Below are 115,343 nucleotides of genomic sequence, written 5' to 3'. Positions count from 1 at the left end.
GCTCGTGGCCAAGGAATACGCAGAACTTGGGTATATCGCGACGGGTCGACGGGTCGGTGGCGATCACCTTGAGCAGGCCGCCTGCGGCCAGATCGCGCACGTGCTGGTGCAGCATCATGACTGGTTCGGGGCAATTCAGGCCGGTGGCATCGAGGGTGGCGTCGGGGGTGAGATCGGTCATCGGGGGCTCCGAGGTCGGGGGCGGTTATTGTGGTGCACGTAAGTGCTGGGGTCGACTTGCGGGCCTCATCGCGGCTTCAGATCCAGCCGGCGCAGATGGCAGGTCACTTCTTCGCGGTCGTGATACAGCTGCTTGCAGCCAATCGACACCTTCACCTTGCGCGCCTTGAAGCCTTCCTCGATGCGCTCGAGCAAGCGCCGGACCTCGGCGTAGCGCTGCTTCATCGGCAGTTTCAGGTTGACCACCGCCTCGCGGCACAAGCCCTCGCCCAGCCAGGTTTCCAGCAGCGCCGCACTGCGCGCCGGTTTCTCGACGATGTCGCAGACCATCCAGTCCACCATCTGCTTCGGCTTGTAGGTGAAGCCATCGGCCATCAGGTGTTGTACCAACCCGGTGTCCATCAGGCTCTCGGCCATCGGCCCGTTGTCGATCGCCGTCACCAGCATGCCGCGCCGAACCAGCTGATAGGTCCAGCCACCCGGCGCCGCGCCGAGGTCGACCCCGGTCATGTCGCCCGACAGCCGCTCGTCCCACTGATCGCGCGGGATGAAATGGTGCCAGGCCTCCTCCAGCTTCAGGGTCGAACGACTCGGCGCCTCCCGCGGAAATTTCAGGCGCGGAATACCCATCGGCCACATCGCCGAGTTGTTCGCCGGCGCCAGGCCGACAAACACCCGCCGACCACTGACGAAGGTCAGCAACAGGCGCGGCTTGCTCGCGCTCTCTTCCAGTCGGCCGGCCTTGCTCAACGCCTTGCGCAGCGGCACTTCGAATTTGCGGCAGAAGGTGGAAAGCTCCTTGCCATCGTTGGTGTCCATCACTTCCAGCCACAGGCTGCCGCACACCGGGTAATCGGCCAGGTGTTCCAGCAACACCCCGACGCGGTCGGTCTCGGGCAGCTCGACAAAACTGCCACGCGCCCACTGCCGCGGGAAAATCAACTGTTCGAAACGCAACTCGCGCATCAACTGCGCAGCGCCCTCGGCATCGTTGCAGACAAACTCGGCACAGGCGCTCTGCGGCTTGGCCTTGGCATAGCCGGCAACGCCCAGGCGCGCGGCATGCTCGGCGATCTCCGAACAGACCTCGCCCTCGAAGCCGGGCCGACAATGCATAAACAGGGTATTCATCACTCACTCCAGAACGGCCGGTGGCAGATTTCCACCAAGGCCTGACCGCGCGCAACGCGCAACGGCAGCAAATCGGCGAATGATAAAGGAGTTTCGGAACTGGCGACACGCCCCGCCGGTCCAGTACAGGGTCAGGGAGTGCAAAAGCAGCTAACCTGATCGTTCGCCAGGTCCGTGCCGTGCGGACCGTCACAGAGGCGGTGAACCGGCCCCTGCAAGGAAGATTGCCGCTCACCGGCGCAAAAGGAGTGGGTAGATGTCCTCGATCGACAGCCTGAAAACCCTCAAGACCCTCACGGTAGACCACCGTGAATACCATTACTACAGCTTGACCGAAGCCGCCCGAAGCCTCGGCGACCTGCAACGTCTGCCGATGTCGCTGAAAGTGCTGCTGGAAAACCTGTTGCGCTGGGAAGACCACAAGACCGTCACCGCCAACGACCTGCATGCCCTCGCCGACTGGCTGAAAGAGCGCCGCTCGGACCGCGAGATCCAGTACCGTCCGGCGCGGGTCCTGATGCAAGACTTCACCGGGGTGCCGGCGGTGGTCGACCTGGCCGCCATGCGCGCGGCCATGGCCAAGGCCGGCGGCGACCCGCAACGGATCAACCCGCTGTCGCCGGTGGACCTGGTGATCGACCACTCGGTGATGGTCGACCGCTACGCCAGCCAGGCGGCGTTCGGCGAAAACGTCGACATCGAGATGGCGCGTAACGGCGAACGCTATGCGTTCCTGCGTTGGGGGCAGAACGCCTTCGACAACTTCAGCGTGGTGCCGCCAGGCACCGGCATCTGCCACCAGGTCAACCTCGAGTACCTGGGCCGCACCGTCTGGACCCGCGAAGAAGACGGCCGCACCTACGCCTTCCCCGACACCCTGGTCGGCACCGACTCGCACACCACCATGATCAACGGCCTCGGCGTGCTTGGCTGGGGCGTCGGCGGCATCGAGGCGGAAGCGGCCATGCTCGGTCAGCCGGTGTCGATGCTGATCCCCGAAGTGATCGGTTTCAAGCTCACCGGCAAGCTGCGCGAAGGCATCACCGCCACCGACCTGGTGCTGACCGTCACGCAGATGCTGCGCAAGAAAGGCGTGGTCGGCAAATTCGTCGAATTCTATGGCGACGGCCTTGCCGACCTGCCGCTGGCCGACCGCGCCACCCTTGCCAACATGGCCCCGGAATACGGCGCCACCTGTGGTTTCTTCCCGGTGGACGAGGTGACCCTCGACTACCTGCGCCTGTCCGGCCGCCCGCAGGCCACGGTGGCGCTGGTCGAGGCCTACTGCAAGGCCCAGGGCCTGTGGCGCCTGCCGGGCCAGGAGCCGCTATTCAGCGACAGCCTGGCACTGGACATGCACGACGTCGAAGCCAGCCTGGCCGGGCCGAAACGGCCGCAGGACCGGGTTGCCCTGTCGCAGGTCAAGCAAGCCTTCGATGGCTTCCTCGGGCTGCAACTGAAAGCCTCCAGCAAAGACCTCGGCCGCCTGGAAAGCGAAGGCGGTGGCGGCGTCGCCGTCGGCAATGCCGATCAGGCCGGCGAAGCCAGCTACGAGCACCAGGGCCAGACCCACCTGCTGCGCGATGGCGCGGTGGTGATCGCGGCGATCACCTCCTGTACCAACACCTCCAACCCGAGCGTGATGATGGCCGCCGGGCTGGTGGCAAAGAAGGCCGTGGAAAAAGGCCTGAGCCGTAAGCCCTGGGTGAAGAGCTCACTGGCCCCCGGCTCCAAGGTGGTCACCGACTATTACAAGGCCGCCGGCCTGACGCCGTATCTCGACGCGCTGGGTTTCGACCTGGTCGGCTACGGCTGCACCACCTGCATCGGCAACTCCGGGCCACTCGACGAACCGATAGAGAAAGCCATCACCCAGGCCGATCTCACCGTGGCCTCGGTGCTCTCCGGCAATCGCAATTTTGAAGGCCGCGTACATCCGCTGGTGAAAACCAACTGGCTGGCCTCGCCGCCGCTGGTGGTGGCCTATGCACTGGCCGGCAACATACGCGTCGATCTGACCAGCGAAGCGCTGGGCCTGGGCAAGGACGGCAAACCGGTGTACCTCAAGGACATCTGGCCCAGCCAGCAGGAAATCGCCGACGCTGTGGCCAAGGTCGATACGGCGATGTTCCACAAGGAATACGCCGAGGTGTTCGCCGGCGACGCGCAATGGCAGGCAATTGAAGTACCGCAGGCCGCGACCTATGTCTGGCAGGACGATTCCACCTATATCCAGCACCCGCCGTTCTTCGACGACATCACCGGGCCGCTGCCGGTCATCGCCGATATTCCCGGCGCGCGGATCCTCGCCCTGCTCGGCGACTCGGTCACCACCGACCACATCTCCCCGGCCGGCAATATCAAGGCCGAGAGCCCGGCCGGGCGCTACCTGCGCGCCAAGGGTGTCGAACCACGCGACTTCAACTCCTATGGCTCGCGGCGCGGCAACCACGAAGTGATGATGCGCGGCACCTTCGCCAACATCCGTATCCGTAACGAAATGCTCGGCGGCGAGGAAGGCGGCAATACCGTCCACGTGCCCAGCGGCGAGCAGCTGGCGATCTACGATGCGGCCATGCGCTACAAGGCCGAAGGCACGCCGCTGGTGGTGATTGCCGGGCAGGAATACGGCACCGGCTCCAGCCGCGACTGGGCGGCCAAGGGCACCAACCTGCTGGGCGTGAAAGCCGTACTGGCGGAGAGCTTCGAACGTATCCACCGTTCCAACCTGGTGGGCATGGGGGTGCTGCCGCTGCAGTTCAACGCCGGGCAGACCCGCAAGAGCCTGCGCCTGAGCGGCCATGAGCGCATCGACATCCTCGGCCTGAGCGGCGTGCAGATCCAGCCGCACATGACCCTGCGCCTGCGCATCCAGCGCGACGACGGCAGCAGCGAGCAGATCGAGGTGCTGTGCCGCATCGACACGCTCAATGAAGTGGAGTACTTCAAAGCCGGCGGTATCCTGCACTATGTGCTGCGACAATTGATCGCGAGCTGAGGCCCTGCCCTATGGCCCGGCCCCTTGTGGCCGGGCCTTTTTTCGTCTGCACTGCGCGTCGAAAACGGCGCTTTCTGCACCGGACAGCGCAATCCAACGTGTCCTGAAGCGTTGCCAGGAAGTCGAAAACTTCTTTTTCATCGCAAAGGACTCCGCCATGCGCGCTTCTCAATGGACCGGACTGGCCCTGCTCGGTCTCGGCTACGCCATCGCTCTGGCTTACGGCAGCGTGGGCCTGACCGCCCTTCCCGCCTTTCTTCTGCTGTTCGGCAGCGCCTGGTTGGTGCGGCGCGGCACACACCGCTGGCAGGTCGGCCTCGGCCATGCCCTGTTCGTGCTGTTGGCCGTGGCGTTGGCGCTGCACTGGCTGCCGGGCTTCCACAACCCGAAAGTGATCCAGCCGGTGCAACTGAGCGAGGGCGCGCTGCCGCTGTCGCTGTACCTGAACCTGGACAAGCCGCTGATCGGCTTCTGGCTGCTGCTGGCCTGCCCGTGGATCTTCAGCGTCGGCCGCCGCCAGGGGCTGCTCAGCGTCGCCCTGCTGCTGCCACTGACCTGCCTGGTGTGCCTCGGCCTGGCACTGGCCATGGGCATGATCGGCTGGGCGCCAAAATGGCCGGAGCAGGCCTGGTTGTGGGCCCTGAACAACCTGCTGCTGGCGAGCCTGACCGAAGAACTGCTGTTTCGCGGCTACCTGCAAGGCAGCCTGCAACGGGCCCTCAAGGCGGTGCCACAGGGGCAGAACCTGGCACTGCTGCTGACCGCCACGCTGTTCGGCCTGGCGCATTTCGCTGGCGGCTGGCACTGGGTAGGCCTGGCCGGGCTGGCCGGCATCGGGTACGGCCTGGCTTACCGCTACGGCGGACTGTACGCGGCGCTGGCGTGCCACTTCGGGCTCAACCTGGTGCATTTTGCCGGTTTCAGCTATCCGCAGCTGATCCCACTATGAACGTACGGTCTTTAGCCGACTTATGTGTCAAAAATATGAAAGAATGCAGCTAATTTATTGAAACTTGGACAGTTCCTGTAGCTCAGGTCAGGATGACCTACCTTGCGCTGGATCAACTTTCTATAAATATCCATTCAATAAAAACGCCTTTCTGCCGATACCTCACGAAAGCCTTGCGGATTGAACAGCTTATGCGTAACAACCAGCCGATTACCCAGCGCGAACGGACTTTCCCAGCTCAGCAACGTTTGATCTCGACCACCGATGCCAAGGGTGTAATCACCTATTGCAACGATGCCTTTGTCGAAATCAGCGGTTTCTCCCGAGAAGAGCTGGTTCGCGCTCCTCACAACCTGGTCCGGCACCCGGATGTGCCACCCGCCGTGTTTGCGCATATGTGGAGCACCCTCAAGCAGGGGCTACCGTGGATGGGCATCGTCAAGAACCGCTGCAAGAGCGGCGACCACTATTGGGTCAACGCCTATGTCACACCGGTGTACGACAACAACCAGGTAGTCGGTTACGAGTCGGTACGGGTCAAACCGACCGCCGAACAGGTGCGTCGCGCCGAAGAACTGTACACCCGCATCAACCAGGGCAAGCCGGCCGTTCCGCGCCGCGACAAGTGGCTGCCGGTGCTGCAAGACTGGCTGCCGTTCATTCTGGTCAGCCAGATCGGCTTCCTGATCGGCAGCTGGCTGGGCCACTCCTGGGGCTTCGCCGTGGCGGCCGGGCTGTCGGTGCCGCTCGGCCTGCTCGGTTTAACTTGGCAGCAGCGCGGGCTCAAGCGCCTGCTGCGGCTGGCTGAACAGACCACTTCCGACCCGCTGATCGCACAAATGTACACCGACAGCCGCGGCGTTCAGGCACGCCTGGAAATGGCCATGCTCAGCCAGGACGCACGCCTGAAAACCTGCCTGACCCGCTTGCAGGATACCGCCGAGCACCTCAATGAGCAGGCGCGTCAGTCCGACGCCCTGGCCCATAACAGTTCCTCGGGCCTGGAGCGCCAACGCGTCGAAACCGAACAGGTCGCCGCCGCGGTCAACCAGATGGCCGCCACCACCCAGGAAGTGGCCAACCATGTGCAGCGCACCGCCGATGCCACCCAGGAGGCCAACCGCCTGACCGGCCGTGGCCGCGATATCGCCGGGGAAACCCGCGAAGCGATCCAGCGGCTGTCGGTAGCCGTGGGCGAAACCGGGCAGACGGTGACCCAGCTGGCCCGCGACAGCGATGAAATCGGTGGTGTGGTCGATGTAATCAAAGGCATTGCCGACCAGACCAACCTGCTGGCGCTCAACGCGGCCATCGAAGCGGCGCGTGCCGGTGAGATGGGCCGTGGCTTTGCGGTGGTTGCCGACGAAGTTCGGCAACTGGCGCAGCGCACCAGTGAATCGACCGGGCAGATCCACGGCCTGATCGCCAAGCTGCAGCAAACCGCAAGCAATGCGGTGCAGACCATGGAAGCCGGCCATCGCCAGGCCGAAGAAGGCGTGGCGCGGGTAATGGAAGCCGATCAGGCACTGGCGGGTATCAGCGAAGCAGTGGCCAACATCACCGACATGACCACGCAAATTGCCGCTGCGACCGAAGAGCAAACCGCGGTCGCCGACGAGATCAGCCGCAACATCAGCACCATCGCCGAACTCGCCGACCAGACTTCCGAGCAGGCCCAGCATTCGGCCCTGCTCAGCGAAGAGCTGACCCGCACCGCCACCACCCAGTACTCGCTGGTAGAACGCTTCAACCGCTAAAGCCTGTGGCGCACACCGTTCGCGGTGTGCGCCGGCAGCGCCCGTCTAGAAGTCCAGCGTCAGCCGGCTTTCGAAGTAACGCTCCTCACCACTCAACGGATCTTTGAAGCGCAGGCTATGTGCCAGCAGTTTGAGCGGCTTGCTGTAATCGTCCTCGCCATTGACCACGTCCGGGTAGAACGGATCGTTGCAGATGCTCGCGCCGAGCGCGGTCATGTGCACCCGCAACTGGTGGGTTTTACCGGTAACCGGCGACAGGCCGTAACGCCAGAATTCACCTTGCTGCTCCAGCACCTGGGCAATGGTTTCGCTGTTCGGCGTGCCGGGCGCTTCCTGCATGCGGAAGAACGGCTCGCCGCTGACCATGCGGCTTGTGTGCACCCGCGGAAACGTCAACTCAGGCAAGGCCCGGGCGATGGCCTGGTAGTGCTTGTCGATTTGTCGGGTAGGAAACAACTGCTGATAGGCTGTACGGCTTTGCGGGTTGGCCGAAAACAGCACCAGCCCGGCGGTGTGCCGGTCGATACGGTGCAGGGGCACCAGGTTGGGGTTGTCGAGGCGGCGGATCAGCCGGCGCAGCAAGGTGTGCTCGACGTACTCGCCCGTGGGTGTCACCGGCAGGAAATGCGGCTTGTCGGCGACCACCAGGTGCTCATCGCTGTACAGGATATGTTCCTGCACCGGGATCGGCTTTTCGTTGGGCACTTCGCGGAAGTAATGGATGCGCAGCCCTTGCTTGTACGCAGTTGCGTTACTGATCGGCTGGCCCTGCGCGTCGAGCACCTTGCCACGGGCAATGCGGTCGAGCCATTGCTCGCGCCCGATGGCCTTGAAGTGATCGCACAGGCAGTCCAGCACGGTGGCCCAATTGCCGGGCGGCAGGCACACCGTGCTGGCTTGATGCCGGGCCGGGTCGAAAGTAACGCTCATGGGCACACTCGCAGGATAATGACCCGGCATTATCCTGCATGCCCGGCCGATCAACCAGCCCGGCTGGCCGCAGCCTCGGTGAACTCCTTGAGCCAGCGCAGCACCTGCACCGCTTCCCAGCGGGTTGGATCGTACAAGGCGTACAACAAGCCTTCGTAGCCGACCACGTCCAGAGGACGGTGATAGCCGGCGCGCTGGAACAATGCCTCGATCTCGGCGAAGCAGGTGTTGAAATGAACTTTGCTGAACGGTGTCTTGCCCTCGGTGACCAGGCCATCGAGGCGTAATTCGAGCACCGCCTCCTGAACCTTGTCGGCGGACATGCGGTTGATGCTGTATTTCAATTGTTCGACGTTGACCATCGACTGTTCCCTCAGGCGCATGCAATCGCCCCATTACTGTATTTATATACAGCATAGGGATGAGCAGCGTTATCGTCAATCGGCCGTGCCTGTCAGCACAGCCCCGACAGGTAGCCGGTCCCCTTGCGGATGGTCAGCACCTGCCGGCGCGCACCGGTTTCGGCCAGGCCCACGTGAATCCAACTGTCGTACTCGTAGATGAGCTGGTCGAACACCAGCGTACTGTTGATCAGCCGCTGCGCCAGCTCCCGGGGGGAAAACTTCACCGCGCTGATGTCGGCGGCCAGGCCCTTGGTATGAGCACTGCTGGGTGAACCACCGACCTTCTGGTTCAGTGCCAGGCTGCGAAAGCCGCTGCTGATGAGGATCGGGCAGCCGGCAATGCTGCGCACCTGCTCCAGGGTCTGGCTAAGCCGACGCAGGTTGGCCAGCGCCATGGCGTCGGGGGTATTGTTGATGCCTTCGCGGCTGGCGACTTGCGACACGGTCAGTTCGGCGAGGGTGAAAAACGGGCTCAGGTACATCGGTGCCACTCCTTGGCAGGCGGAAAATCAGCCGCGATTGTCCAACGAGCAGGCGCCCTCTGCACTCGGCACTTTGCATCGCCATGTAAACGCCCCGGCCTGGTTCTCCTAGCGCAGGAACGCCACCACCTGATCGGCATCGAACGGCCAGTTCAGCTCGGCGCCGCTGTCGCAGCGGCGCAGCACCGGGATGATCAACCCGTAGTGTTCGACCAGGCCCTCGCTCTCGGCGATGTCGACCAGTTCGACCAGCAGGCCATGTTCGACGAATGGCATCAGCAGGGCTTCGGCAACTTCGCACAGGTGGCAACCGAGCGTACCGAACAGTTGGCATTCAGGAAGCATGAACAGCACCGACACAAATGGAAATGGAGGGTTATTCTAGGACCCTCGGCCCGCCGCCGTCGACCCGCGCAATACACAGGCCGGCGAGCTGACCTGGATCATTGGTCGCCTGCCCATTACCGGTTAGGCTTGGCGGTTTTTTGCGCTGTTTACATGGAGTGTGTGAGTGTTTGCCAACCTGCTGATCATCCTGGCCTCGTCGCTGGTCGTTATCGCCGTGTTCCGCCGCCTGCAGTTGCCGCCGGTGCTCGGCTACCTGTGCGTCGGCCTGTTCGTCGGACCGACTGCGCTCGACTGGGTCAACGAAAGCGAAGAACTGCCGGACCTGGCGGAAATGGGCGTGGTGTTCCTGCTGTTCTCCCTGGGGCTGGAATTCTCCCTGTCGAAAATGCTCGCCCTGCGCCGGGTGGTCTTTGGCCTGGGCAGCCTGCAGGTGATCTGCACCGCCGTCCTGCTGGCCGGGCTGCTGGCCCTGCTGGGCATGCCAGCGAATGCCGCGCTGCTGCTCGGCGGCGGCCTGGCGCTGTCGTCCACAGCAATCGTCAGCAAGGAACTGACCAGCCTTGGCGAGATTTTCAGCAGCCATGGCCAGAACGCGATCGGCGTGCTGCTGTTCCAGGATGTGGTGGCGGTGCTGCTGCTGACCCTGGTGCCGGTGTTTGCCGGCGACAGCGAGCAGGCCTGGTACTGGGCCCTGCCGCTGACCCTGGGCAAAACCCTGGTGCTCTTCGTCGGCCTGCTGCTGGCCAGCCGCTGGCTGCTGCCGCGGCTGTTCCATGAGGTCGCTGCCTCGCACTCGGCCGAGTTGTTCGTGCTGCTGGCCCTGGTGATCGTGCTGCTGACCGCCTGGCTCACCCACCTGCTTGGCCTGTCGCCGGCGCTGGGCGCGTTCCTCGCCGGCATGCTGCTGGGCGAAAGCCATTACCGGCACCAGATCGAGGCCGACATCCGGCCGTTCCGCGACATTCTGCTGGGGCTGTTCTTCGTCAGTATCGGCATGCTCATCGACCTGCCGCTGTTCGCCAGCCACGGCCTGGAGATCCTCGGCCTGACCGTCGGTCTGCTGCTGCTCAAGGGCTTCGTCGTCGCGGCGCTGGTACGTCTGCGCGGCAGCGATGCGGAAACCGCCTGGCGCAGCGGCCTGGCCCTGGCCCAGGGCGGCGAGTTCTGTTTCGCCCTGATGGCGCAGATGGCGCAAAGCCGGCTGCTGCCCGAGGGCCTCGGCGATCTGCTGCTGGCCGCCACCTTCTGCTCGATGCTGGTCACCCCGCTGCTGCTGCGTGCCGCCCCGAGCATGGCGGCGCACCTGCACCGCAAGCCGAACCAGGAAGTGCACCTGGAAGCCATCGGCGCGCAGAGCGCCGACCTCGATGGCCACGTAGTGATCTGCGGCTATGGCCGCGTCGGCCAATCGATCGGGCGCTTCCTGCGCCGCGAGCAGGTGGACTTCATTGCCCTCGACGACGACCCAGTGCGGGTACAGGAAGCCAGCGCCGGCGAGCACGACGTGCATTATGGCGACTCGCGCCGGGGCGAGCTGCTGAGCGCTGTCGGCCTGGACCGCGCGCGCCTGCTGGTGATCGCCGTGGACAAGACCGATGTGGCGATGAGCGTGCTCAAGGCCGCACGCCACCTGAACACGCAGATTCCGGTGCTGGTGCGGACCCGTGACGACAGCCTGCGCGACGAATTGCGCGCGGCCGGCGCCAGCGCCGTAGTGCCGGAGTTGCTTGAATCGAGCCTGATGCTCGCCTCGCACGCCCTGGTGATGCTCGGCCTGCCGCAGGAGCAGGTGCAGCAACGCGTCGATGAAGTGCGCAAAAACCGCTATCGCCTGCTGCACGGTTTCTATCAAGGCGCCCAGACCAACCCGCTGGACAGCGAAGGCCAGCCAAAGGTGCTGATGCACGCAGTAACCCTTGGCGCTGATGCCTACGCCTGTGGCCGCCCGCTCAGCGAGTTGGCAATCGAGCAGACCGGGGTCGAGCTGCAAGCCGTGCAGCGTGACGGCAACGCGTTGCAACTGGAGCCGCAAACCTGCCTGCACGCCGGCGACGCGGTACTGCTGACCGGCCCGGTCAGCGCCCTCGACGCCGGTGAGGCGCGCCTGCTGGCCGGACGCTAAGGCGTTCTAGTCCTGGCTGGTGGCGCCGATCTTGTGAATCGACACGTCGGCGCCGTAATACTCCTGCTCCTGGCTCAGGCGCAGGCCGCACACGGCCTTGAGCGTGCCGTACACGGCAAAGCCGCCGGCCAACGCCACCAGCACACCGGCCAAGGTGCCGAGCAGCTGGCTGATCAGGCTGACGCCACCAAGGCCGCCGAGCAGCGTCTGGCCGAAGATTCCGCAGGCAATCCCACCCCATACGCCGCAGATACCGTGGAGCGGCCAGACACCGAGCACGTCGTCGATCTTCCAGCGGTTCTGCGTGGCGGTGAAGCACCAGACGAACAACGCCCCGGCAAGCGCCCCGGTCACCAACGCCCCCACCGGGTGCATCAGGTCGGAACCGGCACAGATCGCCACCAGCCCGGCCAATGGGCCGTTGTGCAGGAAGCCCGGATCGTTGCGCCCGACCAGCAGCGCCGCGACAGTGCCGCCCACCATCGCCATCAGCGAGTTCACCGCCACCAGGCCACTGACCGCCGGCAGGGTCTGCGCGCTCATCACGTTGAAGCCGAACCAGCCGACGATCAGGATCCACGAGCCCAGCGCCAGGAATGGAATGTTCGACGGCGCGAACGCCACCAGTCGGCCGTCACGGTAGCGCCCATTGCGCGGACCGAGCAGCAGCACCGCCGCCAGCGCCAGCCAGCCGCCCATGGCGTGCACCACCACGGAGCCGGCGAAGTCATGGAAGCTGGCGCCGAAGCGCTCGGCCAGCCAGGCCTGCACGCCAAGGTTGCCATTCCAGGCCACGCCTTCGAAGAACGGGTAGACGAAGGCGACGATCAATGCCGTGGCGCACAGTTGCGGGGCAAACCGCGCACGCTCGGCGATACCACCGGAAATGATCGCCGGGATCGCCGCAGCGAAGGTCAGCAGGAAGAAGAACTTGACCAATCCGTAGCCATGTTCTGCGCCCAGGGTGGCCGCCGGGTGCATGAAGTGCACGCCATACGACAGCCAGTAGCCGATAAAGAAGTAGGCCAGGGTCGAGACGGCGAAGTCGCTGAGGATCTTCGACAACGCATTGACCTGATTCTTGTGGCGCACAGTGCCGACTTCGAGAAAGGCGAACCCGGCGTGCATGGCCAGAACCATGACCGCGCCAAGCAGGATGAACAGCGTGTTGGAGCCCTGGAGCAGAGAGTCCACGGCGCTTTGCAGATTTTCCATGAAGAGGCAGGCCTGCTGGGTAGAAAAAAGCACCAAAGCGGTTCGCATGAGGTGAATGGCGCACCATGCCGGATCACCCGAGTGCCGCCTAGTCGACAGATACCACACTGCCGTGGAGTTTTTTCCTGGGTTTGTCTTGGATTGGGTTAAGGTTTACAGGCTCAGGCAGGAAGCCCGCGCCCGGATTCGGCGCAGCGCCCTGCCAGGCGCACCATGACAAAGCAAATGCTGTACCAGCCGATGACACTGAACCTTCGGCAGCGCCGCGCACTCGAAATCCCAAACGCCCACATTCGACGGAGAACTCCATGGCCAGCAAAACGGCAAAGACTGCTCAAGAAATTCTGATGGCTGACTTCCAGACCCTGGTGCAGGACACCGAAAAACTGCTGGAGCACACCGCGACCCTGGCGGGCGATCAGGCCGATGCATTACGCGCACAGATCCACGACAGCCTGCAGCGCGCCCGCGACAGCCTGCAGCAAACCCAGGATTCGGCCCGCGAGCGCGGCCAGGCTGCCCTGAGCGCCACCGAAGACTATGTCCAGAGCAACCCCTGGCAGTCGGTCGGCATCGCTGCTGGCGTGGGCTTCCTGATCGGCCTTCTGGCCAGCCGGCGCTGAGGTTCGGGGTATGGAAACCGAAACCACCGGTTCGTCTTCGCGGCGCCTGGGCGCCGCTATCCTCGGCCTGCTGCATGGCCATGTGGAACTGTTCGGCATCGAGCTGCAGGAGCAGAAAGCCCGGACCCTGAGCCTGCTGCTGTTTGCCGGGCTGGGACTGGTGTTCGCGTTGCTGCTGCTCACCGCCCTCTCCGCCCTGCTGCTGGTATTGCTCTGGGACAGCTATCGGCTGGCCGGGATCATCGGCTTGTGCGTGTTCTATGGGTTGGCCGCGGTGTTCTGCGGCCTGCGCCTGAAAGCAGCCGTGTTCGATGAATCGTCGCCGTTCAAGGCTACCCTCGAAGAACTCGCCAAGGACCGGGAGCGCCTGTTGCCATGAGCTTGCCTGAATTGCCACACACCGCCGACCGCCGCGAACTGCGCAAGGCACTAGTGCGCCTGCGCCTGGAGATGCACCGCCAGGAAATCCGCCACGAATCCGGCCAGGTACTGAAACCGTTGACCCGCCTGCGCTCGATGGGCAGTAACCTGCAGGACGGCATCCAGGGCGGCCTGGGTATCAAGCACGCACCGCTGTGGGGAATTGCCGGGGTCGTGCTGCTTGGCTTCCTCACCGGCAAGGGCGCCCGCGGCGGCGGCCTGGCCCGACTGGCCGGCCTGGCGAGCAGCCTGACACCGCTGCTCAAGCTGTTCATGCAGCAAAACGGTGACAAGCGCTAACGAACTGGCGGCATTCTTGCAAAGCGCAACGGCGGGCTGTGGTCCGCCGTTGCTGGCCAACCGGTCAGCCGTCCTGCGCATCGCAAGGAGCTGCCGTGTTCGACGGGCAACCGCTGGCCTGTTTCCAACCCTTCATCGATACCGCTACCGGGCGTATTGCCGGTGTCGAGGCACTCGGTCGCCTGCACCAGGTGAGCGGCGAGCTACGCTCGGTCGGGCCGCTGTTCGCCAACCCGCAGATTCCCTCCACGGCCCTGCGCCGGCTAGACCGACTGATCCGCGAGGACGCCCTGAGCCGCTTCCACGAAGCCCCGGCCGACTGGTTCCTGAGCCTGAACATTTCGCCGCGCTGGATCAGCGACCTGAGCCACGATCAGCCGCTACCCAGCCTGATCCAACTGCGCCAGCAAGGTGTACCGGCGCACCGGGTGGTGTTCGAGATCACCGAAACCGGTGGCGATCCGGTACGCCTGAGCGAAGTGGGCAGCCGCTACCGCCAGGCAGGCGCGCGCATCGCCATCGACGATTTCGGTGCCGGCTACTCGCAACTGGATCGGGTACTGGCACTGCAACCGGACATTCTCAAGCTCGACATGCGCCTGTTCCAGGCCGCGGCCCGTGGCGGGCCAAGCAGCGAGGTGGTCAAGGCACTGGCACAGATGGCGGAGAAAACCGGCTGCTGGATCATCGCCGAGGGCGTCGAAAGTGCCGTGGAATTGAACTTTGCCCTGGAATGCGGTGCGCGCTATCTGCAAGGTCACCTGTTCGCTCCGGCGGCGCCGACGTTCTTTGCCGCCGATGCGTTCGTCAAGCGATTCGACCAGCTACGCCAGGGCTACGTGCGCAGCAAGCTGGCCGAGCGTGGCCGCCTGATGGCGCTGCGCCAGGATCTGACGGAGCTGATGCGCCAACTGCAGGCCTGGGCGCTGGCCAAAGCGCCGCTCGAAGCCCTCCCCGCGCTTGAGCGCTACCCATGGATGCTACGCTTCTTCCTCTGCGACCGTCACGGCACCCAGCTCACCCCCAACCTGGAATGGCGCGAGCAGCGCTGGCAGGTCGACAACCGCTACCAGGGCCACAACTGGTCATGGCGCCCGTACTTCTATCATCTGCTCGCCGAGGGCTGGGACGAGCGCCGCCTGATCCTCTCCAGCACCTACCGCGACGCCACCAGCAACCAGTATTGCCTGACCGCCGGACAGTTCTTCGACGAAGGCCAACGCCTGTTACTGATCGACGTGGATGCGGGCGGGTTGTGAAGCGCGGCTATAACCGCTCTGCGCCCATGCCACTGAATTGTCGAGCCAGGTGAATGGCGTAGTTGTCGGTCATGCCGCTGACGTAATCGAGCACCTGCATGATTGCACCGTACTCATTGGAAATACCGGCATTGTCGTCCAGCGCCTTGAGGTCGACGCCAATCAGCTCGACCACCCGGCGGGTTTTCGAATCCGCCACACCGCCCTTCCTGACGTAATCCATGGCGGCCGCGCAACTCACATCGAGCAACGTGGAAATCGTGCTGTAAGCGCCGATCTCCAACTCCACCTTGCGCGGGTGCTGGAAGATTTCGTCACGGGCCAGACCTTTGGCAGCACTGACACAGTCGCGCACGTTCTGGTCGCACAGTTCCAGAATGCCCAGCGCCTGGCCCGTCATGATCTGGTCGTGGTTATTCATGAATGCCGTAGCGCCCGCATCGACGAATGCCGAGATGACCTTGCCACGCACCATGGATAGCCGGCGCCCGACCTTCATGCCCTGGATTTCCTTGAGCAACTGGTTCTTCTGCTGGTCGTCCAGCACCAGGCAGAGAATCTCGAAGACCTTGTCCCAGTCCAGAATGCCCATTTCCACACCGTCTTCGAGGTCGAGAATGGCGTAGCAGAAGTCATCGGAGACTTCCATCAGGTTGGCCAGCGGATGGCGGCAGCGCCACCCCTCACCGAGCGCGAGCAAACCGGTTGCATCGGCCACTTCGTTGAACTGGGCCAGCTCGGAGCGATAAATGCCGTATTTGTTGGCGACCGGACGTTGCCGATTGATCGCGTCGGCGGCCAGCCAAGGGTATTTGATGAACGCCCCCAGCGAGGCGTAGGTCAGGCGCATGCCGCCGTCATTGGGGTGATATTCCGAGGTGGTCAACACCCTGAAGCCTTGGGCATTACCTTCGAACCGGCGCAAATCGGTCGCTTCATTGAAGGGCAGCGACTCGATCATCCTCGCGCCAACCCCATTGGAAAACCAGTGCCGAATCGCTTCTTCGCCGGTATGCCCGAAGGGCGGGTTGCCAATGTCGTGGGCCAGGCAGGCGGTCTGGACAATATCGCCAATGTCCGACGCTGAGTGTTGCTCAGGGATCAGCCGCTCGTTGAGCAAGGCCTGCCCCACCCTTACCCCGAGCGTGCGCCCCACGCAGGCCACTTCCAGGCTATGGGTGAGGCGATTGTGAACGTGATCGTTGGTCGCAAGCGGGTGCACCTGGGTCTTTCGGGCAAGGCGCCGGAAGGCGCCGGAGAAAATAACCTTGTCGTGGTCCGAGTGAAACGGTGAACGGCCCAGCTCGGACTTGGGAGGGCGGCCGCCAAGACGGGTGTTGTTCAGCAACTTGTCCCAACTCATGCGTGCCATGTTCGCCTCTTGAATCGTTCACAGGGCCGCCAATATAACCCAGTTGCGGCGCCTCTCGACAGATATCCCCTAGTTCGTCCACTTAGCCCTCACTGGACACTGTGGAGCCCACCGGCCCTTGCGACTCGCAACGAGCTGGAATAGGTTCAGGGTTGCAATAAACACAAACAACCACGAACGTTTAATTCAAAAGATGACAAAGAAAAAAGAATAACCTGTAGTTCAAAGCCGAATATTAAGTAGGATCTTTCCTATATTGAATCTGAGCGCCACTCTATTTATGTGCACACTGCGCTTCTGGGCTAAGGTGCGGCCTCACCATAGGCTTCGCTTGGAAGATGAGTATGCATTCAGTATTTATTGTCGACGATCATCCTGTTATCCGCCTGGCCGTACGCATGCTGCTGGAAAACGAAGGTTATCGGGTCGTCGGTGAAACCGATAACGGCGTGGACGCCATGCAGATGGTCCGCGAATGCCCGCCCGACCTGATCATTCTCGATATCGGCATCCCCAAGCTGGACGGGCTCGAAGTCCTGTCGCGCTTCAGTGCCATGTCACTGCCGTTGAAGGTGCTGGTGCTGACCGCCCAATCGCCGGCGCTATTCGCCATCCGCTGCATGCTCTCCGGCGCAGCAGGTTATGTGGGCAAACAGGAAGACCTGAGCGAGTTGCTCAGTGCGATCAAGGCCGTGCTCTCGGGCTACAACTATTTCCCCAGCCAGGCGATTAACCCATTGCGCCAGCAGGACGACAACTTCGCCGAGATGGATTTGTTCAAAACGGTCAACGACCGTGAACTGATGGTTCTGCAGTTATTTGCCCAGGGCAAGAGCAACAAGGAAATTGCCGCGGGCATGTTCCTCAGCAACAAGACCGTCAGTACTTACAAGAAACGCCTAATGCAGAAACTCAAGGCCAGTTCCCTGGTGGAATTGATAGAAATGGCCAAACGCAACGCCCTCGTATGAGCTGGCGCCTGCCCAGGTTCGCGCAACTGTGCTGCCTTTGGCTGACCGGCATCAGCCTGAACACCGCGGCCGCCCATATGCCCGCACCGGACTACCTGACACTGCTCAGCCGCAGCGGCAGCCTGCCGTTGCCGGTTAGCCTGAACCAGGCGCAGCAACGTTGGCTCAAGGGTCAATCCGAGCTGGTGCTGGGCGTCGCCGCGCCGGACTATCCACCGTTCGACATCACCACCAGTGGCCGCGACTACGAAGGCCTGACCGCCGACTATGTCGGCCTGTTGCGCGCCACGCTGAAGCTGCCGATTCGCATCAAGCACTTCGACAGCCGCATCCAGGCCATCGAAGCGCTGCGCCAAGGGCGGATCGACCTGCTGGGCAGTGCCAATGGCTTCGATGCCGCTCAACCCGGCCTGCTGCTTTCGCAGCCGTACGTCGAGGACCAGCCGGTGCTGGTGACCCGCGACAACGAAATACGCCCGCTGGACAATGGCCTGGCCAACCTGCGGCTGAGCATGATCGACTATTACCTGCCGTTGAGCGAAGTGCGCAAGACCTACCCCAAGGCCACTCTGCTCACTTATCCGTCCTATCACCAGGCACTCAACGCGGTGGCTTTCGAACAAGCCGACGTGTTCCTCGGCGACACCCTGTCGACCCACTACCTGATCAACCAGAGCTACTTGAAAAACCTCAAGATGGCCAACTTCTCGCAGCACGAATCGGTGGGCTTCAGTTTTGCCGTGCGTGCCGACAATCCGCTACTGCTGGAAGTGTTAAACGCCACCCTGAGCACGGTGACCAGCGCCACCCGGAGCAACATTTTCCAACGCTGGAGCGCTGGCGGCAGCATCCTGCTCACCGACCGCAAGCTGCAACTCACGCCCCGCGAAGAAAAATGGCTGATGAAGCACCCGATCATTCGCGTGGCCGTCAGCGACAACGCGGCACCGCTGACCCTGTTCGACAAGTCCGGCAACCTGCACGGGCTGGCCGTCGACCTGCTGGAACTGATCCGCCTGCGTACCGGCATGCGTTTCGCGTTCTACCGCAGCGCCGGCATCAGCGACATGATCAACAAGCTCGACCGAGGCGAAGTCGACCTGATCGCGGCGGTAAGCAACAGCGCCGAACGCGAGAGCAGTCTGTCCTTCAGCCGACCCTACCTGGAAAACGCCTACGTACTGGTCACGCGCAAAGGCGATGGCGAGCCAAGCAACCTGGAGCAACTGGTCGGTCACAAGCTGGCGGTCACCCGCGGCAACATGCTGCTGGAAGAGATGCGCACGCGCTACCCGAACATCGAGCTGGTGGAAACCGAAGGCAGCTCCGCCTCGGCGGCAGCGCTGAACAACCAGCAGGTCGACGGTATGCTCACCGCCCTGATCTACGCCAACTACAACCTCAGCAGCCGGCCGAACCTAACCATCCGCACCACCGTGGGCAGCACCCCGGCCGCCTTTGCCTTCGCCACCGCGCGCAGCGCCCACGACCTGAGCACCATCATCGACAAGGCGTTGCTGAGCATCGCCCCAGAAGACATGAGTACCATCAACAGCCGCTGGCGCAGCTACAGCGGCGAACCGCCCTCCTACTGGCAGAGCCATCAGCAGCGGATCATCCAGGTGATCCTCGGGACGGTGCTGCTGTTGCTGCTGTCGCTGGCGTGGAATGCCTGGATGCGGCGCCAGATCAAACAACGCGAAGCGGCCGAGCGTGCCCTCAACGACCAGCTGGAATTCATGCGTGCACTGGTCAACGGTACACCGCACCCGATCTACGTGCGCGACCGTCAGGGCCTGCTGCAATCATGCAACGACAGCTACCTCGAAGCCCTCGAAGCCAAGGCCGAGCAAGTGCTGGGCAAGTCCATCCATGACGCGCCACTGGCCGGTGGCAGTGCCGCGCAGCAGATCGAAGCCGACTACCAGCAGGTGCTCGATCAGGGCCTGCCATTGATCGTCGACCGCCCGCTGATGCTGAAGAACCGGGAACTGACCATCTATCACTGGATCCTGCCCTACCGCAATTCGCTCGGCGAGGTGCAGGGCATCATCGGTGGCTGGCTGGACATCAGCGACCGTCGCCAGTTGGTTCAAGACCTGCGCCAGGCCAAGGAACGCGCCGATGCCGCCAACCGGGCGAAGAGCACTTTCCTGGCGACCATGAGCCACGAGATCCGCACGCCGATGAATGCCCTGATCGGCATGCTCGAACTGGCGCTCAAACGCGCCGACCACGGCCAGCTGGACCGTCACGCCATCGATGTCGCCTACCACTCGGCCAAGGACTTGCTGGCGCTGATCGGCGACATCCTCGATATCGCCCGAATCGAGTCGGGGCGCTTGCAACTGACCCCGGAACGCGCCGACCCGGCCGAGCTGATCGAGTCGGTAGCACAGGTGTTCGAAGGGCTGGCCCGGCAGAAGCAGTTGCAACTGACGGTGAAAATCGCCCAGGCGGCCCGCCGCGACGTGCTGCTCGACCCTCTGCGTTTCAAGCAGATCGTCTCCAACCTGGTGACCAACGCGATCAAGTACACCGAACACGGCCAGGTGAACATCGAACTGACCTTGCAGGCCGGACCCAGCGCCGAGGTAGTGCAACTGGAACTGAGCGTGCGCGACAGCGGTATCGGCATCGACGCGCAAAGCCAGCAGCGTCTGTTCCAGCCCTTCGTCCAGCTCGACCCGGACAGCCAGCTGGCGCGCAATGGCACCGGCCTGGGCCTGGTGATCAGTCGCAACCTGTGCGAAATGATGGGGGGCCAGCTGAACCTGAGCAGCGTTCCTGGCCAGGGTACCGAGGTGCGCGTCAGCATGCCGCTGACACCGCTAGCGGCCTGTACCGCACCCAAACGCGTCGAGCCGCACGTGCCGCCGCCGCACGCAGGATTGAAGGTGCTGGTGATCGACGATCATCCGGCCAACCTGCTGCTGATGGGCCAGCAGCTGGACTTCCTCGGCGTACAACATAGCCGCGCCAGCGATGGCCTGAGTGGCCTGGAAGCCTGGCACCAGGGCTGCTTCGACCTGCTGGTCGTCGATTGCAACATGCCGGTCATGGATGGCTTTCAGTTTGCCCAGGCAATCCGCGAACAGGAGCGCCTACGCGATCTGTTGCCGTGCACCATTCTCGGCTACACCGCCAATGCCCAGCCGGAAGTGCGCGAGCGCTGCCGGCAGGCCGGCATGGACGACTGCCTGCTCAAGCCGATCGGCCTGCAGGCACTGGGCAAGCGTCTGGCCGAGGTACCGTTGCGCTGTTGCGCCAAAAACCTGGCCAAACAGCCGCTGATCAACCTGCATGGGTTGGAGCCGATCATTGGCGATTGCCCGCTGGAACTGCGCCGGCTGCTCGAACAGCTGGTGCGTAGCAGCCCCGAAGACCAGCAGCAACTGCAGGCGGTGGACACCCAGGGCGATCCACGCGTGTTGCAGGCCACTTCGCACAAGATTCTTGGGGTGGCACGGATCCTTCAGGCAGAGCGCCTGATGCAAGCATGTGAACGCCTGGAGTCGTCGTGCGAGGTAGCGGCCCCCGAAGTCTTGCTGCGGCGGCGCAAACAGCTGGTGCTGCGGGCGATGAAACAGGTGGAAGTGGCGTTGCGCAAGGCGCTGGACGAGTTGTCAGCGAGCGAGGAAGACGCCGCGCAGGGCAATTAGCGAGGGCTTAAGCAAAAACGGCAGCCCGGAGGCTGCCGCTTGAGCGAGGTATCAGGAAGCCGGGTTGATTGGCTTCTCTGGGTACCAGGCGTCCAGCAATGGGCTGACTTCGACCTTGACTACTTCGTCGCGGCCTTTGAGCCAGGCTTCGACCTTAGCGCGCTGCGCTTCGGTAACCGAACCACGTTCAGCCTTGCAGACCAGACCGAAGTCGTCGCCGCCGACGTAGTCCAGGCCGTTGGCATCCATTGCGTCGGTCAGGAAGGCGTCGAGGAAGGCATCAATGGCTTCTTCGGACAGGTCTTCCTTGAAGCCCAGGTTCAGCTCAAAACCCAGCTCCTGGAATTCGTCTACACACAGTTTTTTGCGCAGACGGCGGGAACGGTTAGTGGCCATGAAACAATCCTCTTGAGTATTAACGCGCGGCACTTTACCAGTTCCGAGCCCTGTCTGCCCGACTAAAAGCTGAGATTTCCCGGCCACTTGGCCCATTCGGGGGGCACACGGGCTGCCACCTTGGGGCATAATGCGCGCTATATTTTTCCACACCGGGGCCATCATCTTATTCAGCCCGGTTTTTTTCACCCCTCGCTCGCAGGGTTTCAGTGCACATGATGACTTCACTTCGCTCGCTTCTCCTCGCTGGCCTGTTCCTTCCCCTGGCCATGCCGGCCCATGCCGATCCGATAAGTACCACCCTGCCGGCCAAGGTGCAGCAGGCGCTCAAGACCAACAAGCTGGATAACTCGGCCCTGTCGCTGGTGATGCTGCCGCTCAACGGCCCAGGCACGCCGACCATCTTCAACGCCGACGTCTCGGTCAACCCAGCCTCGACCATGAAGCTGGTGACTACCTACGCCGCCCTGGAAATGCTCGGCCCGACCCACCAGTGGAAAACCGAGTTCTACACCGACGGCACGCTGAGCAACGGTACGCTCAACGGCAACCTGTACCTCAAGGGCGGCGGCGACCCCAAGCTGAACATGGAAAAGCTCTGGCTGCTGATGCGCGACCTGCGCGCCAATGGCGTGCAGAACATCAGCGGTGACCTGGTACTGGACCGCAGTCACTTCGTACAGCCGCAGTTGCCGGCGTTCAACGATGACGGCGGCGACGAGAACAAGCCGTTCCTGGTCAAGCCCGACGCGTTGCTGGTCAACCTCAAGGCCTTGCGCTTTGTGGCACGCAACGACGGTGGCCGGGTGCTGGTGTCGGTCGAGCCACCGATTGCCAATATCCGTATCGACAACCAGGTCAAGGCCGTGGCCAGCAAGCAGTGCACCGGCGATGTACGTTACAACCCGGTGGTCCAGGCCGATGGCGTCAGCGTAACGGTCAGTGGGCAACTGGGCGAAGGCTGCAACTCGCAAACCTACCTGTCGCTGCTCGACCATCCGACCTATGCGGCAGGCGCCGTGCGGGCCATCTGGAACGAACTGGGCGGCAGCATTCGTGGGGCCGATCGGGTCGACCAGGTGCCGAAGAGTGCGCGCTTGCTGGCGCGAGCGTTCTCTCCGGACCTGGTCGAGATCATTCGCGATATCAACAAATACAGTAACAACACCATGGCGCAGCAGTTGTTCCTGAGCCTGGGTGCGCAATACCGCACCGACGCCGATGGCGACGATGCGCGGGCGGCGCAGCGTGTGGTTCGTCAATGGCTGGCGAAGAAGGGCATCACCGCGCCGCACCTGATCATGGAGAACGGTTCGGGGCTGTCGCGGGCCGAACGGGTCAGTGCACGGGAGATGGCGGCGTTGCTACAGGCGGCGTGGAAGAGCCCGTATGCAGCGGAGTTCATCAGTTCGATGCCATTGACCGGGATGGACGGGACGATGCGCAAACGACTCAAACGCACAGCCATGACCGGTGAGGCGCACATCAAGACCGGCACGCTGAATACGGTGCGGGCAATTGCCGGGTTTAGCCGGGACAGCAACGGCAACACCTGGGCAGTGGTGGCGATTCTGAATGACCCTCGGCCGTGGGGCGCTTCGGCGGTGCTGGATCAGGTACTGCTGGATCTGTATCGGCAGCCGAAGCTGGCTACAGTGGCGAGTCAGTTGTAAGTTGGTGGTAGGGGGGGGTACTGCCCCCCCTAACAGCTAACACCCCCTGTGGAAGCAGGCCTTGCCGGCGATTACCCCACTCACGGCAACTCCTGCTCAACCCGGTCACGCCCCGCCTGCTTCGCCGCATACACCCCCGAATCCGCCCGCAGCAACAAGGCATCAGCGCCTTCCCCCGGCCGCCAGCCGGCAACTCCGAAACTCGCGGTCACCCGCCCAACCCCATCCACAGGTACATTCCTCACCCCCTGCCACAGCTCCATCGCCAGGGTATACGCCTGCGCGGCATTACTCCCCGGGCACAGCACCATGAACTCCTCCCCCCCGAGCCGACAAAACACATCCGTACGCCGCAAGCGGTGATTGATCCGCTGACACAAACTCTGCAACACATGATCCCCCACAGCATGCCCGAACTGATCATTGATCCGCTTGAAATGGTCGATATCCAGCATGATCACCGCCAGATCCTGCATATCACGCTGCGCGCGTTCAAGCTCGGCCTTGAGCCGCTCCTGGAAGTAACGCCGGTTGTGAATGCCGGTCAGCGCATCGGTCACCGACAACGCCCGCAACTCTTCCTCCACCCGTTTCAGGTCGGAAATGTCGGTCAGGTAGCCATGCCACAAGGTCCCACCCTCGGGAATCATCTCCGGAGTCGCCTCGCCCCTCACCCAGCGCAACCCGGCCACTGGCAACTGCACCCGGTACTCTTCACGCCAGGGCGTCAGGTGATCGGCCGAATAACGAATCGACGTGCGCACCCGCGCCAGGTCGTCCGGGTGGATACGCTCGAACACCGCCGTGGCATCCTCGCGCAACAACTGCGGCTCGATCTCGTAGATGTCACGCAGGCCCTCGCTGGCATAGCTGAAGCACGAGCGGCCATCCGGGTCCAGACGGAACTGGTAAATCCCCCCAGGCACCTCGGCACTGAGTTTTTCCAGCAACCGATCACGCGCCGCCAACGCCTCGTGCACACGCTTGCGCTCGGTCACGTCGATGCAGATCGCCAGGTGCCCAACCCACAAACCATGCTCGTCGAGCACCGCCGTGACCAGCATGTTCGCCACCAGATGACTGCCATCCTTACGCAACAAGGTCCACTCGCCCGGCTCGCTGTCGCCCTCCTGCAGGGTGTCCGCCAGCATCGCCTGCGCCGCGCTGATCTCGCGGCCATAGCGCAGGCTCAGCGCATGCGCGCGCTCATGCAGCTCCTGTGGCAGCACCAGGTCCTCCAGCGTCAAGTGCTCGATCACTTCTTCACTGCAATAACCAAGCATTCGCTCGGCTCCCGCATTGAAGGTGCTGATCACACCGCGCAAATTGGTAGCGATGATCGCCACCTGGGTCGCTGCCTCCAGCACACTGTGCAATTGGTTGTGGGTCTCGCGCAACGACTGCTCGCTGACGCGCAACTCGGCGGTGCGCTGCTCAACCAGGGTCAGGGCCCGCTGACGCTGGCCAAACAGGCTGTACAACAAGGCGCTGAGCAACAGGCTGAGCAGGCCGCCGAGAAAGCCCACGGCCGCGACCACCGAGGTCTGATTGGCCTGCATGAAGGCCAGACTGGGGCGAATCTCCAACTGGTAGTCATGGTCGGCCAGGTGCAACAGGTGACTGGCCGCCAGGCTGCTCTCAGCTGCCTGGTTGCCCGATTGGAACAGCACCTCATGCTCGGCCTGGCCCGACAGGTCGAGAATCCGCACCACCAGGTTGTCCTGCGCCGACTCCGGCAAGCCGTCGGCCATCAGTTGGCGCATGCTCAGCACCGCCATCACATACCCCTTAGGCTCGGCTTCCGGCGCCAGCGCCGTGAACACCGGTGCCACCACCAGCACCCCACGCGCGTAACTCGGGTCCACACCCACCAGATTCAGCGGCGCCGACACCGCCATGGAGCCGGGCATCGACGCCCGCGCCAGGGTCGACTGGCGCACGCTCTGCGACATCAGGTCCAGACCGAACGGCTGCACCTGCTCGCTCAGCGCCTGGGTATACAACACCGGGTAATACAGCGCGCGTGCACGAGACGCGCGCAACACGCCGGCGGGGGTCAGTTCACGAATAGTGAAATCGGCGCCGAGCACCGCACGGGCATGCGCTTCGAAGTTCGCCCGCTCGCTTTCGACCACCCGCGGCGCCCAGGAGTACGCCTGGGTACGCTGCAACAAGGGACGGGCAAAACCATCGAACTCTGCGCGGGTAACTGCTGTGGCAAACACAAAAAAGCGCCGCAAGCTGTCCAGGCGTTGCACCTGGTCCTCGAAGCGCTCTTCAATTCGGCTGTAACGTTCGCTGGCCAGCAGCTCGAAGCGCTGGCGCAACTGCTGCTGGCTCAGGCCATGCGCGGCCAGTGCCAGCAATGCCGTCAGCAGACCGCCGGCCACCAGCGCCACAAGGGCGACGAGCCAGGCAGACACGTCCTCGCTGATGAAGCCGAGCATTTTCGGACGCGAAACCTGCATCGACATAAATTGCACTCATAACGCCGACCAGCAGCGAATTTCAGGGGCTCCCTGCAACAATAATAGCTACTTGCCACAATCTCGGAAGCCCCTCGCGCAAACGCTTCAGCGTGCCTGAATGCGCCAGGCACGGTGAATCTTGGTGTTCCGCGCAAAATCCGGGTCCAGGGTCTGGGCGCTGATCTCTTCGACGGCGTAACGCTCGGCCAGGCGCTCGTCGAGCTGGAACTTGCGGAAGTTGTTCGAGAAGTACAACACTCCCCCCGGTGCCAGGCGTGCAACCGCCAGGTCAAGCAGCTCGACATGGTCGCGCTGTACGTCGAACACCCCCTCCATCCGCTTGGAGTTGGAGAAGGTCGGCGGGTCGATGAAGATCAGCTCATATTCTTCGCGGCAGTTTTGCAGCCAGGCCATGACATCGCCCTGCTCCAGACGGTTCTTGTCCGAAAAGCCGTTCAACGACAGGTTGCGCCGCGCCCAGTCCAGGTAGGTTTTCGACAGGTCGACGCTGGTGGTGCTGCGCGCGCCGCCCTTGGCCGCATGCACACTGGCCGTGGCGGTGTAGCAGAACAGGTTGAGGAAGCGCTTGCCGGCCGCCTCGCGCTGAATGCGCATACGCATTGGCCGGTGGTCGAGGAACAACCCGGTGTCGAGGTAGTCGGTCAGGTTGACCAGCAACTTGACGCCGCCCTCGCTGACTTCGGTGAATTGCCCCTGGCTGCTCTGGCGTTCGTACTGGCGGGTGCCGGACTGACGCTCGCGACGCTTGATCACCACCCGGCTCTGGTCAACCCCCAACGCTTGCGGGATCGCCGCCAGGGCGTCGAACAGGCGCGCCTGGGCTTTCTCCGGGTCGATCGAACGGGGCGCGGCGTACTCCTGCACGTGCACCCAGTCCTGATACAGGTCGATCGCCAGGGCGTACTCCGGCATGTCGGCATCGTAGACGCGGTAGCAGGTCACGTTCTCGCGCTTGGCCCATTTACCCAGTTGCTTGAGATTCTTCAGCAGGCGGTTGGCGAACATCTGCCCGCCTTCGCTCAGGCGCGCCGGTTCGCTGGCCTGGGACACGGCCGGCTGCGCCGCATCGCTGCCGCGCTCACGCTCGGGCTGCCGGCGCTCGCCGGTGACAAACTGGTCGGGCTGCACCTTGATCAGCAGCAGCTTGCACGGCAGCGCGCCGTTCCAGAAGGCGTATTGCTTGTGGCTGCGAATGCCCATGCGCTTGCCCAGGTCCGGGGCGCCGGTAAACACCGCCGCTTCCCAGTTCAGGCAGGCCTGACGCAGGCGCTCGCCGAGGTTCTGGTAGAGGTACAACAGGCTGGCTTCATCGCCCAGACGCTCGCCGTACGGCGGGTTGCAGATGACCAGGCCTTTCTGGTTCTGATCCGGGCGCGGCTCAAAGCTGCCGACTTCGCCCTGATAGATCTTCACCCAGTCGCTCAAACCGGCGCGCTCGACGTTATTGCGGCCCGGCTGGATCAGCCGTGGGTCGGCTTCGTAACCGCGGATCCACAGCGGTGGACGCGCCAGCCCGGCCTCGGCGCGCGCCAGCGCCTCGTCATGGAGCTTGCGCCACAGCGCTGGCACGTGACCAAGCCAGGCCGTGAAGCCCCAGCGCTCACGCTTGAGGTTAGGCGCGATATCGGCAGCGATCATTGCCGCCTCGACCAGGAAGGTACCGACACCGCACATCGGGTCCGCCAGCGCGCCGCCCTCGGCGGCAATGCGCGGCCAACCGGCGCGGATCAGCACGGCGGCGGCAAGGTTTTCCTTCAGCGGTGCGGCACCCTGCTGCAGGCGGTAGCCGCGCTGGTGCAGGCTGTGGCCGGACAGGTCCAGCGAGAGGATCGCCTCGCCGCGTTCCAGGCGCAGGTGCACGCGCAGGTCTGGGTTGAGCTTGTCCACCGACGGCCGCTCGCCAGCAGCATTACGCAGCTTGTCGACGATGCCATCTTTGACCTTGAGGGCACCAAAGTGGGTATTGTCGATGCCCGAACCATGGCCACTGAACTCTACGGCGAGGCTGCCATTGGACTCCAGGTGGTCCTGCCAGTCGACAGCGTTGACGCCGTCATACAGGTCGTCGGCGTTCCTCATGTTGAAGCGCTTGAGCACCAGCAACACGCGGTTGGCCAGGCGCGACCAGAGGCACAGGCGGTAGGCGGTTTCCATGTCGGCGTCGCCGCGAATGGCCGAGGTGTGCTCGCGCACGTCTTCCAGGCCAAGCCCTCGCGCTTCTTCAGCGAGCAGGCCTTCCAGGCCTTTGGGGCAGGTGAGATAAAGTTCGAAACGGTCCGACATGAGGTATCCAAGCCTTGAGCAATAGGTGAAAAGGCAACGCATCGCCTTTCCGCTGTTTGATCGAACGCCCTTCCAGCAAGCGTTCGAATGGCACTCGGTGAGTGCCGGGCCACCCGGGAGAGCAATTTTGCGACAAGGCAAAACGTCTTTGATCCCCAGACAGAATGAAAATTTACAGAAAAATGATTGCGCGGATGACCCTTCGTCGCTTTCTACCGGCTAAATGAAACTGCCTCTCAACGATGGCCATCTGCTGTGAGCGTCGAGCAAAGCCTGATCATAGCTGGCTTTGCCCGGATTCCCCTCTTGAATCATTTTTTTACTTATCCTTTCACCCTATGAAAGGTTACGTCCTTATGACAAAACGGTCATTCACAGTGTGACTTGCATTGGTTAGAACTCAACTCAGGTTGTCACCGCAACGGGGCAACACTTCCGCTCGCCACGCCGGCAGCGAGCGCTAAAACCGGCAGAACGACTCTGCCCGGCCTCAGCCGAGGCCGACGGGACATTACAGTCAACAAGTGAGGGCAACACCCTATGAGAAGACTTAAGCGTGATCCGTTGGAACGAGCATTTTCACGTGGCTACCAATATGGGGTCACCGGCAAATCCCGCGAGCTTTGCCCTTTTACTCTACCGTCAGTACGCCAAGCCTGGATCAATGGCTGGCGGGAAGGACGCGGCGACAACTGGGACGGTATGACCGGCACTGCGGGTATCCATAGACTCAACGAACTTCACGCCGTTGGCTGAACGAGGATCTGAATTCTAGTTACCATGCGCGCCCTATCCGGGCGGCGGGCTGCGGCCCAAGGGCCCCTTTCAAGGGGCCCTTTTTTATGCCCGCTTACGTCTTGGGCAATGCAGCAATCGCATCCACGGACTCGCGGATCAGCGCTGGCCCCTTATAGATGAAGCCGGAATAGATCTGCACCAGGCTCGCGCCGGCAGCGATCTTCTCGGCCGCGTGCTTGCCTTCGGTGATCCCACCTGCGGCAATGATCGGCATTTTCCCGGCCAGCTCTCCGGCCAGCACACGTACGGTGTTGGTACTCTTCTCGCGCACCGGGGCACCCGACAGGCCACCTGCCTCGTCGCCGTATGGCAGGCCTTCGACACCTTCACGGCTGAGCGTGGTGTTGGTGGCGATTACCGCATCCATACCGGTTTCGAGCAACGCAGCGGCAACCAGCGCGGTTTCTTCATCGGTCATGTCCGGGGCAATCTTGATCGCCAGCGGCACGCGCTTGCGGTGCTCGCCGGCCAGCTGCTCGCGGCGCACCGCCAGCGCATCCAACAGTTGCTTGAGCGAGTCGCCGAACTGCAGGCTGCGCAGGCCCGGAGTGTTCGGCGAACTGACGTTGACAGTGATATAGCTGGCCTGGTCATAGACCTTGTTCAGGCAGATCAGGTAATCGTCCACCGCATTTTCGACTGGCGTATCGAAGTTCTTGCCGATGTTGATCCCCAGCACACCCTTATAGCTCGCTGCGCGCACGCGCTGGAGCAGGTTGTCGACACCGAGGTTGTTGAAGCCCATACGATTGATGATCGCGGTGGCTTCCGGCAGGCGGAAAATGCGCGGCTTCGGATTGCCCGGCTGCGGGCGCGGGGTCACCGTGCCTATCTCGACAAAGCCGAAGCCCAGCTGGGCAAAGCCGTCGATGGCCGCGCCATTCTTGTCCAGGCCCGCGGCCAGCCCAACCGGGTTGGGGAACTGCAGCCCCATCACCGTCACCGGCAACTGGGCCGGGGCTTTGACCAACAGCCCGTTGAGGCCCAGACGGCCACCGGCACCGATCAGGTCCAGCGACAGGTCGTGGGAGGTTTCCGGGGACAGTTTGAACAGCAGCTGGCGGGCCAGGGTATACATGGGCGGGCTTAGCTCGAGGTTGGAGAGGCAGCGATTATAGCGGCGCTGCCCTGCCGAAGACAGGCCCGCATAAATCGCAGGCAAAGAAAAGCCCGGCCGAAGCCGGGCTTTTCTGGAGCATCAGACCAATTACTTGGCTTGAGCTTCTACTTGAGCTTCTACGCGACGGTTAACAGCGCGACCAGCTTCGGTGGCGTTGTCAGCAACCGGACGGGTTTCACCGTAGCCAACCGACTGAACGCGGTTCGACTCAACACCGTACTGGTTGGTCAGAACTTGCTTAACGGCGCTAGCGCGACGCTCGGACAGCTTCTGGTTGTAAGCGTCAGGACCGACGGAGTCAGTGTGACCTTCAACAGTAGTGGTGGTTTGTGGGTACTGCTTCATGAAGTCAGCCAGGTTCTTGATGTCACCGTAGCTGTTTGGCTTGACGACCGACTTGTCGAAGTCGAATTTGACGTCCAGCTCAACACGAACGACTTCAGCAACTGCCGGGCAGCCATCCGCATCAACGGTAACGTTGGCTGGGGTGTCTGGGCACTTGTCGACGTTGTCGCAAACGCCGTCGTTGTCGCTGTCGGAGCAGACTTCAGCTACTGGCGCTGGAGCAACTTCAGCTTTCTTCGGGCTACCGCCGAAGTTCAGGCCGATACCGACGCTTGGAGCCCACTCGGTGTCGCCTTGGTCGATGTTGTACTGCGCTTCAACGCCGGCACGGGCGTAGAACATGTCAGTGATGTACCACTTGGCGCCAGCGCCCAGGTTGGCGAAGGTGGAACCGTTACGACCACCACGGCCGGTCTGGCCGATGCTCTGGTCCGAGAAACCAGCGGATACGTACGGACGCAGGGCGTCGCCTGGGTTGTTGAAGTGGTACAGAGCGTCCAGGGCGGTGTTCGAGCCCTTGATGTTCTTGCCATCTTCGCCACGAGCGTTGTGAACTTCGTCGTAGCCCAGACGCAGTTCGACGTCGTCGGTCAGGAAGTAACCAACCGAACCACCGAACAGGTTGCCGTCGTTTTTGAAGTCGCGCTGGCTGTCGAAGAACTCTTTCTTGTAGAAGCCTTCGACCTCGACCGCGCCTTGGCCTTGTGCCAGAGCGCCGAACGAAGTAGCGGCAATCAGAGAACCAATGGCCAAGCCCAAGGTGTTTTTCAATTTCATCCGTTAAATCCCCATCTGGTGATTGTTAAGCAGTCCCACCAAATCCGGGGGACAACTCGCCGGCAAGTTTAGCAGAACTAGCCGGTACGTTAGAGAATTTTGCGACAGACTAAGTTTCAATCTGGCCCGCAAATTTCTCGCGTAGCTTGTCTAGCGCACGCTTGTAGCGCATTTTCGTGGCGCTCAAGCCCATGTGCATGATGTCGGCGATCTCCTGAAACTCCAATTCTGCGACAAATCGTAGCACCAGAATTTCACGGTCGATGGGGTTCACATGAACCAGCCATCTGTCCAGCCCACCCTTCTCTTCCGGTTTCGGCGCCTTCTCTTCAGAGGCCTCCTCGAGCGGATCGAGACTGAGGGCGTCCATCAACCGACGCTTGCGTCGCTCCTTGCGGTATTGGGTAATGCATTCGTTGTAGGTGATGCTGTAGAGCCAGGTTTTGAACTTCGATTTACCCTCGAAGTTCTTCAGGCCATACAGCACCTTCAGCATTACCTCCTGACAGACATCGTCAGCATCCCGATCGTTCCCCAAATAACGTGAACACACGTTAAAAAGGGTCCGTTGGTAGCGCCGCATGAGTTCTTCATACGCGCGGGTCACATGAAAAAGCTCCTCATGCGAACGCGCCACCAACTCCTCATCAGTGAGCTCGCGGGGGTCGTAACGCATGGGCAGCGAGTGAACTTTATTCAAAACAAATCTGGCCGACAGTCAGGTCATCGTCGCCGCTCGCCCTGCCTGGGCAATTTTGCGGCGGCATACATTAGCAGGATTTGCCCGGTTAGCGGCTATTGACCTGCTTCTCCAGCAAGATTCGATTGGACAGCGAAACCAATTCGCCATCATCGGTCAGCACAGTGGTCTTCACCGTACCGATCTCCTCGATCTGCCCTTCGACCTCGCCAATCTGCACATATTGGCCAACCTGGTAGAGTTCACGCACGTAAATTCCGGCCAGGATCTGCCCGGCGATTTCTCGGCTCCCGAGGCCCATGGCCAGCGCAACGGCCAGACCAACGGTAATCAAACCGATGACAATTACATGGTTCAGCAGGTCGGTTTTGACCTCCAACTGGCTGATTGCCACCGAGATGCTGATGATAATGACCAGACCCTGGGCAATACGCCCGAGGCCTGCCGCATACTCCAGACCAATGCCTTCGGCTGCACCCCGTACCAGACCATTGGCCACTTGCGCCAGCAACACACCACAGAGCAGCACCAGGGCTGCACCGAACACTTTTGGCAGGTACAGGGCAAGCATGTCGAGGGTCGCGGAAACCCGCTCCAGGCCCAGCGATTCAGCGGCCGAGACGAGGAAGATCAGCAGCACGAACCAGTAGACGATCTTGCCGATCAGGGTCGAAATCGGCACCTGAATGCCAACCCGGCTGAGCATCTTGGTCAGCCCGGTGCCCCCCATCAGGCGGTCCAGGCCAAGTTTGGCGAGCAGTTTCGACAGCAGGGTGTCGAGTAGCTTGGCCACCACGAAACCGAGCAATACCACCACCAGGGCGCCGAACAGATTGGGGATGAAGTTCGCTACCTTGGTCCACAACGCAGTCATTGCAGCGACCAGACTCTGGGTCCAGAGATCAAGTTCCATATTCAATCAGCCTTATCAGCTTTACGGGCAGAAGCAGTTCGGCGAACCGGCGCGACATGCGCCGAGCCATTGTTCACGGCGATCATCAAGGCCTGGCTCCAACGGCCCAGCAACTTGAACAGATCACCTGCGCCAACCTGACGATTGGCGGTTTTCAGGACACGCCCCAGGCAAGCATCGTCGTCGCGCTCATGGCCGGACGACGATGACTTGAGCATGTCCCGCAGGGATTCTTCAAACGGATCGTGCATGTGCACCTCGCGCAATGTCTGTAAAAGACGAGACCGTCGCACAACGGGTCACATGCAAGGCCAATACGGGCAACTTCACTGAACGCACCAACACCCCCTTCATACCCAGCGCAGGCGGCGAAACAGCCACCACTGCCCAAGCGCCAGGGCCAGCACCAGCAAGCTGGCAAAGAGGAAGCCATAGGGGCTGTCCGAGCCAGGGATACCGCCGACGTTGATGCCGAGCAGCCCGGTCACGAAGCTCATCGGCAGGAAAATGCAGGTAATGATACCGAAACGGTACATGGTCCGGTTCATCCGCTGGCTCAGGCGCCGATCCTCGCTTTCCAGCACCAGTGCAACCCGCTCGCGGGTCAGCTCCAGCTCTTCGAGGTAGCGGATCAGGCTGTTGTTCAGCTCGTTCCAGTAATCGGCATCGTCTTCGACGAACCACGGCCATTTGTTGCGCGCCAACTGCGCATAGATTTCCCGCTGCGGTGCGAGAAATCGGCGCAAGCCGGCTGCACGACGGCGAATTTGTTGCAGGTCGTCGTGCTCGGGGGTGTACCGCTCGTCGGTTTCTTGCTTTTCTTCCTCGGCATCGACCACTTCGGAGAGGTCCGAGACCAGCGCCTGGACCTTTTCCGTGAGCAGTTGGGCGAGCGTCAGCAGCAGTTCCGAAGCGGTTTTCGGCCCGCGGCCCTCCTCCAACTGCTGCAACAGTTCGTCAGTGGCACGCAACGGCCGCAAACGCAGCGAAATCACCCGTTGCGCCTGGGCAAAGATGCGTACCGAGACCATGTCTTCGGGCTCGGCACCCGGATTGAGGTTGACCCCACGCAAGAACAGCAGCATTTGTGCATCCGGCAGCGGCAATAGCCGCGGCCGGGTGTTCTCTTCAAGCAACAGGTCGCAGGCAAATTCATTCAACCCGCTGTCCTGGCGCAGCCAGGTACGGGTTTGCGGGTGACTGCGGTCCCAGTGCAGCCAGAGGCTTTCCTCCGCCTGCAGGACCAAGGCGTCCAGCTCCGTTCGAGCGATCGAGCGCGCGCCACCCTTGCCATCCAGCACCAGCGCATGCACCAGCCCCCATTGCGCGTTGTCTTCCTCGAACATCCCTACTCCAGTCGATGTATTCAGCGCTTACTCGGGCATTTTCAGCGGACTTGGCGAGACAATCACGCCATTGTTGTCGGCATAGACATATTCGCCCGGACGGAACGTCACACCGGCGAAGGTGACCACCACGTTGAGGTCGCCGATACCGCGCTTGTCGGTTTTCATCGGGTGGCTGGCCAATGCCTGCACGCCGACGTCAGTTTGGGCAAGGACGTCGACATCACGCACACAGCCATAGATCAGCAGGCCTTCCCAGCCATTCTTGGCGGCTTTTTCAGCGAGCATGTCGCCCAGCAGCGCACGGCGCAACGAACCACCGCCATCGACCACCAGCACTTTGCCCTTGCCATCCAGGTCAACCTGCTCCTTGACCAGCGAGTTGTCCTCGAAGCACTTGATGGTGACGATTTCACCACCGAACGAATCGCGACCACCGAAGTTGCTGAACATGGGCTCGAGTACGGTTACCAGCTCAGGGTAGGCGTCGCAGAGATCGGGCGTGAGGTAATGCATGGGAAACTCCTGTCGATGGGCAAGAAAATGCAAGTCGGATTTCACACGTTCATTGAAGTGACGAAGCTTGGCGCGGCAGTTTTAGCCAAGGCTACACGTCGATACCGATGCGGTCACCTTCATAGGCCAAGGCAATCACTCTCAGGCTGTTGCAGCCGGGTTGCAAAGCCTGGCCATCCGGCAGGCTGAAGGCGAAGCCGTGACGCGCACAACGCAGCACATTGCCCTGCACGCTCCCCAGGCTCAAGGCCACGCCCTGATGCGGGCAACGGTCGACGATCAGCAGCGGCTGATTGTCCAGCACCAGCAGCAACAGCTGCTGGCCATTGACCTGGAAGGTACGGCGGTAGCCCTCCTGCAGATTGATCAGCCGCTCAAGTGCAACGAACATAAGTTATGGCTCAAAAACCAAAAATGACCAAAATCACGACAATCGTCACATCTTAACCGTTAGCCGGCTCTGGCGAAATGCCTCGGACCTCTTCGCGCGGGATCATCGCCTGCGGATCGCGTAGCCAGCGCTCGACCAACGGCCACACTTGCGTCTGCGCCGCCTTGCTGACCAGCATGTCGACATGGCCGAAATTGTCGAAGCCCTCTTCGCGCCCCAGGCGCAGGAAGCACTTCTGCTCGCCGCCCAATTGCTCGAACAGCTTGCGACAGGCCCACACCGGGTCCTGATGATCACCGGCACCGGCCACGGCCAGTACCGGCAGTTGCACCTCGGCGAGCCCGGCCCACCAGTCGCGCTGCTTGTCGCCAAAGCGCCCGAACAGGCCAAACCAGCGCATGCTTTCCAGCGCCAGGCCAATCGGCTCGTCCTCCGGGCCGCGCTTGAGCCGCGAGCCGGAAATATGCGCAAAGCGCTTGAGCAACAGGCGTCCGCTCCACTCCACGGGTGGGATTTTCAGCGGCCAGTAGGTACGACTGACCTGGGTGCCAAAGAACGCCGCGCTGGCCACCTGAGACGGCTCCAGGTACTGCCCGCCAAGCGCCGCAGCCAGGGTCGTACCACCCAACGAGTGACCGAGCCAGTGCGGCGCCTGCCCGGCCTGTTCGCAAACAAACGCGGCGATGGCCGGCAGGTCGTAGCGGGCATAGTCGGCCACACGGTTGTGGCGATACTCGCGGTTGCGCGGCGACAGGCCGTGCCCGCGCATCTCCGGAATCCACACGTCGAAGCCGGCCCGCGCCAGGTGCGCGCCCAGGCCGATACCCCGGGGCGAGAACCAGAAGCGCCGGTTGGAAAAACTGCCGTGCAGCAAGATCACCGGCGTGCCACGGACCTCAACCTGATCGGCCATGCCCAGGCGGGTCAGCGCCAGCTCCACGGTACGGTCGGGGCTGTTGCCGGCCTTCAGGCGATAGACGTCTTCGCTGAGGTCACCGCGACGCTCGGCACTGAGCAGGGCGACGGGAAAAAGGGTACTGCTGCTTTGCATAGTGTTCTTGCACAAAAAAGGGCGAGGCCCATCACTGGATCACGCCCTGAATAATACCGGCGAATCGACTGCCGGGCACATTCTGGCCGGCAGCCGTTCGCTTCACAGGATCAGGCTGCGCCTTGGCCTTCGGCCAGGAAGAACCAGGTTTCGAGGACCGAATCCGGGTTCAGCGAGACGCTTTCGATGCCTTGTTCCATCAGCCATTTGGCCAGGTCCGGGTGGTCCGAAGGGCCCTGACCGCAGATACCGATGTACTTGCCAGCCTTGTTACAGGCCTGGATGGCGTTGGCCAGCAGCTTTTTCACCGCCGGGTTACGCTCGTCGAACAGGTGCGCGATGATCCCGGAGTCGCGGTCAAGGCCCAGGGTCAGCTGGGTCAGGTCGTTGGAACCGATAGAGAAGCCGTCGAAATACTCGAGGAACTCGTCGGCGAGGATCGCGTTGGATGGCAGCTCGCACATCATGATCACGCGCAGGCCATTGACGCCACGCCCCAGGCCGTTTTCGGCAAGCAGGTCGACCACCTGGCTGGCCTCGCCCAGGGTGCGCACGAACGGCACCATGATCTCGACGTTGGTCAGGCCCATTTCGTCGCGTACGCGCTTGAGTGCACGGCACTCCAGCTCGAAGCAGTCACGGAACGATTCGCTGATGTAGCGCGAAGCGCCACGGAAGCCGAGCATCGGGTTTTCTTCTTCCGGCTCGTAGAGCTTGCCACCGATCAAGTTGGCGTATTCGTTGGACTTGAAGTCCGACAGACGCACGATGACCTTCTTCGGCCAGAACGCGGCGGCCAGGGTGCTGATGCCCTCGACCAGTTTCTCGACGTAGAAGCCAACCGGATCGTTGTAGCCGGCAATGCGCTTGTCGACGCTTTCTTTCAGCTCTGGCGGCAGGCCCGCGTAGTTCAGCAGTGCCTTAGGGTGCACGCCGATCATGCGGTTGATGATGAACTCCAGTCGCGCCAGGCCAACACCGGCGTTGGGCAACTGGGCAAAGTCGAACGCGCGGTCCGGGTTGCCGACGTTCATCATGATCTTGAACGGCAGGTCTGGCATGGCATCGACCGAATTCTGGCGGATGTCGAAGCCCAGCTCGCCTTCGAAGATGAAGCCGGTGTCGCCCTCGGCACAGGATACGGTAACGCCCTGGCCGTCTTTCAGCACCTGGGTGGCATTGCCGCAACCGACCACGGCCGGGATGCCCAGCTCACGGGCGATGATCGCCGCATGGCAGGTACGCCCGCCACGGTTGGTGACGATGGCGCTGGCGCGCTTCATGATCGGCTCCCAGTCCGGGTCGGTCATGTCGGAAACCAGTACGTCGCCCGGCTGGACCTTGTCCATTTCGGCGATGTCGTTGATGACCCGCACCTTGCCGGCGCCGATACGCTGGCCAATGGCGCGCCCTTCGACCAGCACGGTGCCGGTTTCCTTGAGCAGGTAACGCTCCATGACATTGGCACTGGAGCGGCTCTTCACGGTTTCCGGGCGGGCCTGCACGATGTACAGCTTGCCGTCGTCACCGTCTTTGGCCCACTCGATGTCCATCGGCCGCTGGTAGTGCTTCTCGATGATCATCGCCTGCTTGGCCAGTTCGTTGACCTCGGCATCGCTCAGGCAGAAACGTGCGCGCTCGGCGCGCTCGACGTCGACCACCTTGACCGAACGACCGGCCTTGGCTTCTTCGCCGTAGATCATCTTGATCGCTTTGCTACCCAGGTTGCGGCGCAGGATCGCCGGACGGCCGGCTTCCAGGGTTTGCTTGTGGACGTAGAACTCGTCCGGGTTGACCGCGCCCTGCACGACGGTTTCACCCAGGCCGTAGGCGCCGGTAATGAATACCACGTCACGGAAGCCCGATTCGGTGTCGAGGGTGAACATCACGCCGGCGGTGCCGGTTTCCGAGCGAACCATGCGCTGCACGCCAGCCGACAGGGCGACCAGCTTGTGGTCGAAGCCCTGGTGCACGCGGTAGGCAATGGCGCGGTCGTTGAACAGCGAGGCGAAGACTTCCTTGGCCGCGCGAATCACGTTGTCCACGCCACGGATGTTCAGGAAGGTCTCTTGCTGGCCGGCGAACGAGGCATCCGGCAGGTCTTCGGCGGTGGCCGAAGAGCGCACGGCCACGGCCATGTTCGGGTTGCCCTGGGACATTTCGGCGAAGGCGCTGCGGATTTCCGCGTCCAGCCGTGCCGGGAACTCGGCGTCCATGACCCACTGACGGATCTGGGCACCGGTTTTGACCAGGGCATTGACATCGTCCACGTCCAGCGCGTCGAGCGCCGCATGGATCTGCTCGTTCAGCCCGCTCTGCTCGAGAAAGTCACGGTACGCCTGAGCCGTAGTGGCAAAGCCGCCGGGAACCGATACACCGGCGCCCGCGAGGTTACTGATCATCTCGCCGAGGGATGCGTTCTTGCCCCCCACATGCTCTACATCATGGACGCCGAGCTTATCGAGGGAAACTACGTACTCTACCAAGGTGATCTCTCCACTAACTGTATTGGAAAAGCTCAGGACGCCGGCGTATCCCTGGGGGACCGTCCGGGCGCTTGTGGCCTGGACCTGGAAAATAAGTGAGAATGCCGAGCATGCTCGTTCGGCAAACCGAACGTATCATATCCAAGATTCGTCACCAGCTTAAGGCCCATGGCGCAAATGAAACGATCTGCTTTCTTTATTTCCGACGGCACCGGCATCACGGCCGAGACCCTCGGGCAAAGCCTGTTAGCGCAGTTCGAGAACATTCCGTTCAACAAATTCACGAAGCCGTATATCGACACCGTGGACAAAGCGCGCGTCATGGTACAACAAATCAATGCCGCCGCTGAACGGGACGGCGCCCGCCCGATCATCTTCGATACCATCGTCAACCAGGACATTCGCGAGATCCTGGCGACCTCCAATGGCTTCATGATCGACATCTTCTCGACCTTTCTGGCGCCGCTGGAACAGGAGCTGACCGCACACTCCTCGTATTCGGTGGGTAAATCCCATTCGATCGGCGGCAACTCCAATTACATGGAACGGATCGAGGCGGTCAACTTTGCCTTGGACAACGACGACGGTGCGCGCACCCACTATTACGACAAGGCCGACCTGATTCTGGTCGGCGTGTCGCGTTGCGGCAAGACCCCGACCTGTCTGTACATGGCCATGCAGTTCGGCATTCGCGCGGCCAACTACCCGCTGACCGAAGACGACATGGAGCGCCTGCAACTGCCGTCGGCGCTGCGCAATCACAAGCACAAGCTGTTCGGCCTGACCATCGACCCGGACCGGCTCACCGCCATCCGCCATGAGCGCAAGCCCAACAGCCGCTATGCCAGCTTTGCCCAGTGCGAGTTCGAAGTGCGCGAAGTAGAGAACCTGTTCCGCCGCGAGAACATTGCGCATATCAATTCCACGCATTTCTCGGTGGAAGAGATTTCCGCGAAGATCCTCGTGGAAAAAGGCGTGGAGCGCCGCTTCAAGTAAGGCTTGCGGAGCTCATCGCGCAGGCAGCATTGCTGCCCGCCTGTAAAGAAAAAAGCCCCGGCGGTTACCCCCGGGGCTTTCTTCATTCAGCGCAGACTCAGGACGGCACGACCGCCGCCTGACCACTCATTGCCAGGTCCACCAGCTCGCGGTTTGCCACCGCGTACATGGCATAGTCGGTGCCGGTTGCCGCGCGCAGCTCGTCGAGCATGGCGCGCCAGCGCTCGACCATGACCCGATGCTGATCCAGCCACAGGGCCACCCGCGCATCCATGTCCTGCGGTGCATCGACCATCTGCAGTACCGAGATGGTAATCGCCCGTTGCTGCAGGTCGATATCATCGCGGAACGCCTCGCGGGCCAACGCCTGCCAGTTGTTTTCCACCGGCAGGTTGCTGATTTCCTGCAGGTACCAGGTCAGGTCCAGCGCGCTGCCCACGGCGAAGAACGCCTTGGCCACTTCGGCCGGGTCCTGACCGGTAACGTCGGACGCCTCGATGATCGGCAACAGCGTGTACAGGTGCGTGGTCCCGGCCACCATGCGCGCCAGCAACTCGGGCACACCGGCTTCGACAAAGCCCTGATAGCGGGTCTGCCAGCGCTCACGGGTCGGTCCTTCGAGCAGTTCGTCGAGCTTGAGCCCCAGCGCAGCGATCTTCGGCCCGAAATGCGCCACGTCACGCCCGGCATCCTGCTCGTTGCGGCGGCTGCGCAGGAACCAGCGGGTAGCCCGGCGACCCAGGCGCATCAGCTCGTCCATCAGCGTCAGTTGCACTTCCGCCGGCACCTGGTAGTCCAGCGCCTCGATCTGACGGAACCAGTGCGGCAGGTGGAAGATGTCGCGCACGATCACATAAGCCCCGGCCACGTTCGCCGGGCTCATGCCGGTGGACTCTTTCAGGCGCTGGACGAAGGTGATGCCCATGTTGTTGACCAGGTCGTTGGCGATCTGCGTGCTGACGATTTCGCGCTTCAGCCGGTGGCGGCGCATAGCCTCGGCAAACTTGCTGACCAGTGACGGCGGGAACGCGGTTTCCATGTCCCGGGTCAGGTAGTCGTCGTCCGGCACCAGCGACTTGAGCAGTGCTTCCTTGAGGTCGATCTTGCTGTAGGAGATCAATACCGACAATTCGGCCCGGGTCAGGCCCTGGTTGGCGGCCAGACGTTCGACCAGTTGCTCCTCGGTTGGCAGGAACTCGATGGCGCGGTCCAGCTTGCCACGGCTTTCCAGGTCGGCCATCAGCCGCTTGTACTCGGCAATCCGCTCACGCGCCCGACGGGCGGCCAGCGACAGTGCCTGGGTTTGCTTGTAGTTGTTGCCGAGGACCAGACCGGCCACTTCGTCGGTCATGCTGCCGAGCAACTGGTTGCGCTGCTTCTCGGTCATGTCGCCGGCCTGCACCACTTCGTTGAGCAGGATCTTGATGTTGACCTCGTGGTCGGAGCAGTCGACGCCACCGGCGTTGTCGATGAAGTCGGTGTTGGTGGCGCCACCATTGAGGCCAAACTCGACCCGACCCAGCTGGGTCATGCCGAGGTTGCCGCCCTCGCCTACCACCTTGCAGCGCAGCTCGTTGCCGTTCACTCGCAGCGCGTCGTTGGCCTTGTCGCCGACGTCGGCATGGGTTTCGTCGCTGGATTTGACGTAGGTGCCGATACCGCCGTTCCACAGCAGGTCAACCGGTGCCTTGAGCAGTGCATTGAGCAGCTCGGTCGGGGTCAGCTTGTCGGCCTCGATGGCAAAGCGTTCTTTCATCTGCGGGCTGATGGCGATGCTCTTCGCGCTACGCGAGAAGATCCCGCCGCCCTCGGACATGATGCTGGTGTCGTAGTCGCTCCAGGCCGAGCGTGGCAGATCGAACAGGCGCTGGCGCTCGGCGAAACTGCTGGCCGGCTCCGGATTCGGGTCGATGAAGATGTGCAGGTGGTTGAACGCAGCCACCAGTTGCAGCTTGTCGGACATCAGCAGGCCGTTACCGAACACGTCGCCGGCCATGTCGCCGACGCCGACCACGGTAATGCTGTCCTGCTGGACGTTGATGCCGCGCTCGCGGAAGTGCCGCTGCACGCCAACCCAGGCGCCACGCGCGGTAATCCCCATCTTCTTGTGGTCATAACCGGCCGAGCCGCCGGAAGCGAAGGCGTCGCCGAGCCAGAAGCCGTAGTCGATGGCGATGCCGTTGGCGATGTCGGAGAAGGTTGCGGTGCCTTTGTCGGCCGCCACCACCAGGTACGGGTCGTCTTCATCGTGACGCACCACGTTGGCCGGTGGCACCACGCCACCGTCCTTGAGGTTGTCAGTGATGTCGAGCAGGCCGGAAATGAAGATCCGGTAGCAGGCGATGCCTTCGGCCTGGATCTCGTCGCGACCGCCGCCCAGCGGCAACCGACGCGGCAGGAAGCCGCCCTTGGCACCGACCGGGACGATCACCGAGTTCTTCACCTGCTGGGCCTTGACCAGGCCAAGCACTTCGGTGCGGAAATCTTCTTCACGGTCCGACCAGCGCAGGCCACCACGGGCCACATTGCCGAAGCGCAGGTGCACACCTTCGACACGCGGCGAGTAGACGAAGATCTCGAACTTAGGTACCGGTTTCGGCAGCTCGGGAATCAGCTTGGGGTTGAACTTGAAGCTGAAGTACGACTTGGCGTGGCCCTGGGCATCCGGCTGGTAGAAGTTGGTACGCAGGGTGGCCTTGATCAGGTCCAGGTAGCGCCGCAGGATGCGGTCTTCGTTGAGCACCTGCACGTCGTCCAGGGCGCTGAGGATGGCTTGTTCCAGACGCTGCTGCTTGTCGTCGAGGTCTTCGACGGTGAGCTTGCGTGCCAGGTAGAAGCGCGTCTTGAACAACCGGGTCAGTTCGCGGGCGATGTCGGTGTGGTTGTTCAGGGTGCTGGCAATGTACCCCAGGTCGAAGCCCAGGCGGATCTGCTTGAGGTAGCGGGCATAGGCGCGCAGCAGCGCGACATCGCGCCATGGCAGGCCGGCGGTCAGCACCAGGCGGTTGAATGCATCGTTCTCGGCATCGCCGTTGACGATATGCACGAAGGCGTCCTGCAGGGTGTCGTTGAGCTGCTGGATGTCCAGGTTCAGCCCTTCGCTGTAGGTGAAGGCGAAGTCGTGAATCCAGAACTCGCGGCCGTTGGCGTGGCGCAGGCGATACGGGAACTCGCCGAGCACGCGCAGGCCGAGGTTTTCCAGGATCGGCAGCACGTCGGACAGTGCCAGCGGGGTATCGGCGTGGTACAGCTTGCAGTGCAGCGTGCGCTCACCGGCCTGGGTCAGCGGCTGGTAGAAGCTCATGACCAGCGGCTTGCGCTCGGACAGGGTCAGCAGGTGCTGCATGTCGACCACTGCCGAGTGCGCAGCGAAGCGCTCGCGGTAGCCGGCCGGGAAGCCTTTCGGGAAGTCGGCCAGGACGTTGGTGCCCTGGGCTTCGCCGAAGCTTTCGACGGTCAGGCTGGCAAAGTCGTCCTGCCACGAACGGCAGGCCTGGATGACTTCGTTCTCCAGCTGTTTCGGGTCGATTTCGATGCGGTTTTTCGGGTCGACCCGCAGGATCAACTGCACGCGGGCCAATACCGACTCGGAGAAGAAGGTCCAGAACTCGCAGTCACTGGCCTTCAGGCGCTCCATCAGCACCTGCTGGATCTTCTGCCGCACTTCGGTGGAGTAGATATCGCGCGGCACATAGGCCAGGCAGTAGCAGAAGCGACCGTACGGATCCTTGCGCAGGAACACGCGGATCTTGTTGCGCTCCTGGATCTGCACGATCGACATCACGGTGCTGAACAGTTCGTCGACCGGGGTCTGGAACAGGTCGTCGCGCGGCAACACTTCGAGGACCTGGGCCAGTTCTTTACCCAGGTGGGCCTTGGCATCGAAGCCCGAGCGGCGCTCGACTTCGGCGACCTTGCCACGAATGTAGGGGATTTCACGCACGCTCTCGCCGTACACCGACGAGGTGTACAGGCCCATGAAGCGGCATTCCTTGACCACCTTGCCGTCGGCGTCGAGCTGGCGAATCGACACGTAGTCCGGGTAGGCCGGGCGGTGCACACGGCTTGGGTGCGCGGCCTTGGCAAAGGACAGCAGCAGCGGTTCGTGCAGGTAATTGACGGCGTACTCTTCAATACGCAGGTCGTCCGGCGTCAGGCCGGCACGCAGCAGGCGGGTGAGGCCGAGGAACGACTGCTCGTCGTAGGCCAGTTGACCTCCGCCGGCCTCGCCCTGGACCACGAACTCTTCGTAACCGAGGAAGGTGAAGTGGTTCCCCACCAGCCACTCGAGGAAGCTCTTGACCTCGGCTTTCTCGCCCTGTGCCTGGGCGTATTCGGTCTGGTCGACCAGCGCCAGCAGCTCGCGCACCTTGGCTTTCATCGGCTCGAAGTCGGCGACCGCCACCCGCACCTCGGCCAGCACCTGCTCCAGCTCGCGGGTCAGCAGGTTCAGCTCGGCGGTGTTGGCACAGCGGTCGATCTCCAGGTACATCAGCGACTCTTGCAGTACGCCGTCGCCCTGGGTGCCCTTGGGCAGGATCTCCAGCAGTTCGCCGGTGGCCCCGCGACGCACGCTGAGCACGGTGGTCTGCAGGGTATGGATGCTGTAGCCGCGGCGGTTCAGCTCGGTGCGGACCGAGTCGACCAGAAACGGCAGGTCATGGTGCAGGACTTCCACAGCGGTGTGGGTCGACTGCCAGCCATGACGCTCGTAATCGGGGTTGTAAACGCGTACTTGCGGGACGGCGTGGTCGAAACGCTCGATGATACGCCAGGCAGAGAGGGTGCAACCGGCCAGGTCCGAGAGGCGGCGCTGGGTGAGTTCGTCCAGAGAGATGATGCCGAAGAACTGTTCGGCGAACAGCGCCACTTGTGGCAGTGCCTGTTCGCTGATGTGCTGCGCCAGGGCCGCTTGCAGTTGATGCTGGAAGTCGGCTTTGCTGGCTGCGGTGAAGAACGCCATCTGTGGTACTCCGCTTGGGCTTTATTATTGAGGAAGCGTCGCGCGTGTCCGCCGTGCTCGGATCAACGATAGCCAACCCGCAGCCGGAAGACGGTAAAACCTGTAAGAACGGATGTGGACCAAGCCCAGTACGTACCGTTCCACGCAATGGCCATCTGCAAAAACGACTGCCGCCAAGTGGGCTGGGTCTTTACGGGTGACCATCGACAGCGCAGCTTAACGACTGCCCGGTCACCGCTGCTTGCGGCGCTGCGACATATTCGGTCATTGACGGGCAACCGGCGATTTATCCCACCGCCCAAGACTGGCACACTGACGTTTCAATTCGCCTGTCGAGATTTCCATGCAACTGAAAACCGCCCTGCTCTTCGCCAACCCTTGCGACGACGAAGAAGACAACATGGCCACCCTGTGCTGCCACAGCGACAGCGGTCAGATGTTCCTCATGACCCGTTACCCGGACGAGGACACGGTGGACATCACCCTGGACGATGAACCGTCCACCCTCGATGGCCTCAAAGTCACCCTGAGCGCCAACCGCCTGCTGATCGAGATCGCCGCTGCCGACGCCGACGCGCTGCACGGCGACGATCATCTGGAAATCCTCCTGACCAGCGCGGGCAGCGACCTCGACGAAATCGAGGAAACCCTGCAGAACATCCTCAAAGGCACTGGCACCTACATCCGCGCGTTGTAACAGGAGCGATACATGACCCGGCCGATCTTCGACGCCCACTGCCACATCGTCGACCCGCGCTTCCCGTTGGTCGCCAACCATGGCTTCGTGCCCGCGCCGTTCAGCGTCGAGGACTACCTGACGGCGGTCGCGCCGCTGGGCGTACAAGGTGGCGCAGTGGTGTCGGGCTCGTTCCAGGCCTTCGACCAGACTTACCTGCTGGCCGCGCTAGAACGCCTGGGCCCGCAGTTCGTCGGGGTGACCCAGGTGCCGGCCGAGATCGGCGATACCGCGTTGCTGCAACTGGACGCCGCCGGCGTGCGCGCCGTGCGCTTCAACCTCAAGCGCGGCGGCTCGGAACAGATCGATCAGCTCGAGCGCATGGCTCGTCGGGTGCATGAGCTGGCCGGCTGGCATGTCGAGCTGTATGTCGATTCGCGCGAACTGGGCGAGCTGCACAACCTGCTCGAACGCCTGCCGGCGGTCAGCATCGACCACCTCGGGCTGCGCCGCGAAGGGTTGCCGCAGTTGCTGCAACTGGCCGAAGCCGGCGTGCGGATCAAGGCCTGCGGCTTTGGCCGGGTCGACTTCGACGTCGCCGCCGCACTGCGCGACATCGAAGCCGCCAACCCGCATGCATTGATGTTCGGTAGCGACTTGCCGTCCACCCGCGCACCGCGCCCGTTTGCCGCCAGCGACCTCGAACTGATCGATGCCACCCTCGGCAGCGAAGCCGCCGAGCGGGCACTGTGGCGCAACGCCTGGGCATTTTATCGCTGCGGCTAAGGCTCGACTTGCGCACCCTGCCTACGGCAACAACACTGCAGGCAGGCACACTGCACAGGGTTCGCGACGATGCGCACATGGCTGGCAAGGTTCAATCGCCTGCTCGACCTGGGTTTGAACAAGGACGTCTTCGACAACCTCAGAAACCTGCTGATGTGCGCCCTGCTGTTAGCGGCCGGCACCGAGGCGGTGCGCTCGAAGACCCAGCTGTTCCTCGATGTGTTCAGCGCATTGGTGACCGGCTGGGGGCTGATCCTGCTGGCCAGCGTGCTGATGCTGCTGAACATGTTCGACGGCCTGCGCAAGCTGGCCCAAACCCGCCACCACCTTGGCCTGCAGGTGCTGCTGTGCCTGTTCTACGTGATCGTCGCGGTACGCGTGGTGGAGATCGTGTGGAATTTTCGGGCGGCTTGAAAAGGCCTGGGCACGGTAACTTCTCCTACGCCGATTTATTGACAAGCAAGCGCTCTCCGGGCATTGTCTGACAACCTGATTAGCGAGCCTCCCCGCCCATGCTTGAGCTTCAACGTCCCGACACGCTGGTAGAACGCGTGGTCAGCGCCATCCGTGGCGAGATCGACTCGGGTCGCCTGGCGGCGCAAGCGCGCCTGCCTACCGAGCAGCAACTGGCCGAGCAACTGAATGTCAGCCGCTCGGTGGTGCGCGAGGCCGTGGCTCAACTGAAGGCTGATGGCGTACTGATCGCCCGGCGCGGCCTCGGCTCATACATTTCGCAAACGCCAAGTGGCACGGTGTTCCGCTTTCCGAGCGGGCAAGGCCGTTCACCGGACCTGGTGCAGATGTTCGAAGTACGCCTGTGGATCGAAACCCAGGCCGCCTCGATTGCCGCCCAGCGCCGCGACGAAGCCGACCTGACGCGGATGCGCACGGCACTCAAGATCATGCAGGACAAGCGCAGCGAGTTCGACGTGGCGGCCGCCGCCGACGTCGAGTTCCACCGTGCAATTGCCGAGGCCAGCAAGAACGACTACTTCGTCGCCTTCCACGACTTCCTGCGCGGTCAACTGGCCGCAGCGCGCAAGACCGCCTGGGAAAACTCGGCAGCGCATTCGGTAGGCGGCTCGGCCGATGCCATCCGAGAACACGCCGCCCTGCTCCAGGCGATTGCCGACGGCGACCGGCTCGCGGCCGCAGCCTGCGCCGAAAGCCACCTGCGCGCTTCGGCCCAGCGTCTGCAGCTCGACCTGCCGACCACGGAGTAAACCCGACCACGCGAAAAACGGCGCTGCCAACACAGCGCCTTTTCTTGGCAACCATTAGTCTGACAACCTGATAGCTAGACCATCTGACAAGAACAGCAAGGTGACACCTGCATGATCTACGACTACTGCATCATCGGCGGCGGCATCGTTGGCCTCGCCACCGCCATGGCGCTGCTCAAGCGTGAACCCGGCGCCTCGCTGGTCATCCTGGAAAAGGAAGACAGCCTCGCCCGCCACCAGACCGGCCATAACAGCGGCGTGATCCATGCCGGCATCTACTACGCGCCGGGCAGCCTCAAGGCCGACCTGTGCAAACGCGGCGCCCAGGCCACCAAAGACTTCTGCGACGAGCACCAGGTCAAGTACGAGGTCTGCGGCAAGCTGCTGGTGGCGTCCACGCCGCTGGAAGTCAAACGCATGGCGGCGCTGTACGAGCGCTCGCAGCAGAACGGGCTGAAGGTCGAGCGCCTGAACGCCAGCGAACTGCAGCAGCGCGAGCCGAACATCGTCGGCCTGGGCGGGTTGTTCCTCGATGCCACCGGTATCGTCGACTACAAGCAGGTGTGCCAGGCAATGGCCAAGGTCATCCAGCAGGCCGGCGGCGAGCTCTGCCTGGGCACCCAGGTCAAGGCGATCCAGGAAAGCCCCGACAGCGTCACCATCAGTAGCGAAGGCCGCGCCTGGCGCGCCAAACAGCTGGTGGCCTGCGCCGGCTTGCAGTCCGACCGCCTGGCGGCGCTGGCCGGGGTGAAGATCGACCACCAGATCATCCCGTTCCGCGGCGAATATTTCCGTCTGCCGGCCAGCAAGAACAGCATCGTCAACCACCTGATCTACCCGATTCCCGACCCGGAGCTGCCGTTCCTCGGCGTGCACCTGACGCGGATGATCGACGGCAGCGTGACTGTCGGACCGAACGCCGTGCTCGGCCTGGGCCGGGAGAACTACCGCAAGTTCTCGATCAACTGGCGCGACGTCGCCGACTACGCGCGCTTCCCCGGGTTCTGGAAAACCCTCTGGAACAACCTCGGCTCCGGCACCACCGAGATGAAGAACTCGCTGTTCAAGCGCGGCTACCTGGAACAGTGCCGCAAATACTGCCCGTCGCTGGACGTCGAGGACCTGCTGCCCTACGAAGCCGGCATCCGTGCCCAGGCAGTGATGCGCGACGGTAGCCTGGTGCACGACTTCCTGTTCGCCGAGACGCCACGCATGGTCCACGTCTGCAACGCGCCGTCGCCGGCGGCCACCTCGGCCATTCCGATTGGCGAAATGATTGCCCAGAGGATCTTCGACGCCCGCTGACCCCTGCTGCACAACAATAAATACAAGACCAACAAGGAAACTTTCGATGTCGGTATACGAAGCGGCCAACACCGCAAGCGAAACCCCGGAACAAAAGAAAAAGCGCCTGCGCAAAGTCGCCGCTGCCACCATCTTCGGCTCCATGCTGGAGTGGTACGACTTCTACCTGTACGCCACCATGGCGGCGATTGTCTTCTCGAAGATCTTCTTCGATGCGAGCAATCCGCAGGTCGCCTCGCTACTGGCCTTCTCCACCTTTGCCATCGGCTTCATCGCCCGCCCGTTCGGCGGCATCCTGTTCGGTTACCTGGGCGACAGGTTCGGGCGCAAGCAGGTGCTGGTGATCACCTTCTGCATGATGGGCGTGTGCACCACGCTGATCGGGCTGATCCCCAGCTATGCCACGATCGGCATCTGGGCACCGATCCTGCTGGTGGTGATTCGCATCATCCAGGGCCTGGGCGCCGGCGCCGAGCTGTCCGGCGCAGCCGTCACCTCCTACGAGCATGCCAGCGAAGGCAAGCGTGGCAGCCAGGGCGCCTGGCCGGCGCTGGGACTGAACCTGGGCCTGCTGCTGTCGTCGCTGACCGTTTACCTGCTGACCATGAACGGCAACGCGTTCATGCTGGCCGGCGGCTGGCGGATCCCGTTCATCTGCAGCATCGTGCTGGTCGGCGTCGGCCTCTGGGTGCGCCGCAGCATTCCGGAAACCCCGCAGTTCGCCGAACTGGAAAACGCCCCGGCCAAGCCGACCGAGTCGCCACTCAAAGCGCTGTTCCGTAACGACCTCAAGGGCCTGGCCGTGGTGTTCTTCGTGGCCATCGGCTACAACGCGCTGAGCTACATCTTCAAGACCTTCTCGCTGGCCTACCTGACCCAGTACAAAGGCGTCGAAGCGCACGTCACCTCACTGTCGGTGACCATCGCCAGCCTGGTGGCAATCGTTGCCGTGCCGTTCTTCGGCTGGCTCTGCGACCGCTGGAGCAGCAAGACCGTACTGATGATCGGCGGGCTGTTCTCGGTGCTGTTCGCTTACCCGTTCATGGCGCTGCTTAATACTGGCGAGCCGACCCTGATCTACGTCGCCATTGCTATCGGCACCGGCATCCTTGCGCCGATGATGTTCGCCCCGCAGGGCTCGTTCCTCAGCCGCCAGTTCCCGACCCAGACCCGCTCCTCGGGCTTCGGCACTGGCCGCGAGATCGGTACGGCGGTCGCTGGCGGCCTGGCGCCACTGGGCGGTCTGGCGCTGGTTGCCAGCTCCGCGACCCACTCCACCGACGGCGTGGTGGTGATCCTCGCCGTCGCCGCTGTGTTTGTGGTGGTGTTCGCCCTGTGCGACCAGGGGCACAAGCACTCCAGCTTCAAAAACTGAATGCAGGCGGCTTGCCGTGCAACGCGGCAAGCCGCTTCTCCATGCAACAAAAAGCTGTATATCCATCCACATAAAACTTGCCTGAACGGCGTTCTATGCGCATCCTAGGGGCCATCGGCAATTACCCTAAAGTGTTCCAGCATGCGGCTGTTCCTCTGCGAAAAACCTTCCCAGGCCAAAGACATCGCCAAAGTGCTCGGTGCCAACCGGCGCGGCGATGGCTGCTGGGTCGGCAGCGGCGTTAGCGTCACCTGGTGCATCGGTCACTTGCTGGAAACCGCCCCACCGGACGCCTACGACGCGCGCTACAAGCGCTGGGTGCTGGCCGACCTGCCGATCATCCCGGCGCAGTGGAAGATGCTGGTCAAACCCAAGACCGCCAGCCAGTACAAGGCCGTCAAACGCCTGCTCGGCGAGGCCGCCGAACTGGTGATCGCCACCGACGCCGACCGCGAAGGCGAGATGATCGCCCGCGAGCTGGTCGAACATTGCCGCTACCGCGGGCCGATCCAGCGCCTGTGGCTGTCGGCGCTGGACGACGCCTCCATCCGCAAGGCGCTGGCAGCGCTCAAGCCGGGGGCCGCCACCTTCAGCCTCTATCACTCGGCACTTGGCCGCTCGCGCGCCGACTGGCTGATCGGCATGAACATGAGCCGACTGTTCACCCTGCTCGGGCGGCAAGCCGGCTATCAGGGCGTATTGCCGGTAGGCCGCGTGCAAACACCGACGTTGCGCCTGGTGGTCGACCGCGACCGCAGCATTGCCGACTTCGTGCCGGTGCCGTTCTGGGCCATCGAGGTGCAGTTGCGCAGCGACGACAGGGTGTTCAGCGCACAATGGCGCGCGCCGGAAGACGCCTGCGACGATCAGGGCCGCTGCCTGAACCAGGCCCTGGCGCAACAGGCCGCCGCCGCGATCAGTGCCGCGACCACGGCGCACGTCAGCACAGTGGCCACCGAGCGGGTGCGCGAGGCCGCGCCGCTGCCCTTCGATCTCGGCACCTTGCAGGAAGTCTGCTCGAAAAAACTCGGGCTCGGCGCCCAGGAGACACTGGACATCGCCCAGGCCCTCTACGAAACCCACAAGGTCATCACCTACCCTCGCAGCGATTGCGGCTACCTGCCATTGAGCCAGCACGCCGAGGCCGGATCGATCCTGGCTGCGCTCGGCCGCGCCGATACCAGCCTCGCGGCGCTGCAGGCGCACCTCGAACCGCAACGCCGTTCGCGGGCCTGGAACGACGCGAAGGTCAGCGCCCACCACGGCATCATCCCGACCGCAGCGGCCATCGATCCGGGCCGCCTGCCGGGCAAGCACAAGGCGGTGTATACACTAATCCGCGCACGCTACCTGGCGCAGTTCCTGCCGAACCATGAATACGACCGCACCCAGGCCGATTTCGACTGTGCCGGGCAGGTATTGCGCGCGGTGGGCAAGCAGATTGTCGAGCCTGGCTGGCGGCGGGCACTACCGGAGGCGCTGACCCCGCCGAAAGGTCGCGAGGCACCGGTTGCGCAGGTATTGCCGGCACTGAGCAAGGGGCAGGCGTGTGCGGTTGTCGGCAGCACACTCAAGGACCTGTGGACCCAGCCCCCCAAGCCGTTCACCGAAGGCGACCTGATCAAGGCAATGAAAAACGTCGCCAAGCTGGTCGCCGACCCCCGCCTGAAGCAGAAGCTCAAGGACACCACCGGGATCGGCACGGAGGCGACCCGCGCGGGCATTATCCAGGGCTTGCTCGACCGTGGTTACCTGCTCAAGAACGGCAAGGCGCTGGCGGCGACGCCAGCGGCGTTCAGCCTGATCGACGCGGTGCCGCGGGCGATTGCCGACCCCGGCACCACGGCAATTTGGGAACAGGCCCTGGACATGGTGCAGAGCGGGGAAATGAGCCTTGAAGAGTTCGTTGCCAAGCAATCGACGTGGATGAGCAAGCAGGTGCAGCGCTGCGCCGGGCTGAGCCTGAACATCAGTGGGCCGGCAGTGGCGGGCAAGGCGCCCTGGAAAAAAAAGCGGCGCAAGGCGCCAGCGGGAGCACCGCGTAAGAAAGCCAAGGGCTAGCCGGCTCCCGCAGGCTTATTCAGCCAGGTGCGGGCCGCACACCGGGATGCCGCTGTGGAAACGCATCTCAACGTCCGGCGAGGTAATCAGCTCGGCCTCTGCCTCGCGCACCTTCGCCACCGTGCGCTGCACATCTTTTTCGTCGCCGTACTGCAGCGCCAGTTTCAGATAACCCTGAAAGTGACGCGCCTCGCTCTTGAGCAAGCCGTTATAAAACTTGCCCAGTTCCTCATCCAGGTGCGGAGCGATCGCCGCAAAGCGCTCACAACTGCGCGCCTCGATAAACGCTCCGACTACCAGTGTATCCACCAGTTTTACCGGTTCATGCGAACGCACCACGCGACGCAGCCCGGAAGCGTAACGCCCAGCCGACAGCGGTCGCAGCGGCACGCCTCGGCGCTTCATCAAACGCATCACCTGCTCGTGGTGCACCAGTTCCTCGCGGGCCAGGCGCGACATCATGTTGATCAGGTCGGCATGGGTGTTGTACTTGGCCATCAGGCTCAGCGCCGTGCTGGCGGCCTTGAACTCACAGTTCTTGTGGTCGATCAGCAGGGTTTCCTGGTCGCTCAGGGCCGCGTCCACCCAGGCATCTGGGGTGCGGCAACCAAGGAAAGCATCGATTTCGGGGATAGGGTGCATAGGCTCACAAACCGGCAAGGCGACAACAAGGCCGGCGATTATACCGGCGACGGAGGCGATCACCAGTGACTATGCTGATATGTATCAACACGCATTGCTGCTGGCGCCGACTATAGTCAACCATCGGTCGCCCTTTCTGAACGGAGTCATCCTCATGCGAGAAGTACGAGACGTACGCAGCATCCTGGTGGTACTCGATCCCGAGCACGCACACAGCCGGGCGCTGACCCGGGCCAAACTCATTGCCGGGGTCACCGGGGCCCGTCTGCACCTGCTGATGTGCGACAAGAAGCAGGACCACAGCGCCCTGCTCAGCCTGTTGGCCAGCCAGTTGCATGACGACGGCTACGACAATGTCAGCCACGAGCAGAGCCGCCACGACGCCCAGCACGAAGCGATCATCAAGGTGCAGGAAGCCGAAGGCTGCGAACTGGTGATCAAGGAACATCGGCCGGACAACCCGCTGAAAAAAGCCCTGCTCACCCCGTCCGACTGGAAACTGCTGCGTCAGTGCCCATGTGCGGTGCTGATGGTCAAGACCGAACGGCCGTGGACTGGCGGCGTGATCCTCGCCGCCGTGGATGTGGGTAACCATGACGAAGCGCATCGGCTGCTGCATGGCGACATCATCAACCACGGCTACGCCATCGCCAGCCTGGCCAAGGGCGAGTTGCATGTGATCAGCGCTCATCCATCACCGATGCTGTCGGCGGCCGACCCGGTCTATCAATTGAAGGAAACCATCGAGCAGCGCTATCGCGAAGAGTGCAAAGCGTTCCAGGCCGAGTTCGATATCAACGATGAGCGCCTGCATGTCGCCGAAGGGCCGGCGGATGTGCTGATTCCGTATACCGCGAACAAGTACGATGCGGTGGTGACGGTGATTGGTACGGTGGCGCGCACCGGGATTTCCGGGGCATTGATCGGCAATACTGCCGAGGTAGTGCTCGATTCGCTGGAAAGCGACGTACTGGTGCTCAAGAGCGAAGAGGCAAAGGTGCACCTGACGGAACTGGCGCGCGGCTGAGGGCGCTATCGCCGGCAACGCAGAGCTGCCTTGCCGGCGATGGGCCGTATGCTAGCCCAGAGCATCCTGCAGAAATCCGGGCGCGATATACCGCTGGTAATGCGCCTCGGATAAAAGAAAGAACTCCCGATCAATGGCGTCGCGCAACTGCGGCAGCTCCCACTCGCGAAACTCCGGCATCAGCACCAGGCCATAGGCCTCCAGCTCGCGGATCACCCGCGCACCGCGCGCAATCAACTGGTAAGCCCAGCAATATTCGGATTGATGAGGCACGAAGCGGATCTTGCGTTGTTCCAGTTGCTGACGCAGGCGTTGCTTGTCGAAAACTTCCAGCTTGGCGGCCATGACCTGCACCAGCAGGTATTCCAGACGCAGCCAGACCGCGCGCTTTTCATCTTCGTTGTAGCCGTTCCAGTGGATCACCTCATGGTGAAAACGCTTGCAACCACGGCACACCAGATCCCCGTAAACCGTGGAGCAAAGGCCGACGCAGGGCGTCTTGATGGACTGATTGGACATGGAAAAATCAACGACATGGCGGCGGAACAGGCCAACATGTTAGCCCTTTGTCTAACGGGGGTCACCCGCTAAAGTCGTTGCGCTCGCCTTACCTTTGTCGAGTTTTTACCGTAGAATCATCCGGCCTTTTTAAGGCGCCAATGTCCGTTAGAAGCTGTTTTCAAAGCGTCACGAGCACAGTTAATCCGGTAGAACGGCGTTGGCACAGGGTATTCGCCCCCCGAATATCCTGCGCCAGCCCTCATCAGCCTCCGTTCTACAGGCGTAAAACTTTGAAAGCAGCTTCTGTAAGGATTTCCTGCAACCCTGGCTACGCGGCCCACAAAGCCGTATTGCGCATGGGTGCCGGAATTTCTGGATGAGCGTCCCGGACACCCATTTGGGACCACTGATGAGGGTAATAACTGTGCTTGAAGCCTACCGCAAACACATCGAAGAGCGTGCCGCCCAGGGTATCGTGCCCCAGCCGCTTAACGCCGAACAAACCGCAGGCCTGGTCGAGCTGCTGAAAAATCCCCCTGCTGGCGAAGAAGCAGTCCTCGTCGACCTGATCACCAACCGCGTTCCACCAGGCGTGGACGAAGCCGCTTACGTCAAAGCCGGCTTCCTCTCTGCTGTTGCCAAAGGCGAAGCGAAAACCCCACTGATCGACAAGAAGCGTGCCGTCGAACTGCTGGGCACCATGCAAGGTGGCTACAACATCGCCACCATGGTTGAGCTGCTGGACGACGCCGAACTGGCTGCCGTCGCCGCCGAACAACTCAAGCACACCCTGCTGATGTTCGACGCCTTCCACGACGTGGCTGAAAAAGCCAAGGCGGGCAATGTCCACGCCAAAGCCGTCCTGGAATCCTGGGCTGCTGGCGAGTGGTTCACCAGCAAACCGGCCATCGCCGACAAATACAGCCTGACCGTATTCAAGGTCCCTGGCGAAACCAACACCGACGACCTGTCCCCTGCCCCGGACGCCTGGTCGCGCCCTGACATCCCGCTGCACGCCCTGGCCATGCTGAAAATGGCCCGTGACGGCATCGTGCCTGAGCAACAAGGCGCCATCGGCCCGCTCAAGCAGATCGAAGAAGTCAAAGCCAAAGGCTTCCCGGTTGCCTACGTCGGTGACGTGGTCGGTACCGGTTCTTCGCGTAAATCCGCCACCAACTCGGTGCTGTGGTTCTTCGGCGACGACATTCCGTACGTCCCGAACAAGCGCGCTGGCGGCTTCTGCTTCGGCTCGAAAATCGCCCCGATCTTCTACAACACCATGGAAGACGCCGGCGCCCTGCCGATCGAGTTCGACGTGTCGAACCTGAACATGGGCGACGTGATCGACGTCTACCCGCACGCCGGCAAAGTCTGCAAGCACGGCACCGACGACGTCATCACCACCTTCGAACTGAAGACCCCGGTGCTGCTCGACGAAGTCCGCGCTGGCGGCCGTATCCCGCTGATCGTCGGCCGTGGCCTGACCGAAAAAGCCCGTGCTGAACTGGGCCTGGGCCCAACCGACCTGTTCAAGCTACCTGAAGCACCTGTCGACACCGGCAAGGGCTACACCCTGGCACAGAAAATGGTCGGCAAGGCCTGCGGCCTGGCTGACGGTAAAGGCGTGCGCCCTGGCACTTACTGCGAACCGAAGATGACCACCGTCGGCTCCCAGGACACCACTGGCCCGATGACCCGTGACGAGCTGAAAGACCTGGCGTGCCTGGGCTTCTCCGCCGACCTGGTCATGCAGTCGTTCTGCCACACTGCGGCCTATCCAAAGCCGATCGACGTGACCACCCACCACACCCTGCCAGACTTCATCCGCACCCGTGGCGGCGTGTCGCTGCGTCCAGGCGACGGCATCATCCACAGCTGGCTGAACCGCATGCTGCTGCCGGACACCGTCGGTACCGGTGGTGACTCGCACACCCGTTTCCCGATCGGCATTTCGTTCCCGGCCGGTTCCGGCCTGGTTGCCTTCGCCGCAGCCACCGGCGTAATGCCGCTGGACATGCCGGAGTCGGTACTGGTGCGCTTCAAGGGCAAACTGCAACCAGGCATCACCCTGCGCGACCTGGTTCACGCCATCCCTTACTACGGCATCCAGAAAGGCCTGCTGACCGTCGAGAAGAAAGGCAAGATCAACGCCTTCTCCGGCCGCATCCTGGAAATCGAAGGCCTGGACGAGCTGACGGTTGAACAGGCATTCGAACTGTCCGACGCCTCGGCCGAGCGTTCGGCTGCCGGTTGCACCATCAAGCTGCCGGAAAAAGCGGTTGCCGAGTACCTGAAGTCGAACATCACCCTGCTGCGCTGGATGATCAGCGAAGGCTACGGCGATGCCCGCACCATGGAGCGTCGCGCGCAAGCGATGGAAGCCTGGCTGGCCAACCCGGTCCTGCTGTCTGCCGACAAGGACGCCGAGTACGCCGAAATCATCGAAATCGACCTGGCCGACGTCAAAGAGCCTGTGCTCTGCGCGCCGAACGACCCGGACGACGCGCGTCTGCTGTCGACCGTTCAGGGCGAGAAGATCGACGAAGTGTTCATCGGTTCGTGCATGACCAACATCGGTCACTTCCGTGCTGCCGGCAAGCTGCTGGACAAGGTCAAGGGTTCGATCCCTACCCGTCTGTGGCTGTCGCCGCCAACCAAGATGGACGCTCACCAGCTGACCGAAGAAGGCTACTACGGCATCTACGGCAAAGCTGGCGCGCGCATGGAAATGCCGGGCTGCTCGCTGTGCATGGGTAACCAGGCACGCGTTGCGGCGAACTCGACCGTTGTGTCGACGTCGACCCGTAACTTCCCGAACCGTCTAGGCGATGGTGCGAACGTGTACCTGGCCTCCGCCGAGCTGGCGGCTGTTGCGTCCATCCTGGGCAAACTGCCGACCGTCGAGGAGTACATGGAGTACGCGAAAAACATCGACAGCATGGCTGCCGACGTTTACCGCTACCTGAGCTTCGACCAGATCGCCGAGTTCCGCGAAGCGGCTGCGAACGCCAAGATCCCGGTCGTTCAAGCCTAAGCTGACTTAGCGTCGAGAAAGCCCCGCCACCTGGCGGGGCTTTTTTATGCCGGCAGGAATGGACGCTTCACTTTTCAGCAACGCCCTCGGCGGACACCCTGATCAGCGCTTCATGCAGCGCTGATAACGCTCATCCACCCGCTGGGCAAACCACGCCGTGGTCAGCTTGCGAGAAATCTTCGGGCTTTTCAGCTCGATGCCCGGCAACAGCGCCCGCGGCAGCGGGTGACCTGCGGCCTTGTCGGCCAACCCATACACGCGCTGATACAAACGCGTTTTCTCGAAATCCAGGCGATCGCCCTGCTCCAACTGGCTGCGGATAGTCGGGTTGCGCAAATCCAGTTGCGCGCCCACCTTGCGCACTGCCCGCTCGGTGGCGCCGGGGAAAATTGCCCCCGGCGCGATCAGGTCGCCATCCAGTGCCAGCGCTACCCCGGAGACACGGCTCAGCGCATGCTGAAACGCCGCATTGCGGCTCGCATACCATCCGGCGTTGAAGTCGGCGAAACGGTACAGTGGCCGCTCGTAACTGGCCGGATAGCCCAGCAGGTGGGCGATGCCGAAATACAGCCCGCCGCGACGGCTGAACACTTCCTGACGAATCGTCCCGCTGTAACGGTAGGGGTAAGCCTGCACATGCCGCTCGGCAAAGGCGATGCTGACCTGCATCGGCCCGCCGGTACGCACCGGATTCAAGTCGCCGAGCAGCGTACGCCCCAGCGGCACAGCGCCGATCAGGTCATCGAAGATGGCACTGAGCTGTTTCTCGCTGCGCGCCGCACTGAGGCGCTGCTCGTAGGTCTGGCCATTCGGCGATGGTGCTTGCAGGGCGGCTTTCACCAGCAGTTGCGGAACATGCACACTGGCTGCCCGACGGTCGATTTCCTCTCGGGCGATGCGCCCCAGACCGGGCACTTGCGGATCGGCCTGAAATGTGGACTCCTGCTCGGTCACCGCCAGCACGGCACACAGGTTGGAACGACTGGGGTCGAGCTTCTGCGCGGTAAAGGCTGTCTGAATGTCCTGGGCCCAGCCCTCACGATCAGTGGCAGCGGCCGGCAACAGGCGCAACAGCTGGGCCCGCACCTGTTCGGCCGAAGGCTGCTCCGGCGCACGCTGGCCGACGCAGCCGGCCAGCAGCGCGGCAAAAAACGTCGCGGGACGAGCCCGCCCCCACAGGGATTGTGGGAGCGGGCTCGTCCCGCGAGAGGCCGTCAAGGCTGCTCACCTACCAGGAAGGTTTTGCTGATCAGTCGGAATTTCTCATGGCTGGCACTGCCGAGCAGTTCGAACAGGACCATCTCGCGGGTCACGATCTGAGCCCCGGCATCGCGCATGCGCTGCAAACCGGCGGCCTTGCTGAAGGCCGTGCGACTGTCGCAGGCGTCCTCGACCACAAACACCTGCTTGCCCAGCGCCCGCAGGCCAAGCACGGTTTGCAGGACGCAGACGTGGGTTTCCATGCCACAGACAATCACCTGCTCGCGCGCCAGCAACGACGCCGGCAGGCATTCGCCGGCCACACAGGAAAAATGCATTTTCTCGACGATTTCGGCGGCGCCGGCCGCTTCCTTCAGGGCCGCAACGGTTGGCCCCAGCCCCTTGGGATACTGTTCGGAAAATACCGTTGGCAGGCCCAGCTCGGCGCCTGCTGCGATCAGCCAGCGTGCACGCGCCAAGGTCCCCGCCGGATCGCTCATCGCGCCGATGAGCTTTTCCTGGATGTCGATGACCAACAGCGTGGATTGGGTGGGATCGATAAGCATGGCAGGCGCCTCCGGGCCGGGCAGTAATCGGGACAGGTTCCCGACTATGCTGGTCAAAGGCGCACTGCGCAACCGCCACGCTTCAGGCCGACAAGCGATGCCGCTCCAGCGATGCACACAACACGCCGAGCACGCGATCCTCATGCTCGTGAATGAAAAAGTGCCCACCTGGGAAGATCTCCAGGGCGAAATCGCCGAGGCTCTCCTGACGCCAGGCCAGCAACTGTGCTTCGCTGGCACGGTCGGTTTCCCCTCCGAGCACATGCAACGGGCACCGCAGCGGCGCCCGCGAACGGTACTGGTAACGCCCACACAGCAGAAAATCGGCGCGCAGCACCGGCAAGGTAAGGCTCATCAGCTCCTGATTGGCCAGCACCTCTTCCGGGGTGCCCTGCAAGGTACGCAGTTCGTCGATCAGCACTGCATCGCTTTTCGGCTCACGCCAGTCCGGGCCATCGTATTCTTCGCGGCGGGTCGGCGCTGCTGTACCGCAGGCGAACAACGCAACCGGCGCCTGGCAACCCAAGGCTTGCAGCTCATGAGCCAGCTCGAAGGCGAGCAAAGCCCCGAGGCTGTGCCCAAGGATGGCATACGGCTGGCTGACAGCCAGCCGTTGCTCCTGCGCCAGCTGCCGGGCCAGTGCCTGCATGTCGGTCTGCAGCGGCTCGCCCAGCCGCGCGCCGCGCCCAGGCAGCTCGACCGGGCGCACGTTCAGCCAGGCCGGCAACTTGCGTCGCCAGCGGCTGTAGAGCATGGCGCTAGCGCCGGAGTACGGCAGGCACAGCAGGGTCAATGACGACACTGGCGCCCCCTTACTGTGCGGCAGCGTTTTCAGCCATTTTCTGGCGAAGGCTCAGCGGACGCATGTCGGTCCAGACCTCATCGATGTAGGCCAGGCAGTCCTTCTTCAGGCCGCTTTTTCCTACACTGCGCCAGCCAGTCGGGATGGCCTTGTAGTCTGGCCAGATGGAGTATTGTTCCTCGTGGTTGACCACTACCTGGAACACGATGTCGTCGCGGTCGAAAACGGAAGTCATTGCTAATCTCCTTCGTTGGGTGAGGGCTCTTGGCGCCGGGCGCACGGAAGCTATAGAGGGAACGAACGACCCAGCGCACAAATTAGGCAAGACTCGCCCACCCGTTAGCGACCGGGTGTAAAGTGTCGCTCTGACTGCTCAGGAACTTCCCAGCATGCTTGGCGTAACCGACTATGGCGCGTTCGTAATAGCCTTCATCGTTCTGCTGGCAATACCCGGCCCTGGCAACTTTGCGCTCATCACTGCCACCGGCAAAGGTGGGATCAGCGGAGGCTTGGCGGCCACCTTCGGGGTGATTTTCGGCGATCAGGTGCTGCTGTGGCTGGCGGTAGCCGGGGTGGCCACCCTGCTCAACAGCTACCCGGCGGCGTTCCATGCCGTGCAATGGCTGGGCGCGGCCTACCTGGCCTACCTCGGCGTGCGCATGCTGCTGTCCAAACCTGGCGATGCGCCGGTACGGCCGATGCAGGCCAGGCACTTCCTGCGCCAGACCATGATGATCACCCTGCTCAACCCCAAGGCGATCATTTTCTACATGGCGTTCTTCCCACTGTTTGTCGACCCGGCCCATCACCAGGGCCTGGTGACCTTCGGCTTCATGGCCGTAACCATTGCCGTGCTGACCTTTATCTACGGGCTGGTGGCGGTGCTGTTGGCACACTTTCTGGCGGAGCGGATGCGCGCCAGCCCCAAGCTGTCGAACCTGCTTGAGCGCTTGGCAGGCATGTGCCTGGTAGGTTTCAGCATCAAACTGGCGGTGTTGCGCTAGCCATCTGCACAGTGGGTTTCCCTATGACCGTCGACGCGGGATAATCCCCGCGCTCGGCTCATCAAGGTATCCCCCATGCAAAACCACCCCCTGAACACCGCAGACTTCGCGTTCATCGAAGACACTCTGCTCCAGTACGGCGACGATCACTCCGTGCTCAACCCTTCCGAGCTCGACGGTTACTTCACCGCCCTGGTCTCCAGCCCGACCCAAGTGGATATCGCCGAATGGTTCCCGGCGATCTTCGGCGGGCAAAACCCGGAATGGCAGACCCCAGCGCAGTGCAAGCAGTTCATCGAACTGAGCGTGCGCCACCTGAATACCCTGGCCGCGCAACTGGCCAATGATAGCCAGGCCTTCTCACCGCGCTTCGAACACACCGAGCACCAAGGCCAGAGGCTGACCCTCGCCGAAGAATGGTGCTTCGGCTACCTGCGCGGGGTTGCCGTCGGCAACTGGCCCGAACTGCCTGCCGAGCACGCTGGCGCGTTGAACGCCATTGCGGCCTGCGCCGAGCAGGACAACTTCGAACTACCAGCGGACCTGAACGTGGCCGAGCACCTCGCTGGGGTCGCCCGCATCGAGCCGGCTGCCCGCGCCTTGCACGACTACTGGCTGGCGCAACGCTAACAGGCAATTCGGAGAGCCAACCTACAAGGCGACCCGTGCCAGACGCTGCAGCTCGGCAATCGTTGCCGGGTTGCGGTGCTCAAGTAGATCCTGCTGAATCTGACAGATGATCGCCTTGAGCAGATCGGTCTGGCTCAACCGAGTCACCTTCAGCAGCACATCGAAGTCAGCCGCCACGTATGAATTCACTTTCATCGACAGGCGCTTCATCGAGCGTGCCGGCGCTACCTGCCGGGCAGCACACTGAGCAGCCAAACCCTGCACAAAGCCCTCGTGGGTTCCGCTCAATTCGACCGCTGCTGCCTGATGCTCGGCCAGTACATGGAAGTAGTAACTGAGGAACAGCTTGCGGACTTGCACCCCGGCCTCCCGCGCCACCGAGTGCATCGCCGCATCCAGCACATCGAGGTACACCGCCGGCAGCCGCGCCTCGATGGAGATCAGCTGTTTTTTCGCCTCCTTGATCGCCGGCGTCGACTGCGCCGGGATTGCCACTACCGTATCGCACTGACTGCAGACGCCGACCAGGATATTCCTTGCCTCGCCAAAGCCGTCGCTGAACGGCACATTGCGCCGGGCATAGACGGTGGTGACCAACTGCTGACACTGCTCGCAGAGCGCCTTGCCCTGCTCACCTTCAAGAAAAATGTTCATACATAGCTCTCACCGATGGACGCTGATGAACCAGACGTCTGGCTCGATAAAGTAAAACTTGATGTACCAGCCCAAGCGCCGCAGCACGTGGACTTCGATGCCCGCCACGCGATGGTGCGCGCTGCTGCAATGGTGCATGCCAGAGCACTGGCGGACGATTTCGATGACCTGCTGGACCGACACCTCGCCAGTTGCCAGCACATTTTTTACGTCGATCGAGCCACGCGCCGCGTGCTGATAGTTGCCCGCCTCCAGTGCCGCCAGTAGATCCTGCCTAGCCTGTTTGAAGCCTCTTTCCATGTTGGCCCCTCTAGGTACGAAGAGTGTCGTACATTTCAAAGGCGGCATCCAGCCGCGATTTGTAACAGGACCGGACGGCTTGCCGTGCAAACCCTCAAGCCCCTGCCTGCACCAAGGCTAGCGGCGCCGAGGCAACACTGACGCGGCAAAAACGTCATCGAACATTTCAGCGGGATGTCGACTGCACACTACTTGCGCTTCTTCTGCAGCGTTTTCAGGCGAGCAGCTGGCACGCTGCGCCGCCGCCATTTTTTCTGGCCGTTTCATCTTCTTCCAGGTGCGGATTTCGTCTTTGCTACGCCCGCAGCTCACACACAAATCGCCACTGAGCTGGCAGGTGGAAATGCACGGGTTCTCGATGTCCTTGGCCATGCTCAACCCCGCGCCGGCCGCAGCCGCGACAGGCGTTGCGCCCAGTCCCCGGCATTGACCCGCCGACACTGCTCTTCGGAGTCGAAATGCACATGCCGCGCCAGCCCCGCGAGCGTCACCTGCGCAGCCTCCAGGGCCTGCCCGGTCAGCTCGATCATGCGCGCGGCCTGGCCGCTGGCCAGTGCCTGATCCTTGTGCTGCTGGGTGTCGAATACCCAGACCACCACCAGACTGGAAGGAAATACCTGGTAATCGATCTCATGGGTCAACCAGCAGAAACCGACCAGTTCCGCCTTGGCGATTTCACAGGCATCGGTAAGGGTCGCCACCAGACGCCGCTCGATGCGTGCCTGCTCGCGTTTGTTCAGGGTCATGCCAGGTCCTCGTTCTGCCGGCCTTCTACAATGGCGCGAATCATACGCCAGCGACGCGCCGCACCGCCTGCCGTCAGCCACTACGGAATGTTTGAACTTACCGGCGGTCGACTCTAGTAACACCGCCATTACCAGCGCCAGGCGCCAACGGGCGCACGGTCGGGTTGGCTCCCCGGCCGCCGGTATGGCGCAGCACAGGATCACGTTGGCTGCCTTCAGAAGGTTCGACCATGCGCCCTATCACCCTGGCAACATTGCTTCTCAGCGTCCTGCTCGTTACACCGCCATTTGCCGCCGAGCCGCTACCCAGCGTCACCGCCGCAAGCGCCGAAAACAAGGCCGAGGTGCTCGAACAGAAGGCCGCCAGCAACAGCCCAGCCAGCGCTACCGCCCCCCTCACCCGCAGTGAAGTACAAGCAGTCGACCCGGCCGGTGCAGCGGCCGTGGACGATGCCATCACCTGCCTGTCGCGCACCATTTACTGGGAAGCCAAGGGCGAAGGCTCGGCCGACATGGAGGGGGTGGCCAACGTGGTGCTCAATCGCGTCGGCCACGACGGCTTCCCCGACACCGTCTGTGGTGTGGTCAAGCAAGGCGTGGAACGCAAGACGTGCCAGTTTTCCTGGTGGTGCGACGGCCGCGCCGATCAGGTACAGGAAGAAACCCGTTACACCGTGGCCAAGGAAATCGCCCGCAAGGCGCTCAATCAGCAGCTCAAGGACCGAACCGCCGGCGCGCTGTATTTCCACGACCGCAAGGTGCACCCGGATTGGGCCCGGCAGTACCTGAAAACCGCCGAAACGGAGAAGTTCCTGTTCTACCGGCCACGCAACGGCAAGGCAAAATAAGCCCCCGCCAGCGCTGAACATTCGCTGGAAAATCGCGCATCATGGGCGCACTCAGCTTAAGGGAGAGTTACATGCGCCTGTCATCCATTCTGCGTATGGCCACGCTGTCGCTAGGCTTGGCGTGCGCCGCCACGGCCATGGCCAGCGAAGAAACGCAACTGGTCGATTCGATCAACAGCTACCGCAGCCAGCCCCAGCGCTGCGCCGGCCAGGGCTCGATGGAGCTGCCGCCGCTGGCCAGCGACCCGCGCCTGGTACTGCCGGCCGCCAGCATCGGCGACCTGCAACAAGCCCTGGCGCAGGCCAGCTACCCAATGGTCAACGTGCAGGCAATCACCCTTTCCGGGCCACGGGATGCGCAAGCGGCGATGCAGGCGGTGCGCGAAAGTTTCTGCCAGGTGGTGCTCGACCCGCAGTTTGTCGATATCGGCGTCAGCCGGCAGAACCGCGATTGGCGAATCGTCCTGGCGCGGCCGTTGCTCGCCGGGCGTCTCGGCGATTCGCTGAGCGAAGGCCAGAAGCTACTCGAAGCGATCAATGCCGCGCGTGCCGCCCCACGCCAATGCGGCAGCCAGCCGTTTGCTGCCGCCACAGCGCTGTCCTGGAACGCGACGCTGGCCGGGGCCGCCGAGAGCCACACGCGCTCGATGGCCAACAACAACTATTTCGACCACAAGGACCGCGACGGCCGCACCCCCGGCGATCGCGCCGAACTGGCCGGCTACAGTGCCCAGTTGATCGGCGAGAACATCGCCGCCGGACAGGACAGCGTGCGCAAGGTGCTCGACGGCTGGCTGGCCAGCCCCGGGCATTGTGCCAACCTGATGAACCCGCAGTTCCGCGCGCTGGGCGCCGCCTATGCCGTCGACCCGAAAAGTGATGCGGGAATCTACTGGACCGCCATGTTTGGCACGCCCTAGGCCTCAGCCGCCGAGGCGCTCCTGCACCAGTACACGGGCGCGGTGAGTCAGCTGGTCGAGGTGCCGATCACGCTTTTTCTCGGCTTCGGTCATTGCCTTCTTGCCGTGCTGCTGCAACAGGTAGGCATGAATCTGCCGGACCTCCAGCGACCGATAGATCGGCGCTACATCCAGCACCGGTAGCAGCCCGGCAGTGCGGTAGTCGCGGGTATTCATCAATACCTGCGGGCCACGCGCCGCCAGCACCTGAAAGCCCATCGCCTCGAAGTACGGCACTTTGCCGACACTGCTCGCCAGCTCGACATGCGGGTAACGGGCCATGAGCGTTTGCAGCAGGCTGCGGGCGATCCCCTGGCGCCGATACGTGGGCCGTACGGCCAGGTAGGCCACGCTGCACGCTTGCGGGTCATCGAGGGTCGGCTGGTAGAGGACGAAGCCGAGCACGGTCTCCGGGGCCTGATCGTCCAGCGCCACGATCAGTTCGACCGGCATGTTGCGCGTGCCGTCCATGGCCTCGAAGTACAGGTGTACCTCGTAGCCGACACCATACTGGTACAGCTGATACAGCGGGTTGCTCGGGGCAATCGCCACCTGGCTGATCTCGCTCAGGTCGTCGATGACCATTTGCTGGACCTGGCTCTTGATGGTCTCGGACGGTGGAGTGTGGAACAGGTGGATACTCGGCATTGCGCGGCGGGCTCGTGATGAATGCCCGTGCATGATAACGCGACTGGTTGCCCCGCTGGCTACGCCCGCCCGGCAGCGACGGGCGTAGTTCGATGGTGCCGATGAAGCGGCCGCTCTGACGTTGCAACGCATCAAGCGCCAGGTCGCGCGCTCGCTAGGCCAACTGCCCCTCCTGCACGGTCAACTCGCGCAGCAGGTTCAGCTCATCGGCCTTGAGCTGCTCCTCCAGCGCCTTGATCCGCACACCGAGTTGCTCGGTCGTTTCGTCCGGATAGCGATCGAGCAATGCCTGCACCTGCGCCTCGAAGTAGCCCTTCAGCACCCGGAAGCGCTCGGCATAAGCTTCTCGCAGATAGTTCACCCAGAAATCGCGATGCACGGCATAGTCCAGGAACTCGCTCCCGCCCTCTCCGTGCTGGACCTGTTGCAATGCCTCCTCCAGTTCAAGCTGGCTGACATTGGCAACGTCTTCGTACAGCATGCGCCTGGGCGGCAGCGGCAAATCCAGCGCCTCGGCCCAACGCAGGCGATACGCCAGGCGTACTTCGGCCTCATCGCGAACACCGGCGCGTGCGCGTGCGGTGCTGTCCAGTTCGTTCAGGCGGTAGAGCCGCCTGGTCAGGCGCAGAAGCGCGGAGCCACGTTGTTCGTTAGCCACCTCCAGCAGCGATTGACGAATAAATACCTGAACTTCCATCTGGTTGAACTCCAGACGCAAACCGTCCGGGCAGGTGTCATGCGCACGGAACTGGGCCAGCGGCTCCTCTGCCATGCCATTGAGCGTCAGTCGCAACGCACCATCCTGGCCGGCCACTTCCAGCACACGCCATACGCGCTCGATCAATTCGGGACGGCTGCGAGCACTGCGATAGTCGCCGGTGTACCGCAAGCGATCGATGAGCGACAACAGCTGCGAGGCATCGTTGCCGTTCACAAGCTGCCCCCATAGCGCCTGACGCTGCTCAACCTCCTCGATGGAGCCATTCAGCCAGCCTTCATGGGGTAACGCCGGCTGCACGATATCCGCGTCCTCCGCACCGGAGTCGGGGTCGGCGTTGCTTTCGTTGCCGTCGGAAGAGTCAGATGCATGTCGATGCCGGCGCAGTTGTGCGATGTCTTCCGGTAAGTCCATGCTGAACTCGAATGATCGGTTGCGCGCCTCGGACAGATGAGCTTCGGTCATGGTTTCCCGCGATAACGGATTGCCGCGCAGATCGATAATGGTCACGGCCTCGGTGCTGCGTGGGTTATCCAGCACCCACTGGGGCAAATCGACAATCTGGTTGCCGTTCAGGTACAGGCTATCCAACGAATGCGGAACCAGTTGCTCAAGCCACGTCGGCCACGCCGTCAGCCCGACCCGCTGCATCGAGAGCATGCTCAGTTTTAGGGAGGCCAAAGCGGAAACATCCGTGATTTCGCCCATAAAGTTGCCATCCAGATCCAGCCATCGCAGCCGGCTCAAGCGTCCAAACGCCTCCATGGCCGCCTGATCGATTTCCTGGCTCATACCGCTCAGGTCCAACGTTCCCAGCGAGCCTAAACGCTCCAGGGCTGTCGGCAGTGCGTTAGGCAGCATACCTTCGCCAATAAATCGCACGTTGCGCAATTGGGCAAACCGGGGCAACAGCTGATTGAGCTGCACAGCATTGTCGGCAGTACCGGTCACCTGCAGGTTACGCACACGCAAGTAGAAAGCATCCGGCAGGAGCTGCGGGAAATCTGCAATTGCCTGTTCGTCCAGACGCAGTACCGCAGTGCCGTGTTCAGCGTAGGCGGTACGGTGCCAGAAGCGTCTGATCTCCAAGGCAGTCTGCGCTCGTGCCGGGTTGGCCTGCCCGGTCGACGTGGAGGCCTGGCTCCAGTCATCCAGCGCTTGCAGAAATTGACCGCGCTCGACTTCGAGCTGATGCAAGTGGGGTTGCAGCTCGACCGGCACATCCATATCGAAGCTGTAACGCGAGCCTGACCACTCGCTGAGCCGGGCCCGAATGATCGTCCGCTGCCCCAAGGGGTTGCCGTTAAGCCGGATATGGGTACGGGGGCCCTCATCGACACCCGCTCGCAGCAGGAACTTGGGGAGCGAATTGATCGAGTTCTGAGCCAAAGAAACCTCGGCAATCGAAGCAAGTCCCTGAGCGGTAAGCGAAGACGGCCAGCGACTTCTCATGGTCCCGTCCAGCCCCAGATAGTCTAGGCTCAAGACAGTGAAATCCGGCTCCTGCTGGAACATGGCGGTATTGCCTAAATCGAGCCGTCGCAGGCGTGGCATCCTGCGAAACTCAGTAAGCTCCCGATCTCCGATCATGACGCCCGGCCCTCTGAGCACCAGCGACTCGAGCTGCGGCAGGCACTCCGCCACCGTGGAAGATAATCTCGAGAACAGCATAAAGTCGCCTGAGAAGTTGAGTGCCGTGAGTGACGTCAGATTTGGGAAGTGTGTGAGCACCCTGTCGAGTGGTTGGAAAAAACGCACTACGCTCCAGTCGCTGACTTGAGTATCCACCAGGGTCAATGACGTCGCCCGTTCGCCAACAAAGCTGGGTAATTCGGACGGAAAGTCGTCGATATAAAATGATTGCAGCACCAGCTCACCCGCACCACGCCCGATCTCCGGCAGAGCACTGGCCCGCCAGAGCTGCCACAACGCCTCACCCAGAGAGGCTCGGCCTACCTGACGTGGCAGCGACATCGATGGCTGATGGCTGGCAGCCGCCGTCCAGTTGTCCAGTACCGTGCGTAGCGCTTGTTGCTCATCGAGCAACTGATTGAGCCGCTCGTTGATCTGAGCACGACTCAACCCGGCATCGTTCATCTGTCGGAGCACGTCTTCGGCGAATACGTCGTCGAACTCGAGCAGGCGGATTTTGTCCAGCAAGCTTTCCTCGGTGATATAGCCGGCCATCCCGCCACTCAATGGATACCCCAGCCGACCGTCGGCCAGGCGCATGGGCGACCGCCTTCCCGGCGTGGTCCGCTGCATCTGCAACGCCTCCATCAGGGACTGACGTGGCAGCAACGGCGAGGCCTGCAACTTCTGCCGCAGCTCGACACTCTGCCCAACATGGGGGACCCCCAGGGCTGCACGCTGCTCGTCCGGCAACGCATGCATCAAGGCGCTCAGGAAGTCATCCCGCCCATGCAGGTGGCCGCCCTCCTCGTCGAGTGCAAGGTAACCGTCACCCTGCTGCACCAGCACCTTGCGCGCTGGCGCATCGAGCGGGCCGATGCTGTCGAGCAACGGGCCATTGAAGTGACCGTCGCGCACTTCGATACGTAACGCGTCGGCCCAGCCGGGAAGCCGCTCCACACTGTGCAGGAACAGCCGTGGTGTATCGACGCTGCTCACCGAATCGAGATACAACCCCTCGTACACCCGGCTGAGCCGTACCTGATGCAGAAACGCCCGGGCTTCCTGCCCCAGGCGCAACGGCACTCGCTGCTCCGCACGCAACTGGGCTAGTTCCTCTTCGCTGGCATGGGCCAACACTTCGTCGATCACCGCGCTCGGCAGCCCGCCAAAGACGCCTTGGAATACCCCCACCTCGGCCGCCTCGCGCACCTGCAGCCGGGCGTAACGCCAGGCGAACAGTTCGCTGCGACCGTCGCGGGCAGCCTGCGCCAGGCGGCCGCGAAGACGCCGGACCCGCACATCCTGGGCAATCCGGCCAGCTCCGGGCTCTTCATCGAGCAACACCTTGATTGCCGGCTCGTCCAGCATGTTCAAAGCATCGACAAGCACATCGCCCGCCCCCGGCACCACGCTGCGATCAACCGGCCAGCCAGGCTGATCGTGCAGCAAGCTGGCCTGCAGTTGCGAGTCGGCACTCGCATCCCCGGCCTCCATCTGCGCAATAAACCGTTGCAGGTCCTGATCGATCTCAAAGCGTTGCACGGTATCGACCAGCAATCCAGGCGGTGGTTCGTTCTCGGCCAATATCCGCCGCAGGGTTGCCTCGTGTGTGCCACTGACCTGCAAAGCCTGGCTGACAGCTTCGTCGGATAGCTCGCTGCCCAGGCGCCCCAGGCGCCGGAACAGCTTCAGGCCTTGCCACTCCAGAGGCTGGTCCAACTCATGCAGCCAGGCACCAGAACCGTTGTGGCGCAGCAACGGTTGGTACCCGCCGTCACGCGCAGGATGCTGTAGACGATGCGCCTTCCCGTCGGCGCCAGCCCTCACTGCGTAGATACGCCCCTCCAGCGGCAGCCACAGCTTGTCTTGATATTCGTAGAGCCCAACAGCGTTGGGCTTTAGCCCGGCGGGCAGGACGATGTCGTGAGCAAAGGGTTCAAGATCCGGCTTCCACAGACGGCTACTGCCGTCGGGCAACTGCACTTCACGCATTCGCCCGACCAGCGCCGGCATTTCTATCGCGGGTATCTTCCCTAGGCCGGCAGTCGCGGTGCCAAGGGCCCCAATCAGGGCCAGATTCTGCACGATGTCCATCAAGTAGCCCCAGGCTTGTGCCTTCTCGTCATGGGCCAGGCTTTCAACACCTTCATACGCCTCATAACTCAGCTGCGCAGCCATCACCCCGAGCATCACCTCGCCCAACCCAGGCACCACGAACGCCGCGATATTCAACGCATTGAAGGCCAGGCCGGCGAGATACTCGAGTTTGGCCACCATCGTCCTGAAGCTTACCTCGGCGGTTGGCACCGCATGAAACAGCGCATCGTCCTTGAGCTGGGCAAATTTCTGCGCCGACAACGCGCTGAGAAAGCTTCCCTTCAACTCGCCCTCGCGCAGGTGCAGCCGCGCGTCATGGCCAATGCCAATTTCATAGATGCGATCGGTGTCGTTCCACACCTTGGGCTCGAGCACTTCTCGCAAGCGTCGGTAAACCATGGCGCGCTGCCGCGCCGGCACGAACCGCTGGAAGAAGCTCATGTAGCGGGGGGTCTTCAACATCCGATCACGCAATTCGTTGTGGAAGGCCTGGCTCGATGCATACAGCTTCAGCGGCGCTACCGGGTCGTCCGGCACATAGACCATGATCGGCTCAATACCCCGACTATCAACGTAGTCCTTACCAATGACGACGATGCCGATCAGCTCGACTTCCCACAACTGCAGGAACGTACAGCTCAATGGCGCACCGTCCAGCGTCGCCGGACGCCCGCGGGCAATGTCGAGGGCGGCATCGCGCAGACGTTCGTCGATGAGGTCGTTCAGATACGCCCGGTGCACCTGAACCTCGAACACCGAATGCTCCAGCAGCTTGAACAACGAGCGACGGTTGGCGGCGCCAATACCTGGCCCCTGCTCCGGCGTGTCCGGCGGGTTCAGCACGGACTCGATCAAGCGCTGGTATTGCCCGCCAAGATCGAGTTCGCGACAGAGCCAGGCGAAGGCCCAGGGCGGAATGCTCAGTAGCGTGCCGTCGATCGAGACGCCCTTGAGCGGATAACTGCCATAAATCGCCGACGCCTGCCCGGCGCCGATATCCATCCCCCCAGGCTCCGCTTCCGATGCCTCGAAGTTCTGCAGGGCCGCCTCCAGCAGCGATTGGGTGGCGGCCTTCAAGCACTTCTGCAGACGCACCAGCGGGTCATGCGAGAGTTCTATGAAGGACATTGGCAACTCGGCGCGATGGGCTTTGAACAGGTAGGCCTCGCGTACATTGACGTCCAGGTCAAAGTGGGTCTTGATCGCCGCCGTCAGGATCGGCTCGGCAAAGGCCTCCGCAGTCGGCAGCTGAGCCAGTATCGGGGCCAGGCGTTGTTCGTTGATCCGGTAGTGGACATGCGCCTGTTGTAGTGCCTTGACTGCAGCCGCCGGCTTGTCCGGCCAGGGGTGTGCCCGCATTCCTTGTGCACGCAGTTTCTCGTGTAGCGCGGTGGGCGCTGCGAGCAACCATTTGGGAATCTTGCGGGTCAGCACCTGCGCGGGGCCAGTGCTCAAGCCAGTTGGGGAGGATTCGGTCATGGGTCCAGCCTTCGTCCGGTAAATGGCTGGCCAGAGTAGGGAGATGGCCTGGGAGCCGAGCACTACATAAGTCACCCAGGGAAATACCGACGCATGACCGCGCAACCGCCGACAATCTATGACTGGGCGTTTCCGATCCGCACGGGATGTATTATCGTGGCTGCTTGCGCAAGATGCGTGGCCTGACCTACAGGCATTTGCCAACCGATCGAGGGTGCCATGAGTAACGAAAGCATTAACTGGGACAAGCTGGGCTTCGACTACATCAAAACCGACAAGCGCTACCTTTCCTACTTCCGTGATGGCAAGTGGGACCAGGGCACCCTGACTGAAGACAATGTGCTGCACATCAGCGAAGGTTCGACCGCGCTGCACTACGGCCAGCAGTGCTTCGAAGGCATGAAGGCCTACCGCTGCAAGGATGGCTCGATCAACCTGTTCCGCCCTGACCAGAACGCCGCGCGCATGCAGCGCAGCTGCGACCGCCTGCTGATGCCGCGCGTACCGACCGACGCGTTCATCGACGCCTGCAAACAGGTGGTCAAGGCCAACGAGAAGTTCATCCCGCCGTATGGCAAGGGTGCGCTGTACCTGCGTCCGTTCGTGATCGGCGTCGGCGACAACATTGGTGTGCGCACCGCGCCGGAGTTCATTTTCTCGATTTTCGCGATTCCGGTCGGCTCGTACTTCAAAGGCGGCATGACCCCGCACAAATTCCTGATCTCCGATTTCGACCGCGCGGCGCCACAGGGCACCGGCGCAGCCAAGGTCGGCGGTAACTACGCGGCCAGCCTGCAACCAGGCTACGAAGCGAAGCAAGCCGGCTTTGCCGACTGCATCTACCTCGACCCGCTGACCCACAAGAAGATCGAGGAAGTCGGCTCGGCCAACTTCTTCGGCATTACCGCCAACAACGAGTTCGTCACGCCGAAGTCCGCCTCGGTGCTGCCAGGCATTACCCGCCTGTCGCTGATGGAACTGGCCGAATCGCGCCTGGGCCTGAAAGTGATCGAAGGCGACGTGCTGATCGACGAGCTGAAGCGCTTCACCGAAGCCGGTGCCTGTGGCACGGCGGCAGTGATCACCCCGATCGGTGGTATCCAGTACAACGGCAATCTGCATGTATTCCACAGCGAAACCGAAGTCGGCCCGATCACCCAGAAGCTCTACAACGAGCTGACCGGCATCCAGAGCGGCGACGTTGAAGCCCCGGCTGGCTGGATCGTCAAGGTAGCCTGATTTACCCTTATCGCGGAACAAACCCGCTCCCACAAAGACACCGATGTGCTCTGTCGGAGCGGGCTCGTGCCGCGATTGGGCTGCAACACAGCCCCTCCCCTAGATGAATTTTTCTTTAACCCGGCCACCGCCTATTCTTTGGCACAATCAGGTTCTCAATCTCCGCCCGGGTAAAAGCATGCTCCGCGTACTGACTATCGAAGACGATGCCGTCACCGGCCAGGAAATCGTTGCCGAACTCTCCAGCCATGGTCTCGATGTCGACTGGGTCGACAACGGCCGTGAGGGCCTGGCCAAGGCCATTGCCGGCGGTTATGACCTGATCACCCTCGACCGCATGCTGCCCGAAGTGGACGGCCTGACCATCGTAACCACGCTGCGCAACCTGAAGATCGCCACGCCGATCCTGATGATCAGCGCCCTTTCCGACGTCGACGAACGCGTACGCGGCCTGCGTGCCGGTGGCGACGACTACCTGACCAAGCCGTTCGCCTCCGACGAAATGGCCGCCCGCGTCGAGGTCTTGCTGCGCCGCAACAGCGTGCCGATGGCACAGACCCGGCTGCAGGTCGCCGACCTCGAACTGGACCTGATCAGTCATGAAGCCAAGCGCGGCGAGCAAACCCTCAACCTGCTGCCGACCGAGTACAAGCTGCTGGAATTCCTCATGCGTCATGCCGGCCAGGTCATCACCCGGATGATGATTTTCGAGGAAGTCTGGGGCTATCACTTCGACCCTGGCACCAACCTGATCGACGTACACATCGGACGCTTGCGCAAAAAGATCGACGCCGCCGGGCAAACGCCGCTGATTCGCACCGTGCGAGGCTCCGGCTATGCCATTGCCGAACCCGTCTAAAGGTTGGAGCTCCTCCACCAGCCGCCTGCTGGCGCTGTACAGTTTCCTCTTCGTGGCCTGGAGCAGCATCCTCATGGGGGTGCTGTACTTCGAGGTGTCCGGCTACCTGAACAAACTGACCCGGCATTCCCTGCTGCAGCGCCAGCACCTGTTCGCGCACATGAGCGGCAAACAGCTCGACGACGCGCTGATCGCCAGCCAAGCCTTCGAGGAGCGCAGCTTCGACGCCTACGGCCTGTTCGATGCACAGTTCAACCCGCTCGGCGGACAGGTGCGGCAGATTCCGGCGGAACTCGGCCTGGATGGCAAGATCCACGAACTGAGCCGCTGCCTGGACGCCGACGCCCCACGAATGCCGCGCGACAGCTGCGACGCGGTGGCCTTGAAGGTCAAAGACGGCCGCTGGCTGGTGCTGGTACGCGACAACGGCTCGCTGTTCGTGGTGACACGGATCATCCTGCATGCACTGCTCTGGGGGCTGTCGCTGACGATCATTCCGGGGATCGCCGGTTGGTACCTGCTGCGCCGCCGGCCGCTGAAGCGGATTCGCGCGATCCAGGCCAGTGCCGAGCTGATCGTCGCCGGCGACCTGACCCACCGCCTGCCACTGTCGCAGCGCCGCGACGAGCTGGACATGCTCGCGGCCATCGTCAACGCCATGCTCGATCGCATCGAACGGCTGATGCACGAGGTCAAGGGCGTCTGCGACAACATCGCCCATGACCTGCGCACGCCGCTGACCCGGCTGCGCGCGCAGTTGTACCGGATCCGCCAGCAGGCCGGTGATAACTCGCCGCAGGCCGAGCACCTGGACCAGGCCATTGCCGAGACCGATACACTGATGGCGCGCTTTCGCGGCCTGCTGCGCATCAGCGAGCTGGAGGACCGCCAGCGCCGCGCCGGCTTCGTCGAACTTGATCCGCATGCCTTGCTGAGCGAGCTGTACGATTTTTACCTGCCACTGGCCGAAGACGGCGAAATCCAGCTGACATTGCAGTTGCCGAACCACCTGCCGCCGCTCAATGGCGACCGCGAGCTGCTGTTCGAGGCGTTCGCCAACCTGCTGGGCAATGCGATCAAGTTCACCCCGGCCGGTGGCCAGGTGCTGATGCGGGCGAGCGAAGACGCCCAGGGCCTGCATGTCGAGGTGCAGGACAGCGGGCCAGGGATTCCCGAGTCGGAGCGCGAGACGGTGTTACGCCGGTTCTATCGCAGCGATGAAGGCCATCGGCATGCCGGATTCGGCCTGGGCCTGTCGATCGTTGCGGCGATCGTCGACCTGCATGGGTTCAAGCTGGAGGTGGGCACTGGAGAGCTGGGTGGGGCGAAACTGGTGTTGCACTGCCGAGCCTCATCGCGGGACTAGCCCGCTCCCACAAAAGCACCGAGGGTACCTGGGGGAGCGGGCTAGCCCAGCGACGAAGTCGACGCCGATCAGTCGGCCAGACGCCAGGTGGTACCGCCCTTACCGTCTTCCAGCACCACGCCCATGGCGGTGATCTGGTCGCGGATCCGGTCGGATTCTGCCCAGTTCTTGTCGGCCCGCGCCTGCAGGCGCGCCTGGATCAAGGCTTCCACTGCGGCCGCGTCGACCTTGCCTTCGGCACCGGCACGCAGGAAGTCGTCGGCGTCCAGTTGCAACACCCCAAGCAACTCGCCCAGCTCGCGCAGACGCCCGGCCAGACCGGCCGCTACCTCAGGCTCGGCCTCACGCAGACGGTTGATTTCACGCACCAGGTCGAACAGCACGGCGCAGGCTTCCGGCGTACCGAAGTCGTCGTTCATCGCTACGGTAAAGCGCTCGACATACTCCTCGCCGCCGCTCGCCGCCACCCGTGGCAGCCCCCGCAAGGCGTGATAGAAGCGCTCCAGCGCACCTTTCGACTCGCGCAGGCTGTCTTCGGAGTAGTTGATCGAGCTGCGGTAGTGACTCGATACCAGCAGGTAGCGCACCACTTCCGGGTGATACTTGTCGAGCACGTCGCGAATGGTGAAGAAGTTGTTCAACGACTTCGACATCTTCTCGCCATTGATGCGGATCATCCCGCAGTGCATCCACGACTTGGCGTACTGCTTGCCGGTCGCCGCTTCGCTCTGGGCGATCTCGTTCTCGTGGTGCGGGAACTCCAGGTCGTTACCACCACCATGAATGTCGAAGCTCTCGCCCAGGCAGCAGGTCGACATCACCGAGCACTCGATGTGCCAGCCCGGACGCCCTGGCCCCCACGGCGACTCCCAGCTCGGCTCGCCCGGCTTGACGGCTTTCCATAGGACGAAGTCCAGTGGGTCCTGCTTGGCTTCGTCGACCTCGATCCGCGCACCGATGCGCAGGTCTTCGATTTTCTTGCGCGACAGCTTGCCGTAACCGACGAACTTGCCCACTCGGTAGTACACGTCGCCATTCCCAGGCGCGTAGGCGTAGCCCTTGTCGATCAGGGTCTGGATCATCGCGTGCATGCCGGCGATATGATCGGTGGCACGTGGCTCCTGATCCGGCGGCAGGATGTTCAGCCGGCGCTCGTCTTCATGCATGGCGTCGATCATCCGCGCAGTCAGCGCGTCGAACGACTCGCCGTTGTCGTTGGCGCGATTGATGATCTTGTCGTCGATGTCGGTGATGTTGCGCACATAGGTCAGGTCGTAGCCGCTGTAACGCAGCCAGCGCGTGACCAGGTCGAAGGCGACCATGCTGCGGCCATGCCCAAGGTGGCAGAAGTCGTACACGGTCATGCCGCAGACGTACATGCGCACCTTGTTGCCTTCCAATGGCGTGAAGACTTCCTTGGTCTTGCTCAGCGTGTTGTAGATGTTAAGCACGAGGATTCCTTAGCTGCCCCACGAATCGCGCAGGGTCACGGTGCGGTTGAACACCGGGCGACCCGGCTGGGAGTCTTTCAGGTCGGCGCAGAAGTAACCTTCGCGCTCGAACTGGAAGCGGTCTTCTGGTTGGGCCTGGCCCAGCGAAGGTTCCGCACGACAACCGCTCAGCACCTGCAGCGAATCGGGATTGATGTTGTCCAGGAAGCTGCCGCCCTCTTCGGTTTTCTCCGGGTTGGCCGACCGGAACAGGCGGTCGTACAGACGCACTTCGCATTCGACGCTGGCCGCAGCCGGTACCCAGTGGATAACGCCCTTGACCTTGCGACCCTCGGGGTTCTTGCCGAGGGTGTCCGGGTCGTACGAGCAGCGCAGCTCGACGATGTTGCCGTCGGCGTCCTTGATCGCTTCGTCGGCACGGATCACGTAGCTGCCGCGCAGACGCACTTCACCGGCGGGTTCCAGGCGCTTGTAGCCCTTCGGCGGCGCTTCCATGAAGTCGTCGCGGTCGATGTAGATCTCGCGGGCGAAGGGCAGCACGCGCACGCCCATGTCTTCTTTCGGATGGCGCGGCAGTTCGAGGTTCTCGACCTGATCTTGCGGGTAGTTGGTGATGACCACTTTCAGCGGGCGCAGTACGCACATGGCGCGTGGCGCGGTGCGGTCGAGGTCGTCGCGAATGCTGAATTCGAGCATGGCCATGTCGACCACGCCGTCGGAACGGTTGGTGCCGATCATTTCGCAGAAATTGCGGATCGATGCCGGGGTGTAGCCGCGACGGCGGAACCCGGACAGGGTCGACATGCGCGGATCGTCCCAGCCGCTGACGTGCTGCTCATCGACCAGTTGCTTGAGCTTGCGCTTGCTGGTGATGGTGTAGTTCAGGTTGAGCCGGCTGAATTCGTACTGGCGCGGCGTGGCCGGCACTGGCAGGTGCTCGAGGAACCACTCGTACAGCGGGCGATGACCTTCGAACTCAAGGGTGCAGATCGAATGGGTGATACCTTCGATGGCGTCCGACTGACCGTGAGTGAAGTCGTAGTTCGGGTAGATGCACCAGGTGTCGCCGGTCTGGTGATGGTGGGCATGGCGGATGCGGTAGAGGATCGGATCGCGCAGGTTCATGTTCGGCGAGGCCATGTCGATCTTGGCGCGCAGCACCCGCTCACCGTCCTTGAATTCGCCAGCTTTCATGCGTGCGAACAGGTCGAGGCTTTCTGCTACCGAACGCTCGCGGAACGGGCTGTTCTTGCCTGGCTCGGTCAGGTTGCCGCGGTATTCCTTGGCTTGCTCCGGGGTCAGGTCGCAGACGTAGGCGTTGCCCGACTTGATCAGGTCGATGGCCCAGGCGTGCAGTTGATCGAAGTATTGCGAGGCATAGCGCACCGGGCCGGTCCACTCGAAGCCCAGCCACTTGATGTCGCTCTGGATCGCATCAATGTACTCCTGGTCCTCTTTGGCCGGGTTGGTATCATCGAAACGCAGGTGACAGGCACCGCCGAATTCCTGGGCCAGGCCGAAGTTCACACAGATCGACTTGGCATGGCCGATGTGCAGGTAACCGTTGGGCTCGGGCGGGAAACGGGTGACGATACTGCTGTGCTTGCCCGAATCCAGGTCGGCCTGCACGATCGGGCGCAGGAAGTTCACGGGGACGGCGGGCGCGCCTTTGGCAGCGGCGTTGGGAGCGGTGTCGGCAGTGGGCTTGCTCATAGGATCCTTGAATACGGGTGCTCGGCCCGGGTAGGCCGACTGAAACAAAGCGCTTATCATAGCCGAAGCGGTCGAGCTGCCGACAGGGCAAATAGCAGCTGCAAGCTATAAGCTGCAAGCTTCAAGACGAACGCATCGCGCTTTTTCTTGCAGCTTGGCACTTGAAGCTTGATGCTACCCCGCGCAAAAACCCCGAATAGAGCGAATTACAGCATGTCCAAAGTCAAACTGAGCACCAACCACGGCGACATCGTCCTGAAACTGGATGCCGAAAAAGCCCCGCAAACCGTGGCCAACTTCGTGCAGTACGTGAAGGAAGGTCATTACGACAACACCGTGTTCCACCGTGTGATCAAGGGCTTCATGATCCAGGGCGGCGGTTTCGAACCAGGCATGAGCCAGAAGAAAACCCGCGCCAGCATCCAGAACGAAGCCGATAACGGCCTGAAGAACACCAAGTACAGCATTGCCATGGCCCGGACCATGGAGCCGCACTCGGCCTCCGCGCAGTTCTTCATCAACGCCTCGAACAACGACTTCCTCAACCACAGCGGCAAGAATGTGCAGGGCTGGGGCTACGCGGTGTTCGGCGAAGTGACTGAAGGTCAGGATATCGTCGACAAGATCGAAGCCGTTGCCACCGGCTCCAAGTCCGGTCACCAGGACGTGCCGAAAGACGACGTGATCATCGAGAAAGCCGAGATCATTGAGTGATACTGCTGATCTCCGATCTGCATCTGCAAGAAGAACGCCCGGACATTACCCGGGCGTTTCTTGATCTGATCGGCGGCCGTGCACGGCACGCCGAGGCCCTGTATATCCTCGGGGATTTCTTCGAGGCCTGGATCGGCGATGACGCCATGACGCCGTTCCAGGCGTCGATCTGCCAGGCCTTGCGTGCGCTGAGCGACAGCGGCACACGGGTGTTGCTGATGCACGGCAACCGCGATTTCCTGCTCGGCCAGGCATTCTGCAAGGCCGCCGGCTGTACCCTGCTGACCGATCCGAGCGTGATCGAGCTCGGCGGCGAGCCGGTGTTGCTGATGCATGGCGACAGCCTATGCACCCGTGACGAGGCCTACATGAAGTTGCGCCGTTATCTGCGCAACCCGCTGAGCCTGTGGATCCTGCGCCATCTGCCATTGCGCACCCGGCAAAAGCTGGCGCGCAAGCTGCGCAGCGAAAGCAAGGCGCAAACGCGGATGAAAGCCAACGATATCGTTGACGTTACCCCCGAAGAAGTCCCACGGATCATGCAGCAATTTGGCGTGAAGACCCTGGTGCACGGGCACACCCATCGGCCGGCGATTCATAAACTGATGATCGGCGATACACCTGGGCGCAGGATTGTGCTCGGCGATTGGGATCGGCAGGGCTGGGCTTTGCAGGTGGATGACCAGGGGTTTCAGCTGGCGGCGTTTGATTTCGGCTGAACACCGCAACACCTTCAGCGCGGGACGAGTCGGGTCGCCGCATCGCCACTCCCGCCGTGCTTTTGCCGCTAGCGAGTGCCGCGCTCGCTGAACCTCAGGCAAAAAAAGGCCCGCAGTGTGAGCGGGCAAGGACCTACGAAGATTCTTCTAGCGACCCACTAGCTTCCGCGATAGGTCGAGTAGCTGTACGGCGAGATCAGCAGCGGCACGTGATAGTGATCCTGCTCTTCGCTGATACCGAACCGCAGCACCACCACATCGAGGAACGCCGGCGTCGGCAATTGCACCCCACGCGCACGGTAGTAATCCCCGGCACTGAACTGCAGTTGATACACACCGCTACGGTAATCGTCACCCTGCAGCAGCGGCGCGTCGCAACGGCCGTCGCTATTGGTCAGGGCAGTGTTCACCAGTTCCAGTTGCTGGCCTTCGACCCGGTACAGCTCGACCTTGATCGAGCTGCCAGGGCAGCCATGCGCGGCATCCAGTACATGCGTGGTCAAACGTCCCATTGCGTGCTCGCCTCTTCTAAATCTATGGGCAAAAAATTCCCGCCTCACACCCCGGTTAAACACGGCAGCGGGCGGCTGTCGGATTATTAAGACATTTTTCTCAAAAATTGTACACAATAATTCTGACGATTTTGTTAGCCTGCTGCACACCGCCTGTCTATAGGCCGTCAGTCGCAAACCTACAGGTTTAGCTGACGAATTCGTCATTTGCTGACTAATCAGGCAGGTTTTTTGCACACCCGATCCAGCGCCCTGGCGGAAAGAAATTGGAAAAAACAGGCTTACAAACCGCAAACAAAGTTGTATACAATCACCCCATCAGTGTGGCCGACGGACTACTTCCGCCTCCACACCCCGTTTTCACGCACAAGAAGGAAGACTGCAGTGAGCGCTGATTATCCTCGCGACCTGATCGGTTACGGCAATACCCCACCCCATCCGCGCTGGCCGGGGAATGCCCGCATCGCTTTGTCTTTCGTGCTCAATTATGAGGAAGGTGGCGAACGCAACATCCTCCACGGCGACAAGGAATCCGAAGCGTTCCTTTCGGAAATGGTCGCTGCCCAGCCGCTGCAAGGCGTGCGTAACCTGAGCATGGAATCGCTCTACGAGTATGGCAGCCGCGCCGGCGTCTGGCGTCTGCTCAAGCTATTCAAGGACAGCGGTGTGCCGCTGACCATCTTCGCCGTCGCCATGGCCGCCCAGCGTCACCCCGACGTGATCCGCGCCATGGTCGACGCCGGCCACGAAATCTGCAGCCACGGCTACCGCTGGATCGACTACCAGTACATGGACGAGAACCAGGAGCGCGAGCACATGCTCGAAGCCATCCGCATTCTCACCGAGCTCACCGGCGAACGTCCGCTGGGCTGGTACACCGGCCGTACCGGGCCGAACACCCGCCGCCTGGTGATGGAGGAAGGTGGCTTCCTCTACGACAGCGACACCTACGACGACGACCTGCCCTACTGGGAACCGAACAACCCGACTGGCAAACCGCACCTGGTGATCCCCTACACCCTGGACACCAACGACATGCGCTTCACCCAGGTTCAGGGCTTCAACTGCGGCGAGCAGTTCTTCCAGTACCTCAAGGACGCCTTCGACGTGCTCTACGAAGAAGGTGCCGAAGCGCCAAAAATGCTCTCGATCGGCCTGCACTGCCGCCTGATCGGTCGCCCAGCGCGCCTGGCCGCGCTCAAGCGCTTCATCGATTACGCCAAGAGCCACGAGCAGGTCTGGTTCACCCGGCGTGTGGACATCGCCCGTCACTGGCATGCCACCCATCCCTACACAGCCGAGAAAGCATGATGACCGATTTCAACACCCTGAAGCCTTCGACCCTAGACCGCGCAGCGTTCGTCGAAGCCTTCGCCGACATCTACGAGCACTCGCCGTGGGTCGCCGAAAAAGCCTATGACCTTGGTCAACTGCACGAGCTGGACCAGATCGAAGCCCTGCACCAGCGCATGAGCGACATCCTCCTCAGCGCCGATCATGCCGCCCAGCTGGCCTTGATCAACGCTCACCCGGACCTCGCCGGCAAAGCGGCGATCCAGGGCGAACTGACCGAATCGAGCACCAACGAACAGGCCGGCGCCGGTATCCATCAGTGCACCGCCGAAGAGTTCAGCCGGTTCACCGAACTGAACGATGCCTACAAGGCCAAGTTCCAGTTCCCGTTCATCATGGCGGTAAAAGGCAGCAACCGGCACCAGATCCTGGCGGCCTTCGAAAAGCGCATCCATAACCCGACCGACGTCGAGTTCAAGGAAGCGTTGGCCCAGATCAACCTGATTGCCCTGTTCCGCCTGCTGCAACTTTAAGGTCTGGCGCCCGGCCCACCTGGCCCGAGTACGGCTCGCGAGCGTACCCAGGGCCACAACGGCAACCGCAATAGCGACAGTCCATAACAAACAGAATAAAGAGAGATCCGCATGCGCACTTTAGTGATTGAACCCTTGACCAAAGAAGCCTTCGCCCCTTTCGGTGACGTGATCGAAACCGATGGCAGCGACCACTTCATGATCAACAACGGTTCGACCATGCGCTTCCACAAGCTGGCCACGGTACAAACCGCCCAGCCCGAGGACACGGCGATCATCAGCATCTTCCGCGCCGACGCGCAGGACATGCCCTTGACCGTCCGCATGCTGGAGCGCCATCCGCAGGGCAGCCAGGCTTTCATCCCGCTGCTCGGCAACCCCTTTCTGATCGTGGTCGCGCCCGTTGGCGATGCACCTGTATCGGGTCTGGTCCGTGCTTTTGTCAGCAATGGCAAGCAGGGCATTAATTACCATCGCGGCGTCTGGCACCACCCGGTGCTGACGATCGAAAAGCGGGATGACTTCCTGGTGGTTGATCGCAGTGGCACAGGCAACAACTGCGATGAGCATTTCTTCAATGAGGATGAGCAACTGATCCTCGCCCCCCACCAATAAGAGAAGACTGAGCATCCGGCTACAGGATGCCAGGGTAAGAGGTAAAGACTGTGGAAGCACATCTGTTGGAATGGCTGAACCTGAGCGTGCGCTGGGTTCACATGATCACTGGCGTGGCCTGGATCGGCGCGTCGTTCTACTTCGTCTGGCTGGAAAACAACCTCAACCGGGCCAACCCGCGCGACGGTCTGTCCGGCGATCTCTGGGCGATTCACGGTGGCGGTATCTACCACCTGGAAAAATACAAGCTGGCTCCGCCAAAAATGCCGGAGAACCTGCACTGGTTCAAATGGGAAGCCTACTTCACCTGGATGTCGGGTATCGCCCTGCTGTGCCTGGTGTTCTACTGGAACCCGACCCTCTACCTGCTGGCCCCTGGCAGCACCCTGAGCGGTGGTGAAGGCATCGCCATCGGCGTTGGCTCGCTGATCGCCGGCTGGTTCATCTACGACTTCCTTTGCGACTCGCCGCTGGGCAAGCGCCCTGGCTTGCTCGGCCTGGTCCTGTTCGTTCTGATCATTGCCGCCTGCTTCGGCTTCAGCCAGGTGTTCAGCGGCCGCGGTGCGTACCTGCACACCGGCGCGATCATCGGCACCATCATGGTCGGTAACGTGTTCCGCATCATCATGCCGGCCCAGCGCCAGCTGGTGGCCGCGATCGAGAAGAACGAGACGCCAGACCCGAAACTGCCGGCCAAAGGCCTGCTGCGTTCGCGTCACAACAACTACTTCACCCTGCCTGTGCTGTTCATCATGATCAGCAACCACTTCCCGAGCACCTACGGTAGCCAGTACAACTGGCTGATCCTGGGCGGCATCGCTGTGGCTGCGGTGCTGGTACGTCACTACTTCAACACCCGTCACGACAGCGCCAAGTACGCCTGGACCCTGCCGGTAGGCGCTCTGGCAATGATCTGCCTGGCCTACGTTACCGGTCCTAAGCCGCTGCCTACCGCCCCGGAGCAAGCCGCCGCCAAGGTTCAGTACCAGCCGCTGCCGGAAACCGCACTGGGTGGCAAGACAGCTGCCGAGAAGGCCGCCGAGCAAGCCGCAGCCCCAGCACAACCCGCTCAGGTTGCCACCCCGGCCGAAGCCCCTGCTGCCGCTACCGCCAAGCTCGACGATGCCGGTTTCGACAAGATCCACAGCGTCATCCAGGAACGCTGCGCCGTGTGCCACTCGGCCAAGCCGACCAGCCCGCTGTTCAGCGCTGCACCTGCCGGGGTCATGCTCGACACGCCGCAACAGATCCAGCAACAGGCTTCGCGGATCCAGGCGCAGGCCGTCGCCAGCCAGATCATGCCACTGGGCAACATCACGCAGATGACCCAGCAAGAGCGTGAATTGATTGGGGCATGGATCGCCAAAGGCGCGCCAACCAACTAAGCGCTACAAGCTGCAAGCTTTAAGCGACAAGCTATGACTGCAAGCTCAGCGCCATCGGCTTTTACTTGAAGCTTGGCGCTTGAAGCTTGCAGCTACTCAAGAATAAAAACAAAACTCGAGGTGCTGCATGTCCGAGTCACGCAAGGCGTATATTCCCATTGCGCCGCCACGACAGCCCCTACCCATGCTCCAACTGATTCTGGTCGGCCTGCAACACGTGCTGCTGATGTACGGCGGCGCCATTGCGGTACCACTGATCATTGGCCAGGCTGCCGGACTCTCCCGTGAAGAAGTCGCCTTTCTGATCAATGCCGATCTGCTGGTCGCCGGTGTCGCCACCGTGGTCCAGTCGTTCGGCATTGGTGCTGTAGGGATCCGCATGCCGGTAATGATGGGGGCCAGCTTTGCCGCCGTGGGCAGCATGGTCGCCATGGCTGGGATGCCCGGCGTTGGCCTGCAGGGGATTTTCGGGGCGACTATCGCTGCCGGTTTCTTCGGCATGCTGATCGCCCCGTTCATGTCCAAAGTCGTACGTTTCTTCCCGCCGCTGGTGACCGGTACGGTCATCACCTCGATTGGTCTCTCGCTGTTCCCGGTTGCTGTCAACTGGGCCGGTGGCGGCGCGACCGCGACGACCTTCGGCTCGCCGATCTACCTGACTGTCGCGGCCCTGGTGCTGGCCACCATTCTGCTGGTCAACCGCTTCATGCGCGGCTTCTGGGTCAACGTCTCGGTGCTGATCGGCATGGGCTTTGGCTACATCCTCGCCGGCTCCATCGGCATGGTCGACCTCTCCGGTCTCGACGCAGCGCCCTGGGTGCAGGTCGTGACCCCGCTGCACTTCGGCATGCCGACCTTCAGCCTCGCACCGATCCTGTCGATGTGCCTGGTGGTGGTGATCATCTTCGTCGAGTCCACCGGCATGTTCCTCGCCCTGGGCAAGGTAACCGACCGCGAAGTGACCCCAGGCATGCTTCGTCGCGGCTTGCTGTGCGATGCCGGCGCCTCGTTCGTCGCCGGTTTCTTCAACACCTTCACCCATTCCTCGTTCGCCCAGAACATCGGCCTGGTGCAGATGACCGGCGTACGCTGCCGCTACGTCACCGTAGTGGCCGGGTTCTTCCTGATCCTGCTCAGCCTGCTGCCCAAGGCCGCCTTCCTGATTGCCTCGATTCCGCCTGCCGTGCTTGGCGGGGCATCGATCGCAATGTTCGGCATGGTCGCGGCCACCGGCATCAAGATCCTCCAGGAAGCCGACATCGCCGACCGCCGCAACCAGTTGCTAGTAGCCGTCAGCGTCGGCATGGGGCTGATCCCCGTGGTGCGCCCGGAGTTCTTCGCACAGATGCCCCAGTGGATGGAACCGATCACCCACAGCGGCATTGCCATGGCCACGGTCAGCGCTCTGATCCTCAACCTGCTGTTCAACATCCTCGGTGGTGCCGAACGCGCGGCACACAACGACGCCGCTCACCAGCATTGAGTCATTGGGCGGCACCTTGCCGCCCTGCTCTACCCTGCAACACCGCTAGACCGTCGGCCCGTGGGAGTGGGCCGTCCGGGGCGCACTCGCGCCAAAAAAACCGCAAGCGAACAATAACAATAGCCGGGAACCACAACATGAAACGCATCGCCTCTTCCCTCCTGCTGGGCAGCAGCCTGCTGGCCACCGTTCCAGCCATGGCGGGGGACCTGCTGCTTTGGCAGACCAACAGCCTGACTTACCTGTATGGCACCAAGTTCGAGGTCAACCCTGCGATCCAGCAGACCGTGACCTTCGAACACGCCGACAAATGGAAGTACGGCGACAACTTCCTGTTCGTCGACAAAATCTTCTACAACGGTGGCCAGGACCGTAACAAAGGCAGCAACACCTACTACAGCGAGATCAGCCCGCGCCTGTCGTTCGGCAAGATCTTCGATCGCAAGTTCGAGTTCGGACCGATCAAAGACGTGCTGCTGGCCATGACCTACGAGACTGGCGAAGGCGACAACGAGGCGTACCTGATCGGCCCGGGCTTCGACCTGGCTATTCCCGGCTTCAACTATTTCACCCTGAACATCTACCAGCGCAACACCGAGGGCAGCCGCCCGGGTGACGGGGTCTGGCAGATCACCCCTGCGTTTTCCTACACCATCCCCGTGGGCCGCTCCGACATCCTCATCGACGGTTACATGGACTGGGTCACCGACAACGACGAGACCCGTCGCGGCACCTACCACGCCAACCTGCACTTCAACCCACAGGTCAAATATGACCTGGGCAAGGCCCTGAACGTCGGCGCCAAACAACTGTATGTGGGCTTCGAGTACAGCTACTGGAAAGACAAATACGGTATCGAGAACAGCGGCAGGCTGGACACACAGCAGAGCGTGGCCAGTGCCCTGGTCAAGTTCCACTTCTGATTCCTGACCGAACGCACAGCTTTAGATCGACCTGCTCCAGGACGGAGCACTTGAGGGACAGCGCGCAAGCCAGTAATCTGCGCGCCCCCTCGATCAAGGCAGGACGGATCCTGCCTGCGTTTGCTGACCGCTCAGTCAATGAATTCGGGCGGTTGGCAGGCGTTACGCCAACCTGAAATACCCTTTTCATCTGTTCAGAAAGACGTCGAGCAGGACTGCTACCGCCACCTCGGAAAGTTGGCGCGGCACTTGCCAATTGTCTGTGGCCAATCGAAAAAAACTGACTCGCTGGACAACTTAATAAACAAAACGGCGCCATTCCAGAGTGCCGACAACAGATTCAATCAAGGGAGCAACATTGCGATGCGCACGACCAACCGCCTGATTCTTGCCGGCGCCCTGCTGGCCGCCAGTTCCGCCGCGACCGCCGGCGATCTGCTGCAATGGCAGAACAACAGCATCACCTACCTGTACGGCAAGGACTTCACCGTCAACCCGTCGATCCAGCAGACCTTCACCTTCGAGCACGCCGATGGCTGGAAGTACGGCGACAACTTCCTGTTCGTCGACAAGATCTTCTACAACGGTAAGAAAGACGCCCTGGCCGGCCCGAACACCTACTACGGCGAATTCAGCCCGCGCTTGTCGTTCGGCAAGATCTTCGACCAGAAGATCGCGTTCGGCCCGATCAAGGACGTGCTGCTGGCCATGACCTACGAGTTCGGCGAAGGCGACAACGAGTCGTACCTGATCGGCCCAGGCTTCGACCTGGCGATTCCTGGCTTCGACTACTTCCAGCTGAACTTCTACCAGCGCCAGACCGAAGGCAACCGTGCCGGCGACGGCGTCTGGCAGATCACCCCGGTGTGGTCGTACACCCTTCCAGTGGGCAAGTCGGACATCCTCATCGACGGCTTCATGGACTGGGTAGTGGACAACGACGAGACCCGCCGTGGTACCTACCACGCCAACCTGCACTTCAACCCGCAGATCAAGTACGACCTGGGTAAAGCGCTGAACTGGGGCGAGAAGCAGCTGTACGTCGGTATTGAATACGACTACTGGAAAGACAAGTACGGTATCGAAGACACCTCCAGCTTCGACACCGACCAGAACACCACCAGCCTGTTGGTGAAAGTGCACTTCTAAGCACTACGTGGCGATAAAAAGTCCGTGCCTCGCACCGAGGCACGGCAAACCACGTAAGCAATAACGCACACACAACGGGAAATTTCCTACAACAGTTTAAATTAGATCAACCATTCAATTTAAATACACGCGACGGCATAGCACCGCCAGCAGCACGGCCGGCAAAGCAATACCGAAACTCAATAGCGCGTACTCAACGGTTTCGTGCCCATACAGCGCCCAGATATCCAGTGCCAGCAGGCCCAGACAAATCAATAGCGCGCAGGTTGGCGCCAGGTAGCGGCCCAGTTGCGCCAGGCGCGGCGCCAGTAAGTGAGCATTGAACAGAAAGGCCAGACACAACCCCAGCCAGGTCAGCGCGGCCAACAGATAGATCGCCAAGTGATAGACGCCATACACAAGCGTTTGCCCGAACACGTTGCTGCCTCCTTGTTATTGATCTCGTGTTTCGCGATTCCTTATTGAGCGAAGCAAGCATAGCGCTGAATTTCACATGAACATTGCAATAAGTTGACAAATTTTTCTCTTCTCCTTTGCTACATTCGTTGAAATAACACCCCCTGACTTCAGTTTGCCCATATCCCCGCATTGATGTGGCGCCGATGAGCATCCAGGGAAAGGAAAAACGCAGCACACAAGGAACCGCTCACCATGCTCCCCCTGCGCTCGGCGCCATTGCGCTACCTCCTCCTATTGACCGCTACCTGGCTCGGCATTTTTGTACTGACCCGCAGCGTCTTGCTGTTCAGCCACCTGAACGAAGCCGGGCATGCATACTTTTCGATCTTCGCAATCGGGCTGATCTACGACCTGGCCTTCCTGCTCTACGCCGCCGTCCCCATCAGCCTGTACTTGCTGCTGTGCCCGCCGCGGCTGTGGCGTTCGCGCTTCAATCGCTGGCTGCTGCAAGGGGTGCTGGCCGCGAGCATCTTCGCCATGCTGTTCACCGCGGTCGCCGAGTGGCTGTTCTGGGATGAGTTCGGGGTGCGCTTCAACTTCATCGCCGTGGACTACCTGGTGTACTCCGACGAGGTGCTGAACAACATTCTCGAGTCGTACCCGATCGGTCTGCTGCTCGGCAGCCTGGCCGTGATCGCGCTGGTGCTCTGCGTGATTCTGCGCAAACCGCTGCGCCTGGCCCTGAACGCCCCCATGCCGGCGTGGCGCCCGCGCGTGCTGAGCCTGCTCGGGCTACTGCTGGTCGCGGGCCTGTGCCTGCAACTGGTAGACCAGGACAGCCCGCGCGGCCAGGGCGGCAATGCCTACCAGCGCGAACTCGCGAGCAACGGCCCGTACCAGTTCTTCGCGGCCTTCCGCAACAACGAACTGGACTACCAGCAGTTCTATAGCAGCCTGCCCGACACGCAAGCCTCCGAGCAGATTCGCGCCGAACTCAACGAACCGGACATCCAGTTCCTCGGCAAGGAACCCATGGACATTCGTCGCCGGGTCAGCAACAACGGCACGCCACGCCGGCCGAACATTGTCCTGGTGACCATCGAAAGCTTCAGCGGCAAATACCTGGGCAGCAATGGCGACAGCCGTAACCTCACCCCCAACCTCGACGCGTTGCGCAAGCAAAGCCTCTACTTCAACAATTTCTACGCCACCGGCACCCGTACCGACCGGGGCCTGGAGGCGATTACCCTGTCGATGCCACCGACGCCGGGGCGCTCCATCGTCAAACGCATCGGTCGCGAAAGCGGCTTTGCCAGCCTCGGCCAGCAACTCAGCGAAGTCGGCTACGACAGCGTGTTTGTCTATGGCGGGCGCGGTTACTTCGACAACATGAACGCGTTCTTCAGCGGTAATGGCTACCGCGTAGTCGACCAGAGCAGCGTCGATGAAAGCCAGATCCAGTTCAAGAATGCCTGGGGCATGTCCGACGAAGATCTCTACAACCAGACCTTGCGCCTGGCCGATGCCGACCATGCCAACCAGGTGCCGTTCTTCCTGCAACTGATGACCACCTCCAACCACCGGCCGTACACCTACCCGCAAGGACGCATCGACATCGCCTCGGGCAATGGCCGCGACGGCGCGGTGAAGTACACCGACTATGCCATCGGCAAGTTCCTCGAGCAGGCGCGCAGCAAACCGTGGTTCGACAACACCCTGTTCATCTTCGTCGCCGACCACACCGCGGGCAGTGCCGGCAAGGAAGACCTGCCGGTGCAGAACTACCAGATCCCGCTGTTCATTTATGCGCCGAAGCTGATCGAGGCGCGCGAGGAGGCCAAACTGGCCAGCCAGATCGACCTGGCACCCACCTTGCTGGGACTGCTCAACCTGAGCTATACCTCGACCTTCTTCGGCCGTGACTTGCTGCTCGAAGACAGCCTGCCGCCACGGGTGGTGATCGGCAACTACCAGCACCTGGGCCTGTTCGACGGCAAGGACCTGGCGATTCTCAGCCCGCGTGATGGCCTGCGCCTGCACCAGGATGCACTCGGCGAAAGCCGCGAGGTATCGGCTAACGACGACGACCCGCTGATTCGCCGCGCCATCGCCTACTACCAGGCAGCCAGCCACGGCTTCAAGCAGCACCTGCTCGACTGGGTGCCGGAAGCGAGCCAGCAGACCGCCCTGAAAAACTGACCTGCAGGCACGGCGCGCCCTACCCGGCCGCCGTGCTCAACCCTTACAGGCAGACCTTGAAGATCAGCCCTTGACCACGCGCCAGACCTTGCCTAGCAGCGCCACCACCGCCAATACCGCGGCGCCAGCAACGATCCCCACCCCGGCATTGAGCAAGGTCGCCGTCAGCACCCCACCGCGTTCGGCGCTGAACGCCTCGATGGCGTGATGCAACGGCGCCACGCCATGCACCAGAATCCCGCCGCCGACCAGGAACATCGCGGCAGTACCGATCACTGACAGGCTTTTCATCATGTACGGCGCCGCACGCAGGATGCCGTTGCCGAGAGCCTGTGCGGCACCCGAGGCCTTTTGCGTGAGCCACAGGCCAAGGTCGTCGAGCTTGACGATACCCGCTACCAGCCCGTACACGCCGATGGTCATGACAATGGCGATACCCGAGAGCACGATGATCTGTTGCGGCAGCGGTGCATCGGCAACGGTGCCCAGGGTAATCGCGATGATCTCGGCAGAAAGGATGAAGTCGGTACGCACCGCGCCCTTGATCTTGTCTTTCTCGAAGGCCACCAGGTCGACCGCCGGGTCGGCCACAGCTTCGCTGAGCTCGGCGTGGGCGCTAGCGTCTTCACTTTTGCTGTGGAGGAATTTGTGCGCGAGCTTTTCAAAGCCTTCGAAGCACAGGAAGGCGCCACCGAGCATCAACAGCGGCGTGACCGCCCAGGGAATGAACGCACTGATCAACAGGGCCGCCGGCACCAGGATCAGCTTGTTCAGAAACGAACCCTTGGCCACTGCCCAGACTACCGGGATCTCTCGTTCGGCACGCACGCCGGTAACCTGTTGCGCGTTCAGGGCGAGGTCGTCGCCAAGGACGCCGGCGGTTTTTTTCGCCGCGACCTTGGTCATTAGCGAAACGTCGTCGAGCACTGCGGCGATATCGTCGATCAGTACCAGGAGGCTGCTGCCTGCCATGTGCGGTATTCCATTGAGTGAGATGGCGCAAAGCATAGCCGCTGAGCGCGCAAAGGGGCAGCCTTGAGCGCCCTGCAAACGCGGTGCTACCATGCCCCACCGCCGTTTCCGGCAAGGAGTTTCCCGGTCCATGAGCACCATTCGCGAGCGCAACAAAGAACTGATCCTGAAGGCTGCCAGCGAAGAGTTCGCCGACAAGGGCTTCGCCGCCACCAAGACCAGCGATATCGCCGCCAAGGCCGGGCTGCCCAAGCCCAACGTCTACTACTACTTCAAGTCCAAGGAAAACCTCTACCGCGAAGTGCTGGAAAGCATCATCGAACCGATCATGCAGGCCTCGACGCCGTTCAATGCCGAAGGTGAGCCGCAGGAAGTGCTGAGCGCGTATATCCGCGCGAAAGTGCGCATCTCGCGCGACCTGCCGTTTGCCTCGAAGGTGTTCGCCAGCGAGATCATGCACGGCGCCCCGCACCTGAGCCCAAGCCAGGTGAAACAGCTGAACGAACAGGCGCGGCACAACATCGAGTGCATCCAGGGTTGGATCGATCGCGGGCAGATGGCGGCGGTAGACCCGCACCACCTGATGTTCAGCATCTGGGCGGCGACACAGACCTATGCCGATTTCGACTGGCAGATTTCCGTGGTGACCGGCAAGGCCAAGCTGGACGATGCCGATTACGAGGCGGCGGCGCAGACCATTATTCGACTGGTGCTCAAGGGCTGCGCACCGGATGCCTAAAAGCATCGCGGGACGAGCCCACCCACAAGAGCACTGAGCACCCGGTGGGAGCTGGCTCGTCCCGCGATGAGGCCAGCAAGCCTTACAATGAAATCGGCTTGCGCCCGGCAAACGAATGCGCCAGCGTGCCGCCATCGACCAGTTCCAGCTCGCCGCCCAGCGGTACCCCGTGGGCAATCCGCGACGCCACCAGGCCCTTGTCGGCCAACAGCTGCGCGATGTAGTGCGCGGTCGCCTCGCCCTCCACGGTCGGGTTGGTCGCCAGAATCACCTCGGTAAAGCTGCCCTGTTCGGCAATCCGCGCCATTAGTTGCGGGATCCCGATGGCCTCGGGGCCCAGGCCATCGAGGGGCGACAAATGCCCCTTGAGCACGAAATAGCGCCCGCGATAGCCAGTTTGCTCCACCGCATACACATCCATCGGCCCCTCGACCACGCACAGCAGCGTGTCGTCGCGGCGCGGGTCGGCGCATTGCGGGCACAATGCCTGCTCGGTCAGCGTCCGGCACTGCTGGCAATGCCCTACCCCATCCATGGCCTGGCTCAACGCCTGGGCCAGTCGCACCCCGCCGCTGCGGTCGCGTTCCAGCAACTGCAACGCCATACGCTGGGCGGTCTTTTGACCCACGCCAGGCAAAATACGCAGCGCATCGATCAGTTGGCGAATAAGGGGGCTGAAGCTCATGGTCAAAGGCCTGGCAAGTGAAAAGGACGAACGAAAAACGACAATGGGAGCCACGGCCTCGCAGCCGCGCTCCCACCGTTAGTCAAACAGGCAATGCCTTAGAACGGCATCTTGAAACCTGGTGGCAGTTGCATGCCAGCGGTCATGCCGCCCATTTTTTCCTGGCTGTTCTGCTCGACCTTGCGCACCGCATCGTTCACGGCGGCGGCGATCAGGTCTTCCAGCACTTCCTTGTCTTCCTGCATCAGGCTGTCGTCCAGGCTGATGCGCTTGACGTCATGACGGCCGGTCATGACCACGCTGACCAGGCCGGCGCCGGATTGGCCGGTCACTTCGGCATTGGCCAGCTCTTCCTGCATCTTGGCCATTTTTTCCTGCATCTGCTGTGCCTGCTTCATCAGGCCGGCCATGCCACCTTTCATCATGGGAGTCACCTCGGTATCAAGTTACGTAACGCGCCACGGGCAGTGCCGGACGCTGGGGTATACGGTTATTCGCTCTGGCTGACCAGAGCCTCTACGGGTTCAATACTATCGTGGCGCACGGTGGCGCCGAACTGCTTGATCATCTGCTGGATGAACGGATCGTTCTCGATCGACGCCTCGGCATCGCGCTGGCGGTTGGCCCGCTTGCGCGCTGCGGCCTGGGCCGGGGTTTCCTGCTCCGGGCGGATGAGCTCGATGGCCAGCGTGAGTGTGCGCCCAAAATGCTGATTGAGGGCATCGTTCAGGCGACGCTGCTGCGTGGTGTTGAACAATGCGCTGTGCGCCGGGTCCAGGTGCAGCAGCCAGTGATCGCCATCCATCGCCATCAGGGTACAGTTGGCGGCGATATTGCCGGTCATGCCGGAGATCGGCAACTGCGGGAACAATTCCAGCCATTGCAAGGCCAGCCCGGTGGCCGGCTGTGCAGCCGGTTCCGGCTCGGGTTCGACCAGCGGCGCGGCCACGCTTTCGCTGGCCAGTTCGTCCAGGTAGCTGTAGCCCGCCGGGTCGATCTCGACATCGTAATAGTCTTCGTCGAGCGGCGGCTCGTCGTCGCGCTCCATACCGGCCGGGCTGTAACTGATATCGTCGGCCGGTGGCCCGTCGTGGCGTGCAATGGCTGGCGCAGCCACCGGCTGCGGCACGACGGCGGCTGGCTCGGGCGCAGGCTCCGGTTCTGACTGCGGCACGGCTTGCGGCTCGGGCACGGCATCGACCGACGCGACCGGCTCGTTCCAGGGCAAATCGACTTCGACCTCGACAGGGGCCGGCTCGGCTTCTGGCACGGGCTCAGGCACCGCCGCTTGCACCGGCTCAGGCGCTACAACCGGCTCAGGCTCAGCCGGCGGCAGTGACGCAACCACAGGTGCAGCACCAGTGACCGGAGCCACCGCCGCAGGGGAGTCAGCTGTGGCCTGGCTGATCCCCACTGGCTTTAGCGTCGGTGTCGGCGCATCGGCCGTGTCGGCCGGGCGGAAGGCCAGCATGCGCAGCAGGACCATTTCAAAGCCACCGCGCGGATCGGGCGCCAGCGGCAAATCGCGCCGGCCGATCAGACCCATCTGGTAATAGAACTGCACGTCCTCAGCCGGCAAGGCCTGGGCCAGGGCCAGCACGCGCTCGCGGTCGCCCTGGCCGTTGTCGACCGCCTCGGGCAGGGCCTGGGCAATGGCCACGCGGTGCAGCACATTGAGCATTTCCGAGAGCACGCCGTTCCAGTCCGGGCCCTGTTCGGCCAGATGCCGTACGGCTTCCAGCAAGGCCCGCGCATCGCCTTCGAGCAAGGCCTGCAACACACCGTAAACCTGGCCATGATCGAGGGTGCCGAGCATCGCGCGCACATCGGCCGCCAGCACCTTGCCTTCACCAAAGGCGATGGCCTGGTCGGTGAGGCTCATGGCGTCGCGCATCGAACCGTCGGCGGCGCGCCCGAGCAGCCACAGGGCGTCGTCTTCGAACGGCACGTTCTCGACCCCGAGTACATGGCTGAGGTGCTCGACCACCCGCTCGGGGGTCATGTTTTTCAGCGAAAACTGCAGGCAGCGCGAAAGGATGGTCGCCGGCAGTTTCTGCGGATCGGTGGTGGCGAGGATGAACTTGACGTAGGGCGGCGGCTCTTCCAGCGTCTTCAACAAGGCGTTGAACGAGTGGCTGGAGAGCATGTGCACTTCGTCGATCAGGTAGACCTTGAAGCGCCCACGGCTTGGTGCGTACTGCACGTTGTCGAGCAACTCGCGGGTATCTTCGACCTTGGTCCGGCTCGCGGCGTCGATTTCGATCAGGTCGACAAAGCGCCCTTCGTCGATCTCCCGACACACCGAACAGGTGCCGCACGGGGTAGAGGTAATGCCGGTTTCGCAGTTCACGCACTTGGCGATGATTCGCGCGATGGTGGTCTTGCCCACGCCGCGGGTGCCGGTAAACAGGTAGGCGTGGTGCAGGCGCTGGTTGTCCAGCGCGTTGATCAGGGCCTTGAGCACATGGGTCTGGCCGACCATTTCGCGGAACGAGCGCGGACGCCATTTACGTGCAAGAACCTGATAACTCATCGAAAACCGTCGAATAGATAAACCAAAGACCGCTAATCCTAGCGGAGCGAGGCATAAATTGCATCCGCCACAGGAAGCACTCCCCCTGTAGGCGCTGGCAACCAAGCCACTTCTTCGGGTAGGCTGCGCTGCTTTCCGCCCCACGCCCCGCGCGAAAGGAGCCCTGCATGAAAGTCCTGTCTCTGTTCGGAACCCGCCCCGAGGGCATCAAGATGGCCCCGCTGGTGCAGGCGCTGGCCGACGCCGAGGGCGTGCAGAGCATCGTCTGCACCACCGGCCAGCACCGACAGATGCTCGACCAGGTGCTGCAACTGTTCGACATCCGCGTCGACCATGACCTCGACGTGATGCTGCCCGGGCAAACCCTCAATGGCCTGTTCGCCCGCCTGATGGGCCGCGTCGACGCGCTGCTGGAAGAAGTCCAGCCCGATTGCGTGCTGGTGCATGGCGACACCTCCACCGCCACCGCCTGCAGCCTGGCCGCCTTCCACCGGCGCATCCCGATCGGCCACGTCGAAGCCGGCCTGCGTACCGGCGACCTGAGCCAGCCGTTCCCCGAAGAGATGAACCGCCGCGTGGTCGATGTGATGGGCAACTGGCTGTTCGCGCCGACCCTGGCTTCGCGCGCCAACCTGCTTCAGGAGAACCTCCAGGGGCGCATCCACGTCACCGGCAACACAGTGATCGACGCCCTTGAGCTGGCCCTGCGCAAACTCGACGCCCGCCCCGAACTGAGCGCCAGCCTGGCCGCGCGCTATCCATGGCTGGATGCCTCGCGCAAGCTGGTGCTGGTGACCGGCCACCGCCGCGAGAACTTCGGTGCCGGCTTCCAGCAGATCTGCGCGGGCCTGGCCCGCCTGGCCCAGCGCGACGACGTGCAGATTGTCTACCCGGTGCACCTCAACCCGCAGGTGCGCAATGTGGTCATCGGTAGCCTGTCCGAGCACGCCAACATCTACCTGATCGATCCGCTGGACTACCTCGACTTCGTCTGGTTCATGCGCCGCGCCTACCTGATCCTCACCGACTCCGGCGGTGTTCAGGAAGAAGCCCCGCACCTGGGCAAGCCGGTGCTGGTGATGCGCGACACCACCGAACGCCCGGAAGCAGTCAGCGCTGGCACGGTGCGCCTGGTCGGCACCGACAGCACGCGGATCGTCCAGGCGGTCGGCAGCTTCATCGATGATGCCGCGCTGTACCAGCGCGTAGCGCGCAGCGTGAACCCTTATGGTGACGGTCAGGCCAGTGCCCGGATCATCGCTGCGTTGCAGGGTCGGCCATTCGTCGAATTCAACCCGCAAAGCGTGACCGCACCAAGGTAGTGCGCGTCGGATTTAGTCGGAAGCATGGGTTAGTCAAAAAAACGTCACAATATTTCCGCCGCGACTTAGCGTCGCGCTGAAACGTTTAATCAAAACCAAAATCTTGACACGCCACACACTGATCCTACACAGTCCGCCCGCTGTAATGTCAGACAAATGGCTCGTCACATGGAAGTTGCGGAAAACAGCACGACCACCGTCAGGTTTTCCCCTAGATAACGACCCCCTTCCCAGAGCACCTCGCTCACCCGAGGTGACAGACGACTGCTGCCGTCATTTTTCACTCAAGCACCGTATGGAAAGTCCATTGATTCGTATGCCTTGCTCCAGCCTGTTCACGCGCGCCCTGTTGCTCGCCCCGCTCGCCCTGCCCCTGACCGCCCTTGCCTCGCCATCCGGCGATGCCTTGCGCGCGTTGGCCCAGGACGACTGGGTCGTGCGCAGCGTGTCGCTGGCTGAACTGGGCATCAGCAACCCGGTGGTGCTGGAGCAAAGCGACAATCATCAGGCGTTCTTCCTGCCGGTACCGCGCGGTGTGCCCCTGAGCCAGGCGCAGGTAGAGGTGCAGGGCAGCTTCATCAAGGGTGAGCGCGTCGCGCCCACCCTGAAGATGTCGATCGATGGCCGCCCCCTGCTGGCCCGCCGCATCGACGAGGCCGAAGGCGACCTGGCGCGCAACCTGCCGGTGGAAGCCCGTGGGCATGAGTCGGGCTTCGTCAATTTCAGCATCGACTGGAGCTCGCCAACCGGCGAGCGCCTCTGCGAGCCAACCCGGCAGACCGCCAACGTGCTGACGGTGTCGCCCGACACGCGGCTGACCTACCGTTTCCCGATGAGCGCGCTGAGCAACCTCACCGACGCCTGGAATACCCTCCCGGGCAAGCCGGTGATTCTGATCGCCAACGGCAAGCTCGATGCGCGCAGCTTCGACAGTGCCTGGCGTCTCGGCGTGACCCTGGAGCGTGCGGCCAAGCGCGCCCAGGTGCGGGCCCTGCCCGCTGTCGGCGACAGCGTGAGCCTCAAGGGCGTCAGCGTCCCGCCGGCCCTCACCGGCGTACCGGCGTTCGCCGCGCTGGCCGGCGCCGGCCGTCACACCCTGAACACCCCGGCCGAACTCGGCGCGCTGTTGCTGCTCGACGCCCCGGCCACCCGCGCCGACCTGGCGATTGCCGACGACGCCCTCAAGGGCCAGCTCGACAGCGCCCTGCAGGCCCTGCGCGAACAGCTGCAAGGCGATGCCGATGCGCTCAAGGCCTTCGACGATTGGCGCGCCCGCCGCGCCTCGCTGGCCAGCAAGACCTTCGCCAGCCAACACGTGGCGTTGGCCAGCCTCGGCGGCCAGGCACTGATCGCCGTGGCGGCCGACGCCGGGGCCAAAGCCTCTGGCCTGTTCGACAACCAATGGCGCAACGTCCTCACCGCCCCCGAGGCCACCGTGCATGCTGCCGGCGGCAGCCTGAACAACGATCAGCGCCACCTGCGCCTGAGCAATCTGGGCGGCAGCCACACCACCTTCGACGTGGTCACCCGCGGCGAATGGGCCGCGACCTTCCCGCTCAGTGCCGTGTCAGTCGACGGGCACATGCCCGGCGAATTGGTGCTCGACCTGGCTGCGGCCCCCGGCGCCTCGTCGACCCGCCCGGTCGCCTCGGTGATCTGGAACGGCGTGCTGCTCAATGCCCGTCAGCTCGACGCCAACGGCCAGGCCGAGCGCCTCAGTGCGCGGGTGCCCGGCTACGCCCTGGGCGTGAACAATACCCTGCAGGTGCAGTTCCAGCGCCAGCCGGTGTCGCCGAACTGCGCGGAAATCCCGCAGGGTTTCCCGGTCAACGTGCTGCCTAGCAGCTACCTGCAAGCGGCCAGCGCCGAACCCGACGGCACTTTCGTCGGCCTGCTGCCGCTGCTGGCCGGCGAAGCCCAGGTGATCGTGCCCAGCGCTGCGCTGCAAACCCCGGCAGCCAGCCTGAACCAGGTCATCCGCCTCGCCACCGCCGCCTCCATTTCGCCGGTGAAAGCCGAACTGACCCTGGCCGACCCAGCCCAACCGTTCGCCCCAAGCAAGCCATTCCTCTCGCTGCTGGTGCCGCTGCAAGGCGCCAAGCCGCTGGTTGACGTGCAGGACGCCGAGCGCCTGCGTGCACAGAACCACGACCAGCTTGCTGTCGACGTGCAGGGCCCGCAAGACCTGAGCGCCGTCTCGGTGGTCGCGTCGGCGGGGCAGAACGGCGTGGTCTGGTACGCCCTCGGCGCGCAGCCGGTGGTGCCGCACAAGGCCTTCGTGCTGACCCGCGGCAATGCCGTGGTACTCGGCGCCAATGGCCCGCTGATCTGGGTCGACACCACCGACCCGGAACTGAACCTCAGCGCCAGCCCATTCCACCAGTGGCGCAAATACCTGGTGTGGGCGCTGCCGACCTTCGCCGCGATCCTCCTGCTGTTGCTGGTACTGGGCGTGCTCGCCCGTAGTAGCCGGCTCAAGCACAAAGGCAAGTAAGGCCGCCAGGAACAGACCATGTCCTCGCTCTATTGGCCTTACCTGCTGGCGGACTACTACCGCGGTCTGGAGATCGTGACCGCGGTCGTGGGCGTGCTGATCCTGCTGTCCAGCCTCGACGACCTGTTCATCGACGCCTGGTACTGGGTGCGCCAGGTCTACCGCAAGCTGCTGGTGCGGCGTAAGCGCTACACGCCGCTGACCGCCGAGCAACTGCGCGCCAAGCCGGAACAGCCGCTGGCGATCATGATCCCGGCCTGGCTGGAATACGACGTGATCGCGCCGATGCTGGAGAACATGGTCGGCTCGCTGGAGTACAAGAACTACTACATCTTCGTCGGCACCTACTGCAACGACGCGCGCACCATCGAGGAAGTCGAGCGCATGCGCCGGCGTTACAAGCAGCTGATCCGCGTCGAGGTGCCGCACGACGGCCCGACCTGCAAAGCCGACTGCCTGAACTGGATCATTCAGGCGATCTTCGCCCAGGACGCGCGCCAGCCCGAGCCGTTTGCCGGGGTGATCCTGCATGACAGCGAAGACGTGCTGCATCACCTCGAACTGCACTACTTCAATTACCTGCTGCCGCGCATCGACTTCATCCAGTTGCCGGTCACCTCGCTGGAACGCGACTGGTACGAACTGGTCGCCGGCACCTACATGGACGAGTTTGCCGAATGGCACACCAAGGACCTGGTGGTGCGCGAGAGCATGTCGCGGATGGTCCCTTCGGCCGGGGTCGGCACCTGCTTCTCGCGCCGTGCGCTGGTCGAGTTGTCGGCGGAAACCAACAACCAGCCGTTCAACACCGACACCCTTACCGAAGACTACGACATCGGTGCGCGCCTGGCACGACGCGGCATGAAGCAGATCTTCGGCAAATTCCCGGTGGACTATGTGGCGCGCCGCACCACCTGGTTCGGGCACGGCGCAGAAAAGATGGTGGCGGTGCACATGCCCCTGGGCGTGCGCGAATACTTCCCCGACACCTTCCGCACCGCCTACCGGCAGAAAGCGCGCTGGACCCTGGGCATCGGCCTGCAGGGGTGGAGCCAGGTCGGCTGGGCCGGCTCGCTGGCGACCAAATACCTGCTCTACCGCGACCGCAAGGGCCTGATCACTTCCTTTATTGCGATCCTTGCCTATGTGCTGCTGGCACAGCACCTGCTGTTCCTGCTGCTCAGTGCCAGCGGCCTGTGGACCACCTTCTTCCCCTCGACCTTCAGCCCGCACAGCGGCCTGCTCGACCTGATGTGGGCGAACACCGTGGCGCTGAGCCTGCGCATCCTGCAACGTGGTTACTTTGTCGGCCGCCTGTATGGCTGGGAGCATGCGCTGCTGTCGGCACCACGGATGATCATCGGCAACTTCATCAACGCCATGGCCGCCGCCCGCGCCTGGCGCCTGTACCTGGGCTACCTGTTCCTCGGCAAGCAACTGGTCTGGGACAAGACCATGCACGACTTCCCCAGCGCCGATCAGCTCAGCCAGCAGCGCCTGCGCCTGGGCGATCTGCTGATGTCGTGGCGAGCCATCGACGAGGCCTCGCTGGCCAAGGCCCTGGAAGCCCAAGCCCTGGAACACAAGCCACTGGGGCAGATTCTGCTCGAACACGGCTACCTCGACGAAGACACCCTCAACGAGGCGATTTCCTTCCAGCAGGAAAGCGCCGAGAGCCACAGCAAAGCTGCCACTGAACAACGGTCCCCTGCCCTGTCATGACGCCGATTACCCACGCCCTGCTGCTGAGCACCGCCCTGTGCTGCAGCGCCACGCTGCTGATGCCGGCGCCGGTCCTGGCCGCCGAAGCCGCACTGGAAGGCGTCGCCTGGCAGCAGGCGGACCTGGCTTATCGCAGCTACCAGAAGGGTCGTTACCGCGACGCCCTCAGCCAGGTCAACGCGGCGCTGCAACTGCGCCCGGAGGTGGCCCGGCTGAACCTGCTCAAGGTCTACACCCTGCAGAAGCTTGGCCGCGCCGGCGAAGCACGCCAGGCCGCCCAGGCCGCCCTCAAGCGCGGGGTCGAGGATCCAGGCTTGCGCGCCGCCGTGACCAACCTGCAAAGCACCCCGGGGGCGGCCAGCGGCGCGGCGCCGTCGGCGGCCTATCAGCGCGCCTTCCCGCTGGCAACCAAGGCCTACGCGGCGTACAACGCCGGCGACATGCCAGGTGCCGCGCGCGACGCGGCACAAGCGCTACGCATCGACCCCAGCCAAGGGCCGTGGGCGCTGCTCTGGCTCGACGCGCTGGAAGCTCAGCAGAAATGGGCGGAGGCCGAACGCGCAGCCGGCACGGCGATTGCCCTCGGCGCGCCGAACGCCAACGACCTCGACGCGCGCCGCCAAACGCTGAAGCGGCGCATGGCCGTACGCCCGGCCGAGCAGGCCTATCAGGCGCTGATCGGCAACCGTCCCGGCGAGGCCGTGCCGCTGGCCGCCGAGGCCGTGCACCTGGCACCGGACATCGCCAGCCATCGCCTGCTGCTGGTGACCGCGCTGCTGCTCGACCAGCAACCGGGCGCTGCCGAACAGGCCGCCAGCGCGGCGCTGGAGCAGGACGACGAAAGCACCGTGATGTGGGTGATGCGCGGCTACCTGCGCCAGCTCCAGGGCAACAGCGACGCTGCCCGCGCCGACTTCGACCAGGCCCTGAGCCAGGACTGGCTCGACGAAGAGCAACTGCGCAACGTGCGCCTGATCGCCATCGACGCCGCCGTGGTGCGCGCCGACAAAACCCGCGCCGATGAGCTGCTGGCGAGCATGGACGCGGCCGACGCAGCGGTGCTCAAGCGCCGCGCCGCCGTGAAGAACGCGCGCAAGCCGAGCACTGCGCTGACCCTCGCCAGCTACCCGGCGCCGCAGCAGTCCTGCCAGGACACGCCCTACGGCACCCAGTGCGAATTGCTGCCCGCCGACAGCGCCATCGGCCCGGCCGGCCCGGCCACCGAGGCGTATGCCGCCTATGCGCGTGCGGACTACCCGGAAGCCATTCGCCAGGCGCGCCTGGCCGTGGCCCAGGCCCCGGACAGTGTCGAGATGCAGCGCCTGCTGACCACTGCGCTGGCCGCCGGCGACAGCCGCCAGGCCGCCGAGGCCGAGCAGCGCTTGAGCGATGCCATCGCACGCGCGCCGAACGATGCCAACCTGCTCATGCAGCGTGGCTACCTGCGCCAACGCACTGGCCAGCCGGCCCGCGCCCGGGAAGACTTCCGCGCCGCGCGACGCACGCGCAATGCGCCGCCGACAGCGATCCTCGACGAGGCCTATGCCACCTCGGCCATGGGCGACAACCCCGGCGCCGTGCGCCAGCTCAAGCACGCCATCGACATGGACGATGCCGGCACCCTTAAGCTGGACGCCGCGCAGCGCTACAACACCCGCAATGCGATTGCCGGCCTGGACCGCGAATGGGGGGCAACCGCAGCCATGGGCTTTCGGGGCTCGCGACCGACCACGACCGTCGCAGGCGCCGGCCTGAGCACCTCGGGCGATGCCGTGTTCAGCACCAACGAGCTGTACTGGCGGCCGACCCAGCTGAACAACCGGCACGGCATGCTCGAAGTGTATGGCCGGCTGACCAACACGCTGTACGACGAGGGCGGCAAGTTCGAATCGCAGAACGTCATCGACCCGTGCAGCGGCGCCTCCAGCAGCGACAACCGCAGCAAGGATGAACGCACCAACGGCGCCAGCTCGGTGACCGGCGTACCCAGCACCATCGGCTCGCTGGGGGTGCGCTACATGCTCTCCGACACCGGCTTCACCGTCGGTCTCGAACGGCGCTTCTTCCTCGGTTCGGCTACCCGCGAGGGCACGGTTTACCCTGCCTCGCGTGACGACCAGTGCGTGATCCAGCAACGCATCCAGGCCGCCAACGCCAGCAACGACCCAGACATCAACGGCCTGCTCACCCGCTACAAACTGGGCGGCAGTGCCGGCGGCTGGCTGTCGTACATCACCTACGGTTTCTACCAGGGCACCGAGCTGCGCCGCGACGAAACCAGCTGGTTCACCATGGAAGGCTATGCCCAGCTCGGCTACGCCTGGGAAGACAACGCTGCGCGCTTTAGTGCCTACGACGTCAACGGTAGCAAACCGACTCGCGAACTGGCCGAGTCCAACGGCCGGCTGAAACGCCAGCAGACCTTCGTCAGCAGCGAACTGCGGGTGGGCCGCAGTGTGCGCCTTGATGCGCTGAGCCCCAACCTGGTCGTCTATCCATACCTGGTCGGCGCCGTCGACTGGATCCGGCAGAAAGACCGCGCGAGCGATCTCAATTTCGCCCAGACCGATTTGATCGACCTGAGCGGTATCGACGCGTGGTCGCTGACCCGCGATGCCAGCACTTGGTCGATGGGCGCCGGCCCCGGCGTGAACCTGCGCTACTGGTTCCGCGAAGACCACTACAACACCCCACGCTCCTACCTCGACTGGTCGATGCAATACCGCTTCGCGATTGGCGGTGGCGCCACCGAGCGAGCCAAGGGCCTGTTCATGAACCTGACGCTGTCGTACTAGCGCCCCGATAAGGATGTTTGCCATGACCCTGTCGCACCTGTTCGCCCCGGCCGCCAAGCGCCTGGGCACGACCCTGCTGGCCGCCACGCTGGGCCTGTCGCTGGCCAGTGCGCACGCCGACGACTCGTCGATTGTGCTGCGTGGCAACGACGGCTGGCTGTTCCCTGGCTGGGGCAGCCTGACCGAGGTCGATAGCCGCGGCATCGACAGCTCCACTCAGCTGATCAAGGACGCCCAGCAGGCCCTCGCCGCACGCCACGTGCAGTTGCACGTGCTGGTGCTGCCGGACAAGACGCGGTTCTATCAGGACAAGCTGCCCGCCGGCAAAAGCCTCAGCCCGCAGGTGCAGCAGCGCTACCAGAGTATCCTCGCCGCACTGCACAAGGCGGGCATCCCGGCGTTCGACGCCGCCGCCGTGCTCGGCCAGCTGAAACAGGCCGGCCAGGAGGTGTTCTACCGCACCGACCAGCACTGGACCCAGGCCGCCGCCGACGCCACGGCCGTGGCCACCGCCGCGCAGATCAAGCGCGACGTGGCGCAGCTGAATGGCAGCGCCGGCAGCGGCATGGCCCTGGGCAGCGAGTTCAAGGAGCGCCGCTTCGGCGACCTGGCCGAGCGCTTCCTTACCCCCGAGCAGCGCAAGCAGACCGGCCGCGAAACCTTCACCGTACGCCGCCAGGCGGCTGCCGGCGGCCTGCTCGACGCCGCCCCGGCGCCGGTGCATGTGACCGGCCACAGCATGGTTCAGCCGTACTTCGGCTACCCACAGAAACTCTCCAACGCGCTCGACCGGCCGGTGTCGGTGAACTGGAAACCGGGCAACGTTGGCCAGTGGGTCATGCTGCTCGAATACCTGGAGTCGGCCGAGTTCAAACGGAACCCGCCGCAGGTGCTGGTGTGGCAGATGTTCGAACCGACCTACGCCCAGGGCCCGCAAGCCACTGGCCTGTGGGACAACGCCTCGATCATCAGCGCCGACGCCTGGCGTGCGCGGCTGCGCGCGGCCAGCGGACAATGATCCATGGCTGACGTCGAGAAACCGCCGAGCCCGTCGCACCGCCGCTATGCCGCCGCGGTGATCGTCCTGTTGCTGCTCGCCCAGGGTTGCGGCATGTGGCTGCTGCTGCGCGGCAAGCTGGAGGCGCAGCAGCTGACCCCGGCGGCGTGGCTCGACGGCAGCGCCGGCAAACTGCTCGACCGCGCCCTGCAACCGCCACTGCAAGCCAGCACCGATACGCTGAACGCCGCGTTGCGCTACCGCCTGCTCGGCGACCTCGGCGCGCAAGTGGCCCAGGGCTGCCCAGGCTGGCTGTTCTACCGCGACGGCCTGCGCGCCCAGCCAGGTGTGCACGGCGCCTACGAGGCGCGGCTGCGACTGATGCGGCACTGGGTCGACACGTTGCGCGCGCAGGGCTTGCAGGTGCTGCTGGTCGCCGTGCCAGACAAGGCCCGGGTACAGCGCGAGGCGTTGTGCGGCCTGCAACAGAGCCGCCTGCTCGACCAGCGCCTGACGCATTGGCAAAGCGCCCTGCGCCAGGCCGAGGTGCCTTATACCGATCTCTATCCGGCACTGGCCGAAGGTGCGGCGCCGCGCTTCTTCCACACCGACGTGCACATGACCGCCGTTGGCGCCCAGGCCGCCGCCGATGCCGTCGCAGCCAGCGCGCTGCGCTTGCTCGGCAGCCGTGGCAACCAGGCATTCGACAGCAGCGCGCCGGGCCCGGCCCGGCCGCGCATGGGCGACCTGATCAGCCTGGCCGGCCTCGAACAGGCGCCGGCCGGCTGGCGCCCGGCACTCGACAGCGAACAACCGGTACACATCGACGCGCGGCGCAGCGGCGGCCTGCTCGACGCCACCCCAGCGGTAGAAGTGCTGCTGGTCGGCAGCTCGAACGGCCGGCGCAGCGAATTCGCCGAACGCCTGGGGCGCAACCTCGGGCGCCAGGTCTGGAACCAGAGCCTGGACGGTGGCCAGTTCGCCGGTGCCCTGCTCGCCGCCCTGAAAAAACGCGAGCGCTGGCCGTCCACGCTCAAGCTGGTGATCTGGGAGTTTTCCGAAATGGCCCTGTCGCTGCCGCTGACTGCCGACGAACAAGCGGTGCTCGCCACCCTAGCGCCAGGAGCGGCCGACCATGCTCTTTAACTCCTACCTGTTCCTGCTGTTGTTCCTGCCGCTGACCCTGGCTGCGCACTACCTGATCGGCGCCGTCAGCCTGCGCCTGGCCGCAGTCTGGCTGTGCTTCACCTCGCTGCTGTTCTACGGCTGGTGGAACCCGCAGTTCGTGCTGCTGCTGATCGGTTCGATTGCCTTCAACTACCTGATCAGCCAGATCATCCTCAGTCTGTCCGGACGCGCCCGCCTGCAACTGCTGGTCACCGGCCTGGGCGTGGCGGCCGACCTGGCATTGCTGTTCCACTACAAATACTTCGTCACCCTGGTCAACTTCGCCCACGACTGGGGCCTGGGCAGTGGCCGGCTCGACGACATCATCCTGCCGCTGGGGATTTCGTTCTTCACCTTCACCCAGATCGGTTTCCTGCTCGACTGCCGCGCCGGCATCGTCAAGGAACGCAGCCTGCTCAGCTATGTGCTGTTCGTGACCTTCTTCCCGCACCTGATCGCCGGGCCAATCCTGCACCACAAGGAAATGATGCCGCAGTTCGCCCAGCGCGACAGCTATCGCTTGCGCGCAGAAAACCTCAGCGTCGGCGGCATGCTGTTCGTCATCGGCCTGGCCAAGAAGGTGCTGCTGGCCGACCCGATAGCGCCCTACGCCGACGCCGGTTTTGCCGAGCCGGGCGCGTTGCAGTTCTGGGCCGCCTGGGGCACCGGCATCGCCTATGCGCTGCAACTGTACTTCGACTTCTCCGGCTATTCGGACATGGCCCTGGGCCTGGCGAAAATGTTCGGCATCCGCTTCCCGCTGAACTTCAACTCGCCGTACAAGGCCAGCAGCATCATCGACTTCTGGGCGCGTTGGCACATGACCCTGACCCGCTACCTGACCGCCTACCTGTATTACCCGGTGGCCATGGCGGTGTCGAACTTCCGCAGCAAGCGCAACATGCCGGTGGGTACCCAGGGCGTGTCGAGCCCGGGCGGCTTTGCCGCCACCATCGTCCTGCCGACCGCCTTCACCATGGGCCTGGCCGGGATCTGGCACGGGGCCGGTTTGCAGTTCCTGATCTTCGGCCTGTTGCACGCCGCCTACCTGTCGATCAACCACGCCTGGCGGATCTTCGTGGTCGGCCGCACACCCGGCGCCAAGCGCCCGCCAACACGCCTGAAAAAGGCCGGCTACGTGCTGCTGACGTTCGCTGCGGTGATCGTCGCCCAGGCATTCTTCCGTGCCGAAAACAGCCATGACGCGCTGCTGCTGGTCGAAGGCATGTTCGGCCTGCGCGGCATCGGCCCGCTGCCTGGGGTAATCTACCCGGCCGATATTGCCTGGGGCGATGCCTGGCGGCTGTTCATGGGTCGCCACCTGCAAGCCTTCCACGTGCTGGCGCTACTGGCCGTGGCCTGGTGCCTACCGAACTCGCACCAGATCATGGGCGCGTTTTCCCCGGCACTGGCGCGCGCGCAATTGACCGGCCCGGCCTTGCTGCGCTGGGCGCCGAACCTCAAATGGCTGGGGATCATGGTGCTGCTGTTGCTGCTGTGCCTGATGAACCTGCACAAGGAAGCGCGCTTCCTGTACTTCCAGTTCTAACTTTTTTGGAGCAATCACCGTGAGCAATGAAGCCATCCAAGCCCAGCTGGCAAGCATCATCGAAGACGTCATCCAGACCTCGGTCGGCGCCGACGACCTGCTGATCGAGTCCGGCCTGATCGACTCGTTGACCGCCGTGGACGTCGTCCTGGCGGTGAAAAGGACCTTCGGCTGCCGGTTCCCGGCCACCGAGATCGACGAACACCTGGAATCGCTGAACACGCTGACCGCCTACGTCGCGGCGCACAGAACGCTCTGACGCTGAGAGAACGCCCATGTATTTCGACTTCGACCGCTGCACCTTCGCCGACCTCGACCACGCCGCCGAGGCGCCGGCCCTGCGCGATGCCCGGCGCCAGCTGAGCTGGGCCGAGCTGCGCGCCGAAACGGCTGCGTGGCAGGCCCGTGCGCTGGCCGCCGGGGTTAGCGCCGGCACCGCGCTGGTGCTCAGCGGGCACAAACAGGTCGAATTCGTGGTGGCGATGCTGGGTTGCCTGGAGCTGGGGGTGGCCTACGTGCCGGTCGATACCATCAACCCGCCGCAGCGCCTGCAACGCACCCTCAAGCAGGTCGGCGCGGGGTACTGCTACGACGCTGCCGTCGACACCTTCGAGGCCACCGGCACCCAGGCGGTGACGCTGGCCGAAGTGGGCCTGGCCTACATCATGTTCACCTCCGGCAGCACCGGCGAGCCCAAGGGCGTGCAGATCGGCCGCGACAGCGTGGCGCTGTTCGCCGGCTGGATTCGCGACTGCCTGGGCCTGGGCGAACGCCCGGTGTTCATGAACCAGATGCTGTTCAGCTTTGACTTCTCGCTGTTCGACCTGTGCGGCGCGCTGGCCCTCGGCGGCCAGTGCGTGCTGTGCCCGCGCGAGACCATCGCCGCGCCGCAGGCCTTCGTCGACTACCTCGCCGACAGCCGCGTGCAGGTGTGGGCCTCGACCCCGGCGTTCGTCCGTCAGCAACTGCTCAACGACGCGTTCGATGCCAGCCACCTGCCGCACCTGCAGGTGTTCGTGTTCGGCGCCGAAGCGCTGACCACGCAATTGGCCGAACAGCTCTGGGAGCGCTTCCCGGCAGCACGCATCATCAATTCCTACGGCCCGACCGAAGCCACCTGTTCGACCACCTGGGTGGAAATCCTGCCGCCGCTGGAGAGCAGTTGCCAGCCGCTGTCGATTGGCCGGGCCAAGCCGTATGCCGAGCTGTTCGTCGAAGATGGCGAGCTGTGCATTGCCGGCGACCACGTGATGCGCGGCTACCTCAACCGCCCCGAGCTGAATGCGCAACGGCTGTTCTTGCACAACGGCAAGCGCGCTTATCGCAGCGGTGACCTGGTTAGCATCGATGGCGCGGGCCTGGTGTATTTCCACGGTCGGCGCGACGAGCAGATCAAGCTCAACGGCTACCGCATCGAGCTGGGCGAAGTGGATGCCGCGCTGGCCGCGTTGCCGGGCGTGCGTGGCGCCGCCACGGTGGCCCTGCGCCGCCCGGACGGCACGCTGGTGCGCATGATCGGCTTCGTCGAAACCCCCGAGACACTGGCGCCGGCCACCCTCGGCGCGCTCCCGACAGCGCTCGGCGAGTGGAAGCAACTGCTGGCAGAGCGCCTGCCGCCCTACATGATTCCGTCGCAGTTGCTGGCCTGTGGGCAGTTCCCCACCAGCGCTTCCGACAAGGTCGACCGCAAGCGCCTTGAAGCGCTGTACCTGGACGCCCGCCTGAAAAAGACCAAGGAGAACGCATGAAGCCTGTCTCAACCCTGCGCGCCGTCCTGCTGCTGGGGGCCTGCCTGAGCGGCAGCGCCCAGGCCGAGGGCGTGCTGGCGCAACTGTATGCGCCCAAGCCACCGGCCGGCTCGGCGTTCGTCCGGGTGCTGAACCCGGCCAGCACACCGATCAAGGTGCAGGTCGCCAGCGCCGACGTGCAGACGGTGGGCCCCACGTATGTGGCCAGCCGCTACGCCATCGTCAAGGGCGGCGAGCACTTCTCGATCAAGGTCAACGGCAAGCTGCTTGGCGAGCTGAGCGTAACCCCGGACAGCTTCAACACGCTGATCGCCCACGCCGACAAGCTGCTGCTGATCAAGGATGTGGCCAGCGGCGAAGACGGTCTCAAGGCCGAGTTGCGCTTCTACAACCTCGCTAGCGACTGCCCTTCCGGCACGTTGCAGGTGGCCGCGCCTGGGCCGACGCTGTTCGAAGCGGTGGGCCCGGCCAACACCGACGCGCGCCTGATCAACCCGGTCAGCGCGCTGCTGACGGCAGGCTGCGGCGAAACAACGAGCCCGGCCTGGCAACTGCCGCCGTTGCAGCCAGGCGACCACTATTCGCTGTTCCTCACCGGCAGTGCGGCCAAGCCGGTGCTGCGCGGCGAGCTGAGCCGCACCGACGCTTACCGCCCATAGGCCTGCCCATGCGCACGATTTTCCGCGACGACCACCTGCTGTTCCGCGACCAGGTCCAGCGCTTCATCAACGAGCGCATCCTGCCGCATTACGCTGCCTGGGAAGCGGCTGGGGTGACCCCCCGCGCACTGTGGCGCGAAGCCGGCGCCCAGGGCCTGCTGAACTCGGCGCTACCGGCACCCTATGGCGCCGATGGCGACTTCGGGCATGCCGTGGTGGTGATCGAGGAACTGGCACGCGCCAACTGCCTGGGTATCGGTTTCTCGATTCACTCCGACATGGTCGCGCCGTACCTGCTCAACCTCGGCAGCACCGTGCAGAAAGACCGCTGGCTAGCGAAAATGGCCGCCGGCGAGCTGATCGGTGCCATCGCCATGACCGAGCCTGGCGCCGGCAGCGACCTCAAGGCCATCCGCACCCGCGCGGTACGCGATGGCGAGCACTATGTGCTGAGCGGGCAGAAAACCTTCATCACCAACGGCGTCAACGCCGGGCTGGTGATTGTGGTCGCCAGCACCGAACCAGAGCTGGGCGCGCGCGGGCTGTCGCTGTTCTGTGTAGAGGAAGGGCTGCCCGGGTTCAGCAAAGGCCCGGCGCTGCGCAAGATCGGCCAGCATGCGCAGGACACCTGCGAGCTGTTCTTCGACGAGGTGCGTCTGCCGGTCGATTGCTTGCTGGGCGAAGCCAATGCCGGCTTCGAGTACCTGGGCCGCGAACTGGCCCGCGAGCGCCTGGCAATTGCCTTGCGCGCGGCGGCGTCGGCCGAAGGCATGCTGGAGCAGACCAAGGCTTACACCCGCGAGCGCAAGGTGTTCGGCAAGCGGGTAATCGATCACCAGAGCAACCGCTTCACCTTGGCCGATGCACAGGCGCGCCTGCACATGCTGCGGGTGTTCCTCGACGATTGCGTGCGCCAGCTGATGGCCGGCACGCTCGACCCGGTGGTGGCGGCCATGGCCAAGCTCAATGCCAGCGAAATGCAGGGGCAGATTCTCGACGATTTGCTGCAGCTGTATGGCGGCTATGGCTACAGCAGCGAATACGGCATCGGCCGGGCCTGGGCCGATGCGCGGGCGTTGCGGATTTTCGGCGGCACCAGCGAAATCATGCGCGAGATCATCGGGCGGGCGCTTTGAGCAACGGCAAAAAAGGGCCGGCCTTACTCCCCGACAAATCTTCCAGCTACTGCTAGAAATACCAGCTGGATCAGCTCCGCGCGCGCAGCCATTCGCGGCGCAGACGTTGTGTTTGCGGGTCGCTACCGAAGGCCCAAGGGTCGACCGCGAAGGCCACCACCTGCTCGGCGCCGGTGGTGTCGGCCCATTCCAGTTGGCGCTTCACACGGGCGAAGTCGGCCGAGCGGGCCTTGAAATCGCTGCCGTCGTTTTTCTCCGACGGTAGTTGCTCGAACAGCTCGACAATCACATCGAAGGTAGCCTGGCGTTGGCGCAGGTAGAGCAGCAGCGGTTCGATGGCCTGGATGTTCGGCCAGCCGGCCACACCGACCCCGTCCTGGACCATGGGCCGCAGTTGCGTGCGGTCGAGCAGGGTTTGCCAGAGCTGCACCAGCGAGCCCTGGGTGTCGAGGGTACTGAAATAGGTGGAGATCGCCGGGACGCCGTGGCCGGCTTGTTGCGACACCTCGGACAGGCCGGCCAGCCAGGTGGCCAGGCGCTGCTGGCGGGCCGGCTCGGCCCAGTGGTACTGCTCGAGTTCGTAGGGGATGTACCAGCCGGCGAAGCGCCGGTGTTGCGACCAGCGCGCTTCGCGCATGTAGCGACTGGCGCTGGCGCTGGAGCGGACGAAAAAGCTGGCTTCGGTGGCGCTGTCCTTGGCGGCGAGGGCTTGCCACCAGCTGTTGTCGTACGGCAGGCCGATGCGCACGCGCAGGCCTTGCTGGTCGGCGCTGTCGAGGAGGGTTTGCATGACGGCATCGGGCAGCAGCCAGTCGGGGTCGCGGCCGCCGTGCAGGCCGACCCATTGCAGGAGGACTTCCTTGCAGCCGAGCTCGCGCATGGCGTGCATGCGTTGCTGCCATTGTTCGCGGGTGAGCTGGAAGTGGCTTTTCCACAGCTGGAGGAAGCTGGCGTCGAGGCGCGGTTGCCGGGCGCAGCCGGGCAGGCTGGCGATAGCGGCCAGCACGGGCAGACTGGCGGCGAACTGGAGGAACTGGCGGCGATTGCGGGTGGCGTTCAGGGGATATCCTTGGCGATTGCAGTTGATCCTGGTGGGGGGAGCTTACCTCGCCACGGCGGTGGGATCGATGGCTATGGCGGCGACCGCCATCCCACAAGAAGGCACCGCACTTCACCTGTGGGAACCGCGGTGCGACGACTCGACGTTGCCGGCGATGGGCCGCATCGGCGGCCCCACGGCAGGCGACTACGGTTTCACCTGCCGCGCCTCAACCCCATCCAGCACTGCATCGGTCAACGCCTTGGCCATCTCCAGCGAGTGCTGGCCCGCCCAAAGCAAGCCCCGAAGCTCATCGCCAGCCTTCTCACACGCTTGAACATTAGTTTCATAGGCTGCCTTGACCAGCACCGAGATGTGTACCAGGGCATCCTCCATATCGACGCCTTCTCTGACGGCGAACAGCGGTGCATGGCTGCCAGAGCAGGAGCCAAAGGTCGCGTGTGCAGTGGTGGGCAAGGTATTGCCGAGGGGTGGGTCAGGAACGATTTTTATCATTGTGCAGCTCCTTGATTGGTGGAGCCGCCACACATCGCTACCAAACGAATAGGTGGCGGCTGTACGCAGGTTGGTAGACCGGGAATCAAGGAACCCGGCGCGCACGGGGGCGCCCCACGCACAGCCGCCATAACACAATTTTGCAGGCACAAAAAAAGCGCCAGCTCATTGGATGGGGCGCTTGTGCGCCTTGATTATTTGCCGGGCTACCAAACCCGGTCGCTGGATTGACAGCGACTGCGGCAGAGTAACGGCCCATAGCAGAACCTTCAAGGCAGAAATCGTTTCAGACCGGCGGGCCTCATCGCTGGCAAGGCAGCTCCCGCAGGTAAGCCAAACCTTCGTGTAGGCGCTGGCTTGCCTGCGATCTGGTGCGGGGCACCAGCAGTCATCTAAAGTGCAGCCTCAGCATTCACCTGTGGGAGCCGCGGTGCGACGACTCGACGTTGCCGGCGATGAGCCAGAGCTGCCCGACACAAAACCTACGGACAGCAAAAATCGCCAGGCGACTGCTCGCTTGGAGAAAATAAAATTCGGGAGAGTAGATGGAGGCAACCCCACCAGCCACACCCCGGCACACGATGTTCCCGCTATGGCTGCTCCCTTCCGGGCCTGACCAGGTTGACGGGTAATCGTTGCGGGGGGACCGATGGGGCCACCACTACGCGGCTCATCAAGCCTGGTTTAGAGCCTTTGGCAGGACGTTGCCGCTTCTGTACGGGCCTTTCACTTTCCACACGGAAGATAGAAAACTGACTCATTGTACGCGACTACCCGTGCATCCTTGCAAGGCTTCTTGTATCACCTTTTTGCCCCCCTTTTGTACCACTTGAGAGACAAGCCAGGGCACTAATTGGTACAACGGTCTATATCAACAATGGACACCTAGGTATGCCCATGCACACCACAGAAGACATGCTGAAGGCCGAAGATCGGACCCACACCTTCGCTGTGCTCCTAACGGAGTATCTGAAAGAAGCATTCAGCTACAAGCGACCTGCAGTAACCCTTGGAATATCTCCTTGTACAGTCTGTGCAAAAACGGCCAAGTACGACCTGTACTTCCGCGTCACTCCGCCCTCCGCCCTAGACTGGGAAAGCAATACACTAGTAGTTTCACGGATTGGCTTCACACAGAAACGCAGGGGCTACGGCAAGGACCTGATGCAGTTTCTAACTGGCGTGGCCCCTAGCCTCCCCTACACCCACATCTGCATTGAACAAGCGAACCTCGATGCTAAAGCTTTTGGCACCAAGCTGGGATTCACCCGACTGGGGGAAAGCAATAACATGCTAGCGTCGGTCGAGGAGGTCTTGAAGCACTTACGCTAGCCCTCTGCGCCACTTAGTTTTCGATTACCCTTCTGGAACATCAGGAAAATCATGCCTGATTGAGGCGAAACCATGAGCTGTCGGGCAAGTGTCATACGATTCGAGCCAACGGAGCCCGCCTCTTTATCCCAGTGGAAACCAACAAAGCCCGACATTTACCACATCTCCAGATGAACCGAAGCGACAGCGTATTTATCTGGAGTACCACCGAAGCTTTGGTCTCGCATCAGAGGACTAGGCCAGCCGCTGGTGCAGCACTCAACTGCAAGGAAATTCTTCTTGCCAAACCAGTTGCAAGCTCATCGACACCGGATTTTCTAGAAGTAAACGCTTCTGCTCCTTTAGCTCGTCAGTATCCAGTTTATTTAACGCCTTTTTTAGCGACAGCATGGCCATCAGCCGCAACTCTTCGGTCTGAAGGTCTTGACTCTCGGGGAAGCAAATCGTGGCTCTTTTCCGATCTTTCCCAGCCATCGACGAAATCCAGAACCCTTCAGCAATACCACCAAGATACAGCCGCGCCATCGAAGCCTGGGATCCCCCCTTTTCGTCCCAATCAAGAACCGATTCGGTTGAGAGAAATGCGTTAGCCTGTTGGGTTGCAGACAACAACAGCGAAGCGATCAACAGCTTTTTAATCATCACTTGTCTTCCATGCTTGATGATGTAATGAATCGAGATGTTACACGAAGGCACGCCGGGGCGGAGCACCCACTGGCATTTCCAGGCTCATCCCCCCTATACAGCGGACAATTTATCCAAAAAAATCTGTGCGACTTTATATGTATAGGCGCGCGTCTTTATCCCCCCTCCCCCTTTACGTTCTTGAAAAAGCCACTACCCGGCCCCCTTCGACTCGCAATCAGGAGATACCGACGGCTCAACGGACCTGAAGTTTCTGTAGAGGCAATGAGTGCTGCAATGGACCTTGCCCCAACGCAACGATAGGAAGTGTTGCAGGAATCGTTGCATAAGAATTGACTTTGATATTTTGCAACGGTAGCCTTAAAACATCTTTAGACTTCAATGCAACACTGCAGATAACGGAGACCATCACATGCGAATCGGCTATGCACGCACCTCAACACTGGACCAAGTGGCAGGCTTTGAAGCCCAGGAAAGGGAGCTGACTGCAGCGGGAGCTGAACGCATCTACAAGGAACAGGTCTCGTCCGTCGCGGCTCGTCCCGAGCTGGAGCGGATGCTGACCGATATACGCCCTGGAGACGTCCTGGTCGTAACGAAGTTGGACCGCCTAGCTCGGAGCGTCCACCACCTTGGCGAGATACTGAAGCACCTAGACAACATCGGCGCGGGGCTGAACATCCTCGGTATGGGCATCGACTCCACCACGGCAGGCGGACGCCTCATGCTCAATGTCCTTGGGTCTGTTGCTCAGTTCGAACGGGAGATGATGCTGGAGCGTCAGCGCGAGGGCATCGACAAGGCCAAGCGCGAGGGCAAGTACAAGGGACGCAAGCCGAAGGGACAGCCGTTGCTGGAACAGATACTGACGATGAAGGCCGAGGGTCTGGGGGACACCGAGATTGGACGGCGCCTAGGCATAGACCGCGCAACCGTCTTCAGAACAAGGAAGGCCGCCGAGACACTAGCCTGACGACGACCACGTAACCCCAACTACGATACCGCGAGCCGCAATCTGGACAGGCTCAGGGCATGAACACGGCCCCCAAGGTGTCCAGCGCATATCCGGGTCTTTGTCGTGGGTGGACCAACAGCGCCTCAAGCACCATGACCCGCTAAGCTACAGGCCACGCCGTTCCTGGGCTGCAGGCGATTTCGTCGAATTGGGGCCAGTCCTAGCAGAAACCACCGTCGAGCCCACGTTGCCGACGTTACCTCGCTAGCCCGAGGCCTTACCCGAGTACTCCCACGACCACCCTGGGCTACTGGCCTCCCTGCAAGCTTCCACATTTAGTGAACCCCGACCCTGCCCGGACTAATCCTGGCGGGGCAACCTCATTTTTCTATCACCAAGGAATACTGGGCCTGTCCCGTGACAACGGACGCCAAGAAGCGATACTTAAGTCGCTCTCTTGGAGGTTGCCATGTACCCAAGTACTCGCCGTAACTACACCGATGA

Annotated in this window: 96 protein-coding genes, 1 other RNA gene and 2 pseudogenes (1 of these 99 running past the window's edge); 53 read left to right on the top strand and 46 right to left on the bottom strand. The window is 62.8% G+C overall.

Annotation, left to right across the window (positions count from 1 at the left end):
- Positions 1–181, bottom strand: the 5' portion of a protein-coding gene (gene tusA / locus DCO48_RS11100) for a sulfurtransferase TusA (RefSeq protein WP_116550652.1). 62 nt of this gene lie to the left of the window's left edge; the window shows 181 of its 243 coding nt (coding positions 1–181); the start codon lies at positions 179–181; its stop codon lies beyond the left edge, outside the window.
- Between the two features lie 65 nt (positions 182–246).
- Positions 247–1,311, bottom strand: coding sequence for a 23S rRNA (cytidine(2498)-2'-O)-methyltransferase RlmM (gene rlmM, locus DCO48_RS11095; RefSeq protein ID WP_116550651.1), 1,065 nt, complete (start codon positions 1,309–1,311; stop codon positions 247–249).
- A 256-nt stretch (positions 1,312–1,567) separates the two neighbouring features.
- Between rlmM and acnA the strand changes: the two genes are divergently transcribed.
- The 3 genes from acnA (at position 1,568) to DCO48_RS11080 (ending at position 7,015) form a co-directional block, all read left to right on the top strand.
- The gene (acnA, locus tag DCO48_RS11090) at positions 1,568–4,309 is read left to right on the top strand and encodes an aconitate hydratase AcnA (protein ID WP_116550650.1); all 2,742 of its coding nucleotides are present in this window, start codon (positions 1,568–1,570) and stop codon (positions 4,307–4,309) included.
- Between the two features lie 157 nt (positions 4,310–4,466).
- On the top strand, positions 4,467–5,258 hold the full coding sequence (locus tag DCO48_RS11085) for a CPBP family intramembrane glutamic endopeptidase (protein ID WP_116550649.1): 792 nt from the start codon (positions 4,467–4,469) through the stop codon (positions 5,256–5,258).
- A gap of 191 nt (positions 5,259–5,449) precedes the next feature.
- The gene (locus tag DCO48_RS11080) at positions 5,450–7,015 is read left to right on the top strand and encodes a PAS domain-containing methyl-accepting chemotaxis protein (RefSeq protein WP_116550648.1); all 1,566 of its coding nucleotides are present in this window, start codon (positions 5,450–5,452) and stop codon (positions 7,013–7,015) included.
- A gap of 45 nt (positions 7,016–7,060) precedes the next feature.
- On the opposite strand, the gene DCO48_RS11075 is transcribed toward DCO48_RS11080, so the two are convergent.
- The 4 genes from DCO48_RS11075 to DCO48_RS11060 all read right to left on the bottom strand — a co-directional run bounded on the left by DCO48_RS11075 (position 7,061) and on the right by DCO48_RS11060 (position 9,176).
- Positions 7,061–7,945: a pseudouridine synthase gene (locus DCO48_RS11075; RefSeq protein WP_116550647.1), complete on the bottom strand. Its 885-nt coding sequence runs from the start codon at positions 7,943–7,945 to the stop codon at positions 7,061–7,063.
- Positions 7,946–7,995: 50 nt separating this feature from the next.
- Entirely contained in the window at positions 7,996–8,307 is a 312-nt protein-coding gene (locus tag DCO48_RS11070; protein ID WP_116550646.1) for a transcriptional regulator, read from the bottom strand.
- Between the two features lie 92 nt (positions 8,308–8,399).
- Positions 8,400–8,831, bottom strand: a complete 432-nt coding sequence (locus DCO48_RS11065) for a D-Ala-D-Ala carboxypeptidase family metallohydrolase (protein WP_116550645.1) — start codon at positions 8,829–8,831, stop codon at positions 8,400–8,402.
- 108 nt (positions 8,832–8,939) lie between these two features.
- Positions 8,940–9,176, bottom strand: coding sequence for a glutaredoxin family protein (locus tag DCO48_RS11060; RefSeq protein ID WP_116550669.1), 237 nt, complete (start codon positions 9,174–9,176; stop codon positions 8,940–8,942).
- 166 nt (positions 9,177–9,342) lie between these two features.
- Between DCO48_RS11060 and DCO48_RS11055 the strand changes: the two genes are divergently transcribed.
- Complete coding sequence (locus DCO48_RS11055; protein WP_116550644.1) at positions 9,343–11,301, top strand: monovalent cation:proton antiporter family protein; 1,959 nt, start codon at positions 9,343–9,345, stop codon at positions 11,299–11,301.
- 6 nt (positions 11,302–11,307) lie between these two features.
- Here the strand turns inward: DCO48_RS11055 and DCO48_RS11050 are convergent, their stop codons facing one another.
- A complete protein-coding gene (locus DCO48_RS11050) occupies positions 11,308–12,516 on the bottom strand; it encodes an ammonium transporter (RefSeq protein ID WP_116550643.1) in 1,209 nt (402 codons plus the stop codon).
- A 308-nt stretch (positions 12,517–12,824) separates the two neighbouring features.
- Between DCO48_RS11050 and DCO48_RS11045 the strand changes: the two genes are divergently transcribed.
- The 4 genes from DCO48_RS11045 to DCO48_RS11030 all read left to right on the top strand — a co-directional run bounded on the left by DCO48_RS11045 (position 12,825) and on the right by DCO48_RS11030 (position 15,118).
- Positions 12,825–13,139: a YqjD family protein gene (locus tag DCO48_RS11045; protein WP_116550642.1), complete on the top strand. Its 315-nt coding sequence runs from the start codon at positions 12,825–12,827 to the stop codon at positions 13,137–13,139.
- A 10-nt stretch (positions 13,140–13,149) separates the two neighbouring features.
- Positions 13,150–13,518, top strand: a complete 369-nt coding sequence (locus tag DCO48_RS11040) for a phage holin family protein (protein WP_116550641.1) — start codon at positions 13,150–13,152, stop codon at positions 13,516–13,518.
- Positions 13,515–13,859 carry a hypothetical protein gene (locus tag DCO48_RS11035; protein ID WP_116550640.1) on the top strand — a complete coding sequence of 115 codons (345 nt, stop codon included), beginning with the start codon at positions 13,515–13,517 and terminating at the stop codon, positions 13,857–13,859. Before DCO48_RS11040 ends, DCO48_RS11035 begins: the two co-directional genes overlap by 4 nt.
- A gap of 95 nt (positions 13,860–13,954) precedes the next feature.
- A complete protein-coding gene (locus tag DCO48_RS11030) occupies positions 13,955–15,118 on the top strand; it encodes an EAL domain-containing protein (RefSeq protein ID WP_116550639.1) in 1,164 nt (387 codons plus the stop codon).
- A 7-nt stretch (positions 15,119–15,125) separates the two neighbouring features.
- Here the strand turns inward: DCO48_RS11030 and DCO48_RS11025 are convergent, their stop codons facing one another.
- Entirely contained in the window at positions 15,126–16,490 is a 1,365-nt protein-coding gene (locus DCO48_RS11025; protein WP_218276122.1) for a deoxyguanosinetriphosphate triphosphohydrolase, read from the bottom strand.
- Positions 16,491–16,834: 344 nt separating this feature from the next.
- On the opposite strand from DCO48_RS11025, the gene DCO48_RS11020 reads away from it, so the two are divergent.
- Together DCO48_RS11020 and DCO48_RS11015 are read left to right on the top strand one after the other, a co-directional pair.
- Positions 16,835–17,461, top strand: a complete 627-nt coding sequence (locus DCO48_RS11020; RefSeq protein ID WP_116550638.1) for a response regulator transcription factor — start codon at positions 16,835–16,837, stop codon at positions 17,459–17,461.
- A complete protein-coding gene (locus DCO48_RS11015) occupies positions 17,458–21,123 on the top strand; it encodes a transporter substrate-binding domain-containing protein (protein WP_116550637.1) in 3,666 nt (1,221 codons plus the stop codon). The genes DCO48_RS11020 and DCO48_RS11015 overlap by 4 nt, the downstream gene beginning before the upstream one ends.
- A gap of 51 nt (positions 21,124–21,174) precedes the next feature.
- Here the strand turns inward: DCO48_RS11015 and DCO48_RS11010 are convergent, their stop codons facing one another.
- Positions 21,175–21,519, bottom strand: coding sequence for a YggL family protein (locus DCO48_RS11010; RefSeq protein WP_116550636.1), 345 nt, complete (start codon positions 21,517–21,519; stop codon positions 21,175–21,177).
- Between the two features lie 215 nt (positions 21,520–21,734).
- Between DCO48_RS11010 and dacB the strand changes: the two genes are divergently transcribed.
- The gene (gene dacB, locus DCO48_RS11005; protein ID WP_116550635.1) at positions 21,735–23,192 is read left to right on the top strand and encodes a D-alanyl-D-alanine carboxypeptidase/D-alanyl-D-alanine-endopeptidase; all 1,458 of its coding nucleotides are present in this window, start codon (positions 21,735–21,737) and stop codon (positions 23,190–23,192) included.
- An 80-nt stretch (positions 23,193–23,272) separates the two neighbouring features.
- Here dacB and DCO48_RS11000 read toward each other — a convergent pair whose 3' ends face one another.
- Together DCO48_RS11000 and rlmKL are read right to left on the bottom strand one after the other, a co-directional pair.
- The gene (locus tag DCO48_RS11000) at positions 23,273–25,666 is read right to left on the bottom strand and encodes a diguanylate cyclase (protein WP_116550634.1); all 2,394 of its coding nucleotides are present in this window, start codon (positions 25,664–25,666) and stop codon (positions 23,273–23,275) included.
- A 99-nt stretch (positions 25,667–25,765) separates the two neighbouring features.
- Entirely contained in the window at positions 25,766–27,964 is a 2,199-nt protein-coding gene (gene rlmKL, locus DCO48_RS10995; RefSeq protein ID WP_116550633.1) for a bifunctional 23S rRNA (guanine(2069)-N(7))-methyltransferase RlmK/23S rRNA (guanine(2445)-N(2))-methyltransferase RlmL, read from the bottom strand.
- Between the two features lie 540 nt (positions 27,965–28,504).
- Here rlmKL and rmf point away from each other — a divergent pair.
- Positions 28,505–28,720 (top strand): ribosome modulation factor, encoded by a 216-nt coding sequence (gene rmf / locus DCO48_RS10990; protein ID WP_010223328.1) that lies wholly within the window; start codon positions 28,505–28,507, stop codon positions 28,718–28,720.
- 94 nt (positions 28,721–28,814) lie between these two features.
- On the opposite strand, the gene DCO48_RS10985 is transcribed toward rmf, so the two are convergent.
- The 10 genes from DCO48_RS10985 to ppsA all read right to left on the bottom strand — a co-directional run bounded on the left by DCO48_RS10985 (position 28,815) and on the right by ppsA (position 38,407).
- On the bottom strand, positions 28,815–29,840 hold the full coding sequence (locus tag DCO48_RS10985; protein ID WP_116550632.1) for a quinone-dependent dihydroorotate dehydrogenase: 1,026 nt from the start codon (positions 29,838–29,840) through the stop codon (positions 28,815–28,817).
- Between the two features lie 129 nt (positions 29,841–29,969).
- Positions 29,970–31,004, bottom strand: coding sequence for an OmpA family protein (locus DCO48_RS10980; RefSeq protein ID WP_116550631.1), 1,035 nt, complete (start codon positions 31,002–31,004; stop codon positions 29,970–29,972).
- Positions 31,005–31,113: 109 nt separating this feature from the next.
- Positions 31,114–31,680 (bottom strand): RNA polymerase sigma factor SigX, encoded by a 567-nt coding sequence (sigX, locus tag DCO48_RS10975; RefSeq protein ID WP_116550630.1) that lies wholly within the window; start codon positions 31,678–31,680, stop codon positions 31,114–31,116.
- Between the two features lie 112 nt (positions 31,681–31,792).
- A complete protein-coding gene (locus DCO48_RS10970; protein WP_116550629.1) occupies positions 31,793–32,617 on the bottom strand; it encodes a mechanosensitive ion channel domain-containing protein in 825 nt (274 codons plus the stop codon).
- Between the two features lie 2 nt (positions 32,618–32,619).
- The gene (locus tag DCO48_RS10965) at positions 32,620–32,868 is read right to left on the bottom strand and encodes a CrfX protein (RefSeq protein WP_116550628.1); all 249 of its coding nucleotides are present in this window, start codon (positions 32,866–32,868) and stop codon (positions 32,620–32,622) included.
- A 99-nt stretch (positions 32,869–32,967) separates the two neighbouring features.
- A complete protein-coding gene (locus DCO48_RS10960) occupies positions 32,968–33,963 on the bottom strand; it encodes a zinc transporter ZntB (protein ID WP_116550627.1) in 996 nt (331 codons plus the stop codon).
- A gap of 27 nt (positions 33,964–33,990) precedes the next feature.
- Positions 33,991–34,479, bottom strand: coding sequence for a ribonuclease E activity regulator RraA (rraA, locus tag DCO48_RS10955; protein WP_116550626.1), 489 nt, complete (start codon positions 34,477–34,479; stop codon positions 33,991–33,993).
- Between the two features lie 91 nt (positions 34,480–34,570).
- The gene (locus DCO48_RS10950; RefSeq protein ID WP_116550625.1) at positions 34,571–34,870 is read right to left on the bottom strand and encodes a Rieske (2Fe-2S) protein; all 300 of its coding nucleotides are present in this window, start codon (positions 34,868–34,870) and stop codon (positions 34,571–34,573) included.
- Positions 34,871–34,922: 52 nt separating this feature from the next.
- Complete coding sequence (locus tag DCO48_RS10945; protein ID WP_116550624.1) at positions 34,923–35,921, bottom strand: alpha/beta fold hydrolase; 999 nt, start codon at positions 35,919–35,921, stop codon at positions 34,923–34,925.
- 110 nt (positions 35,922–36,031) lie between these two features.
- Complete coding sequence (ppsA, locus tag DCO48_RS10940) at positions 36,032–38,407, bottom strand: phosphoenolpyruvate synthase (protein ID WP_116550623.1); 2,376 nt, start codon at positions 38,405–38,407, stop codon at positions 36,032–36,034.
- 177 nt (positions 38,408–38,584) lie between these two features.
- On the opposite strand from ppsA, the gene DCO48_RS10935 reads away from it, so the two are divergent.
- Complete coding sequence (locus DCO48_RS10935) at positions 38,585–39,403, top strand: pyruvate, water dikinase regulatory protein (protein ID WP_116550622.1); 819 nt, start codon at positions 38,585–38,587, stop codon at positions 39,401–39,403.
- 97 nt (positions 39,404–39,500) lie between these two features.
- On the opposite strand, the gene DCO48_RS10930 is transcribed toward DCO48_RS10935, so the two are convergent.
- Positions 39,501–44,366 (bottom strand): NAD-glutamate dehydrogenase, encoded by a 4,866-nt coding sequence (locus DCO48_RS10930; RefSeq protein WP_116550621.1) that lies wholly within the window; start codon positions 44,364–44,366, stop codon positions 39,501–39,503.
- A gap of 343 nt (positions 44,367–44,709) precedes the next feature.
- On the opposite strand from DCO48_RS10930, the gene DCO48_RS10925 reads away from it, so the two are divergent.
- The 7 genes from DCO48_RS10925 (at position 44,710) to DCO48_RS10895 (ending at position 51,792) form a co-directional block, all read left to right on the top strand.
- A complete protein-coding gene (locus tag DCO48_RS10925) occupies positions 44,710–45,063 on the top strand; it encodes a hypothetical protein (RefSeq protein WP_116550620.1) in 354 nt (117 codons plus the stop codon).
- Positions 45,064–45,075: 12 nt separating this feature from the next.
- Positions 45,076–45,828, top strand: a complete 753-nt coding sequence (locus tag DCO48_RS10920; protein ID WP_116550619.1) for an amidohydrolase family protein — start codon at positions 45,076–45,078, stop codon at positions 45,826–45,828.
- Positions 45,829–45,897: 69 nt separating this feature from the next.
- Positions 45,898–46,242 (top strand): hypothetical protein, encoded by a 345-nt coding sequence (locus DCO48_RS10915; protein WP_116550618.1) that lies wholly within the window; start codon positions 45,898–45,900, stop codon positions 46,240–46,242.
- Positions 46,243–46,340: 98 nt separating this feature from the next.
- Positions 46,341–47,051, top strand: coding sequence for a FadR/GntR family transcriptional regulator (locus DCO48_RS10910; protein WP_116550617.1), 711 nt, complete (start codon positions 46,341–46,343; stop codon positions 47,049–47,051).
- Positions 47,052–47,162: 111 nt separating this feature from the next.
- Positions 47,163–48,356, top strand: coding sequence for an L-2-hydroxyglutarate oxidase (gene lhgO / locus DCO48_RS10905; protein ID WP_116550616.1), 1,194 nt, complete (start codon positions 47,163–47,165; stop codon positions 48,354–48,356).
- Between the two features lie 46 nt (positions 48,357–48,402).
- On the top strand, positions 48,403–49,731 hold the full coding sequence (locus DCO48_RS10900; RefSeq protein WP_116550615.1) for an MFS transporter: 1,329 nt from the start codon (positions 48,403–48,405) through the stop codon (positions 49,729–49,731).
- A gap of 141 nt (positions 49,732–49,872) precedes the next feature.
- The gene (locus DCO48_RS10895; protein ID WP_116550614.1) at positions 49,873–51,792 is read left to right on the top strand and encodes a DNA topoisomerase III; all 1,920 of its coding nucleotides are present in this window, start codon (positions 49,873–49,875) and stop codon (positions 51,790–51,792) included.
- 15 nt (positions 51,793–51,807) lie between these two features.
- Here the strand turns inward: DCO48_RS10895 and DCO48_RS10890 are convergent, their stop codons facing one another.
- Positions 51,808–52,434, bottom strand: a complete 627-nt coding sequence (locus tag DCO48_RS10890) for a tRNA-(ms[2]io[6]A)-hydroxylase (protein WP_116550613.1) — start codon at positions 52,432–52,434, stop codon at positions 51,808–51,810.
- A gap of 154 nt (positions 52,435–52,588) precedes the next feature.
- Here DCO48_RS10890 and DCO48_RS10885 point away from each other — a divergent pair, with 154 nt between their 5' ends.
- The gene (locus DCO48_RS10885) at positions 52,589–53,461 is read left to right on the top strand and encodes a universal stress protein (RefSeq protein ID WP_116550612.1); all 873 of its coding nucleotides are present in this window, start codon (positions 52,589–52,591) and stop codon (positions 53,459–53,461) included.
- A 51-nt stretch (positions 53,462–53,512) separates the two neighbouring features.
- Here DCO48_RS10885 and DCO48_RS10880 read toward each other — a convergent pair whose 3' ends face one another.
- The gene (locus DCO48_RS10880) at positions 53,513–53,980 is read right to left on the bottom strand and encodes a DUF1289 domain-containing protein (protein WP_116550611.1); all 468 of its coding nucleotides are present in this window, start codon (positions 53,978–53,980) and stop codon (positions 53,513–53,515) included.
- Positions 53,981–54,386: 406 nt separating this feature from the next.
- Between DCO48_RS10880 and acnB the strand changes: the two genes are divergently transcribed.
- On the top strand, positions 54,387–56,996 hold the full coding sequence (gene acnB, locus DCO48_RS10875) for a bifunctional aconitate hydratase 2/2-methylisocitrate dehydratase (protein ID WP_165840761.1): 2,610 nt from the start codon (positions 54,387–54,389) through the stop codon (positions 56,994–56,996).
- A gap of 102 nt (positions 56,997–57,098) precedes the next feature.
- Here acnB and DCO48_RS10870 read toward each other — a convergent pair whose 3' ends face one another.
- From DCO48_RS10870 to DCO48_RS10855, 4 genes are all read right to left on the bottom strand, one after another.
- Entirely contained in the window at positions 57,099–58,175 is a 1,077-nt protein-coding gene (locus DCO48_RS10870) for a DUF1615 domain-containing protein (RefSeq protein WP_116550666.1), read from the bottom strand.
- 35 nt (positions 58,176–58,210) lie between these two features.
- The gene (locus tag DCO48_RS10865) at positions 58,211–58,762 is read right to left on the bottom strand and encodes a hydrolase (RefSeq protein WP_116550610.1); all 552 of its coding nucleotides are present in this window, start codon (positions 58,760–58,762) and stop codon (positions 58,211–58,213) included.
- 82 nt (positions 58,763–58,844) lie between these two features.
- The gene (locus tag DCO48_RS10860; protein WP_116550609.1) at positions 58,845–59,564 is read right to left on the bottom strand and encodes a thioesterase II family protein; all 720 of its coding nucleotides are present in this window, start codon (positions 59,562–59,564) and stop codon (positions 58,845–58,847) included.
- A gap of 10 nt (positions 59,565–59,574) precedes the next feature.
- Positions 59,575–59,799 carry an MbtH family protein gene (locus tag DCO48_RS10855; protein ID WP_116550608.1) on the bottom strand — a complete coding sequence of 75 codons (225 nt, stop codon included), beginning with the start codon at positions 59,797–59,799 and terminating at the stop codon, positions 59,575–59,577.
- A 154-nt stretch (positions 59,800–59,953) separates the two neighbouring features.
- Between DCO48_RS10855 and DCO48_RS10850 the strand changes: the two genes are divergently transcribed.
- Together DCO48_RS10850 and DCO48_RS10845 are read left to right on the top strand one after the other, a co-directional pair.
- Entirely contained in the window at positions 59,954–60,568 is a 615-nt protein-coding gene (locus tag DCO48_RS10850; protein WP_116550607.1) for a LysE family transporter, read from the top strand.
- Between the two features lie 75 nt (positions 60,569–60,643).
- Positions 60,644–61,198, top strand: coding sequence for a UPF0149 family protein (locus tag DCO48_RS10845; RefSeq protein ID WP_116550606.1), 555 nt, complete (start codon positions 60,644–60,646; stop codon positions 61,196–61,198).
- Positions 61,199–61,219: 21 nt separating this feature from the next.
- Here the strand turns inward: DCO48_RS10845 and DCO48_RS10840 are convergent, their stop codons facing one another.
- From DCO48_RS10840 to DCO48_RS10825, 4 genes and pseudogenes are all read right to left on the bottom strand, one after another.
- Positions 61,220–61,852: a hypothetical protein gene (locus DCO48_RS10840; protein ID WP_116550605.1), complete on the bottom strand. Its 633-nt coding sequence runs from the start codon at positions 61,850–61,852 to the stop codon at positions 61,220–61,222.
- A gap of 9 nt (positions 61,853–61,861) precedes the next feature.
- Positions 61,862–62,152 carry a hypothetical protein gene (locus tag DCO48_RS10835; protein ID WP_116550604.1) on the bottom strand — a complete coding sequence of 97 codons (291 nt, stop codon included), beginning with the start codon at positions 62,150–62,152 and terminating at the stop codon, positions 61,862–61,864.
- Between the two features lie 188 nt (positions 62,153–62,340).
- Positions 62,341–62,524: pseudogene (locus tag DCO48_RS10830) on the bottom strand (DUF1289 domain-containing protein).
- A 2-nt stretch (positions 62,525–62,526) separates the two neighbouring features.
- Positions 62,527–62,898, bottom strand: a complete 372-nt coding sequence (locus DCO48_RS10825; protein ID WP_116550603.1) for a hypothetical protein — start codon at positions 62,896–62,898, stop codon at positions 62,527–62,529.
- Between the two features lie 230 nt (positions 62,899–63,128).
- On the opposite strand from DCO48_RS10825, the gene DCO48_RS10820 reads away from it, so the two are divergent.
- Positions 63,129–63,746, top strand: coding sequence for a cell wall hydrolase (locus DCO48_RS10820; protein WP_116550602.1), 618 nt, complete (start codon positions 63,129–63,131; stop codon positions 63,744–63,746).
- 71 nt (positions 63,747–63,817) lie between these two features.
- Positions 63,818–64,666, top strand: a complete 849-nt coding sequence (locus DCO48_RS10815; RefSeq protein WP_116550601.1) for a CAP domain-containing protein — start codon at positions 63,818–63,820, stop codon at positions 64,664–64,666.
- A 3-nt stretch (positions 64,667–64,669) separates the two neighbouring features.
- Here DCO48_RS10815 and DCO48_RS10810 read toward each other — a convergent pair whose 3' ends face one another.
- Positions 64,670–65,353, bottom strand: a complete 684-nt coding sequence (locus tag DCO48_RS10810; protein WP_116550600.1) for a GNAT family N-acetyltransferase — start codon at positions 65,351–65,353, stop codon at positions 64,670–64,672.
- Between the two features lie 154 nt (positions 65,354–65,507).
- Positions 65,508–71,282: an NEL-type E3 ubiquitin ligase domain-containing protein gene (locus DCO48_RS10805; RefSeq protein ID WP_116550599.1), complete on the bottom strand. Its 5,775-nt coding sequence runs from the start codon at positions 71,280–71,282 to the stop codon at positions 65,508–65,510.
- 219 nt (positions 71,283–71,501) lie between these two features.
- Here DCO48_RS10805 and DCO48_RS10800 point away from each other — a divergent pair, with 219 nt between their 5' ends.
- The 3 genes from DCO48_RS10800 to DCO48_RS10790 all read left to right on the top strand — a co-directional run bounded on the left by DCO48_RS10800 (position 71,502) and on the right by DCO48_RS10790 (position 74,746).
- Entirely contained in the window at positions 71,502–72,521 is a 1,020-nt protein-coding gene (locus DCO48_RS10800; RefSeq protein WP_116550598.1) for a branched-chain amino acid aminotransferase, read from the top strand.
- A gap of 178 nt (positions 72,522–72,699) precedes the next feature.
- Positions 72,700–73,380: a response regulator transcription factor gene (locus tag DCO48_RS10795; RefSeq protein ID WP_116550597.1), complete on the top strand. Its 681-nt coding sequence runs from the start codon at positions 72,700–72,702 to the stop codon at positions 73,378–73,380.
- Positions 73,358–74,746 (top strand): HAMP domain-containing sensor histidine kinase, encoded by a 1,389-nt coding sequence (locus DCO48_RS10790; RefSeq protein ID WP_116550596.1) that lies wholly within the window; start codon positions 73,358–73,360, stop codon positions 74,744–74,746. Before DCO48_RS10795 ends, DCO48_RS10790 begins: the two co-directional genes overlap by 23 nt.
- 68 nt (positions 74,747–74,814) lie before the next feature.
- Here the strand turns inward: DCO48_RS10790 and cysS are convergent, their stop codons facing one another.
- Both cysS and DCO48_RS10780 read right to left on the bottom strand, forming a co-directional pair.
- On the bottom strand, positions 74,815–76,197 hold the full coding sequence (gene cysS, locus DCO48_RS10785) for a cysteine--tRNA ligase (protein ID WP_116550595.1): 1,383 nt from the start codon (positions 76,195–76,197) through the stop codon (positions 74,815–74,817).
- Between the two features lie 9 nt (positions 76,198–76,206).
- Complete coding sequence (locus DCO48_RS10780; RefSeq protein WP_116550594.1) at positions 76,207–77,910, bottom strand: glutamine--tRNA ligase/YqeY domain fusion protein; 1,704 nt, start codon at positions 77,908–77,910, stop codon at positions 76,207–76,209.
- 213 nt (positions 77,911–78,123) lie between these two features.
- Between DCO48_RS10780 and DCO48_RS10775 the strand changes: the two genes are divergently transcribed.
- Entirely contained in the window at positions 78,124–78,624 is a 501-nt protein-coding gene (locus tag DCO48_RS10775; protein ID WP_116550593.1) for a peptidylprolyl isomerase, read from the top strand.
- Positions 78,621–79,343 carry a UDP-2,3-diacylglucosamine diphosphatase gene (gene lpxH / locus DCO48_RS10770; protein WP_116550592.1) on the top strand — a complete coding sequence of 241 codons (723 nt, stop codon included), beginning with the start codon at positions 78,621–78,623 and terminating at the stop codon, positions 79,341–79,343. Before DCO48_RS10775 ends, lpxH begins: the two co-directional genes overlap by 4 nt.
- A 158-nt stretch (positions 79,344–79,501) precedes the next feature.
- Here the strand turns inward: lpxH and uraH are convergent, their stop codons facing one another.
- Positions 79,502–79,855, bottom strand: coding sequence for a hydroxyisourate hydrolase (gene uraH / locus DCO48_RS10765; RefSeq protein WP_116550591.1), 354 nt, complete (start codon positions 79,853–79,855; stop codon positions 79,502–79,504).
- 384 nt (positions 79,856–80,239) lie between these two features.
- Between uraH and puuE the strand changes: the two genes are divergently transcribed.
- The 7 genes from puuE (at position 80,240) to DCO48_RS10730 (ending at position 87,236) form a co-directional block, all read left to right on the top strand.
- A complete protein-coding gene (gene puuE / locus DCO48_RS10760) occupies positions 80,240–81,166 on the top strand; it encodes an allantoinase PuuE (RefSeq protein ID WP_116550590.1) in 927 nt (308 codons plus the stop codon).
- The gene (uraD, locus tag DCO48_RS10755; RefSeq protein ID WP_116550589.1) at positions 81,166–81,681 is read left to right on the top strand and encodes a 2-oxo-4-hydroxy-4-carboxy-5-ureidoimidazoline decarboxylase; all 516 of its coding nucleotides are present in this window, start codon (positions 81,166–81,168) and stop codon (positions 81,679–81,681) included. The genes puuE and uraD overlap by 1 nt, the downstream gene beginning before the upstream one ends.
- Positions 81,682–81,792: 111 nt before the next feature.
- A complete protein-coding gene (locus DCO48_RS10750) occupies positions 81,793–82,296 on the top strand; it encodes an ureidoglycolate lyase (RefSeq protein WP_116550588.1) in 504 nt (167 codons plus the stop codon).
- Between the two features lie 50 nt (positions 82,297–82,346).
- Positions 82,347–83,681, top strand: coding sequence for a urate hydroxylase PuuD (locus tag DCO48_RS10745; protein WP_116550587.1), 1,335 nt, complete (start codon positions 82,347–82,349; stop codon positions 83,679–83,681).
- 127 nt (positions 83,682–83,808) lie between these two features.
- On the top strand, positions 83,809–85,164 hold the full coding sequence (locus DCO48_RS10740) for a nucleobase:cation symporter-2 family protein (RefSeq protein ID WP_116550586.1): 1,356 nt from the start codon (positions 83,809–83,811) through the stop codon (positions 85,162–85,164).
- Between the two features lie 137 nt (positions 85,165–85,301).
- A complete protein-coding gene (locus DCO48_RS10735) occupies positions 85,302–86,087 on the top strand; it encodes an outer membrane protein OmpK (RefSeq protein ID WP_116550585.1) in 786 nt (261 codons plus the stop codon).
- 363 nt (positions 86,088–86,450) lie between these two features.
- Entirely contained in the window at positions 86,451–87,236 is a 786-nt protein-coding gene (locus tag DCO48_RS10730) for an outer membrane protein OmpK (RefSeq protein ID WP_116550584.1), read from the top strand.
- Positions 87,237–87,350: 114 nt separating this feature from the next.
- Here the strand turns inward: DCO48_RS10730 and DCO48_RS10725 are convergent, their stop codons facing one another.
- Positions 87,351–87,653, bottom strand: a complete 303-nt coding sequence (locus DCO48_RS10725; protein ID WP_116550583.1) for a hypothetical protein — start codon at positions 87,651–87,653, stop codon at positions 87,351–87,353.
- Positions 87,654–87,887: 234 nt separating this feature from the next.
- Here DCO48_RS10725 and DCO48_RS10720 point away from each other — a divergent pair, with 234 nt between their 5' ends.
- Positions 87,888–89,834 carry an LTA synthase family protein gene (locus tag DCO48_RS10720; protein ID WP_116550582.1) on the top strand — a complete coding sequence of 649 codons (1,947 nt, stop codon included), beginning with the start codon at positions 87,888–87,890 and terminating at the stop codon, positions 89,832–89,834.
- Positions 89,835–89,897: 63 nt separating this feature from the next.
- Here the strand turns inward: DCO48_RS10720 and DCO48_RS10715 are convergent, their stop codons facing one another.
- Complete coding sequence (locus DCO48_RS10715; RefSeq protein WP_116550581.1) at positions 89,898–90,806, bottom strand: DUF808 domain-containing protein; 909 nt, start codon at positions 90,804–90,806, stop codon at positions 89,898–89,900.
- A gap of 130 nt (positions 90,807–90,936) precedes the next feature.
- Between DCO48_RS10715 and DCO48_RS10710 the strand changes: the two genes are divergently transcribed.
- Positions 90,937–91,545 carry a TetR/AcrR family transcriptional regulator gene (locus DCO48_RS10710; RefSeq protein WP_116550580.1) on the top strand — a complete coding sequence of 203 codons (609 nt, stop codon included), beginning with the start codon at positions 90,937–90,939 and terminating at the stop codon, positions 91,543–91,545.
- Between the two features lie 82 nt (positions 91,546–91,627).
- Here DCO48_RS10710 and recR read toward each other — a convergent pair whose 3' ends face one another.
- The 3 genes from recR to dnaX all read right to left on the bottom strand — a co-directional run bounded on the left by recR (position 91,628) and on the right by dnaX (position 94,763).
- Complete coding sequence (gene recR, locus DCO48_RS10705) at positions 91,628–92,230, bottom strand: recombination mediator RecR (RefSeq protein ID WP_116550579.1); 603 nt, start codon at positions 92,228–92,230, stop codon at positions 91,628–91,630.
- 98 nt (positions 92,231–92,328) lie between these two features.
- Positions 92,329–92,655 carry a YbaB/EbfC family nucleoid-associated protein gene (locus DCO48_RS10700; protein WP_028945400.1) on the bottom strand — a complete coding sequence of 109 codons (327 nt, stop codon included), beginning with the start codon at positions 92,653–92,655 and terminating at the stop codon, positions 92,329–92,331.
- A gap of 65 nt (positions 92,656–92,720) precedes the next feature.
- Positions 92,721–94,763 (bottom strand): DNA polymerase III subunit gamma/tau, encoded by a 2,043-nt coding sequence (gene dnaX / locus DCO48_RS10695; protein WP_116550578.1) that lies wholly within the window; start codon positions 94,761–94,763, stop codon positions 92,721–92,723.
- A gap of 167 nt (positions 94,764–94,930) precedes the next feature.
- Between dnaX and wecB the strand changes: the two genes are divergently transcribed.
- From wecB to DCO48_RS10640, 11 genes and pseudogenes are all read left to right on the top strand, one after another.
- On the top strand, positions 94,931–96,085 hold the full coding sequence (gene wecB / locus DCO48_RS10690; protein WP_116550577.1) for a non-hydrolyzing UDP-N-acetylglucosamine 2-epimerase: 1,155 nt from the start codon (positions 94,931–94,933) through the stop codon (positions 96,083–96,085).
- Between the two features lie 307 nt (positions 96,086–96,392).
- Positions 96,393–98,579 carry a hypothetical protein gene (locus DCO48_RS10685; RefSeq protein WP_218276121.1) on the top strand — a complete coding sequence of 729 codons (2,187 nt, stop codon included), beginning with the start codon at positions 96,393–96,395 and terminating at the stop codon, positions 98,577–98,579.
- Positions 98,580–98,597: 18 nt separating this feature from the next.
- Positions 98,598–100,244, top strand: a pseudogene (locus DCO48_RS10680) (glycosyl transferase family protein); the annotation flags it as partial.
- Between the two features lie 53 nt (positions 100,245–100,297).
- On the top strand, positions 100,298–103,096 hold the full coding sequence (locus DCO48_RS10675) for a hypothetical protein (protein ID WP_116550574.1): 2,799 nt from the start codon (positions 100,298–100,300) through the stop codon (positions 103,094–103,096).
- 22 nt (positions 103,097–103,118) lie between these two features.
- Complete coding sequence (locus tag DCO48_RS10670) at positions 103,119–104,114, top strand: twin-arginine translocation pathway signal (RefSeq protein WP_177410607.1); 996 nt, start codon at positions 103,119–103,121, stop codon at positions 104,112–104,114.
- Positions 104,115–104,117: 3 nt separating this feature from the next.
- Positions 104,118–105,239 carry a cell division protein FtsQ gene (locus DCO48_RS10665; RefSeq protein WP_116550572.1) on the top strand — a complete coding sequence of 374 codons (1,122 nt, stop codon included), beginning with the start codon at positions 104,118–104,120 and terminating at the stop codon, positions 105,237–105,239.
- Positions 105,229–106,809, top strand: a complete 1,581-nt coding sequence (locus DCO48_RS10660; protein ID WP_116550571.1) for an MBOAT family protein — start codon at positions 105,229–105,231, stop codon at positions 106,807–106,809. Before DCO48_RS10665 ends, DCO48_RS10660 begins: the two co-directional genes overlap by 11 nt.
- Before the next feature lie 19 nt (positions 106,810–106,828).
- A complete protein-coding gene (locus tag DCO48_RS10655; protein WP_116550570.1) occupies positions 106,829–107,068 on the top strand; it encodes an acyl carrier protein in 240 nt (79 codons plus the stop codon).
- A 16-nt stretch (positions 107,069–107,084) separates the two neighbouring features.
- Positions 107,085–108,557 carry an AMP-binding protein gene (locus DCO48_RS10650; protein WP_116550569.1) on the top strand — a complete coding sequence of 491 codons (1,473 nt, stop codon included), beginning with the start codon at positions 107,085–107,087 and terminating at the stop codon, positions 108,555–108,557.
- Positions 108,554–109,216 carry an alginate O-acetyltransferase AlgF gene (locus DCO48_RS10645; protein WP_116550568.1) on the top strand — a complete coding sequence of 221 codons (663 nt, stop codon included), beginning with the start codon at positions 108,554–108,556 and terminating at the stop codon, positions 109,214–109,216. The genes DCO48_RS10650 and DCO48_RS10645 overlap by 4 nt, the downstream gene beginning before the upstream one ends.
- A gap of 8 nt (positions 109,217–109,224) precedes the next feature.
- Positions 109,225–110,352: an acyl-CoA dehydrogenase family protein gene (locus DCO48_RS10640; RefSeq protein ID WP_177410606.1), complete on the top strand. Its 1,128-nt coding sequence runs from the start codon at positions 109,225–109,227 to the stop codon at positions 110,350–110,352.
- 70 nt (positions 110,353–110,422) lie between these two features.
- On the opposite strand, the gene DCO48_RS10635 is transcribed toward DCO48_RS10640, so the two are convergent.
- From DCO48_RS10635 to ffs, 3 genes are all read right to left on the bottom strand, one after another.
- On the bottom strand, positions 110,423–111,358 hold the full coding sequence (locus tag DCO48_RS10635) for a DUF4434 domain-containing protein (RefSeq protein WP_218276120.1): 936 nt from the start codon (positions 111,356–111,358) through the stop codon (positions 110,423–110,425).
- A 240-nt stretch (positions 111,359–111,598) separates the two neighbouring features.
- Positions 111,599–111,907: a DUF3077 domain-containing protein gene (locus tag DCO48_RS10630; protein WP_116550565.1), complete on the bottom strand. Its 309-nt coding sequence runs from the start codon at positions 111,905–111,907 to the stop codon at positions 111,599–111,601.
- A 555-nt stretch (positions 111,908–112,462) separates the two neighbouring features.
- An RNA gene (ffs, locus tag DCO48_RS10625) (signal recognition particle sRNA small type) lies at positions 112,463–112,559 on the bottom strand.
- Between the two features lie 239 nt (positions 112,560–112,798).
- On the opposite strand from ffs, the gene DCO48_RS10620 reads away from it, so the two are divergent.
- Positions 112,799–113,239: a hypothetical protein gene (locus tag DCO48_RS10620; protein ID WP_116550564.1), complete on the top strand. Its 441-nt coding sequence runs from the start codon at positions 112,799–112,801 to the stop codon at positions 113,237–113,239.
- 258 nt (positions 113,240–113,497) lie between these two features.
- Here DCO48_RS10620 and DCO48_RS10615 read toward each other — a convergent pair whose 3' ends face one another.
- The gene (locus DCO48_RS10615) at positions 113,498–113,881 is read right to left on the bottom strand and encodes a hypothetical protein (protein WP_116550563.1); all 384 of its coding nucleotides are present in this window, start codon (positions 113,879–113,881) and stop codon (positions 113,498–113,500) included.
- 415 nt (positions 113,882–114,296) lie between these two features.
- Here DCO48_RS10615 and DCO48_RS10610 point away from each other — a divergent pair, with 415 nt between their 5' ends.
- On the top strand, positions 114,297–114,857 hold the full coding sequence (locus DCO48_RS10610; protein ID WP_116550562.1) for a recombinase family protein: 561 nt from the start codon (positions 114,297–114,299) through the stop codon (positions 114,855–114,857).
- Positions 114,858–115,343 lie beyond the last annotated feature (486 nt).

Origin of the sequence: Pseudomonas sp. SDI (assembly GCF_003105155.1) — a bacterium.
GTDB lineage: Bacteria > Pseudomonadota > Gammaproteobacteria > Pseudomonadales > Pseudomonadaceae > Aquipseudomonas.
This window is presented reverse-complemented; position numbering and strand designations above follow the sequence as displayed.

Coding starts and splice junctions, on each gene's coding strand:
- rlmM (WP_116550651.1), bottom strand. CDS start 1,311: ATGAATACCCTGTTTATGCATTGTCGGCCCGGCTTCGAGGGCGAGGTC.
- acnA (WP_116550650.1), top strand. CDS start 1,568: ATGTCCTCGATCGACAGCCTGAAAACCCTCAAGACCCTCACGGTAGAC.
- DCO48_RS11085 (WP_116550649.1), top strand. CDS start 4,467: ATGCGCGCTTCTCAATGGACCGGACTGGCCCTGCTCGGTCTCGGCTAC.
- DCO48_RS11080 (WP_116550648.1), top strand. CDS start 5,450: ATGCGTAACAACCAGCCGATTACCCAGCGCGAACGGACTTTCCCAGCT.
- DCO48_RS11075 (WP_116550647.1), bottom strand. CDS start 7,945: ATGAGCGTTACTTTCGACCCGGCCCGGCATCAAGCCAGCACGGTGTGC.
- DCO48_RS11070 (WP_116550646.1), bottom strand. CDS start 8,307: ATGGTCAACGTCGAACAATTGAAATACAGCATCAACCGCATGTCCGCC.
- DCO48_RS11065 (WP_116550645.1), bottom strand. CDS start 8,831: ATGTACCTGAGCCCGTTTTTCACCCTCGCCGAACTGACCGTGTCGCAA.
- DCO48_RS11060 (WP_116550669.1), bottom strand. CDS start 9,176: ATGCTTCCTGAATGCCAACTGTTCGGTACGCTCGGTTGCCACCTGTGC.
- DCO48_RS11050 (WP_116550643.1), bottom strand. CDS start 12,516: ATGGAAAATCTGCAAAGCGCCGTGGACTCTCTGCTCCAGGGCTCCAAC.
- DCO48_RS11045 (WP_116550642.1), top strand. CDS start 12,825: ATGGCCAGCAAAACGGCAAAGACTGCTCAAGAAATTCTGATGGCTGAC.
- DCO48_RS11040 (WP_116550641.1), top strand. CDS start 13,150: ATGGAAACCGAAACCACCGGTTCGTCTTCGCGGCGCCTGGGCGCCGCT.
- DCO48_RS11035 (WP_116550640.1), top strand. CDS start 13,515: ATGAGCTTGCCTGAATTGCCACACACCGCCGACCGCCGCGAACTGCGC.
- DCO48_RS11025 (WP_218276122.1), bottom strand. CDS start 16,490: ATGGCACGCATGAGTTGGGACAAGTTGCTGAACAACACCCGTCTTGGC.
- DCO48_RS11020 (WP_116550638.1), top strand. CDS start 16,835: ATGCATTCAGTATTTATTGTCGACGATCATCCTGTTATCCGCCTGGCC.
- DCO48_RS11015 (WP_116550637.1), top strand. CDS start 17,458: ATGAGCTGGCGCCTGCCCAGGTTCGCGCAACTGTGCTGCCTTTGGCTG.
- DCO48_RS11010 (WP_116550636.1), bottom strand. CDS start 21,519: ATGGCCACTAACCGTTCCCGCCGTCTGCGCAAAAAACTGTGTGTAGAC.
- dacB (WP_116550635.1), top strand. CDS start 21,735: ATGATGACTTCACTTCGCTCGCTTCTCCTCGCTGGCCTGTTCCTTCCC.
- DCO48_RS11000 (WP_116550634.1), bottom strand. CDS start 25,666: ATGTCGATGCAGGTTTCGCGTCCGAAAATGCTCGGCTTCATCAGCGAG.
- rlmKL (WP_116550633.1), bottom strand. CDS start 27,964: ATGTCGGACCGTTTCGAACTTTATCTCACCTGCCCCAAAGGCCTGGAA.
- rmf (WP_010223328.1), top strand. CDS start 28,505: ATGAGAAGACTTAAGCGTGATCCGTTGGAACGAGCATTTTCACGTGGC.
- DCO48_RS10985 (WP_116550632.1), bottom strand. CDS start 29,840: ATGTATACCCTGGCCCGCCAGCTGCTGTTCAAACTGTCCCCGGAAACC.
- DCO48_RS10980 (WP_116550631.1), bottom strand. CDS start 31,004: ATGAAATTGAAAAACACCTTGGGCTTGGCCATTGGTTCTCTGATTGCC.
- sigX (WP_116550630.1), bottom strand. CDS start 31,680: ATGCGTTACGACCCCCGCGAGCTCACTGATGAGGAGTTGGTGGCGCGT.
- DCO48_RS10970 (WP_116550629.1), bottom strand. CDS start 32,617: ATGGAACTTGATCTCTGGACCCAGAGTCTGGTCGCTGCAATGACTGCG.
- DCO48_RS10965 (WP_116550628.1), bottom strand. CDS start 32,868: ATGCACGATCCGTTTGAAGAATCCCTGCGGGACATGCTCAAGTCATCG.
- DCO48_RS10960 (WP_116550627.1), bottom strand. CDS start 33,963: ATGTTCGAGGAAGACAACGCGCAATGGGGGCTGGTGCATGCGCTGGTG.
- rraA (WP_116550626.1), bottom strand. CDS start 34,479: ATGCATTACCTCACGCCCGATCTCTGCGACGCCTACCCTGAGCTGGTA.
- DCO48_RS10950 (WP_116550625.1), bottom strand. CDS start 34,870: ATGTTCGTTGCACTTGAGCGGCTGATCAATCTGCAGGAGGGCTACCGC.
- DCO48_RS10945 (WP_116550624.1), bottom strand. CDS start 35,921: ATGCAAAGCAGCAGTACCCTTTTTCCCGTCGCCCTGCTCAGTGCCGAG.
- DCO48_RS10935 (WP_116550622.1), top strand. CDS start 38,585: ATGAAACGATCTGCTTTCTTTATTTCCGACGGCACCGGCATCACGGCC.
- DCO48_RS10930 (WP_116550621.1), bottom strand. CDS start 44,366: ATGGCGTTCTTCACCGCAGCCAGCAAAGCCGACTTCCAGCATCAACTG.
- DCO48_RS10925 (WP_116550620.1), top strand. CDS start 44,710: ATGCAACTGAAAACCGCCCTGCTCTTCGCCAACCCTTGCGACGACGAA.
- DCO48_RS10920 (WP_116550619.1), top strand. CDS start 45,076: ATGACCCGGCCGATCTTCGACGCCCACTGCCACATCGTCGACCCGCGC.
- DCO48_RS10915 (WP_116550618.1), top strand. CDS start 45,898: ATGCGCACATGGCTGGCAAGGTTCAATCGCCTGCTCGACCTGGGTTTG.
- DCO48_RS10910 (WP_116550617.1), top strand. CDS start 46,341: ATGCTTGAGCTTCAACGTCCCGACACGCTGGTAGAACGCGTGGTCAGC.
- lhgO (WP_116550616.1), top strand. CDS start 47,163: ATGATCTACGACTACTGCATCATCGGCGGCGGCATCGTTGGCCTCGCC.
- DCO48_RS10900 (WP_116550615.1), top strand. CDS start 48,403: ATGTCGGTATACGAAGCGGCCAACACCGCAAGCGAAACCCCGGAACAA.
- DCO48_RS10895 (WP_116550614.1), top strand. CDS start 49,873: ATGCGGCTGTTCCTCTGCGAAAAACCTTCCCAGGCCAAAGACATCGCC.
- DCO48_RS10890 (WP_116550613.1), bottom strand. CDS start 52,434: ATGCACCCTATCCCCGAAATCGATGCTTTCCTTGGTTGCCGCACCCCA.
- DCO48_RS10885 (WP_116550612.1), top strand. CDS start 52,589: ATGCGAGAAGTACGAGACGTACGCAGCATCCTGGTGGTACTCGATCCC.
- DCO48_RS10880 (WP_116550611.1), bottom strand. CDS start 53,980: ATGTCCAATCAGTCCATCAAGACGCCCTGCGTCGGCCTTTGCTCCACG.
- DCO48_RS10865 (WP_116550610.1), bottom strand. CDS start 58,762: ATGCTTATCGATCCCACCCAATCCACGCTGTTGGTCATCGACATCCAG.
- DCO48_RS10855 (WP_116550608.1), bottom strand. CDS start 59,799: ATGACTTCCGTTTTCGACCGCGACGACATCGTGTTCCAGGTAGTGGTC.
- DCO48_RS10850 (WP_116550607.1), top strand. CDS start 59,954: ATGCTTGGCGTAACCGACTATGGCGCGTTCGTAATAGCCTTCATCGTT.
- DCO48_RS10845 (WP_116550606.1), top strand. CDS start 60,644: ATGCAAAACCACCCCCTGAACACCGCAGACTTCGCGTTCATCGAAGAC.
- DCO48_RS10840 (WP_116550605.1), bottom strand. CDS start 61,852: ATGAACATTTTTCTTGAAGGTGAGCAGGGCAAGGCGCTCTGCGAGCAG.
- DCO48_RS10835 (WP_116550604.1), bottom strand. CDS start 62,152: ATGGAAAGAGGCTTCAAACAGGCTAGGCAGGATCTACTGGCGGCACTG.
- DCO48_RS10825 (WP_116550603.1), bottom strand. CDS start 62,898: ATGACCCTGAACAAACGCGAGCAGGCACGCATCGAGCGGCGTCTGGTG.
- DCO48_RS10820 (WP_116550602.1), top strand. CDS start 63,129: ATGCGCCCTATCACCCTGGCAACATTGCTTCTCAGCGTCCTGCTCGTT.
- DCO48_RS10815 (WP_116550601.1), top strand. CDS start 63,818: ATGCGCCTGTCATCCATTCTGCGTATGGCCACGCTGTCGCTAGGCTTG.
- DCO48_RS10810 (WP_116550600.1), bottom strand. CDS start 65,353: ATGCCGAGTATCCACCTGTTCCACACTCCACCGTCCGAGACCATCAAG.
- DCO48_RS10805 (WP_116550599.1), bottom strand. CDS start 71,282: ATGACCGAATCCTCCCCAACTGGCTTGAGCACTGGCCCCGCGCAGGTG.
- DCO48_RS10800 (WP_116550598.1), top strand. CDS start 71,502: ATGAGTAACGAAAGCATTAACTGGGACAAGCTGGGCTTCGACTACATC.
- DCO48_RS10795 (WP_116550597.1), top strand. CDS start 72,700: ATGCTCCGCGTACTGACTATCGAAGACGATGCCGTCACCGGCCAGGAA.
- DCO48_RS10790 (WP_116550596.1), top strand. CDS start 73,358: ATGCCATTGCCGAACCCGTCTAAAGGTTGGAGCTCCTCCACCAGCCGC.
- DCO48_RS10780 (WP_116550594.1), bottom strand. CDS start 77,910: ATGAGCAAGCCCACTGCCGACACCGCTCCCAACGCCGCTGCCAAAGGC.
- DCO48_RS10775 (WP_116550593.1), top strand. CDS start 78,124: ATGTCCAAAGTCAAACTGAGCACCAACCACGGCGACATCGTCCTGAAA.
- uraH (WP_116550591.1), bottom strand. CDS start 79,855: ATGGGACGTTTGACCACGCATGTACTGGATGCCGCGCATGGCTGCCCT.
- uraD (WP_116550589.1), top strand. CDS start 81,166: ATGACCGATTTCAACACCCTGAAGCCTTCGACCCTAGACCGCGCAGCG.
- DCO48_RS10750 (WP_116550588.1), top strand. CDS start 81,793: ATGCGCACTTTAGTGATTGAACCCTTGACCAAAGAAGCCTTCGCCCCT.
- DCO48_RS10740 (WP_116550586.1), top strand. CDS start 83,809: ATGTCCGAGTCACGCAAGGCGTATATTCCCATTGCGCCGCCACGACAG.
- DCO48_RS10735 (WP_116550585.1), top strand. CDS start 85,302: ATGAAACGCATCGCCTCTTCCCTCCTGCTGGGCAGCAGCCTGCTGGCC.
- DCO48_RS10730 (WP_116550584.1), top strand. CDS start 86,451: ATGCGCACGACCAACCGCCTGATTCTTGCCGGCGCCCTGCTGGCCGCC.
- DCO48_RS10720 (WP_116550582.1), top strand. CDS start 87,888: ATGCTCCCCCTGCGCTCGGCGCCATTGCGCTACCTCCTCCTATTGACC.
- DCO48_RS10715 (WP_116550581.1), bottom strand. CDS start 90,806: ATGGCAGGCAGCAGCCTCCTGGTACTGATCGACGATATCGCCGCAGTG.
- DCO48_RS10710 (WP_116550580.1), top strand. CDS start 90,937: ATGAGCACCATTCGCGAGCGCAACAAAGAACTGATCCTGAAGGCTGCC.
- recR (WP_116550579.1), bottom strand. CDS start 92,230: ATGAGCTTCAGCCCCCTTATTCGCCAACTGATCGATGCGCTGCGTATT.
- DCO48_RS10700 (WP_028945400.1), bottom strand. CDS start 92,655: ATGATGAAAGGTGGCATGGCCGGCCTGATGAAGCAGGCACAGCAGATG.
- dnaX (WP_116550578.1), bottom strand. CDS start 94,763: ATGAGTTATCAGGTTCTTGCACGTAAATGGCGTCCGCGCTCGTTCCGC.
- wecB (WP_116550577.1), top strand. CDS start 94,931: ATGAAAGTCCTGTCTCTGTTCGGAACCCGCCCCGAGGGCATCAAGATG.
- DCO48_RS10675 (WP_116550574.1), top strand. CDS start 100,298: ATGACGCCGATTACCCACGCCCTGCTGCTGAGCACCGCCCTGTGCTGC.
- DCO48_RS10670 (WP_177410607.1), top strand. CDS start 103,119: ATGACCCTGTCGCACCTGTTCGCCCCGGCCGCCAAGCGCCTGGGCACG.
- DCO48_RS10665 (WP_116550572.1), top strand. CDS start 104,118: ATGGCTGACGTCGAGAAACCGCCGAGCCCGTCGCACCGCCGCTATGCC.
- DCO48_RS10660 (WP_116550571.1), top strand. CDS start 105,229: ATGCTCTTTAACTCCTACCTGTTCCTGCTGTTGTTCCTGCCGCTGACC.
- DCO48_RS10650 (WP_116550569.1), top strand. CDS start 107,085: ATGTATTTCGACTTCGACCGCTGCACCTTCGCCGACCTCGACCACGCC.
- DCO48_RS10645 (WP_116550568.1), top strand. CDS start 108,554: ATGAAGCCTGTCTCAACCCTGCGCGCCGTCCTGCTGCTGGGGGCCTGC.
- DCO48_RS10640 (WP_177410606.1), top strand. CDS start 109,225: ATGCGCACGATTTTCCGCGACGACCACCTGCTGTTCCGCGACCAGGTC.
- DCO48_RS10630 (WP_116550565.1), bottom strand. CDS start 111,907: ATGATAAAAATCGTTCCTGACCCACCCCTCGGCAATACCTTGCCCACC.
- DCO48_RS10620 (WP_116550564.1), top strand. CDS start 112,799: ATGCCCATGCACACCACAGAAGACATGCTGAAGGCCGAAGATCGGACC.
- DCO48_RS10615 (WP_116550563.1), bottom strand. CDS start 113,881: ATGATTAAAAAGCTGTTGATCGCTTCGCTGTTGTTGTCTGCAACCCAA.
- DCO48_RS10610 (WP_116550562.1), top strand. CDS start 114,297: ATGCGAATCGGCTATGCACGCACCTCAACACTGGACCAAGTGGCAGGC.